Annotated in this window: 118 protein-coding genes, 1 tRNA gene and 1 other RNA gene (2 of these 120 only partly in view); 47 read left to right on the top strand and 73 right to left on the bottom strand. The window is 43.9% G+C overall.

What is annotated here, in order from left to right:
* From glnA to DOE51_RS01185, 3 genes are all read left to right on the top strand, one after another.
* Positions 1-1,005: the 3' portion of a type I glutamate--ammonia ligase gene (gene glnA / locus DOE51_RS01195; protein ID WP_142694784.1), read on the top strand. It extends 411 nt beyond the left edge of the window; 1,005 of the gene's 1,416 nt are visible here — the last part of the coding sequence; its start codon lies off the left edge, out of view; the stop codon is at positions 1,003-1,005.
* 54 nt (positions 1,006-1,059) lie between these two features.
* Positions 1,060-1,470: a glycine cleavage system protein H gene (locus tag DOE51_RS01190; RefSeq protein ID WP_142694783.1), complete on the top strand. Its 411-nt coding sequence runs from the start codon at positions 1,060-1,062 to the stop codon at positions 1,468-1,470.
* A 113-nt stretch (positions 1,471-1,583) separates the two neighbouring features.
* Positions 1,584-2,465: a DMT family transporter gene (locus tag DOE51_RS01185; RefSeq protein WP_142694782.1), complete on the top strand. Its 882-nt coding sequence runs from the start codon at positions 1,584-1,586 to the stop codon at positions 2,463-2,465.
* Here the strand turns inward: DOE51_RS01185 and DOE51_RS01180 are convergent.
* Positions 2,462-2,734, bottom strand: coding sequence for a peptidylprolyl isomerase (locus tag DOE51_RS01180; protein ID WP_142694781.1), 273 nt, complete (start codon positions 2,732-2,734; stop codon positions 2,462-2,464). The two genes, DOE51_RS01185 and DOE51_RS01180, sit on opposite strands and share 4 nt — an antisense overlap.
* Before the next feature lie 106 nt (positions 2,735-2,840).
* Between DOE51_RS01180 and DOE51_RS01175 the strand changes: the two genes are divergently transcribed.
* Together DOE51_RS01175 and DOE51_RS01170 are read left to right on the top strand one after the other, a co-directional pair.
* Positions 2,841-3,320, top strand: coding sequence for a hypothetical protein (locus DOE51_RS01175; protein ID WP_142694780.1), 480 nt, complete (start codon positions 2,841-2,843; stop codon positions 3,318-3,320).
* Positions 3,321-3,438: 118 nt separating this feature from the next.
* Positions 3,439-4,485: an NAD(P)-dependent alcohol dehydrogenase gene (locus DOE51_RS01170; RefSeq protein ID WP_142694779.1), complete on the top strand. Its 1,047-nt coding sequence runs from the start codon at positions 3,439-3,441 to the stop codon at positions 4,483-4,485.
* 56 nt (positions 4,486-4,541) lie between these two features.
* Here DOE51_RS01170 and DOE51_RS01165 read toward each other — a convergent pair whose 3' ends face one another.
* The gene (locus tag DOE51_RS01165) at positions 4,542-5,630 is read right to left on the bottom strand and encodes a DUF748 domain-containing protein (protein ID WP_142694778.1); all 1,089 of its coding nucleotides are present in this window, start codon (positions 5,628-5,630) and stop codon (positions 4,542-4,544) included.
* Entirely contained in the window at positions 5,596-6,474 is an 879-nt protein-coding gene (locus tag DOE51_RS01160) for a YihY/virulence factor BrkB family protein (RefSeq protein ID WP_142694777.1), read from the bottom strand. The genes DOE51_RS01165 and DOE51_RS01160 overlap by 35 nt, the downstream gene beginning before the upstream one ends.
* A 174-nt stretch (positions 6,475-6,648) precedes the next feature.
* On the opposite strand from DOE51_RS01160, the gene DOE51_RS01155 reads away from it, so the two are divergent.
* A complete protein-coding gene (locus DOE51_RS01155; RefSeq protein ID WP_142694776.1) occupies positions 6,649-7,380 on the top strand; it encodes a hypothetical protein in 732 nt (243 codons plus the stop codon).
* Positions 7,381-7,385: 5 nt separating this feature from the next.
* Here DOE51_RS01155 and DOE51_RS01150 read toward each other — a convergent pair whose 3' ends face one another.
* The gene (locus tag DOE51_RS01150; RefSeq protein WP_142694775.1) at positions 7,386-7,886 is read right to left on the bottom strand and encodes a Dps family protein; all 501 of its coding nucleotides are present in this window, start codon (positions 7,884-7,886) and stop codon (positions 7,386-7,388) included.
* A gap of 124 nt (positions 7,887-8,010) precedes the next feature.
* Positions 8,011-9,414: a sigma-54 dependent transcriptional regulator gene (locus DOE51_RS01145; protein ID WP_142694774.1), complete on the bottom strand. Its 1,404-nt coding sequence runs from the start codon at positions 9,412-9,414 to the stop codon at positions 8,011-8,013.
* Between the two features lie 194 nt (positions 9,415-9,608).
* Here DOE51_RS01145 and DOE51_RS01140 point away from each other — a divergent pair, with 194 nt between their 5' ends.
* The 4 genes from DOE51_RS01140 (at position 9,609) to DOE51_RS01125 (ending at position 10,950) form a co-directional block, all read left to right on the top strand.
* On the top strand, positions 9,609-9,785 hold the full coding sequence (locus DOE51_RS01140) for a DUF1328 domain-containing protein (RefSeq protein ID WP_142694773.1): 177 nt from the start codon (positions 9,609-9,611) through the stop codon (positions 9,783-9,785).
* Between the two features lie 208 nt (positions 9,786-9,993).
* The gene (locus tag DOE51_RS01135) at positions 9,994-10,236 is read left to right on the top strand and encodes a CsbD family protein (RefSeq protein ID WP_142694772.1); all 243 of its coding nucleotides are present in this window, start codon (positions 9,994-9,996) and stop codon (positions 10,234-10,236) included.
* A 120-nt stretch (positions 10,237-10,356) separates the two neighbouring features.
* Positions 10,357-10,626 (top strand): hypothetical protein, encoded by a 270-nt coding sequence (locus DOE51_RS01130; protein ID WP_142694771.1) that lies wholly within the window; start codon positions 10,357-10,359, stop codon positions 10,624-10,626.
* Positions 10,627-10,695: 69 nt separating this feature from the next.
* A complete protein-coding gene (locus DOE51_RS01125) occupies positions 10,696-10,950 on the top strand; it encodes a GlsB/YeaQ/YmgE family stress response membrane protein (RefSeq protein ID WP_142694770.1) in 255 nt (84 codons plus the stop codon).
* Here DOE51_RS01125 and DOE51_RS01120 read toward each other — a convergent pair.
* Complete coding sequence (locus DOE51_RS01120) at positions 10,942-11,232, bottom strand: Hpt domain-containing protein (protein ID WP_142694769.1); 291 nt, start codon at positions 11,230-11,232, stop codon at positions 10,942-10,944. The two genes, DOE51_RS01125 and DOE51_RS01120, sit on opposite strands and share 9 nt — an antisense overlap.
* A gap of 1 nt (position 11,233) precedes the next feature.
* Positions 11,234-14,020, bottom strand: coding sequence for a CHASE domain-containing protein (locus DOE51_RS01115; RefSeq protein ID WP_142694768.1), 2,787 nt, complete (start codon positions 14,018-14,020; stop codon positions 11,234-11,236).
* Positions 14,021-14,255: 235 nt separating this feature from the next.
* Between DOE51_RS01115 and DOE51_RS01110 the strand changes: the two genes are divergently transcribed.
* The gene (locus tag DOE51_RS01110) at positions 14,256-14,501 is read left to right on the top strand and encodes a hypothetical protein (RefSeq protein WP_142694767.1); all 246 of its coding nucleotides are present in this window, start codon (positions 14,256-14,258) and stop codon (positions 14,499-14,501) included.
* Positions 14,502-14,515: 14 nt separating this feature from the next.
* Positions 14,516-15,130: an outer membrane beta-barrel protein gene (locus DOE51_RS01105; RefSeq protein WP_142694766.1), complete on the top strand. Its 615-nt coding sequence runs from the start codon at positions 14,516-14,518 to the stop codon at positions 15,128-15,130.
* Between the two features lie 320 nt (positions 15,131-15,450).
* Here DOE51_RS01105 and DOE51_RS01100 read toward each other — a convergent pair whose 3' ends face one another.
* The gene (locus tag DOE51_RS01100) at positions 15,451-15,834 is read right to left on the bottom strand and encodes a hypothetical protein (RefSeq protein WP_142694765.1); all 384 of its coding nucleotides are present in this window, start codon (positions 15,832-15,834) and stop codon (positions 15,451-15,453) included.
* A gap of 85 nt (positions 15,835-15,919) precedes the next feature.
* On the opposite strand from DOE51_RS01100, the gene DOE51_RS01095 reads away from it, so the two are divergent.
* Together DOE51_RS01095 and DOE51_RS01090 are read left to right on the top strand one after the other, a co-directional pair.
* Positions 15,920-17,770 carry a hypothetical protein gene (locus DOE51_RS01095; RefSeq protein ID WP_142694764.1) on the top strand — a complete coding sequence of 617 codons (1,851 nt, stop codon included), beginning with the start codon at positions 15,920-15,922 and terminating at the stop codon, positions 17,768-17,770.
* Between the two features lie 124 nt (positions 17,771-17,894).
* Entirely contained in the window at positions 17,895-18,749 is an 855-nt protein-coding gene (locus DOE51_RS01090) for a PilZ domain-containing protein (RefSeq protein ID WP_168196357.1), read from the top strand.
* A gap of 29 nt (positions 18,750-18,778) precedes the next feature.
* On the opposite strand, the gene infA is transcribed toward DOE51_RS01090, so the two are convergent.
* The 10 genes from infA to rpsU form a co-directional block, all read right to left on the bottom strand.
* Positions 18,779-19,000 carry a translation initiation factor IF-1 gene (gene infA, locus DOE51_RS01085; protein ID WP_142694762.1) on the bottom strand — a complete coding sequence of 74 codons (222 nt, stop codon included), beginning with the start codon at positions 18,998-19,000 and terminating at the stop codon, positions 18,779-18,781.
* Between the two features lie 32 nt (positions 19,001-19,032).
* On the bottom strand, positions 19,033-19,344 hold the full coding sequence (locus DOE51_RS01080; RefSeq protein WP_142694761.1) for an RNA-binding protein: 312 nt from the start codon (positions 19,342-19,344) through the stop codon (positions 19,033-19,035).
* A gap of 268 nt (positions 19,345-19,612) precedes the next feature.
* Positions 19,613-20,098, bottom strand: coding sequence for an Rrf2 family transcriptional regulator (locus DOE51_RS01075; protein WP_142694760.1), 486 nt, complete (start codon positions 20,096-20,098; stop codon positions 19,613-19,615).
* Positions 20,095-20,571, bottom strand: a complete 477-nt coding sequence (locus tag DOE51_RS01070; protein ID WP_142694759.1) for a carboxymuconolactone decarboxylase family protein — start codon at positions 20,569-20,571, stop codon at positions 20,095-20,097. The genes DOE51_RS01075 and DOE51_RS01070 overlap by 4 nt, the downstream gene beginning before the upstream one ends.
* Before the next feature lie 272 nt (positions 20,572-20,843).
* A tRNA-Met gene (locus DOE51_RS01065) sits at positions 20,844-20,920 on the bottom strand.
* 68 nt (positions 20,921-20,988) lie between these two features.
* Complete coding sequence (locus tag DOE51_RS01060; protein WP_142694758.1) at positions 20,989-21,948, bottom strand: hypothetical protein; 960 nt, start codon at positions 21,946-21,948, stop codon at positions 20,989-20,991.
* Between the two features lie 211 nt (positions 21,949-22,159).
* Complete coding sequence (gene rpoD / locus DOE51_RS01055) at positions 22,160-23,989, bottom strand: RNA polymerase sigma factor RpoD (protein WP_142694757.1); 1,830 nt, start codon at positions 23,987-23,989, stop codon at positions 22,160-22,162.
* 13 nt (positions 23,990-24,002) lie between these two features.
* Positions 24,003-25,871, bottom strand: coding sequence for a DNA primase (dnaG, locus tag DOE51_RS01050; RefSeq protein WP_142694756.1), 1,869 nt, complete (start codon positions 25,869-25,871; stop codon positions 24,003-24,005).
* A gap of 107 nt (positions 25,872-25,978) precedes the next feature.
* Complete coding sequence (locus DOE51_RS01045; RefSeq protein ID WP_142694755.1) at positions 25,979-26,425, bottom strand: GatB/YqeY domain-containing protein; 447 nt, start codon at positions 26,423-26,425, stop codon at positions 25,979-25,981.
* Positions 26,426-26,562: 137 nt separating this feature from the next.
* Positions 26,563-26,763, bottom strand: coding sequence for a 30S ribosomal protein S21 (gene rpsU / locus DOE51_RS01040; protein WP_142694754.1), 201 nt, complete (start codon positions 26,761-26,763; stop codon positions 26,563-26,565).
* 236 nt (positions 26,764-26,999) lie between these two features.
* On the opposite strand from rpsU, the gene tadA reads away from it, so the two are divergent.
* Positions 27,000-27,944, top strand: coding sequence for a tRNA adenosine(34) deaminase TadA (gene tadA / locus DOE51_RS01035; RefSeq protein WP_142694753.1), 945 nt, complete (start codon positions 27,000-27,002; stop codon positions 27,942-27,944).
* A 7-nt stretch (positions 27,945-27,951) separates the two neighbouring features.
* Complete coding sequence (locus tag DOE51_RS01030; protein ID WP_142694752.1) at positions 27,952-29,058, top strand: hypothetical protein; 1,107 nt, start codon at positions 27,952-27,954, stop codon at positions 29,056-29,058.
* Positions 29,059-29,148: 90 nt separating this feature from the next.
* On the opposite strand, the gene DOE51_RS01025 is transcribed toward DOE51_RS01030, so the two are convergent.
* The 6 genes from DOE51_RS01025 to DOE51_RS01000 form a co-directional block, all read right to left on the bottom strand.
* Positions 29,149-29,826, bottom strand: coding sequence for a response regulator transcription factor (locus tag DOE51_RS01025; RefSeq protein ID WP_246845223.1), 678 nt, complete (start codon positions 29,824-29,826; stop codon positions 29,149-29,151).
* 106 nt (positions 29,827-29,932) lie between these two features.
* Positions 29,933-30,295, bottom strand: a complete 363-nt coding sequence (locus DOE51_RS01020; protein WP_142694750.1) for a translation initiation factor — start codon at positions 30,293-30,295, stop codon at positions 29,933-29,935.
* The gene (locus DOE51_RS01015) at positions 30,292-31,815 is read right to left on the bottom strand and encodes a SpoVR family protein (RefSeq protein WP_142694749.1); all 1,524 of its coding nucleotides are present in this window, start codon (positions 31,813-31,815) and stop codon (positions 30,292-30,294) included. Before DOE51_RS01015 ends, DOE51_RS01020 begins: the two co-directional genes overlap by 4 nt.
* Before the next feature lie 27 nt (positions 31,816-31,842).
* Positions 31,843-32,940 carry a DUF444 family protein gene (locus DOE51_RS01010; protein WP_142694748.1) on the bottom strand — a complete coding sequence of 366 codons (1,098 nt, stop codon included), beginning with the start codon at positions 32,938-32,940 and terminating at the stop codon, positions 31,843-31,845.
* Positions 32,940-35,015 (bottom strand): PrkA family serine protein kinase, encoded by a 2,076-nt coding sequence (locus DOE51_RS01005; RefSeq protein ID WP_142694747.1) that lies wholly within the window; start codon positions 35,013-35,015, stop codon positions 32,940-32,942. The genes DOE51_RS01010 and DOE51_RS01005 overlap by 1 nt, the downstream gene beginning before the upstream one ends.
* A 77-nt stretch (positions 35,016-35,092) precedes the next feature.
* On the bottom strand, positions 35,093-35,755 hold the full coding sequence (locus tag DOE51_RS01000; protein WP_246845221.1) for a hypothetical protein: 663 nt from the start codon (positions 35,753-35,755) through the stop codon (positions 35,093-35,095).
* Here DOE51_RS01000 and DOE51_RS00995 point away from each other — a divergent pair.
* Positions 35,738-36,364, top strand: coding sequence for a hypothetical protein (locus DOE51_RS00995; protein WP_142694746.1), 627 nt, complete (start codon positions 35,738-35,740; stop codon positions 36,362-36,364). The genes DOE51_RS01000 and DOE51_RS00995 overlap by 18 nt on opposite strands.
* On the opposite strand, the gene DOE51_RS00990 is transcribed toward DOE51_RS00995, so the two are convergent.
* The 3 genes from DOE51_RS00990 to DOE51_RS00980 all read right to left on the bottom strand — a co-directional run bounded on the left by DOE51_RS00990 (position 36,345) and on the right by DOE51_RS00980 (position 40,943).
* A complete protein-coding gene (locus DOE51_RS00990; RefSeq protein WP_142694745.1) occupies positions 36,345-38,465 on the bottom strand; it encodes a hypothetical protein in 2,121 nt (706 codons plus the stop codon). The two genes, DOE51_RS00995 and DOE51_RS00990, sit on opposite strands and share 20 nt — an antisense overlap.
* 10 nt (positions 38,466-38,475) lie before the next feature.
* On the bottom strand, positions 38,476-40,350 hold the full coding sequence (locus DOE51_RS00985) for a tetratricopeptide repeat protein (RefSeq protein ID WP_142694744.1): 1,875 nt from the start codon (positions 40,348-40,350) through the stop codon (positions 38,476-38,478).
* A gap of 104 nt (positions 40,351-40,454) precedes the next feature.
* Positions 40,455-40,943: a hypothetical protein gene (locus tag DOE51_RS00980; protein ID WP_142694743.1), complete on the bottom strand. Its 489-nt coding sequence runs from the start codon at positions 40,941-40,943 to the stop codon at positions 40,455-40,457.
* A gap of 286 nt (positions 40,944-41,229) precedes the next feature.
* Between DOE51_RS00980 and DOE51_RS00975 the strand changes: the two genes are divergently transcribed.
* Positions 41,230-41,778: a polyhydroxyalkanoate synthesis regulator DNA-binding domain-containing protein gene (locus DOE51_RS00975; protein WP_142694742.1), complete on the top strand. Its 549-nt coding sequence runs from the start codon at positions 41,230-41,232 to the stop codon at positions 41,776-41,778.
* A 72-nt stretch (positions 41,779-41,850) separates the two neighbouring features.
* Here DOE51_RS00975 and DOE51_RS00970 read toward each other — a convergent pair whose 3' ends face one another.
* Together DOE51_RS00970 and lpoB are read right to left on the bottom strand one after the other, a co-directional pair.
* On the bottom strand, positions 41,851-43,098 hold the full coding sequence (locus DOE51_RS00970; RefSeq protein WP_142694741.1) for a COG3014 family protein: 1,248 nt from the start codon (positions 43,096-43,098) through the stop codon (positions 41,851-41,853).
* Positions 43,099-43,698: a penicillin-binding protein activator LpoB gene (lpoB, locus tag DOE51_RS00965; RefSeq protein WP_142694740.1), complete on the bottom strand. Its 600-nt coding sequence runs from the start codon at positions 43,696-43,698 to the stop codon at positions 43,099-43,101.
* 163 nt (positions 43,699-43,861) lie between these two features.
* On the opposite strand from lpoB, the gene DOE51_RS00960 reads away from it, so the two are divergent.
* Positions 43,862-44,278 (top strand): RadC family protein, encoded by a 417-nt coding sequence (locus DOE51_RS00960; RefSeq protein WP_142694739.1) that lies wholly within the window; start codon positions 43,862-43,864, stop codon positions 44,276-44,278.
* On the opposite strand, the gene DOE51_RS00955 is transcribed toward DOE51_RS00960, so the two are convergent.
* Entirely contained in the window at positions 44,272-44,874 is a 603-nt protein-coding gene (locus DOE51_RS00955; protein ID WP_142694738.1) for a hypothetical protein, read from the bottom strand. The genes DOE51_RS00960 and DOE51_RS00955 overlap by 7 nt on opposite strands.
* A gap of 245 nt (positions 44,875-45,119) precedes the next feature.
* Between DOE51_RS00955 and DOE51_RS00950 the strand changes: the two genes are divergently transcribed.
* Positions 45,120-45,608 carry a fimbrial protein gene (locus DOE51_RS00950; RefSeq protein ID WP_142694737.1) on the top strand — a complete coding sequence of 163 codons (489 nt, stop codon included), beginning with the start codon at positions 45,120-45,122 and terminating at the stop codon, positions 45,606-45,608.
* An 86-nt stretch (positions 45,609-45,694) separates the two neighbouring features.
* Here DOE51_RS00950 and DOE51_RS00945 read toward each other — a convergent pair whose 3' ends face one another.
* The 12 genes from DOE51_RS00945 to DOE51_RS00890 all read right to left on the bottom strand — a co-directional run bounded on the left by DOE51_RS00945 (position 45,695) and on the right by DOE51_RS00890 (position 58,591).
* Positions 45,695-46,618 (bottom strand): hypothetical protein, encoded by a 924-nt coding sequence (locus tag DOE51_RS00945; protein WP_142694736.1) that lies wholly within the window; start codon positions 46,616-46,618, stop codon positions 45,695-45,697.
* Positions 46,618-49,029 carry a fimbria/pilus outer membrane usher protein gene (locus DOE51_RS00940; RefSeq protein WP_142694735.1) on the bottom strand — a complete coding sequence of 804 codons (2,412 nt, stop codon included), beginning with the start codon at positions 49,027-49,029 and terminating at the stop codon, positions 46,618-46,620. Before DOE51_RS00940 ends, DOE51_RS00945 begins: the two co-directional genes overlap by 1 nt.
* On the bottom strand, positions 49,026-49,760 hold the full coding sequence (locus DOE51_RS00935; protein ID WP_142694734.1) for a molecular chaperone: 735 nt from the start codon (positions 49,758-49,760) through the stop codon (positions 49,026-49,028). Before DOE51_RS00935 ends, DOE51_RS00940 begins: the two co-directional genes overlap by 4 nt.
* 157 nt (positions 49,761-49,917) lie before the next feature.
* Positions 49,918-50,142, bottom strand: a complete 225-nt coding sequence (locus DOE51_RS00930; protein ID WP_142694733.1) for a hypothetical protein — start codon at positions 50,140-50,142, stop codon at positions 49,918-49,920.
* A gap of 31 nt (positions 50,143-50,173) precedes the next feature.
* Positions 50,174-52,141 carry an ATP-binding protein gene (locus DOE51_RS00925; protein ID WP_142694732.1) on the bottom strand — a complete coding sequence of 656 codons (1,968 nt, stop codon included), beginning with the start codon at positions 52,139-52,141 and terminating at the stop codon, positions 50,174-50,176.
* A complete protein-coding gene (locus tag DOE51_RS00920; RefSeq protein ID WP_246845219.1) occupies positions 52,138-53,028 on the bottom strand; it encodes a hypothetical protein in 891 nt (296 codons plus the stop codon). Before DOE51_RS00920 ends, DOE51_RS00925 begins: the two co-directional genes overlap by 4 nt.
* 79 nt (positions 53,029-53,107) lie before the next feature.
* Positions 53,108-53,578, bottom strand: coding sequence for a hypothetical protein (locus tag DOE51_RS00915; protein WP_142694730.1), 471 nt, complete (start codon positions 53,576-53,578; stop codon positions 53,108-53,110).
* Between the two features lie 11 nt (positions 53,579-53,589).
* Complete coding sequence (locus DOE51_RS00910) at positions 53,590-54,633, bottom strand: rod shape-determining protein (protein ID WP_088616163.1); 1,044 nt, start codon at positions 54,631-54,633, stop codon at positions 53,590-53,592.
* Between the two features lie 119 nt (positions 54,634-54,752).
* Entirely contained in the window at positions 54,753-55,781 is a 1,029-nt protein-coding gene (locus DOE51_RS00905) for a hypothetical protein (protein ID WP_142694729.1), read from the bottom strand.
* 30 nt (positions 55,782-55,811) lie between these two features.
* A complete protein-coding gene (locus DOE51_RS00900; RefSeq protein ID WP_142694728.1) occupies positions 55,812-56,327 on the bottom strand; it encodes a hypothetical protein in 516 nt (171 codons plus the stop codon).
* A gap of 160 nt (positions 56,328-56,487) precedes the next feature.
* Complete coding sequence (locus DOE51_RS00895; RefSeq protein ID WP_142694727.1) at positions 56,488-58,131, bottom strand: glycerol-3-phosphate dehydrogenase/oxidase; 1,644 nt, start codon at positions 58,129-58,131, stop codon at positions 56,488-56,490.
* A gap of 4 nt (positions 58,132-58,135) precedes the next feature.
* The gene (locus tag DOE51_RS00890; RefSeq protein ID WP_142694726.1) at positions 58,136-58,591 is read right to left on the bottom strand and encodes a hypothetical protein; all 456 of its coding nucleotides are present in this window, start codon (positions 58,589-58,591) and stop codon (positions 58,136-58,138) included.
* Between the two features lie 53 nt (positions 58,592-58,644).
* Between DOE51_RS00890 and DOE51_RS00885 the strand changes: the two genes are divergently transcribed.
* A complete protein-coding gene (locus tag DOE51_RS00885; protein WP_142694725.1) occupies positions 58,645-59,388 on the top strand; it encodes an HAD family phosphatase in 744 nt (247 codons plus the stop codon).
* A gap of 77 nt (positions 59,389-59,465) precedes the next feature.
* Here the strand turns inward: DOE51_RS00885 and DOE51_RS00880 are convergent, their stop codons facing one another.
* Genes DOE51_RS00880 through DOE51_RS19090 form a run of 7 tightly spaced genes read right to left on the bottom strand, consistent with a single transcriptional unit; the run spans position 59,466 to position 65,318 of the window.
* On the bottom strand, positions 59,466-60,785 hold the full coding sequence (locus DOE51_RS00880) for an aminopeptidase P family protein (protein WP_142694724.1): 1,320 nt from the start codon (positions 60,783-60,785) through the stop codon (positions 59,466-59,468).
* An 8-nt stretch (positions 60,786-60,793) separates the two neighbouring features.
* Positions 60,794-61,810, bottom strand: coding sequence for a patatin-like phospholipase family protein (locus tag DOE51_RS00875; protein ID WP_142694723.1), 1,017 nt, complete (start codon positions 61,808-61,810; stop codon positions 60,794-60,796).
* Complete coding sequence (locus DOE51_RS00870; protein WP_142694722.1) at positions 61,779-62,552, bottom strand: TlyA family RNA methyltransferase; 774 nt, start codon at positions 62,550-62,552, stop codon at positions 61,779-61,781. Before DOE51_RS00870 ends, DOE51_RS00875 begins: the two co-directional genes overlap by 32 nt.
* A gap of 3 nt (positions 62,553-62,555) precedes the next feature.
* Entirely contained in the window at positions 62,556-63,425 is an 870-nt protein-coding gene (locus tag DOE51_RS00865) for a polyprenyl synthetase family protein (protein WP_142694721.1), read from the bottom strand.
* 2 nt (positions 63,426-63,427) lie between these two features.
* Complete coding sequence (locus DOE51_RS00860) at positions 63,428-63,652, bottom strand: exodeoxyribonuclease VII small subunit (RefSeq protein ID WP_142694720.1); 225 nt, start codon at positions 63,650-63,652, stop codon at positions 63,428-63,430.
* Positions 63,652-65,058: an exodeoxyribonuclease VII large subunit gene (gene xseA / locus DOE51_RS00855; protein WP_142694719.1), complete on the bottom strand. Its 1,407-nt coding sequence runs from the start codon at positions 65,056-65,058 to the stop codon at positions 63,652-63,654. The genes DOE51_RS00860 and xseA overlap by 1 nt, the downstream gene beginning before the upstream one ends.
* Positions 65,059-65,099: 41 nt before the next feature.
* Positions 65,100-65,318, bottom strand: a complete 219-nt coding sequence (locus DOE51_RS19090) for a hypothetical protein (RefSeq protein ID WP_168196356.1) — start codon at positions 65,316-65,318, stop codon at positions 65,100-65,102.
* A gap of 80 nt (positions 65,319-65,398) precedes the next feature.
* On the opposite strand from DOE51_RS19090, the gene ssrS reads away from it, so the two are divergent.
* The 3 genes from ssrS (at position 65,399) to DOE51_RS00840 (ending at position 68,287) form a co-directional block, all read left to right on the top strand.
* Positions 65,399-65,574: non-coding RNA, 6S RNA (ssrS, locus tag DOE51_RS00850), on the top strand.
* 173 nt (positions 65,575-65,747) lie between these two features.
* Positions 65,748-67,739: a hypothetical protein gene (locus DOE51_RS00845; RefSeq protein WP_142694718.1), complete on the top strand. Its 1,992-nt coding sequence runs from the start codon at positions 65,748-65,750 to the stop codon at positions 67,737-67,739.
* Positions 67,721-68,287 (top strand): hypothetical protein, encoded by a 567-nt coding sequence (locus DOE51_RS00840; RefSeq protein WP_142694717.1) that lies wholly within the window; start codon positions 67,721-67,723, stop codon positions 68,285-68,287. Before DOE51_RS00845 ends, DOE51_RS00840 begins: the two co-directional genes overlap by 19 nt.
* 75 nt (positions 68,288-68,362) lie before the next feature.
* On the opposite strand, the gene DOE51_RS00835 is transcribed toward DOE51_RS00840, so the two are convergent.
* Genes DOE51_RS00835 through DOE51_RS00810 form a run of 6 tightly spaced genes read right to left on the bottom strand, consistent with a single transcriptional unit; the run spans position 68,363 to position 74,105 of the window.
* Positions 68,363-68,923 (bottom strand): NifU family protein, encoded by a 561-nt coding sequence (locus tag DOE51_RS00835; protein ID WP_142694716.1) that lies wholly within the window; start codon positions 68,921-68,923, stop codon positions 68,363-68,365.
* Complete coding sequence (locus DOE51_RS00830) at positions 68,920-70,149, bottom strand: aminotransferase class V-fold PLP-dependent enzyme (RefSeq protein WP_142694715.1); 1,230 nt, start codon at positions 70,147-70,149, stop codon at positions 68,920-68,922. The genes DOE51_RS00835 and DOE51_RS00830 overlap by 4 nt, the downstream gene beginning before the upstream one ends.
* Complete coding sequence (gene sufD, locus DOE51_RS00825; RefSeq protein ID WP_142694714.1) at positions 70,149-71,396, bottom strand: Fe-S cluster assembly protein SufD; 1,248 nt, start codon at positions 71,394-71,396, stop codon at positions 70,149-70,151. The genes DOE51_RS00830 and sufD overlap by 1 nt, the downstream gene beginning before the upstream one ends.
* 43 nt (positions 71,397-71,439) lie before the next feature.
* Positions 71,440-72,192 (bottom strand): Fe-S cluster assembly ATPase SufC, encoded by a 753-nt coding sequence (sufC, locus tag DOE51_RS00820; RefSeq protein WP_142694713.1) that lies wholly within the window; start codon positions 72,190-72,192, stop codon positions 71,440-71,442.
* A 4-nt stretch (positions 72,193-72,196) separates the two neighbouring features.
* Positions 72,197-73,648 carry a Fe-S cluster assembly protein SufB gene (gene sufB / locus DOE51_RS00815; RefSeq protein ID WP_142694712.1) on the bottom strand — a complete coding sequence of 484 codons (1,452 nt, stop codon included), beginning with the start codon at positions 73,646-73,648 and terminating at the stop codon, positions 72,197-72,199.
* On the bottom strand, positions 73,641-74,105 hold the full coding sequence (locus DOE51_RS00810) for an Rrf2 family transcriptional regulator (RefSeq protein WP_142694711.1): 465 nt from the start codon (positions 74,103-74,105) through the stop codon (positions 73,641-73,643). The genes sufB and DOE51_RS00810 overlap by 8 nt, the downstream gene beginning before the upstream one ends.
* A gap of 185 nt (positions 74,106-74,290) precedes the next feature.
* Here DOE51_RS00810 and DOE51_RS00805 point away from each other — a divergent pair, with 185 nt between their 5' ends.
* Positions 74,291-75,151: a hypothetical protein gene (locus tag DOE51_RS00805; RefSeq protein WP_246845217.1), complete on the top strand. Its 861-nt coding sequence runs from the start codon at positions 74,291-74,293 to the stop codon at positions 75,149-75,151.
* 4 nt (positions 75,152-75,155) lie between these two features.
* Here DOE51_RS00805 and DOE51_RS00800 read toward each other — a convergent pair whose 3' ends face one another.
* A complete protein-coding gene (locus DOE51_RS00800) occupies positions 75,156-76,115 on the bottom strand; it encodes a hypothetical protein (protein WP_142694710.1) in 960 nt (319 codons plus the stop codon).
* 124 nt (positions 76,116-76,239) lie between these two features.
* Between DOE51_RS00800 and tolQ the strand changes: the two genes are divergently transcribed.
* The 6 genes from tolQ to DOE51_RS00770 are packed head-to-tail and all read left to right on the top strand — an operon-like array spanning position 76,240 to position 82,706.
* Positions 76,240-76,980, top strand: a complete 741-nt coding sequence (gene tolQ, locus DOE51_RS00795; RefSeq protein WP_246845216.1) for a protein TolQ — start codon at positions 76,240-76,242, stop codon at positions 76,978-76,980.
* 2 nt (positions 76,981-76,982) lie between these two features.
* Positions 76,983-77,402, top strand: coding sequence for a biopolymer transporter ExbD (locus DOE51_RS00790; RefSeq protein WP_142694709.1), 420 nt, complete (start codon positions 76,983-76,985; stop codon positions 77,400-77,402).
* The gene (locus DOE51_RS00785) at positions 77,399-78,271 is read left to right on the top strand and encodes an energy transducer TonB (protein WP_142694708.1); all 873 of its coding nucleotides are present in this window, start codon (positions 77,399-77,401) and stop codon (positions 78,269-78,271) included. The genes DOE51_RS00790 and DOE51_RS00785 overlap by 4 nt, the downstream gene beginning before the upstream one ends.
* Positions 78,272-78,284: 13 nt before the next feature.
* On the top strand, positions 78,285-79,667 hold the full coding sequence (locus DOE51_RS00780; RefSeq protein ID WP_142694707.1) for a PD40 domain-containing protein: 1,383 nt from the start codon (positions 78,285-78,287) through the stop codon (positions 79,665-79,667).
* Positions 79,660-81,963, top strand: coding sequence for a glutamine-synthetase adenylyltransferase (locus tag DOE51_RS00775; protein ID WP_142694706.1), 2,304 nt, complete (start codon positions 79,660-79,662; stop codon positions 81,961-81,963). The genes DOE51_RS00780 and DOE51_RS00775 overlap by 8 nt, the downstream gene beginning before the upstream one ends.
* A gap of 32 nt (positions 81,964-81,995) precedes the next feature.
* Positions 81,996-82,706, top strand: coding sequence for a peptidylprolyl isomerase (locus tag DOE51_RS00770; RefSeq protein WP_246845215.1), 711 nt, complete (start codon positions 81,996-81,998; stop codon positions 82,704-82,706).
* A gap of 99 nt (positions 82,707-82,805) precedes the next feature.
* Here DOE51_RS00770 and DOE51_RS00765 read toward each other — a convergent pair whose 3' ends face one another.
* On the bottom strand, positions 82,806-83,258 hold the full coding sequence (locus DOE51_RS00765; protein ID WP_142694705.1) for a DUF4430 domain-containing protein: 453 nt from the start codon (positions 83,256-83,258) through the stop codon (positions 82,806-82,808).
* A 59-nt stretch (positions 83,259-83,317) separates the two neighbouring features.
* A complete protein-coding gene (gene trxA / locus DOE51_RS00760; RefSeq protein WP_142698115.1) occupies positions 83,318-83,668 on the bottom strand; it encodes a thioredoxin in 351 nt (116 codons plus the stop codon).
* Between the two features lie 63 nt (positions 83,669-83,731).
* Between trxA and DOE51_RS00755 the strand changes: the two genes are divergently transcribed.
* From DOE51_RS00755 to DOE51_RS00730, 6 genes are all read left to right on the top strand, one after another.
* Positions 83,732-84,208 carry a DUF3015 family protein gene (locus DOE51_RS00755; protein ID WP_142694704.1) on the top strand — a complete coding sequence of 159 codons (477 nt, stop codon included), beginning with the start codon at positions 83,732-83,734 and terminating at the stop codon, positions 84,206-84,208.
* Entirely contained in the window at positions 84,198-86,015 is a 1,818-nt protein-coding gene (locus tag DOE51_RS00750; protein ID WP_142694703.1) for a DUF4105 domain-containing protein, read from the top strand. Before DOE51_RS00755 ends, DOE51_RS00750 begins: the two co-directional genes overlap by 11 nt.
* Before the next feature lie 125 nt (positions 86,016-86,140).
* A complete protein-coding gene (locus tag DOE51_RS00745) occupies positions 86,141-88,990 on the top strand; it encodes a hypothetical protein (RefSeq protein ID WP_142694702.1) in 2,850 nt (949 codons plus the stop codon).
* Between the two features lie 127 nt (positions 88,991-89,117).
* The gene (locus DOE51_RS00740; RefSeq protein ID WP_246845213.1) at positions 89,118-89,915 is read left to right on the top strand and encodes a hypothetical protein; all 798 of its coding nucleotides are present in this window, start codon (positions 89,118-89,120) and stop codon (positions 89,913-89,915) included.
* Between the two features lie 33 nt (positions 89,916-89,948).
* Positions 89,949-91,418 (top strand): DUF1254 domain-containing protein, encoded by a 1,470-nt coding sequence (locus tag DOE51_RS00735; protein ID WP_246845212.1) that lies wholly within the window; start codon positions 89,949-89,951, stop codon positions 91,416-91,418.
* Between the two features lie 189 nt (positions 91,419-91,607).
* Positions 91,608-92,312 carry a hypothetical protein gene (locus DOE51_RS00730; RefSeq protein WP_142694701.1) on the top strand — a complete coding sequence of 235 codons (705 nt, stop codon included), beginning with the start codon at positions 91,608-91,610 and terminating at the stop codon, positions 92,310-92,312.
* A gap of 55 nt (positions 92,313-92,367) precedes the next feature.
* Here the strand turns inward: DOE51_RS00730 and DOE51_RS00725 are convergent, their stop codons facing one another.
* Both DOE51_RS00725 and DOE51_RS00720 read right to left on the bottom strand, forming a co-directional pair.
* Complete coding sequence (locus tag DOE51_RS00725; protein ID WP_246845211.1) at positions 92,368-93,123, bottom strand: OmpA family protein; 756 nt, start codon at positions 93,121-93,123, stop codon at positions 92,368-92,370.
* 3 nt (positions 93,124-93,126) lie between these two features.
* A complete protein-coding gene (locus tag DOE51_RS00720; RefSeq protein WP_142694700.1) occupies positions 93,127-93,879 on the bottom strand; it encodes a flagellar motor protein in 753 nt (250 codons plus the stop codon).
* 97 nt (positions 93,880-93,976) lie between these two features.
* Between DOE51_RS00720 and DOE51_RS00715 the strand changes: the two genes are divergently transcribed.
* Genes DOE51_RS00715 through mtgA form a run of 3 tightly spaced genes read left to right on the top strand, consistent with a single transcriptional unit; the run spans position 93,977 to position 96,376 of the window.
* On the top strand, positions 93,977-94,567 hold the full coding sequence (locus DOE51_RS00715; RefSeq protein ID WP_142694699.1) for a phosphatase PAP2 family protein: 591 nt from the start codon (positions 93,977-93,979) through the stop codon (positions 94,565-94,567).
* On the top strand, positions 94,564-95,550 hold the full coding sequence (locus tag DOE51_RS00710) for an NAD-dependent epimerase/dehydratase family protein (RefSeq protein WP_142694698.1): 987 nt from the start codon (positions 94,564-94,566) through the stop codon (positions 95,548-95,550). The genes DOE51_RS00715 and DOE51_RS00710 overlap by 4 nt, the downstream gene beginning before the upstream one ends.
* Position 95,551: 1 nt before the next feature.
* Positions 95,552-96,376, top strand: coding sequence for a monofunctional biosynthetic peptidoglycan transglycosylase (gene mtgA, locus DOE51_RS00705; protein WP_142694697.1), 825 nt, complete (start codon positions 95,552-95,554; stop codon positions 96,374-96,376).
* A 32-nt stretch (positions 96,377-96,408) separates the two neighbouring features.
* On the opposite strand, the gene DOE51_RS00700 is transcribed toward mtgA, so the two are convergent.
* From DOE51_RS00700 to dusB, 4 genes are all read right to left on the bottom strand, one after another.
* A complete protein-coding gene (locus DOE51_RS00700; protein ID WP_142694696.1) occupies positions 96,409-97,197 on the bottom strand; it encodes an ABC transporter permease in 789 nt (262 codons plus the stop codon).
* A 1-nt stretch (position 97,198) separates the two neighbouring features.
* The gene (locus DOE51_RS00695) at positions 97,199-98,125 is read right to left on the bottom strand and encodes an ABC transporter ATP-binding protein (protein WP_142694695.1); all 927 of its coding nucleotides are present in this window, start codon (positions 98,123-98,125) and stop codon (positions 97,199-97,201) included.
* On the bottom strand, positions 98,125-99,939 hold the full coding sequence (gene typA, locus DOE51_RS00690) for a translational GTPase TypA (RefSeq protein ID WP_210415552.1): 1,815 nt from the start codon (positions 99,937-99,939) through the stop codon (positions 98,125-98,127). The genes DOE51_RS00695 and typA overlap by 1 nt, the downstream gene beginning before the upstream one ends.
* Before the next feature lie 80 nt (positions 99,940-100,019).
* Positions 100,020-101,033, bottom strand: a complete 1,014-nt coding sequence (gene dusB / locus DOE51_RS00685; protein ID WP_142694694.1) for a tRNA dihydrouridine synthase DusB — start codon at positions 101,031-101,033, stop codon at positions 100,020-100,022.
* A gap of 294 nt (positions 101,034-101,327) precedes the next feature.
* Here dusB and DOE51_RS00680 point away from each other — a divergent pair, with 294 nt between their 5' ends.
* On the top strand, positions 101,328-101,777 hold the full coding sequence (locus DOE51_RS00680; RefSeq protein WP_142694693.1) for a hypothetical protein: 450 nt from the start codon (positions 101,328-101,330) through the stop codon (positions 101,775-101,777).
* Position 101,778: 1 nt separating this feature from the next.
* On the opposite strand, the gene DOE51_RS00675 is transcribed toward DOE51_RS00680, so the two are convergent.
* Positions 101,779-102,381, bottom strand: a complete 603-nt coding sequence (locus DOE51_RS00675; protein WP_142694692.1) for a nitroreductase family protein — start codon at positions 102,379-102,381, stop codon at positions 101,779-101,781.
* Positions 102,382-103,746 (bottom strand): lysine-sensitive aspartokinase 3, encoded by a 1,365-nt coding sequence (gene lysC / locus DOE51_RS00670; RefSeq protein WP_142694691.1) that lies wholly within the window; start codon positions 103,744-103,746, stop codon positions 102,382-102,384.
* Between the two features lie 76 nt (positions 103,747-103,822).
* Here lysC and DOE51_RS00665 point away from each other — a divergent pair, with 76 nt between their 5' ends.
* The gene (locus DOE51_RS00665) at positions 103,823-104,314 is read left to right on the top strand and encodes a hypothetical protein (RefSeq protein ID WP_142694690.1); all 492 of its coding nucleotides are present in this window, start codon (positions 103,823-103,825) and stop codon (positions 104,312-104,314) included.
* A 77-nt stretch (positions 104,315-104,391) separates the two neighbouring features.
* Here the strand turns inward: DOE51_RS00665 and mltG are convergent, their stop codons facing one another.
* The 5 genes from mltG to DOE51_RS00640 are packed head-to-tail and all read right to left on the bottom strand — an operon-like array spanning position 104,392 to position 110,749.
* Positions 104,392-105,480, bottom strand: a complete 1,089-nt coding sequence (gene mltG, locus DOE51_RS00660; protein WP_142694689.1) for an endolytic transglycosylase MltG — start codon at positions 105,478-105,480, stop codon at positions 104,392-104,394.
* Entirely contained in the window at positions 105,480-106,997 is a 1,518-nt protein-coding gene (locus DOE51_RS00655) for a succinylglutamate-semialdehyde dehydrogenase (protein WP_142694688.1), read from the bottom strand. The genes mltG and DOE51_RS00655 overlap by 1 nt, the downstream gene beginning before the upstream one ends.
* 3 nt (positions 106,998-107,000) lie before the next feature.
* On the bottom strand, positions 107,001-108,029 hold the full coding sequence (locus tag DOE51_RS00650) for an arginine N-succinyltransferase (protein ID WP_142694687.1): 1,029 nt from the start codon (positions 108,027-108,029) through the stop codon (positions 107,001-107,003).
* Positions 108,026-109,372, bottom strand: a complete 1,347-nt coding sequence (locus tag DOE51_RS00645) for a M20 family metallopeptidase (RefSeq protein ID WP_142694686.1) — start codon at positions 109,370-109,372, stop codon at positions 108,026-108,028. Before DOE51_RS00645 ends, DOE51_RS00650 begins: the two co-directional genes overlap by 4 nt.
* Positions 109,373-110,749: an aminotransferase class III-fold pyridoxal phosphate-dependent enzyme gene (locus DOE51_RS00640; protein ID WP_142694685.1), complete on the bottom strand. Its 1,377-nt coding sequence runs from the start codon at positions 110,747-110,749 to the stop codon at positions 109,373-109,375.
* A gap of 136 nt (positions 110,750-110,885) precedes the next feature.
* On the opposite strand from DOE51_RS00640, the gene DOE51_RS00635 reads away from it, so the two are divergent.
* Positions 110,886-111,671 (top strand): SH3 domain-containing protein, encoded by a 786-nt coding sequence (locus DOE51_RS00635; protein ID WP_142694684.1) that lies wholly within the window; start codon positions 110,886-110,888, stop codon positions 111,669-111,671.
* On the opposite strand, the gene DOE51_RS00630 is transcribed toward DOE51_RS00635, so the two are convergent.
* Together DOE51_RS00630 and DOE51_RS00625 are read right to left on the bottom strand one after the other, a co-directional pair.
* Complete coding sequence (locus tag DOE51_RS00630; protein WP_142694683.1) at positions 111,608-112,399, bottom strand: HTTM domain-containing protein; 792 nt, start codon at positions 112,397-112,399, stop codon at positions 111,608-111,610. The two genes, DOE51_RS00635 and DOE51_RS00630, sit on opposite strands and share 64 nt — an antisense overlap.
* Positions 112,359-112,697: a hypothetical protein gene (locus DOE51_RS00625; RefSeq protein ID WP_142694682.1), complete on the bottom strand. Its 339-nt coding sequence runs from the start codon at positions 112,695-112,697 to the stop codon at positions 112,359-112,361. The genes DOE51_RS00630 and DOE51_RS00625 overlap by 41 nt, the downstream gene beginning before the upstream one ends.
* 97 nt (positions 112,698-112,794) lie before the next feature.
* Here DOE51_RS00625 and DOE51_RS00620 point away from each other — a divergent pair, with 97 nt between their 5' ends.
* The 4 genes from DOE51_RS00620 to DOE51_RS00605 form a co-directional block, all read left to right on the top strand.
* Positions 112,795-113,514, top strand: a complete 720-nt coding sequence (locus DOE51_RS00620) for an outer membrane protein assembly factor BamD (RefSeq protein ID WP_246845210.1) — start codon at positions 112,795-112,797, stop codon at positions 113,512-113,514.
* The gene (locus DOE51_RS00615; RefSeq protein WP_246845209.1) at positions 113,511-114,236 is read left to right on the top strand and encodes a lipopolysaccharide assembly protein LapB; all 726 of its coding nucleotides are present in this window, start codon (positions 113,511-113,513) and stop codon (positions 114,234-114,236) included. Before DOE51_RS00620 ends, DOE51_RS00615 begins: the two co-directional genes overlap by 4 nt.
* 16 nt (positions 114,237-114,252) lie before the next feature.
* The gene (gene hpt, locus DOE51_RS00610; RefSeq protein ID WP_142694680.1) at positions 114,253-114,771 is read left to right on the top strand and encodes a hypoxanthine phosphoribosyltransferase; all 519 of its coding nucleotides are present in this window, start codon (positions 114,253-114,255) and stop codon (positions 114,769-114,771) included.
* Positions 114,772-115,136: 365 nt separating this feature from the next.
* On the top strand, positions 115,137-115,343 hold the 5' end (the start) of the coding sequence (locus tag DOE51_RS00605; RefSeq protein WP_142694679.1) for a methyl-accepting chemotaxis protein. 1,260 nt of this gene lie beyond the right edge of the window; 207 of the gene's 1,467 nt are visible here — the first part of the coding sequence; the start codon lies at positions 115,137-115,139; the stop codon falls past the right edge of the window.

Genomic DNA, 115,343 nt, shown 5'->3' with positions numbered 1-115,343 from the left:
GACGTTCGTTATGAACAAACAACGAACTCTGGCTTCTACATGATCGACAGCAACGAAGCTGCTTGGAACACAGGTCGCGATGAAGGTGGCAACAATCTTGGCTACAAAATCCGTCCTAAAGAGGGTTACTTCCCTGCTCTTCCAACAGATACTTTGCAAGACATTCGTTCTGAAATCTGTCTAGAGATGGAAAGATGCGGAATGAAAGTAGAACGTCATCACCATGAAGTTGCTTCTGCTGGTCAGTGTGAAATCAATTTCCAATACGATACAGCGTTGAACATGGGCGATAAAATGATGTGGTTCAAATACATCGTGAAAAACGTGTGTGCTCGTCATGGTAAAACAGCGACGTTCATGCCGAAGCCTCTTTACGGCGATAACGGTTCAGGCATGCACATCCATATGTCTCTATGGAAAGATGGCAAAAACCTTTTTGCAGGTAACAAATACGCAGGTCTTTCTGAAATGGCCTTGTACTACATCGGTGGTGTGTTGAAACATGCTCCAGCGTTGTGCGGTATCATCAATCCATTGACGAACTCTTATAAACGCTTGGTTCCTGGTTTCGAAGCTCCAACGAAATTGGCTTACAGCTTTAAGAATCGTTCGGCAGCGATGCGTATCCCGAACTCAGGTCCAAACCCAAAAGCAAAACGTATTGAATTCCGTACGCCAGATCCAGGCGCTAACATTTATTTGGCAGAAGCTGCGATCTTGATGGCGGGTCTTGATGGTATCATCAACAAGATTCACCCAGGTGATCCACTAGATAAAGATATCTACGGCCTTCCTCCACAAGAAGCCGCTGCGATCCCTTCTGTTCCGGGAACTTTGGAAGAGTCATTGAATAATTTGATGAATAACTGCAGCTTCCTGAAAAAAGGCGATGTATTCTCAGATGACTTGATCGAAACTTGGGTTCAGTACAAAATCGACAAAGAAGTTCGACCAGTACAACAAAGACCAGTTCCTTATGAGTTCCATTTGTATTACGATTGCTAGCATCACGAGTCTGCACTCCGGCGTTGCCGGAGTAGGAAAGTTTTAGGAGAGTAAATGGCATCTGATGACGTAAAGAATTTTTTAGGCCACATGTGGTTCCGTCAAGAAGACGGTATTATCACTATTGGTATCAACGAAGATGGTCTTGAGGATTTTGAATCTATCAATTCAATCGAACTTCCTGCTGAGCATGAAAAAGTTGATGCAGAGTCAGTGATCGGTACAATTGAAACTGATGATGGTCCACTTGATATTTACGCTCCTGTAGACGGCACTGTGATCGAAGTGAATTCACAAGTTGTTGATGATCCTTCAATCGTTATGGAAGACCCTTATGAAGAGGGTTGGCTTGTTCGCATCGAAGCTGATGAAGACTACGATGACGAAGATGAAGACGATGAAGATGACGACGACGATGATGATGAAGATGAGGACGATGAGGATTACGAAGACGACGAAGACTAGTCGTCGAATCCTAAGAACGATTTAAGTTCATATTTAAACCCGCGGTGGCTGACACTGCGGGTTTTTTATTTTCAGCGATAACGTGCGGTCCGCTTTCATGTTAGCTTGTACGAATGAATCTTCTGCTTTACGCAATTTGTACGATTATCTGGGGCTCCACTTGGTTAGTGATTACTTTTCAAGTTGGTGGCGCGTCACCGATCACTTCGGTTTTCTGGCGTTTTCTTTTGAGCGCCGTGATGCTTGCGATCTTTGCTTTCGTAACAAAAAAGAAAATGCGTTATCCGAAAAAAGATCATCTGCTTTTTGCGGGTCAAGGCGTGTTCATGTTTTCAGTGAACTACATGCTGTTCTATATTTCCGAAACGATGGTGAGTTCAGGAATGACCGCCGTCGCCTTCACCAGCTTGGTTTACTACAATATGCTGGGCATGTGGATTTTCTTTAAAAAGCCGATCACTAAGAACGTGATCATCGGTTCTTTAATTGGCGGCGTCGGTATTTTATTTCTGTTCCTAGATGAAATTACGAACCTCACTGGTGGTCAAAAGACGATCCTGGGTTTGTTGATTAGTTTCATCGCGACGTTGTCAGCTTCATGCGGGAATCTTTTGTCGCAAGTGACTTATAAAAAAGGAATTCCCATCGTTGTGACCAACACTTTCGGCATGTTCTATGGAAGTGTTTTCACTTTATTGGTGGCCCTGCTGTTCCGCCAAGACCTAGCAATTCCAATGACTTCGCAGTTCTTATTATCACTTTTGTATCTTTCTTTGTTTGGTTCGGTGATTGCGTTCGGTGCCTATTTAACTTTGGCTGGAAGAATTGGTGCGGAAAAAGCCGCTTACACCAGCGTGCTATCGCCAGTGATCGCGCTGACCCTTTCAAGCTTTTACGAAAACTTCAAATGGACACCATATATTGGTGTGGGCGTTCTTTTGTGTTTGTTGGGAAATATTCTGACTTTGAAAAAGCCTTCAGCGAAGAAGGCTTAATTTCTTTTGATCAAATGATAGCCGAATTTTGTGCGAACGGGTTTGCTAGAAATCTCGCCCGTTTTCAGTAACATCGTCGCATCTGCGAAGTCTTCGTCCAAACGTGAAAGCGCGACCTCGCCAAGGTTTCCGCCTTGTGCTGCCGACGGACATTTTGAATACCTTTTCGCAAGATCTTCAAATGACTTTCCGTCTTTCAAAGCGCGCAACAGATCTTGTGCTTCGAATTCTTTGTCGACCAAAATATGACTGACATTAACTTTCTTCATAGAACACTTATTGTACTAGATGAAACAGACATATTCCATTGCAATCGTGGTGGTCTTGCGAATGCGAACTAAAGATCCAAGAATATTCATAAGCAAAGGAGTGCGCATGAAATTCTTAAGTCTTTTACTTTTCCTTCTTCCCGCATTGAGTTTCGCAAACACAGATCGTCAGGGCCTTATCGGAACTTACAAAGTTCTAGCATTGAACTATAAACACAATGGCGAACCTACGACCGATCATCCATGGGGTAAAAGTGTTGAGGTTTTCTTTGCGCAGAATCAGATTTGCATTCGTGAAAACAAATTCGACCACACTTACACGCAGTACTGTTTTAAAGAAGGCACCTACCAGGTTATTGATGATTCTAATGGCTGGCTTGCTGACGTTCTGAAAACGGCCCACATCACCCCAACTATGTTGGATTACCAATACACATTGTCTGCTCGTCATCAGCCAATCTATCAGCAGGGCACTGTGCGTCTGCAAAAACAAACGGATCGCTACACGTTGATTTCTAATCACTCTGAAGTAAACGGCACAACGAATTCATCAATACAAAAATCTTATGTTCTAAAAAAGAACTAAGGACATAGAAGAATGCGATGCAACTGCAAAATCGCATTCTTCCCAACAGCTGCAACACAGTCCTATAATCATGTTTTACTCCAGCGAAGTTGGAGTGTAGACAACCCCGGAGGAATTCATGATTAAGGTTAAAGGTTTTGCAGCTCCTCAACCAAAAGCTCCACTTGCTCCCTTTTCTTTTGAGCGTCGCGATCTTCGCGATAATGACGTACAAATCGACATTCAGTATTGCGGCGTTTGTCATTCGGATGTGCATCAAGCGCGTGATGAATGGGGCCGTGGCACTTTCCCAATGGTTCCGGGTCACGAGATCGTAGGTAAAGTTGTCGCCGTAGGAAAAAACGTTAAGAACTTTAAAGTCGGCGATCTTGCGGGTGTCGGCTGCATGGTCGATGCTTGTCTTGACTGCCGTTCATGCAACGAAGGTCTTGAACAATATTGCGAAAACGGTTTCGTCGGCACTTACAACAGTCACGAAAAATCAGATGGCGCACCAACATACGGCGGCTATTCAAACGCGATCGTTGTGCGTGAAGAATTCTGCCTCAACATTCCTAAAAATCTAGATCTTGCGGCCGTCGCACCGTTATTGTGCGCGGGCATCACAACTTACTCACCACTTCGTCACTGGAAAGTCGATAAGGGACAAAAAGTCGGCGTTGTTGGTTTGGGCGGCTTGGGTCACATGGCTGTGAAACTTGCAAACGCTATGGGCGCACACGTCGTGGTATTCACAACGTCCCCTTCGAAAGTGGAAGATGCAAAACGCCTGGGCGCGCATGAAGTGATTATTTCTAAGGATATGGAGCAAATGAAATCGCATTCGAACTCTTTCGATTTCATTATCGATACAGTGTCGGCTCCGCATGATTATAATTTGTATCTGTCTTTACTTCACCGCGATGGCAACATGGTCCTTGTCGGTCTTCCTGACAAGCCACCAGAATTGTATGCGGGAAGCTTGATTATGGGTCGTCGTAAATTAGGCGGTTCATTGATCGGTGGTATCAAAGAAACACAAGAGATGTTGGATTTCTGTGGTAAGCACAACATCGTTTCTGATATCGAAATGATTCCAATTCAAAAAATCAATGAAGCTTATGATCGTATGGTGAAAAGCGACGTTAAATATCGCTTCGTCATCGATATGAAATCGTTAGCTTAATTGCTGTTCCGGTATTTAATCACGACTATGCAGAGGGAGGCCACAAGCCTCCTTCTTCATTTTTTACGCTCGACATCTTTAATTGAAATTGTATTGTCCAACGTTTTTCTTAGCGCTTCGACAAAACCGTTACGCAACGAAGTCCACACCGCTCCCCACTTATCGACATCGGGCCCATGGGATGCGCCCTCGAATTCAATTTTCGTCGCGACCGTTTTATTGTTGCGATTGCGAAGGATAAGATTCGCCATGGCCAAACCAACTTCATTGAAAAATCTCTGTGCAGAATCGAAATGCTCTTGGTCGCTAATCACGTCAATATTTTCAAAGAACGGTTTGACGTAACCTTTAATTTTATTATCTTTAGTTGTGACCTCTGAATAAATACTGAATTTACCCGACGTAAACGTAAACGGTCCGTAAGCTAAAAAGAAATCATTCAGCTTCGTCAGGTCAAGTTTGTCCATTTTCAACTTCGCTTCGAAAGCGGGGACTTTCGAGATTAAATTAATCTTGGCATCCGCATGTACAGGTGCATTCTTCATCAGACGCGCAGAAGCGGTCACAGTACTTGGCAGAACTTCTTTTGAATCATCGGTGTTTTTGATATTCGTCGCATGAATTTCGATTCGATCTAAAACAACGTCGACGGGCGCTTTGAAGTCGCGGTTGATAAGATGCAGTTCGCTTCTGGTCATTTTAAATGACTCAAGCTCAATAGGCACCAACTTGCCAACGATCGTTTTCCAATCTTCTTCACCCTTGCCTAATTGTTTTTTCTTTTTATTGTCACTATCTACCAAATCGATTTTTGCGCCATCGATTTCCAAATCACCCAGCAGTTTCATTTTAAAAAGCGCACGCCACGCTAAAGACAAATCAATGTTCTTCACTTCAACGAAGGAATTTTTTGGCGTTAAGGTCTTTTTCCATATTTTCAAATCTTGGATTTGATAGGCCCCCCGATATAAAGCCAGGTCGAAATCATCGATATGTCCTTTATAACTTTCCATCTTGTTGCCCAAATACCAATTGATGGCGTATTTGCATCCATAGGGAAGCAAGATCCGAATGCCCACAAGTAAAAGGATAATGATCCACACCGTTTTGCTAACGCGGCTTAGGCTGTGCAGCAGATTCTTCATGATCTTCCTTTCTGTTAAACTGGTAGGCAATTTCAGCGCTGAGAAAAATGACAGCGGAAGAATAATAGACCCACATTAAAAGAACGATAAAAGACCCGGCGGCACCATATAAAGAAGCAGCTGCACTCTGCCCTAAATAAAGTCCGATCGCTGTTTTTCCCAGCGAAAATAAAATCGCGGTGACTAAACCCGATGTTCCGGCAACTCTCTTCGAAACATCCGTTTCTGGCAGAAAATAATAAAGCGCTGAAAATAAAATCCAGAACACCGCCAGCGAAACGCCAAAATTTATCAACTGCCCAAACCACTGATCACTACCGTCTAAATAAAAAGACAAACCCGTCGATACTATTAAAGAAATAATAGAAATGAATACGAAGGTTAACACCATCCCCATGTTAAAAAGTTTCGTTTTCAATAACTGCCATGTGCTTTGCAGAATAGTTTCTTCATTCGACTCTTCTTTTTTGTGCACTTCGAAGATGCGATTTAAGGCACCCCGCATGTCGCCGAAGATAGCGCCGGCCGAAAACAGCAGAACTAATAAACCGAAGATTCCCGCCATGTCGCGAATGTCAGGACGTTGATCAACGTTACGCGCGATCTCACGAATAAGCTCACTGGCCTTTGCGCCAACTAAGCCTTGGATTTGCGTTAAGAGCTCTTCGCGAAATTCCACGTTGATTAAAGAAACAAACGTCAGCAGCAGCACCAATAAGGGAGCCAGGGATAAAGCTGTGTAAAAGGCCAATGACGCCGACATTTCCAAAATATCGTCGCGGGACATCTTTTCGAAAAATTCTTTTGAGGTAAGGCGATGAAAGCCTTCTTTTATTCCTACCATTTCTAAATCATAACATTCTCAAATCTCGCAGCGGATGCGTTTTGGTTCGATTTGATGTTAATCAATCTGAGCAAGTATGTTGTGACACATAAACTAGCCGTGACTTTTTGTTGGATTTTTTATGTTAAGTGCTTCATCACAAAACAGGACTCTGAATTCTATGCTGAATGATAGATGCTTTCACGTATGCAAGACTTCCACTACGAAATTCTACCACTTCATCATGTATGTGAATCCAAACGTGAGTTACTAAACCAAGTGTTCTCTATGTGGGAACAGACATTCGGCTCTGTTTTAAATGACAAAGGTCACGAGCTTGATTTTTCCGACTTCTGCCGCTGTCACGCTGCGGGCGTGATTCGCTATAAAGAAGAAATCGTCGGTTTTAATCTATTCACGATTTTCGATTTTAGTTTAACGTCGCACTTGCGCCATCCCTATGTCAGCGAATTAAGTCCCACGACCGTCGCATATCTGCAAGGTCGTCACTGCACACGCTTAATGACGATGGAATATTTCACGGTTGGTTTTTCATGGCGCCGCAAATATCGTGACGTGCCGTGGGCCGAAATTCTAACCGGCTTAGGTTTACAGTATTTGGATTATTCCCCAGCGAACGGTGTATTGGGAACTCCGCGCACCGATATCAAAGTTGATCAGATGTGCTATCGCTTGGGTGCGAAGGAAATTCAACCGCCGATTAAAAAAATGAAGTACGAATGTGCCGTGGTTCTTTTTGAAAAACAAACGCGCAGACATTTCAGCAATGAAGTCACCCATTTCTGGGTCAAGCGTTTGTGGAAGGACTATCTAAAAGAGAAGCTCCACCCGAAATCGGGCAGAGCTCCCCGCACGTCTATGCAGGACGTACAAAAACAAATTGAAATCGAATTTGAAGTCGCTTGATCTTTTTAGCTCGTGAAAGATTGAATCATCCACAGATTCTTCTCATGGACGGCCAAGCGACGCACTAACAAATCATGTGTCACTGAATCTTCAGAAGTGTCGATATCACGAATGAAGTCGCGCAAGCGATTGATCATAATCTGAGTCGACACACCCAAATCACGCAACATATCCATATAATCAGCATGCTCGCGACGTTCTTTGATTTGCGAACGTTCTGAAAAATCAATAAAACTTGCCGGAGTGTATTCGCCCAAGCCGCGAATACGTTCTGCGATTTCATCAATCGCCTTGAATAACTCTTTATATTGTTCTTCAAAAAGCTGATGAAGAGATTTGAAGGTTGGACCTGTGACGTTCCAATGACAGTTTTGAGTTTTTAAAAGCATGAAGTAGGAATCAGACAACAAATTCGACAAGATGTCGGCGTTTCTGATTCGTTCAATCGAAGATAAACCCAAAAAATTTTCGTGGTATCTTTGCAGTGTCGGTTTTGGATCTAGCATAATGTTTCCCCTTCTGCTGAAGAGGAAGTGCAAATGGGAAACCAACTATCAAATGCTCTTTATTGCGTTTTAACAATTTTACGGGGTGAAATTCCCTACCAAGGGATGACTTTCACCCCAAATCTTATGGCAGAGCGGGGTCAATTTCCTGAAGCTTACGGTACAAGGTCTTACGATCAATACCCAAAGCTTTCGCTGTTAATTCCTTAGCGCGATTGTGACGCTCGTAAACGAACTGCACATATTTCTTTTCAACTTCGCGCAACGGTTCCACTTCATCACCGAAGCGAAACACGAACGTGTTCTTTTTATCTTCATGCGATTCAAGCTCTGCAGGATTTGATTCATCAAATAATAAGAATGAACCCAACTCAATTTCAGGTCCCGTCGTCAGAACTACCGCGCGCTCGATAGCGTTTTCAAGTTCACGCACATTCCCGCGCCACGGATGAGTTAATAAAAACTCTTTCGCATTCTTTTTAAAGCCCGTGATTTTTGTACCGTTAAGATTGTTGTATTTCTTTAAGAAGAATTCTGCCAATGGCATGATGTCTTCACGACGATCACGCAAAGGCGGAATTTTGATCGGAATAACATTCAGACGGAAGAATAAGTCTTCGCGGAATCGTTTCGCCGCCACTTCTTGGCGCAAATCTTTATGGGTCGCCGCAATCACGCGCACGTCAATCGAACGACTTTGATTTTCACCGACACGTTTGATTTCTTTTTCCTGCAACACACGCAGTAACTTCGCTTGCAGAGCCAAGTTCAAATCGCCGATTTCATCAAGGAACAAAGTCCCGCCGTCTGCCTCTTCAAATAAACCGATCTTTTTATCAGAGGCCCCTGTGAATGAACCTTTCGCATGACCGAATAATTCCGACTCTAAAAGATTTTCGGGAATGGCAGAACAGTTAATCGCAATAAAAGGTTTTTTCGCGCGCGGACTCCAGTTATGAATAGCACGAGCAAAAACTTCTTTTCCCGAACCACTTTCCCCTGTGATTGAAACAGTTGCTGCGGATTTGGCGACACGTTTTGAAAGCTCCATCAGACGGCGAATGCCTTCGCTTTTACCGATGATACCTTCTGGATTCAGACCTTTTGTTGAATCCAAAGTTTCACGCAAGTTTTGATTTTCGGCGTTTAGAATTGAATATTTAAATGCACGTTGTGCTGAAATTAATAATTGTGGGAAATGCAATGGCTTCACCACGAAGTCATAAGCCCCGGCTTCAATAGCTTCTGCCGCAGTATCAACGTCATTTGAAACTGTGATTAAAATAATCGGAATCAAAAGACCATCAGCGCGAAGTTGTTTGATGAAATCAAGACCCGACATCTTTGGCAGATTCAAGTCAGTGATGATCGCGTCACACTTGATCGCACCCGACGTCACATCTTTCATCGCCTGCATTGGATCTTCTAAATGAATCACGGATATATTTTTTTGACGAAAGAAGGCCGTGATCAGTTCTGCTAAATCGATATCGTCTTCAATCAGAAGAATAGTCTTTGGCTTATCCATAGAGTTTCCTTTGTCTTTGTCCTTTTTAAACCCAGGGGGCAGAATTCCGCAAGTTTTTTAGGTATTTTTGCCTCATTTGTCATACAACGCATCTAATAAGCAATATATCGCATTATAAGACATTGTTGATCTGGACCTTCAATTGCATAGTACTAAAATGTCCCGTTTGTAATAATGCGGAAAAGGAGTTCATCATGGTTAGCGCAGCAATAACATTCTTCGTGATCGCACTCGTAGCTTTCGTTTTAGGCGCGACAGGAATTGCCGGCGTATCGATGGAAATCGGTAAGACATTACTTTTTGTCTTCTTGGTTTTAGCGATCGCCAGCTACTTGATTAGTTTATTTAGAGGTAAATCGCCAAAAATTTGAGGTTGTTGTTTGTGCTTACACGTCTCGAATTTTTAGAGGAGGAAGCTGATAAAGCTTCCTCCTCTTTTTTTAAACAGGAACATCTCCCCGTCGAGCGGGGCATTATGCCCTATTCATCGCAACGCTGGACCTTCTTTCCCTGGTAGATTTGATCTCACGGTTGGCCTCAGCGTTGCTTTACTTTTAGGTAACAACTAGGAGGTTCACAATGAATAACGACTTTATCCAAGGAAAATGGAAAGAGATCAAAGGCGACCTTCGCAAAGCGTGGGGCAACGTCACTGACGATGAGTGGGAAAAAACCAAAGGTGATGCCACAGCAATCGCAGGCGTGCTTCAACAAAAATATGGCATGGCGAAAGAAGAAGCCTCGCAAAAAGTTTCAGCAGTGATGGACAAATACCTTTCTTCAACTCGTGAAGATCTCGACAAACCAGAGCGCCCTCACTAATCGAAACAAATTAATCGTTCGCGGTATTAAGTCCGCTTACGGTTTAGCGACTGCTCTTTCCGGTCTTCCGCGAAAGAGCAGTCTTCCTTAACAAAACAACTTCCAACAAAGGAGTTTCAAATGGCTACACCAAGTAACCAACTGCAAAACAGTATGAACGGTAAAAAATCTTTGAACGATTTGAAGGATACATTTTCCAGAGGCAACATTGATGTCGATGAAATCAAATCTGAACTTCAACACGGAGTCAGTATCGCGGCAGACAAAGCTCAAGAGTATGCGAAATCTGCGACGAGCTTTGCTCGAAAAAATCCATTATATGTGGCCCTGGGTGTTGCTGGTATCGGGCTTCTTGTTGGCGGTCTGGTGGCTTTAAGAAAAAGAAAATAAGACATTCACAGACGGCCGAAGAAATTCGGCTTCGTCTTTTTAAATTATTAACACCGAAAGGAGGAAAATATGATCACAGCAGTTTTTTTAGGCGTTTTAGTTGCAGTCGCAGTGAAAACTTATGCGCGCAGTAAGAACGTCGGCGGTTGGGTCATTACTCTGCTTTTAGGTGTAACAGGATCGTTCTTCAGTTACTTCATCGGAGCGAAAGCAGGAATCTTCCTGCCTTATGAACCGCTCGCGATTATTGTGTCTTTACTAGGCGCAAGTTTCGTTTTGGCTCTTTACAGCTATCTTCTGCGCAAAACAACTCAGTTAAATTAACTCTTTAAGAAGATCAGCAACGATACCTGTTAGACCAATAAGCTCTTCACGAACGGCAGCGGAATCTTTTCTTTGTGCTGCCTTTTCTAATCTTAAACCAAATGATTCAAGCGACTGTAAATTAAACGTCGAAGCATTGCCTTTGATTTGATGGCCCATTTTGTGAGCCAACTCAAAGTTCACTTCCGACTTAAAACTTTCTTCTAACTTCTGCAATTCGTCTAAGCGACGCTGCAAGTATTTAATCTGTGATCCTTTAGGAACCGCAAAACCTTCAGCCATACTAACCTCGATGATTCAGATAAAAATACACTTCTTGCACTAACAGCTCGCCAGACACAGGCTTCGTGATCTGACCGTTACAACCTGCCGCCAAACAGCTACGCACTTCTTCATTCAAAGCATGCGCCGTCAAAGCAACGATCGGCTGAGTAAATCCGCGCTGTCTTAATTTTTTTGTAGCCTCTTTGCCATCAATCTTTGGAATTTGAATGTCCATTAAGACGATGTCTGGTGAATATTTAAATGCCGACTCAATCGCCTTTTCGCCGTCTTCTGCGATTTTCACATCAGCGCCCGCAGCCATCAGGAAGTGTTCGTAGATTTCCTGATTATCCACAGAGTCCTCCACAAGCAAGACTCTGACGCCTCTTAAAATGTTGCGCAAATCCATGCTGGCCCAATCAATATCGGTTTTTGTAGCCTGTACCAATGAAGACTCCACCGACGAAACTGGCTCGACATCTTTAATTGAAAGAGTTTGCTGACCAGCCACCCCTTTCAACGGAATTCGCAAACAGAACGTTGAACCTTTACCCAGTGATGTTTCTTGCAAGAACAACTCACCACCAAGAAGTTCCGCCAAACGTTTTGACAGCGCTAAACCCAGGCCAGTACCGCCGTACTTACGTGTCGTCGTCACATCACCTTGTGAAAACGGTTTAAACAGATTGATGCGATTTTTTTCGCTAATGCCCGTGCCGGTATCTTGGACTTGGAATTCCAAATATTCAGCGCCATCATCGCCATTTGATGTGCGATACAAAAGCTTCACGCTGCCTTTATCAGTAAACTTAATGGCGTTACCCACGATATTCACTAAGATCTGTTTCAAACGAATATCATCAGTCACAACGTAATTTGGAATATTACTTAAACGAGCGATGTTAAATTGAATGTGTTTTTCTTTCGCACGCACATCCATCACCGATTTGATCTCCGAAATCAAACCTTCCAAATTCACTTGCGCCATTTCAAAGTGCAACATTCCTGCTTCCACTTTAGAAATATCCAAGATGTCGTCAATAAGACGCGCTAGCTCTTTACCGTTACGTTTTACGCTGCTGACGATGTTTTGTTTGTCTTCAGGTTCCAAATCATCTTGCGCAAGGATTTCGGAAAAACCAACGATCACGCCCAATGGAGTTCTGATTTCGTGACTCATGTTTGCCAAGAATGAACTCTTCATTAGATTTGCGTCTTCTGCTTTTCTTAAAAGAATCGCTTTATCGTAAGACATCGCGAATTGTTTGATAAGACTTAGCAGAGCGTATTCTTTAATATTCGTATCTAACAAACTTTGCGGCGCTTGTAGCAATACTAAGACCGACGTCTTCTTACCAGACTCATGCAGAACAGTTTCAGTGACATACAAATTGTGTTCGCTGGCGATTTTAAAGAAATCATCAGGAACCATCGCTTTAAATTTATGTGCGACTTCTAAATCTGAAGCCAGTGGCAACAGGCCTTCCATTTGCAAATCTTGGAATTCAGTCGACAGATTTAAAATTAGCGGGAACGATTCAAGTTCCTTTTGGAAACGTCTTTCGAAAGTGCCATTCTGGTCTTGCACGTAAACGACTACGTCATCGACATTGAAAGTTTCACTTAAATGCTGACACAGCTTTTCAAACAGCGTGTTACTTTCAATGGCCGAAGAAATATCAGCAAGCATCGAATTTAATTTTCTAAATAATAAAATCTCCGTCGATTTGCTTTTTGAAATTTGTGCTAACGATTCCTTATGACGTTCACTGAATTTCAAGAATTGTTGTGTTGACCACAGCGCCAAGAAGATCACTGACAGCATTACCAGTGTCACAAACGCGAATAAGATCGGCACGTAACGTTCATACCAGTTAAAGAAATGCGGAAGTGGTTCGAAACGGAATTTCCAAACCTTATCGAAAACTTTCAATTCTTTTTCAATATAGATATCGGTCGTAGGACGCTCGACATCTTTTGCAGGGAAGCGCTCGTAAATAGGAACAGAGCGATTTGTTTTTTGATCGAAAGCTTGGATCTGATAATTTACTTTTTCATTATAAAACTGCGGAACGCCTAAACCGCCATTAAAGAAACGATAAATGCGCACGACAGAATGCACGAACCCCAATAGTGGACCGCGCAATGCTTTTTGATCGGTATTATCGGCATTTTTGTACAACGGTGCATAGATCAAGAAACCTTTTTGATCTTTTTCGTTATCGTCCTGAATAAGAACAACGGGTTCTGTAATCGTGACGATATTTTCTTCCGACGCCTTTACCATGGCGTCTTTACGAATCAGGTCCGACATCATGTCGTAACCCAATCCTTTTTTATTACGCCAGTCTTCAGGTTGGATCATTGTGATAGCGGTATAAAGACTGCGTTCACCATCTGGCCAATGTTTGAATTCCTCATAGCCAAACGAGTGCATTTTATTTTCAAGCGCGTGAACATCTTCTTTCGTAGGCAACGCTTGCGCAAAACCGATCCCCTGCAAACCAGGGAAACGTCTGAAGACTTGCGCCGAATCCATATAGTCTTGGAAATCTTTTGGTGAAGGCACACCACTTTGTTTGAAATAAGCGCGCGTATCCAACAAGGCATCGCCATAGCCATACAATTCACGATTAATTGACGATGTTACTTTTTCGACCTCATAAGAAAGACGTGCATTCCATTCTTTTTCCAAATGGATTTTTACGACCCACCAGCTCAGCAAGCTGATCGTAATAATAATGATGAGAACGACAAAGACATTCCATTCATGGGACAAAATAAAGACTCTCTTCAATCTCTTCATATAAACTCTTTTAGGTGAGTTGCCTTTCGACAGCAAGTCCAAAACAGGTTAAATGTTTATCAAACTTATAGGGGAAAATTTCTAGCATACAGGGAGATTTGCCCCGCAAAACACATAAAACACGCTCTTTTCAAATATATTTGAATTCATCTTTGGCCACAGGCTTGCAATGTAATCCTGTGTCGCTTGAAACAGGGAAAAATGGTTTCAGGCAGAAGCTCACCAAGGAGATTAAATGAAGGCATTGTTCGCACTGCTTGTAGCAGGATTTTTTATTACACCCATCATCTCTTCTTACGCTGGCGTTAGCGAAACCACTCGCGAAGTGGCGTCAGACGCAAAAAAAGAAATCAAAAAAGGAACTCACCGAGTTGAAGAAAAAGCCTGTGAAATGGTGAACGGTAAACTCGAGTGTCTTGATAAGAAAATTAAAAATCGCGCTGAAGAAGTAAAAGACGAAGTCAAAGATATGGCGAATTAACATGGAGGTTTCTTGTGAAGTTACTTTCTGGCTTAACATTTTCGTTGATTCTATTTGCATGCACAAGCTTCGCATCCGCTGAAGAACTTAGCCGCGCCGGTTTGTTTGTTGAACCTATGGTCACTTACCAAACTGGCGACGTTGATGTTAGTTATCCCGCACCCTTTTCCGATTCCAAAGAAGACTTAAAAGGTTTCGGATTAGGATTGCGTTTAGGCTTTCATGTTTACGAATCTATTTTCTTAGGACTCGATGGTCGTTACTCTCGACCTGATTATGATTCGTCTGCATTAGGCGGCAAAGCTTCCGCTGATTCGTGGGATGGCGGTGTCACTCTTGGCGCACAAACACCTGTTGCGGGTTTGCGCGTGTGGGGTACTTACATTCTTGGCGGAACTTTAAATCCTGAAGAGATCGGTGGCGTCGATGTGAAATTCAACGATCTTAAGGGGTACCGCATCGGTGCAGGTATTTACCTTGGCGTCGTCAGCTTGAATGCTGAATACCAAGACGCCAAATATGATTCAACGACAGTCGAAAAAGCTGGCCCTATCTCTGGAACAACAGATGATATCAACGGCCACGATAAAAGTTGGATCTTTAGCGTATCATTCCCAGTTTCAATTTAGTCCCCTCCCATGATTCGAAGACTCACCACAGTCTTCGAACTCCTCCCCGCTCCGAACACAGTTGCATACCTTGCTTGCTGTGTTCGGGGCTCTCATTTTTTTTGGTTTATCGTAGTGCGGGGTTTTCTGGCTCTAAGATTTTAGGCCTTAGCTGCTTCGGCACGGCCTCCTGCCTCGTCGCTTCACCGCTTTGCGGTGAGGGCCATCCAGGCCCCGCGAAGGCCTCATACGCTAACGCCTAAAATCTTAGATCCAGAAAATTTGCCTTCGAGAAATAGAGGATGAGAGGTCCCGATGCAGAATGTTTTTTGCGTTTGGGATTAGAACGTTAGGCGGCAGTTTAGGTTGTGTTTTGCTTTTGTGGCTGGGGATTCGATTTGTAGAGTGAACCAACTGTAGTTGTCGCTTTGGTAGGTGAATTTGTAGTTTTCTTTTTTTGCGGTTTTGGATTGTAGCAATGTGATGCCGTCCCATGGAAGGACCGAGGCAATTTGGCGGTTTTTACGATCTTTTACTATGAGCATTTGGCTTTGTTTTTTGCTCATGAAGGCGGAGTTCTGAAGTTTATTGAGGATCAGGTTTTTTTTGCCTGTGCCGTTGTGAACACTCCAGTCGTCGAGCGTTGAGTCGCATAGAACTTTATCAAAGCCGTGTGCAGGCATTGCTGACAAAATTAAAATGCAGATCAAAGATTTAAACTTCATAGGTTTCTTTTCGGAACTTAGGTGCGTAAACAAAACAGATCTTGGTCTAGTTCACTTCAGATCTTTGTATTCCGAAAAGTACTCTATGCTGGCGAAAGCTTTCACTTTCTTGATAATCCTGATTTGCAGTAGCGTGCTTCATGCTGCTGATGAAAAGGCATTGGCTGTTTCGCCGGTCATGCAAGATACTTCATGCCCTACCTGTGCTGCCATTCCAAATTCATTTCAAACAAATACCGAAGTTGGTGCCGGAAAGTCTGCACTAACTTCCACTGGCGAAGCCGCGCAAAGAATTATTAATTATCTTCCTAACGGTGACACCAAACGTGGCTTACAACAGTACGTTGATATCGTGGGTGCTGACGCTTACGAAGGTGACAATGCTGTTGGCACAACCAACGCTGGTATTGCGGCATTTTTCTCGCGCAAGTTTTCTGATCCGAAAAATTCTTGTGTACGCGATGCTGCGCTTTCGTTTTATCGCGATGTTGAAAAGTATTTGAAGGCAAAACTCCCCCAAGATGCGAATTGCAAACCATTACCAGGCAATATGATTGTCGCTGGTAAATCAGTTTCCACGACGGATACAGCAACATCGTGTGCAGAACCTGATCGCGCGGGACTTTACGCGACTGTCGGTGCAGATCGTTTTAAAAATTTAGAACCAGGTTGGCTGTGGAAGCTTGCGATGGAGCACTCAAAGAACGATCCGAACTCGGCGATGTTCTTAATTGGCATGTGTGGACATGACGATACAGCTCAAGGAGAGTTTTCGTGGGACGATAACTCTCCCGCTGCTCTAGATGAAATTCGCGAGCAATGTGCAGAACTGAAAAAACAAAAGAAACTCTACGATAACGAGATCAAAGAATTGTCAGCGCATCCTGATACCAACGCGACCCAAATTGCGTTTGCAAAGTCGACTTCGACGGTTCTGAATATGCAAATCTCTCAATTGCAGAATACTTCGTCCGTGCAAAGACAAATGAACTGCCCGTCGGCAGCTTCGGGTTTTTACACGCCGGGATCATTGGGTCTAAAGGCCGATATTCCAAAATCAGTGAAAGATGAAATTCAGCGCGTGCAAGGTGATATTGGCGGAGCTAAAAAGATTCCTAGCAAGTACTATCACGTTTACGGCGCAGCCTTTATGGCGTGTCAGTTGGTGCAAAATGGAATTTCCCCTTCACAAGCGGAACTTATTCAGACCCAGGCAGCCCGTTTGTATCGCGGTATTCGCATGTGCGGTTCGAATCAGGAATATCTTGGTGACATGAAAGACTATAAGTCAGCGATGGCGCCTTTAATTTTGAAATATAAAATCAACGATCCAAAGCAATTAACTTTGGCGATTGTTAAAGACATTCGTTCGGGAAAAATTCACTGTGACGTCGATAATTTCGATCCACAGTTTGCAAATAAACTTGCGAAAGAATGCGCGTTTCTTTCTCGCCATAGTATTCCGGTGCAAATGATCACGTCAGATGAATTTGATATGACGGATGAACAGATCGCAAACAAAGTGGACAATCACATGATCAACGGTGATGCTGCTGAGCTTTACAATAAGTGGTACATCGGTGGCGAAACAGTGGCTGGTAAGACCGTACCCTGCACCGACATTCGCGTATGGGGCCCTGCTGATTTAACCAAACCGACGGAATCATTCTTTGGTAATTTATCGAAGCCCGATGACTGGGGCAAAGACCGCTACGAAAAAGCATCGCAACGTTTAGCTACGTGGGACGTCGATTTCAAATGGACAGAAGCGCAACACTCGGCCGGAGCTAAATTCGCTGGGCAATCATGTAAGAAACGTTCGCCTAACGAACCAGAACTAGGCGGCATCTGTGGCACCGGCTCCTCGCAAAAATTTAACAATTCATCCGGCGGCAATCCTTCGTCGAGTGGTACAACTCAACAAGGCGTACGCTAAGAGCGTCTCAAATTGAGAATCTCGCTTAGCAAACCTAAATGCGTTTGACCTTTCTAAGAACGCTTCCGAAGTATATAATATCAGAATAGAGCAACTCTACCCGTTCGTTCCAGAGGAGATGCTAATGGCAGCACAGTATTATCTTACAACAGGGAATCAAAAGATCGGTCCGCTTTCCGAGAAAGCAATTCACGACGGCATTCGCGCCGGAAAAATCAGTCTGTTCGATATGATCTTCAATCATCAAAGCAATGAATGGGTGATGCTTATGCAGCATCCCGATTTTTCTGATTTGGACGCCGGTGATGATGACGATGCAAACTCTAAAAATCAAGGCCACTTAGCAGTCGGTCTTATCTCTGATCGCATGGATGATGAACACACTTTGGTGCCCGCAAATATTTTGGCAGAAAACTTTCCGTCACTTGAGCCCGTGTACTGGTACGAAAAAGATAACAACAATAAACGTTTGAAGTATTTGGACGTGCTATCGTTGATTCACGCGCATAAGTTGTCTGAACAAAGTATGCTAGCGAAACAACCGTCAGGCCCATGGCAACGTTTGATCGACTGGGATGAGTTTTCACCAGCAAGCTTAGAAAAATACAAACAAGCTTCCACGGTGAACTTGCCAGACGTAAATATCAGAAGAAAATTCCCACGCTATACGGTGGGTTCGGTATTCGTAGCGATCGCTCACAACAAAGGCTTTCAAGTATTCTGCCCTGATATTTCCAAATCAGGATTAGCCTTCTTGGTGCGCGAACAAAAATGTTCTTTGAATGATCAGGTGATCTTAAAGTTTGCTAACAAAGTCACAGAAAATAAATTCGATGCAAAAGGCATTGTTGTTTCTGTTAGAAAAGTACGCTTGCCAGGTTCAGACCAAGTTTACTTACGCTACGGTGTGAAGTTCACGCACTTAAGCGAATCGGGAAAAGCTTTTATCAAAGCCTCGCAACAAAACGATGCTGCCTAAAAAATAAGGCAGGATTACTCCTGCCCTATCTAAAATTTATGTCGATGTAATATCAATCCATGTGTTGGATCGTAAGGTGAAACTCCAACAGTTACACGATCACCAACGACGACTTTGATTTTGAATCTCTTCATTTTTCCACAAAGTCGCGCCGAAATCTCGAGTCCATTTTCCAGAGTGATGCTATAAACACCACCACCAGAAAGATTTGAAATTTTACCTTCGACGTTTACAAGATCGTCTTTAGGCACAAGCTCCCCTTTCAGAGAAAGGTGGAAACTTCTTAGTAACGAGAACGATTGCTGAAACCACCGCGAGATTGACCGCGGCCGCCACCTTCACGAGGTGCCATTGGTTTTGCTTCGCTTACATTGATAGCGCGACCATTTTGATCAGTGCCATTCAATTTATCGATTGCAGTTGAAGCTTCAGCATCAGTCGACATTTCAACAAACGCGAAACCTTTGCTGCGACCAGAATCGCGATCCATTACGATGCGAGCTGATTCAACTTGTCCGTATTGTGCGAATAGATTTGTAAGAGATTGGTCGTCCATAGCGTATGAAAGATTACCAACGTAGATTTTTTTTCCCATATTTTGCCTCCGATAAAGCTTTAGGGGCCATTCAAGAAGACAAAAGACCATCTGATGATCGACGAGAACGACTTAGTTATCTCCATTCAACACACATAATTTTTAATAGCCAGTTTATATTCTGAAATATTCAACAAACTGGCACAGATCGAACACCGCCGACTTGGCACTCACATCTCACATATTTTTCACGGTCATGAGTCCAAAAGAGAAGCGCGAAACGCCAGCCAAAATGAATGTGGGACCACGGCAAAGCATTAAGGTTTTTCTAATTTTCTTCAAGCCATTCGGTAAAATTATTAACCGTCTCTTTGGTTAAACCTTCCGTAAGATGATTGGTGATATCAGAAAGCTTCTTCTCGCGAAGAGATTTTCTCCAAGCCTCATCGGCTTCGTACATCACACTTGCTATGTCGCATAAATGTCTGAACTTACGATCTGACTTTGCAAGGCAGGGATTATTTCGGCGAATTTCATTACACTTAAAAGTTTTTACTTTTCCTTCGATAGCTTCGACGATATCCAGAAAAGTAATCTTATCGGCTGATTTTGCAATGCTATATCCACCATACGGGCCGGTCGTCGTTTTAACGAGACCAGCCTGTGATAGCATTTGAAGACATTTTGAAAGGTACTCTTTAGGAACTCCATGAAACTCAGCTAGCGCCTTAGCATTTAGAAGCTTTCCTTGAGGCGCGCTCGCCAAAATCATCATACAGTGCAAAGCCCATTCAACTTGATTACCCAAAATCACGAAAGATTCGCTTTCTCCAATCCCAAAACTTTATCTCTGTCTCCTGGGACTGATCTAAAAGTTGCCGCAAAACGATTAAAAAGATTAATGAATGCAATTTGCATATTCAGATCCACAATCTCTTGATCACTAAAGTGCTGTTGCATCTTTCGAAACAACTCATCAGAAACCGGTCCCTGATTGATCAGGGTCACCGCTCTTGTCCACTCAAAAGCGGCCTTTTCTTTTTCAGTGAAAAGTGGTGACTCTTCCCAAATAGGTACGTGATAGATTCTTAACTCACGCTCTCCAGCAATTTTAGCTTCTTTACAATGAATGTCGACGCAAAAAGCACATCCATTTATTTGCGAGGCGTAAATCTGAACTAGGCGCAGTATCGAAGGGTCAACAGAACTTTTCTTGCAGTATTGGTCAACTGCTCCGAGGTGTTGGAAGGCGGGCATTGCGAGAGCGAAATAGTTGATTCGTTGCATTTAGTGAACTCCTGTCTTTTAGAATGACTTTCACAAAATCTATCTCGGATAATTATTGTCCGAGATAGATTTTTAGTCAACAAAGCACCAACCCATGAACGCTTCTTCAAACTAAGCAGCTGAAAATATTAATATATTGAGGTCCAGTATTGAGACTTAAATGATAGAGGGCGAGGTCGTTCGCCTCAATGGCGGTTCATTTACATCCCGTCAAAGCTAGCAACAAATAAACTGAATAAAAATTAGAACGGCATTAAGTAGGAAAGAAGAGATGGTAGGGGGCGAGGGACTTGAACCCCCGATCCCAGTGTTATGAGCACCGTGCTTTAACCAACTAAGCTAGCCCCCCACTCACCTTCAACTTAGCAAAGATGAAGCGGGAGAGCAAAAACAGAGGTTGAGCCGCTGCATCAGGGCCTATTGAACGGCCGAGTTTGAAGTCCCTTTGTTAGAAGATGGCTTAGCCGCTGGCATTCCCATCGCTCCGCCACCGATGACGAAGCCGCCGCCCATCATCAAGCCCGTACCGCCCGGATAAACACCCATTCCACCTGTCATCACAGGGTTTTCTGCAGAAGCACACATCGCGATCTGCATAGAGATATTGGAATTTGAGAACGGAGATTTATTTTTTTGGTCTGCACCTGGGAATGAGTAGTCGTAGAAAGACTTACCCTCTTTTTTCAACTCGCCACTACGTTGCGAAAAATATCCTTCCGCCATAGATAGTAAGTTTCCGCATTGAGCTGCATTTTGCGAGCCCATTTGCTTCATGACTGGCCCCAAAGAGTCACAGAATTTTTTATCGAAAGTTACTTTTGCTTCAGGAGATGCTTTTTCATCCTTCATTTGCAGAACAACGTTCTGATTGATTGCGCAACCATTCTTACCATCATAAGCGAAAGTCGTTTCAGCACTTTTCATCAAAGGCCACTTACCAAAATTCTGACAGTCTTTGCACGCTTTCGCGAAGCTCGCTTGATCAGCCGCTTGTTGAGCAACGTCGTAAAGCTTGCTAACAGAAACAATTTTTCCGCCTTCGCGTTTTACCTGCACTGTGCGTTTCACAGTTTCGTACATTGTCTTGCCAGTGGAATCGTAACGAAGCTCTTTCGTTTTATAAGTGATTGTTTCTGTATCACCATTTGTCGCACGTGAAATCACACGGCCAGAATCCAAAACTTGAGTTTTACCATCACCACCGAATACAAATGCCGCACCATCTGGATCCATACCCGCATACATATCCATCGCAGCTTGGTTCTGCTTCATGTTGCATTCCATATTTTTATTAATCGCTGCCCAATCAGGTTGAGCATCAGCGGCCACAGCAGAAACACCAAAACAAAGTACCGTCGCTAAAACGAGAGACTTCACAAGACCTCCATGTATTTGTGAACTAAACAATATGAATGATAGCTCAGGAATTCCAAACTCTGGATTAATTTGGAGCTGCTTAGGCGAAGGTCGAGAGACGGAACAACTGAAAGTGATCGCAAAAAAAATGGGAACCTTGCGGTTCCCTTTTTTCATTCAAAATTTAATCTGAATTTTGCTGGCTTACTCTCCGACGAAGTCGGAGTAGCTACTAGCTATCAACAAAAGCTTTCAACTTGTTGCTGCGAGAAGGGTGACGAAGCTTACGAAGAGCTTTCGCCTCGATCTGACGGATACGTTCACGAGTTACGTTGAAGTCCTGACCAACCTCTTCAAGAGTGTGATCCGATTCTTCACCAATACCGAAACGCATACGAAGAACTTTTTCTTCACGCGGAGTCAAAGTCGAAAGAACACGGCGAGTTTGTTCCGCCAAGTTCAAGTTAACAATCGCTTCTGCAGGATTGATAACCTTTTTGTCTTCGATAAAGTCGCCCAAGTGCGAATCTTCTTCTTCACCCACTGGAGTTTCCAAAGAGATTGGCTCTTTCGCGATTTTCAAAACTTTACGAACTTTATCAACCGGCATGTCCATTTTATCTGCGATCTCTTCCGGAGTTGGTTCACGACCAAGCTCTTGGATCAAGTAACGAGATGTACGAACAAGCTTGTTGATCGTTTCGATCATGTGCACAGGGATACGGATCGTACGCGCCTGATCGGCAATAGCACGAGTGATCGCCTGACGAATCCACCAAGTCGCATAAGTCGAGAATTTGTAACCACGACGGTATTCGAACTTATCAACGGCTTTCATCAAACCGATGTTACCTTCTTGGATCAAATCCAAGAATTGCAAACCGCGGTTCGTGTACTTCTTCGCGATAGAAACAACTAGACGCAAGTTTGCTTCAACCAATTCAGATTTCGCAGCATCGGCCTCACGCTCACCTTTCCAGATGGCAGTGTATGTTTCTTTCACCCAAGTGTGATTCATTTCAGTTTCTGAATCCAAACGCTTGATACGGATTTCAGCTTCTTGAGCTTGCATCACGTATGACTTGTACTTTTGATAGTTCAAGCCAGTATCACGAGTCATTCTTGTTAATTCTTTTTCATTCGATTCAACAAGCTTCATGCGCTCAACCATCGCGTTCACGTCTTTAGAGAACGTGCGCTCGACACCGTCTTTGATACGACGACGAAGAGTTCCGATACGGTTCACCAAGTTTTTGAACTTGATTACGACACGGTTGATTGTCTTACGGTTGAAGTTCACTGATTCAAAGTTCGCCATCAACTTATCGTTCATCACAACAAGTTCTTTCATAGCGGCTTGACGAGCAGGAGTGTTCGTTTCCTCTTTACGAAGAACTTCGAAATGTTTCGCTGCTGCTTTTTGGTACTCAGTTACTTTACCGATAAGCTCATGAATCTTATCGATGTATTCCTTTTCGTCGTATTGAGTATCTTCGTCCTCAAGACCACGGAAGATCGATTTAACTTTGATACGGCCTTCATCAAGACGTTTACCAAGTTGAATGATCTCGTATGTACCTAGAGGCGACAAAAGGATCGCACGAACGATTTCACGCTCCCCTTTTTCGATACGACGAGCGATCTCAACCTCACCCTCACGAGTAAGTAGAGATACGGAACCCATTTTACGCAAATATAAGCGAACAGGATCGTTACCCTTAACGTCTTCGCTTTCAGCTTTTTCTTCTTCATCTACTTCTTCGTCATCAGAATCTGGGCTTTCAAGGAATGATCCTTCGCCTTCTTCCTCTTTCGAAGTTTCAGACAAGTCTGAAATAACTACACCACCGGCCTCAAGGCCCTGCATGAAGGCATCAAGAGCTTGGGGTGCGATAATTTCAGGAGGAAGAAGGTCGTTGATCTCTTCGATCGTCAACGCGCCTTTTTCCTTAGCAAGCTTCAGAAACTTCTGAATTTCTTCTTTAATCAGAGATTCTTGTTCTTGCAGTGAAAGAACTTTTGTTGGTTCTTTCTCTTGTTTGTTTGGTAGGTTTTGTTTCATCAATACCCCGCCTTTACCCTTTGTTCAGAGAGAGTCGATCTCTATGAGCTTTCATAATCTGTTCCAACTTAGCCGAGTCCAACTCGGTTTTGAGGTCCTTCGTCAGTGACTTCGCTTGATCGCGGAAGAAATCTTTCCGCACACGTATAAAGCAATCACTCAGAAGCTTCGTCTCTTTCTCTTCATCGAACCCTGGCTCCGCCTCAGGAGTAGGCTCTGCTACAAATAATAATTCCGGATGATCAACGTATGAGACAAGCAGACTGGTCAATTTATCAAACTTATTAAGATCTTGTCCATACACATCGAGAGCTTTTTGCAGGATCTTTTTCACTCCTACATGGCTGATCGAATCGATCAATTTTTCATTCACAAATTGCTCAAAGTTGGCACGACTTTTGAGCACAAGTCCCATCAGCAATACCTCTGCTTTGGAGGCTCCTTGCAGACTAATTTTACCGTCCTCACGAGTGTCTGACACAGGCTGTGAGGGTGCCGGGTTAGCATTTGTCTGATTTACGTTTGGCTGCACCGTCCTAGAAAGACCAGAGCGGTTCTGCGAATAAACAGGGCCGCTACTTTGTAAACCAACAGCCTGACGCAACCATGGAAGCGTCACACTCATCTTCTGAGCGGCTTCCGCCAAGTACAAATCACGCAAACGCAAATCTGGAATAACCTCGAATAATGGTTTCATTTTATCGGCCAGCTTCACCTTTTCAGAGGCGTCACCGCGATAACCTTCCATCCAACGCGCCAAAATCATCACAAACAAATCTGGAGCACGCTCAAGTTCGACCTTCAAAGCTTCCGCACCGTACTTCTTCACGTAATCATCGGGGTCCATACCATTTGGTAGAGTTAAACCCTTCGGATACAAATCAGCCGCAAGCAGGATTGGTAGACTTCTTTCAGCCGCTTCCATACCCGCGCCATCGCCGTCAAAAAGCGCGACCACGTTCTTCGTCATACGCTTTAACATCTTGCCGTGTTCAGGCGTTAAAGCCGTTCCCATTGTGGCCACAGAGTTTCTAATGCCTGCTTGGTAAAGCGACACCAGGTCCATGTAACCTTCAACGATCAACGCCATGTCTTCGCTACGAATGTACTTCGCAGTTTGCGAAAGTCCGTACAGAACTTTCCCTTTAATGAACACGGGCGTTTCAGGAGAATTTAAATATTTAGGCTCGGTTTCTTTTTTCTCTAAGTAACGTCCACCGAATGCAATGGGCTCACCCATTGGAGAAAAGATCGGGAACATCAAGCGATCGCGGAACAAGTCGAAATAGCCTGGTTTGCCATTTCGTGCTTTCACCAAGCGCGCTTCTTCAGCCAAAGGCATTGGGATTTGCTTATACTGCAAATGCTTTTCTAAACCATCCCACTCTGCCACAGCGTAACCGATACCGAACGTTTCGATCACTTCTTGGGACAGACCACGGCTTTCAATATATTTTTTAACAGGGTGATCGTTGTAAACGCGCTTCAATTGCTCTGCGAAATAATCAGCAGCAATCTTGTTCACCTTCATCAGCTGTTTTTTCTTATCAGCGATTTGATCACGATTGGGGTCATCATTTTCCGGAGCAGGAATTGGAATACTTGCGCGATTTGCAAGATACTCAACCGCTTCCGGGAAACTCATGCCTTGATAGTCGCGAAGGAATGAAAAAAGATTTCCCGACTTATGACAACCAAAGCAGTGATAAACCTGTTTTGTTTCCGATACAGAAAACGACGCCGTTTTTTCAGCGTGATCTGGAAACGGACAACGGCCCATAAGGCCGCTACCACTAGGTTTTAACTGAGTGTATTGAGAGATTAGGTCTACGAGGTTGTTCGCCTCGGACACTCTCTCAATGAAGTCTTGGGAAAATCTCATGCACCTTCCAACTCAAGTCTTTTAAACATCAAAATCCCACGTGATTACTTATATCAACGTGGGATCGATTCGCCTTTTGGCAAGGTCTGGTTTAGACCCCTACACCATTAAGCAAGTTTAGCTTTAATAACTTCGCTAACGACTTTGTTGTCTGCGGCGCCACCTGAGCGTGCGATGGTTTCTTTCATCACAGGACCCATGTCTTTAACTGTTTTCGCGCCCAATGCTGCAATTACTTCTGTCACTAGAGCTTCGATTTGTTCACGGCTCATTTGCGCTGGCAAATAAACTTCAAGAACTTTCAATTCCGCGTTCTCTTGATCCACTAGATCTTGGCGACCCGCTTGTTGGAATTGCTCGATAGATTCTTTACGTTGTTTAACTAATTTTTTTACGACGTTCATGACCTCTTCTGGAGTGATTGGGTCAGGACGCATATCGATTTCACGATTTTTGATCGCCGCTTGGAGCATGCGAAGAGCTCCCAATTTAGCAGATTCTTTTGCGATCATCGCTGCTTTAACGTCAGCTGCAATTTTATCTCTTAATTCCATAAGGGCTCCTGTCTACACTCCAACTTCGTCGGAGTAGAGTGTCTTAATCGACGGGCGAAGGGTGCCCGCTTTATAGAACGAAGGCGACCTTTTAAGGGGCCGCCTCCTTTGAAAATACCAATGTCCACTAAGGGATATTAGTCGTTCCAACCTTTTCTAGATTTCTTAACTGCGCGTTTACGAGCAGCGATAGATTTCTTTTTAAGTCTTACAGAAGGTTTTTCAAAGTGTTCACGTTTTTTAACTTCAGAAAGAATGCCTGCTTTTTCGCAAGATTTTTTGAATTTTCTAAACGCAGATTCGAAAGACTCACCGTCTTTGATCTTAACTAGTGCCACGACAATCACCTTCCCTTCTCATGTGGTCGAAAAAAGAGTTTTAGAGAGACAGAGTGTATAACAAACGGGCAGCACTGGGGCAACCTCTCGAGGTCCTAACGCAGTGAATCTTTTCGCTGTAGTGCTGCCCTTTCAGAGCGACCCGGTTTATTCTAAGGTTCTATTTAGCTATCTATTTAATTTCATTGGGCTTCTTAACAACGGAGCTTGCGCGAACTTGAAAGGTTTTGGCCAGGATGAATAGTGAATTTTCTTCGCCCCACCAAAATTCGGATTCAAAATGGATGCGCCGGGCGCTGAAATTGGCCGTGAAAGCGGGCGAAAAAGGCGAAGTTCCCGTCGGAGCCATCCTCGTATCCCCTGATGGCGAAATGCTCGCCAAGGCTTCCAACGTTCGCGAAACTTTGGCAACCCCAATCGGTCATGCCGAACTGTTAGCACTTCATCGTGGTTCAAAAAAATTAAATTCATGGCGCTTAGAAGACTGCACTTTGTACGTGACCCTTGAACCATGCGTGATGTGCGCAGGTGCGATCCAACAAGCACGCATCGGTCGCGTGGTTTACGGAGCAAGCGATGCCAAGGCCGGCGCGGTCGAAAGTCTTTATCAAATTCTGCAAGATTCACGTTTAAATCATCAGGTGCAAGTCACTGCTGGTGTGTTGAAAACAGAGTGTTCGCAAGTGATCACTGATTTTTTTCAATCACGCCGTGATGAAATTAAAAAAGAAAAAACCGAAAAGGTTTATCGCAAACGCGCTTCAGTTTTAGTGGTTCATAAAAATAAAGTTTTAGGATTCAACGCAATCGATCCGCATTCAGGTGCAAAATATTTCTTTGTTCCTGGTGGCGGTATCGAAGCTGGCGAATCACCGATCGTCAGTGCCGAGCGCGAAACGCTTGAAGAAACCGGCTATCGCATTCGTATTTTTGCGGAAACAGAATTCCGCAGAAAATATGATTTCCCGTGGAATGGAAAAATAAATCCGTGCGATACAGTTTTCTATTTGGCGGAACTTGCGGAACCGTGGCACGCACCGACGGAAATAAAAGATGCCGATTATCACAAAGGCGTCGAATGGATTGATGCAAATAAAATTGATAAAGTCTTCGCCTACAACAAGGATATTTTGTGGGCTGTGCAAAAACTTATGAAGGTGGCCAAGAAACGACGGCTGTAGGAGGATTATGCTTCATTTATTTCTATCACTTGCTCTCTCATTTGCCTTTGCGGAAACATCCCCTGAAGTCGCACCGTTGTCGTTGACAGAGACGGCAACAAAACTAAATGCCTCGTTGCCCGAAGATCAAAAGATCATCGTTCCTTCACAAGGCAGTCGCGTGTTCCTTTCCAATCTTGATTCTTTCAAGGCACCAACGAATCCTCCGTCGATGGAAAAAGCAGTTCTGAAATTTTCGGAGCTAACTCTGCAAGGCTGTAACGCTTATTCATGGGGCGCGAACGAAAGTGTGCATCTGACTGAATTCAGTAAAGCCTTCAAAGTCACGAAAGAGCGCATCAAAAAGGAAGCCTCGTTTCCAAAAGCCTTGCAACTTGCGCGCGTAGGTTTAACGACGATTCAATGTAAAGGTCCCGTTATTGTGAACGCCGTCGGTGCCGAATGGTTGAAAGAATCCGTAGATCTTTTAAAATCCATTCCCCACAGAAAAATTAAAAAAGACGATAAAGCTCGTCTGCAAGCATTCCGCGAACAAGTCATGGCTTTAAGTTCAGAAAAAATTCTTTCTGAAAGTCTACGTTTTGAAATGGTCAGCATCGCAGCGTTGTCAGCAAACGCGATGAAAGAAGGCAAAGAGCCTTGGCCGAATTTAAGCGAAAACGTTTCGCTGGCGCAAAAGCCCGATTTCTGGCAGCAGTTTTCGAATGGCAAACCGTGGGTGCTAAATTGGGATCTGCATGCGAAAACAACGAACGAAGTGATTCAAGCGATCGACGTTGCGAAAGCTCCGCAGTTCAAAGCGTACACAGACCAAATCGACAAACAGTACAAAGAAGGCTTGGAAGGCATCTGGAAAACTTTGGATATGAAATCACTTGGCTTTGCGACGCCCGAAGAGTTGTTGATCGAAGGCAAGATGGTGGGACTACGCGATACTTTCGAAAAAGATCCGGCGGCGCTTGAAAAAATCCAGAAGAACTTCGGCGAACATCCCGAGATTTCCAATTATATGTACAAAGTAAGCCTGCGTGCTTTAGCAGTTTCAGGAGAGTTCTTTGCGAAGTTTGACAAGAAATTAGAAGACATCAAAGACACGGCGACGAAGCTTAAATAAAATTCTCGTCCAGGACGTCCATTATCTTAAAAATAAAAAAGCGGAGTTTTCACTCCGCTTTTTTCGTCTTAATTAAAGCTAAATTCAGTTCTACTCTTGCGCTTCCAAACGATAACCCAAAGATGGAACAGCCACGATACGGCCGTTGAATTTTTGGATCTTACGTTTCAAGTAGTTGATCTGCGAATCGACGTTACGAGAAGTCACTTCTGTATCGCCCCAGATTTCCATCAAACACTTTTCGCGTGTCACCAAGTGGTTCTTCGCAGCGACAAGCATTTTCAAGATGTCGAATTGTTTTGGAGTTAGATTTACTTCTTCTCCATCAACATAAACTTGGCGAGACAACAAATTCATTTTCAAATTTGCAGCAGTCAATTCCGCTGCAACTTCTGGTTCTTTTTCAGACAAGCGAGCTTTGATTCTAAGAATAAGCTCTTTCACGTGGAAAGGCTTAGAGATGAAATCGTCTGCACCTGTTTCAAATGCTTTGATACGCTCGTCGATCGTTGCTGCACCCGATACGAAAATGATCGGAGTGTTTTTTGTCGCTTCGTTTTCTTTCACTTCGCGACAAACATCAACGCCAAGCAAGCCCGGCATTTTATAATCTAACAAAATAAGATCTGGGCGCTTCTCGTTGATGAGACTTACAGCCGACATACTATCCGATGTGTACGAGCATTCGTATGTTGAGCTCAAAATCTCAGCCAGGAGTTTGCAACTCTCTTCATAGTCATCAACGATCACTATTTTTTTCGCAGCCAAGTTAACTCTCCTTAGGGACTCTATTTCGGGCATAAACATGTTCATATTTGAAGAATGTCGGTTATCGAACAAAAATACAAGTTACCAAAAGTCCAGATTTACGGACCTACATGCCCTTATAGCGTAGGCCCTTCGCATCAAGAATCTTCTTGAGCGCCTCACGCTTATCCCCTTGTATCTCAATCATGCCATGCTTTTCGCCCAATTGGAATGACCCACCGACGCCACATTTCGCTTTCAGTTCTTTCGAGAGATCCTTCAAATAGGCTTCGTTACGGGGAAATCCGTCGAGCACCGTGACAGTTTTGCCACCACGGCCGTTCTTCTCTAGACGGAAAACAATTGTGAATTTCGCTCCTTGAACAGATTCCTCTGGCTTGCAGCGGCATTCTGCTTTGAGCTCTTTGCAGTCAGCACAGACAACATTGTCTTTTGGGTCTGTGCTGTAAACGAGACGAGTATTTTTCATGTACCTGAACTTTCAGTATTCGCTGGATTAGGCGTTGGGCCTTCACCCAACTTGTGTTGGGTATATTCTTTTCCATCGAATCTGAAAAGCTGCGGGCTATCATCCATCACTGTCGCGATGTTCACAGGACGCTTCCAAAGCTTATAAACGTTCTTCAACGTCTCGCTCATGAAGTCAGGCTGCATATCGATGCCTTCGTGCAAGTGAGTCAGCAAAAGCTCCCCACGGTTTTCGAAGTTCGCATCTTCAATGCGAATGATCGGCTGCCCAAAGTTCGTCATATGGAAAAGCAACTGTGCTTTAATCGCTTTGAAGTTCGTCGTGTCGACTTCGAACTTTTGCGTTTTCTTATTAAATTTATAAACGAAGAGTTTGTTATTCACACAGAACTCTTCTGTTAAGAATTGGTCAATGAAAGTCACGTCGTTGCACACTTTGCGCACTTCAAAGATCTTATCCCGACCCAAATTCAATTTTTTATCCCAGTGTTTACGTTCGCGAACGTCATCACACTCTTCCCACTCGCGACCGAATTGACCTTTATTCCAGCGCTCTTCGATATTGCGGAACAACTCAATTCCCACTTTATAGGGATTGTAACCATTTGGTGCCATCGCCATCGTGCCGGCGTGATGATCCGCGAAGTCGATGATTTCCGAGTCATTCAAAATTTTTGAAGTCATCAATTTCGAATGCCAGTACGAAGCCCAACCTTCATTCATCGTTTTCGTCATACCTTGCGGCGAGAAATAATAAGCTTCATCACGAATGATCGTCAGCACATCCACTTGCCAGTCCGCTAATGGAGCGTGATGGATCAAGAATTTCAAAACGTCTTTTTCAGGCTCCGCTGGGAAACGCGCGGCTTTCTGTTGCGCTTCTTCTTCTGCGCGTTTCTTTTGTTCGGCAACGAAAGATGGCGGATTGATATAGTCGCGCATGTAATCGCGATCTACACGAAGAAGATAATTGTTTTCTTGTGGAGGAGTTTGCGACTTAGTCACAGATTTTTCCACATACGGAGAATAACGATCGATCAGATTTTCAATACTCAAACATGTATCAATGAAGTTTTCGACAACTTCGATACCATAGCGATCCATATAACGACGAATGCGAGTCGCATGATTCGCCATCTGGTCCATCATTTTTCTATTTGTTTTAGAAAACCAGATATTGTTCTTAAAGAAATCGCAGTGACCGTAAACGTGCGCCATGACCAGCTTCTGGTCCATCATGGCATTACCTTCCATCAAATACGCGTAACAAGGATCGGTGTTGATCACCATCTCGTAAATTTTTGAAAGGCCGTATTCATAGCTCTTAGAAAGATGTTCGTACTCCATCCCGAATTTCCAGTGGGGATAACGAACCGGGAAACCGCCGTAAGCAGCAAATTGATTGATTTGATCGTAAGAGATCAATTCAAAAATAGTTTCGAAGCAGTCAAGACCCGCGTCTTTCGCAATCTGACAGATTCTTTTGCGTTCTGCTTCTAATTCCGGAGTTAAATTTGCCATGACTCACGTCCTTTAGTAGAAAAGGCCCTAGCGGCCTTTTCCTAAGAAGTCTTTGATAGAATCAAGGATCTTGTCGCGGTTTTCGATCTGACTCAGAGTAATCCTCTCGTCTTCGCCGAATTCCTTTTGCAAGTCCTTCAGGAACTGACCACTGCCGTATTTACTTTCGACTTGGCCATATCCAAACACGTTGCAGTTCGGAAGGAAGAACTCCTGCAACATCTTAACACATAGACGCGTATCTTCGCCGCTCCAGTTATCGCCATCAGAAAAATGGAATGGATAAATGTTCCACTCATTCGTTGGATAATCCGTTTGGATGATCTCTTGGCAAAGTTTGTAAGCAGAACTGATCAGCGTACCGCCTGACTCGCTCGTTCTAAAGAACGTATCTTCATCAACTTCCTTTGCTGCCGCATCGTGAATGATGAAACGAGTTTCCAGGCCCTTATAATGTTTTTTCAACCAGGTATTAATCCAGAAAGATTCCAAACGAACGATTTCTTTTTGTTCGTCACCCATCGATCCAGACACGTCCATCATATAGATCACAACAGCTTGAGTTTGTGGCTTTGTGACTTTCTTGAAGGACTTATATTTCATGTCGCGTTTGATCGGCAATACGACTGGATTTTCGGGATTGTAACTTCCCGCAGACATATTTCTTTTCAACGCTTGTTTGTATGAAGATTTAAAATGGCGCAAACCTTCGGGACCCACTGGTGCTAATCCAGTGAATTTCGTTTTCACGGCCTCAATATTTTTTGAGCCCTTAGGTTGAATGCGTGGAAGTTCTAGTTTTTCACCTAGAATATCCGCAAGTTCTTCCATCGACAGTTCCACTTCAAGCATGTGTTCGCCTGGAGCTTCACCGGCTTGACCTTGTCCGCCTTCGCCTGGATCACCAACATCTTGACCGGGCTGACCTTCACCTTGGCCAACCCCGCCTGATTGTTTCGGACCATAACGGAAATTTGGAATATCAATACGTGGAAGTGGAATTTTAACGAACTCGTCCTCGCGCTTCCCAATCATTTCGCCTTGGGAAACGTACTTGCGAAGGTCTTCTTTAACCTTGCCTTTGACGATGTCTTTAAATCGGCTTTGATCTTCCCGAATTGACATTATTTACTCTTTACATCCCCACGAGCGAAGATACTAGCTACGTAATGAAGTACGTCCGTCGCAGATATCTCATCGTAACCGAAGTCTTTGATGAGACGGGTTTTAACTACGTCGATCTTTTCTTGAGTATCCTTGTCAGCAACGTTGCTCACAAGAGTCGTCAACTTGATGCTGTCTTTTTGATCTTCAAAAAGTTTCAGCTCAATCGCCTTATGCAGGCGTTCGTTCATTTTATAGTTAAACTTCTTACCTTCCAAAGCCAGAGCACCGATGTAATTCATGATCTCGCGACGGAAATCGTCTTTACGAGATTCAGGAATTTCGATCTTTTCTTCGATCGAACGCATCAAACGCTCATCTGGTTCCTCATCGTTTCCTGTGAACTGATTTCTTACGCGTTCTTTTTGCGTGTATGCTTTCACATTGTCGATGTAGTTACCGCAAAGTCTTTGCATCGCGCTTTCGTCAGCACTGATGGCTCTTTGCACTTCGGCTTTAATAATCTCTTCGTATTCCTGCATAACCACGCCCAGAAGTTCGCGGTATTCAGCTTTTACTTCTTCATCAGAAATCAGCGAGTGACTCTTCAGACCCGATTCCAACTCTTTAAAGACCATGAACGGATTCACAGAGCCTTTGTTAGATTGTTGAGCTGCCACAAGTGCATTCGACAATTTGTCTTGGATATAACGAGCAGAAATACCTTCAAGACCTTCACGTTGAGTTTCTTTACGAAGCTCACGCACGTTGTCTTCAGTATAGTTCGGCAAAGTTTTACCATTATATAGTTTTAGCTTTTGCAAACGAGTGAGATTTGCTTTCTTCGGTTTTTCCAAACGCGTAAGAATCGCCCACATTGCCGCCATTTCAACTGTGTGAGGCGCGATAGAAATACCGCGAACTTTTTGCGAGTTGAAATCACGCTTATAGATATTCACTTCATCTCTCCAACGAGTGATGTAAGGAATGTCGATTTTCACAGTACGGTCACGAAGGGCTTCCATGAATTCGTTGTCTTGAAGACGACGGTACTCAGGCTCATTCGTGTGACCGATGATCACTTCATCGATATGAGTTTGCGCGAATTTTTTTGGTTTCACGCGATGCTCTTGTGATGCACCCAAAAGGTCATACAAGAACGCCACGTCCAACTTCAACACCTCGACGAATTCAATCAAACCGCGATTCGCGATATTGAATTCACCGTCGAAATTGAAAGCGCGTGGATCTGAATCGGAACCGTATTCAGCGATCTTGCGATAATTGATGTCACCAGTAAGCTCTGTCGAGTCTTGGTTCTTTTCGTCTTTCGGTTGGAAAGTACCAATACCCACACGGTCAGCTTCAGACAAGAACAAGCGTTTTACACGAACGTGTTTAAACACTCTCATCAAATCGCCGTCATATTTTTCCATTAAGGCTTTAAAGATGTAACGCGATGGCGGACTCAGCTCACCATCAACATTCACGCGGTATGTCCCCTCTTGGCCTTTGTTCAATTGCTCAAACACCGAAGCACGCAAATCATCTGGAATCAGAAGTAGCGGCTCTTCATTCATTGGCGTCGGGAAAACTTTCACACCTTTACCAAGTAGACCATCAAGCTCTAACTTTTCATCCACCCATTCAAACGTATACAGTGCACCCGTATCAGAGTAAGAGTAGCGCTCAAGACCTTTTTTCAACATACGGCAGATCGTAGACTTCGCACTTCCCACTGGGCCATGCAGAAGAATCACACGTTTCTCTGTACCGTAACCAAGAGCTGCGGCTTTCAAGACATTCACAAGTTTCATCAACTGAACATCAAGTCCGAAGACAGCGTCTTTACCGTTATTGAATTTGTCGTCGAAGAATTTATAACGAACGACTTCTTTTTTGAAATCGATATAAACTTCAGTGCCTTCCTCAACGATCATGTCAAACATGCGTTGGTAGGCGTTTCTAGTGACTTTGGGATTTGCTTTGACGATGTCGAGATACTCGTCGAAGGTGCCGCTCCAGTGCGCCTTTGCAGTTGCGCTGGAATTTTGCCAGTTTGCGACTAACGAATGAAGGTCGAACTTAGAGGCCATATTATCTCCCCGGTGGTGATGGGTGACACACCTACTACGTTAGATTATGCCCCAATCCTAGACGGTTAACGAGATAATTAATTTATTTGTATTGCTTTAAACCCTTCAGGTTGTTTCAGAGTAAATGTCTCATTCTTAAACTGGACCTCTGTCTGGGGAGCTTTAAACAACCACTGCATCTCGAATTGCGGAGCAGTAATTACAACTTTCTTCTGACCTTGCTCTCGATCTTTCCATTCGATGTTAATTTGTCGTTGAGGATTCTCACATCTTAATAGAACACCAGATGCTGCATAACACTTCCAACCAACGCCACGCATGGGTTCATCAAATGCGATATACGCCAAATTCATAGGATGCAGAGGTAAACCAATCATACGCGCCACTGCAGACTCTGAACTCTTTCCATAATAAAATTTCTTTTCGGGATAGATGGCATAAGAGATTTCTTGGGGAGACATAACTAAACTTGCTACCTGAAATCCGAGTAAAGCCGTGATCTCAAATCGGGCTCTTTGGTCTTTGATAGCCATGATGTCTATATTAACTGACTGAGTTTTCTGCTCTTTTAGATTGCGAATCAACGCTTTGGTTTCCCACTGCGCCTTTTCGTACGTTCCTTCTTGCACGGGCTTCGTCGCACACGCACTTAAAGTCAGGACACCAACAACTGCCGTAAAAAAGAGATTGAACCTGTTCATCATTCCCTTAGCATAGATGAAATGAATCCAGTTAAACAAGCATTGATGTTATTTAAAGCGAATTGGAAAGAAAGTCTTTATCTTGGCGCCGCAGCCACTGTTTATATTTTCTTTTCGCAATTCATTCCTTTTGTTGGCGCACTTCTTATTTCGTTTGGCTTATTGATTTTTCAAGAGCTGACAAACGTGCGCCTTAAAACCGGCAAATGGAAAATGGACCTGACACATTTTCAACACGACTGGATTTCTTTAATAATTACAGCAGTGATTTTGATGCCGACAGGAATTTTATTAGGTTCTGCGTTTGGTTTATTGCAAGATCCACAAGATCACTGGCGCAGTCTACCAACTTCGCTTGCGTTGTTTATCCTTGGCATCTATTTCTTCATGATCTTGTCCCACGGATTCAACGTGCAACAAGAATCGCAACAAGGTATTGCACGCGCATTAGACGTTTCGGCACTAGCATCAGTGAAAAACATGAAGCTGTACGTGGTCGCAAGTTTTTATTTAAGCGTGGGATTAATGATCGGTGGATTATTACGAGGAGTCGGCTTCGTGCTGGTACTCCCCGTGATGTTCTATACGACTTATTACGTGTTCTCTGAAATGAAAACACGCAATGCTTTTACGAGAAAAGCCCCTTAAAGAAACTTCCGATTTTCGAAAAGAAATTACTGAAGAAACCGCCACCTTGTGATGACGTCGGCAAACTTGAAACCGGTGCCGAAGCAATCGGTTGTGACGACGCTGCAAGTGCTGCCGCTTTACGTTTGCCATCTAAAATATCACGAGGTGATGCAGACACGACTGAGTCAGATCCGCAGGCCTTTTGAATTTGTTGGAACTGATTCTGCATTCGGCTGTGGATCGCAGAGAAACTTCCGTCTTTGCCATCACAAACGCCGCTTGTATCGCCTTCTACGCAATATGATTTAGTCAACTTGCGGTAAGAGTCTTCTAGCATCGTTGTATTTTGACGGACCAATTCACTTTCCACCAAATTATCAGTGTCTTTATCAACAGTTTTGCTCATCGCGATCATGTTCAAACAGCTTTTCTCATGATCTTCGTAGTTCTTTCTTTCCATTTCCAAGTACTGACACTTTTGCGAAACGGTCGCAGAAGACTTCGAGCAGTTATTATCATCCAAAAGATCTTTGACTGCATCAAGCTTACTGTCTTTACATTCATTGCGTTTTTTACGATCTGAAGCGATCGATTCATTCGCAGCTTGGGTTGCCTTTTCAGCACCCGTTGCCAATGCCACCATATCATTCAACAGAATTGAACGCGCATTGTGCATTTGTAGTTCTACGTTGGCCCATTGTTGGTACATACGATCGAAGCTAGCACACAGGTCTGCTTGAGAACGCGGTTGTTCCTGTTGCAGAATAGGTTCCATCTGTTTTAGCAACTCAACTTGCTGGCTCATCTCACGCATTGCAGACGCACATTGCATACGTTGGCGATAGTCAGAAGTTTTATCCATTTGATCTTTCATCTTACGAATATCACTTTCCAACAATAGACGACGGTCTTCTAACTCGTTCGCTACTTGCAATGGATCGCGACCTTTAAGTTCCGCAAGAACTGCCAAACGAAGTTGGACGTTCTTATCAATCTCTGCCACGCGCGCAGAAAGTTTTTCCAGATCGTCCCAAGCTTTTTGACCACGCGACGTAATACGCTCGCGCATCGCTGGGTCCATCTGACCCGTCACTTCATAAAAAATCTTTTTAACGAGAGTCGCAGCACCGTCAGTAGCGAATTGCACTAACATCGAACCCAACGTGTAACCAAAACCACTGGCAAGACCGATTTTAAAGAACGTCTTAGGATCTTGGAAACCTTGAAGAGTTTTGTTGATGTCAGATACTGATGTTTTCATCGTATCCGTCGTGCTAGCGATCTGTTGTTGAATGCGTGAACCTTCAGCCGTCAAACGATCCACGGAACTTGAAGCCGTGTTGATGGAGCTTGCGATGTTATTGCCTGCGCCCGCCAAATTATTACCCGCACCGGCAACGTTATTAATAGAGCCCGTAACACTACTGACCTGACCACCCAAGCTTGTCAAAGAGCCTTGGATACCAGACAGTGCACTTGAATCAACGTTAACGTTCACATTCGGAAGATTGCCATTCAGGCTGCTTGTCAAATCCGCCAATGAAAAACCATCGGCGGCATAAGCCGGGCTTACGAAAAATTCAAACACACGCGCCCACGTGCTATTTGTTTCCAAGGCTGCAACCGACTGCGTGCCTTCAACTTGCTTACGTTGCAGAAGTTCTGCTTCGTAATACATTGGCAACATGTAAGCGATACGGATGCTTGCAATGGAATACTTAAAATCAGTTTTATTTTTCGAAACGAAAAGTTTCAACAGACGCGCTTCATTCGGTACTGGCGCTTCATAAGCGATGTACGAACCACGATCATCTTTTTTCCACTCTTTAATCCCCATCAGTTTAGCAAGATGTCCTGCTAAATCTTTTGGAATACCTTTGCCCGTCTTAGATTTGATGTGACCTGAAGTCATCATCGCAACAGGAATGATATTGCCACGCAAATTAATGAAGCGCTGGCTTCCTTGCGTTGTGACCTCGACACCATCTTCAGAGATTGTGTAATTATTCGATGAGGCCCAATGTTTTTCGATAGTCGATAAAGCTTTAGGGCTTGCTGATTTAGCAAACCCTACAGAAGATCCAAGTAAAATTAAAATCCCGAGTACGTACGATCTCATCACTTATCCTTTATTTACTTGAGTGTTCAGCCGCCAGCGGCGCCTCCACTGAAGCAGGAAGTCTAGGAGAACTTAGTTCCTGTTTCTCGATTGCTGTAATCTTGTTGCGAATTTCTTGAACTTTCGATTTGTCCGTTTCAAGGTCCGCAGCTTTGCGATACATTTTTTTAGCTTTTTCGATCATTGATTGCTTGTAGTAAGCATCACCCAAATGTTCTGCGATAACACTCACAGTCCCTTGGTATTTATAAGCGGCTTCAAGGAACTTAATTGATTCATTGAATTTCGCCTGTTTGTACAAGATCCAACCCAAAGTATCCAAAACATAACCATCTTGTGGTTCTAGCTCTAGAGCACGACGCGCTAGCTTTTCAGCATCAGGAAGATTTTGGTTCATCTCGGCCCATGTGAAAGCCAAGTAGTTCAAACCTTGAACGTGATTTGGATCTAGTTCCAAAACTTTTTTCATTTCGTTCACAACAACGTCTTTTTTACCAAGACGGTCATTGATCGTACCGAAATAGAATCTTAATTGTGCATTGTCTGGGAATTTCGCCAAACCTTGCTCAAGAACTTTTGCGGCACCTTTGAAATCATTTTTTTCATCAAGCAATGAAGCGTACATCGCATAGATCTGTGGTTGGTCATTTCTTTCAGCCAAACCTTTAGAGATCACTTCAACCGCTTCATCCAACTTGTTCATACCTTTTAATAGATAGGCCGCATGAACCGTTGCTTCACCAAAGAATGTGCTTGTTGCGGGAATCTTTTTAAATTCACGAACAGCTTTATCACCTTGGTGAGTTTCTTCGTAAACTGCACCCAAGTAGAAGCGAACTTTATCAGACTCTGGAGCTTCCTTAAGGATTTGCTCTAGCTTCTCTGTCGCTTGCGGATATTTCTTTTGCTCAATCAAGATCAAAGCCATTTTCATACGAACGTTCAATGGTTCGTCTGAAGACTGCTCCATCACTTCCAATTGATCGTAAGCAAGTTCGTACTTACCTTGTTCAATGAAAGTTTGTGCTAACACTTCTGCGATTTTCGGAGAAGGCGTGTTTTCTTTTTGATAGTTGCGATACAAAGTGATCGCTTTCGATTCATTTTTTTGCTTCATGTAAAGCGCACCCAAAGACAACACTGCATCTGGGAATTCCGCTTTCAAAGATAAAGCCTTTTTGAAAGACTCTTCTGCAGCCTTTTGGTATTTCGCCTCTGGCTGCTCCATGCGCACGCGACCGATGTAGTAATGTGCCAGGTACGGAGTTGCATAATCAGAATTTTTCGCCAAAGTTTCGAAGTACTTCACCGCTTTGTCTGGTTGTTTCTGTTCAGAATACAACGCACCAATGTACAACGGAGCTTCGGTGTTCGATGGATTCATTTTCAGCACCAAGTTGTACTGATCCATCGCTTTTGGATACATCTTCATCGAAGAATACAAACCGCCAAGCAACAAGTGCGCATCAACGTTCTTTGGATCTTTCTTCGCAGCTTCTTCAGCTTGCATCAAAGACTCAGAGATCATGCCTTGCTTCAAGTACTCACCAGCTAAACGCATGTTCACCGTTGGTGAGTTCTGGTCGTAAATCAAAACCATCTTGAAAGCTTCGATAGCTTTTTGCTGATTGCCTTCCAAGCTGTAGGCTTCACCCATTGAGAAATAATAGTCAGCTTGCGTGCGCATGTAGACTGGATCTAATGTCGCTTCGCCATCTTTATTTGAAATCGGTGGAGGAGTTAACGACGCAGGAGCTCTGTTCTTATCATCGAAGGAAGCTTCGAAGTAAGGCGCTTTGTCGTTATCATTCGTCGTGAAAGTCGCGCAGGCCGTAAGAGAAAGAAGGATGGGTGCCAATAACGCGGTCCTAGTGAATGGAAGCATGGAATCTCCTTAGTCACTAGGCTGATCGGCGCTTTTTGAGATTATCTTGATGAGAGAAAAGGACTCAGGACCTCATCCGGACTGCGGTCTAGAAGATGGAGCGTCTAATTTTGATTCATGCTCAACACGACGCCGATATCATCGCCGCCATAGACTGGTTGCGCTGTGATTTTCTTAGCCTCGTTATCTAAATCAGGAGTTTCAGTTTTCTGATTTGGCCCACCTGACCAAACAAGGATGCGCATCGGTTTTGATTTTTCCGCGGAAAGAATGCGGTAGTGATAAGGCTGACCCCACGGATCCGTGCCCATAGTTCCTGTTGTGCGTAGGTTTTCTAGCGGGTTTTCACCGGCCACAGACGCGGGAGCACGGCCGTTTGTGTTAGAAGACAGGGCTGAAGTTTTTGCCGCCTCGCGGTAAATTTGCACGACCTGGTAACCAACGACCTCAGCCTTCTGCAGTGCTGCATCGACTTGCTGATCCTGATATTGGCGATTCCAAGGAGCAGCAATGATCGCTGCTGAAAAGCCAACCAGTCCCAACAAAGTCAGAACACCAGATGACTTAAACTCTTGTTTTTGCTCATTATTCATTAAATTTAATCCCGCAAGGTAGATTGCCTTACTTACCTTTCGGCAGGATTTTTAATGTACTTTAGACAAAGGTCTGAAAATCTTTGAAAAACAAACCAAGGTTTGTACGGCAGTGCATTCTCAAAGCTGGAAAAACTGACGCCTAGAGTCTTTTCTTTTGATTTGAGGACCGCTTGACAAGGGGTGGCGCCGGGGATAGGTTGCGCCCATCGACAGGGGGCGTGCTGAATACTTTAGCACATAATCTGTTGGAACTTTTGGGAAAATTTCAAATTGGGAGGCACTTTTGATCAACCAAAACGAAACAATGACATCTAAGCCAAACTCTAAAGTAAAAATCATCAAGCGCTATCAAAACCGCAAATTGTACGACACTCAGCAAAGCTGCTACGTGACTCTTGATGACATCGCTAAGATGATCCGCACAAACGAAGAAGTAATGGTTATCGATAATAAATCTAAAAACGATATCACTGCTGCTACTTTGACACAGATCATCTTCGAAGCAGAAAAGAAAGCATCTCAATACGCTCCTCTTTTCACACTTCGTGAGATCATCCAAAACGGTAACGGAAGCATCTCTGGTTACTTGGCTAAGTTGGGCGCGTTCCCTCAGGATTACATGACTAAACAACAAGTAAACACAGTTGTTGAAAATGCTTCTACTGACAGCGTGAAACAAAACTTGGAAAACCGCGTTGCTACTGCTGCAACTCGCTACAACACAGACACTACTGCTAAAGTAGCTGCTGAAAAAGCGACTGTTCTTCCTGGTTTGCAACAAGACGAAGAAACTCCAAATCTTCCGGGTTCTTCTCTTGGCTTGAACAACTAATTTACGAAAGTAGATTAGCAAGCATGAAAAGGCTCTGCATTAGCAGGGCCTTTTTTATTTTCGGGGACTGAATTATTTTACAGATCTCCACGTGACGAACTTCTTCTGTCCCGCTTTGATTTCGACTTCTTGATTTTCAAGTTTCTCTCCAGTGGGTGCTCCCACTGAATCTAAACCTTCAAGATTGAATTTGTATTTACCCGGTGCCAGACGCACCCGGATCATTTGAATGCTTTGTGGCAGCAAAGACCATTGACGCAAGTCTGCGCGGTCAGAAAGATTCATCGCGATCCACGCTAAATCACCCAACAACTGATTCTTTTGACGAACTTGATCTGCAGCAGCAGCTTTCGCGGCAACACCGGCCATGCGCTTTGCGACTAAGATGCCATAGTCATCTTTCAAAGTTTGAATCGCCGCGTTTTCAACATCGTAAATTAATTTACTGCCGTAAGAACTTTGCCCTTCGATATCAAGGCGCGCTAAGCGTGTCGCACTGTGAACAGGCACCAACATCGGCAAACGATAAGAGCCGCTTGATGGTTGTTTGCGGGGACCCCAACCTTGTTGGAAAATCACCACCAATTCCCCTTTGGATTTATCATACCACGATGGATCTTCTTTCACTTCGGGGAACTGTTTCTTCCACGAGTTGTAAGTATCCGTTCGTCGTGCAAGTTTTGCGGAACGAATTAAATCTTCGCGGATCGGTCCAATTGTTGGATCGATTTTATAAGCTTCGTTGTAAGCGATGTAAGCATCGTCATAGTTGCGGCTGGCTTCCCAAACCACCGCAGACAAATACTTACTGAATGAGTTCATCTCGAAAAACTTTTTTTCTTCCTGACGGAATTTCAAATATTTTTCATTGATACGACGGGCTTCCACCAAGGCATCATCAAGCATTCCTAATTGAAGATAGTTCATCGCAAGATAAGCGTTGATGAAGATTTTTTCGAAAGTGTCGCCTTTGTATTGAACCATCTCTTCATTCAATAGCAACGATCCGGTTTGACGAGTGATGGATTGATAGTCGACCAGTTCGGACAAGCGATCGGCTTTTAAGAAAACACTATTGCTGTCTTTGAAGTTTCCAGAAATTTCTAAAGCAGTCGCATAGTCTAATAGATAAACGAGTTGATCCCCGTCTTGCTTTTGCGCCAAAGGTTCTAAATCTTTGACGGCTTTGTCGTAATCTCCTCGGACCAATGCTTGGCGAGCATCCTGCACCTTATTCTGATAAGTCGCGCAGGCAGTGAGATTTAAACTAAAAAAAAGACCCACGACAAGCGTGAGTCTTTTCGAAAAATCAGCAGACATCTACAGACCGATAGTTTTCTTTTTGTATGTTTTGCGGATTTGTTTTTGATCAGACCAAACGATCATGCTCGTTTTAAGGTTCGTCATGTTCATAGTCAGTTTGTAGTACACAGATTTGTCTTTACCAACTTCTTGAACGATTGAATCCAAACGACCGTTGATGATGTAGTCAGCACCAATTTGGCCACCTGGGCCTTTTTTAGTTTCTTGCGAAACTTTACCAGAGTTTTGGTAGTCGTATTCGTTAGAGATATCTTCACGAGCTTCTTTGTCGATGAAACCTACGCGACCTGACTTCATCAACTCAACACGAACCATGTCCATGATGCTTTGAGTGTCGATGTGTTCGCTTGTTTTATTTTGAAGGTTCGTCACCATCACAACTGGCATTTTTTTAGCTTGAGAAATTGAAGCTGAATTCAAAGCACTGCCTACTAGATCGTGTACAGCTTTTTGCATGTCAGTTTCTGACCACTGATCGTTCAAGTTATTTTCGCGATCTACGTCGTCGTATTGTCCTTTAACGAAAGCTTGCGGTCCGCACGCTGAAAGCGCCATCATTGAAGCAACAAGTGCAGTTAGCATCCACTTTGTATTCATAAAAAATTACCTTCCTTTATTTCGACAAAGAAAAGTCTATGCCTAGGTTTAAAGAGGTGCAAGCTATGGTCCTCCGTTTCAAGACGGGCGTCCTAATCTCGAATATAAAGCAGTCCACATTTTATATTTGAGCTGGTAATCGCTTTGCACCAGGCCATAACTTATGACTAACGAAGTTAATTCCAGCGCACAGGCCTTCGCTCTTCTTCAACCACACTTCAATTCATTTTCTGAAGAGGTGTGGGTCATTGCCCTGAATTCGCACTTACAAGTCATTGGTCTTGAGATGATATTTAGAGGCACGGTCGATCAGTGTTTGATTCATCCGCGCGACATCTTTCGCTATCTGATTTCACGTAACGCGAGCTCATTCATTTTAGCGCACAATCACCCCAGCTCGGAAATTCTACCTTCCGATCAAGATCTTATCCTGACTCGCAAAATTTATAGTGCCGGCGTATTGTTGCAGATCCCAATGCAAGATCACGTGATCTTTTCGAATGAAAAATATTTTAGCATGGCCGATCATGGCCACTTCAAAACCTGGAAAAAGAAATTGCGGGCGAATAGTTATTATTGAAGGGCGTCGCTCATGCCATCGCCGATCGGCTGGCCTTGACCGCGCAATGGTCTTACGGAAATCACTTTGAAGTTATCATCCAAGCGCACATCGTAACCGCCGCGACGTGCGTTCTCTACGAATTGTCGAGCGTATTCTTCTTTATAGGCGCGAGTGTATTCTTCTTCTTGTTGCTTATTGAAAAGTTCTTTTTGAATAACGTCGTTTGGATTTTCGAAAGTTTCCTGACGAGGACCGCGACCGAGTTCTTTCGCGATGTCTTCGGCTTTTGAATCAGAACTCAAATCAACGCCACCTTGTTGTGGTTGATAAGCTGCTTGGGCTTTCGTTGAATTAAAATCTTGCGTCAGCTTGGCGTTTTCAATCTCCATGCGTTGGCGTTGCATGTTTAGATTTTCATTCGTCACCATCAGATGACTGTTCACTGCTTTTTCGTATTTTTCAGAGCGAACTTTCGCAGAGATTTCAGAGACAGTTTTTTTGCCGTCCTCAGAGCTTAGATAAAGCAATCCCAATACCCCCGCTCCAATTAATAAAAGGAGTGCGAGAAGTTTCGAGTTATCCTTACTTTCACTCTGTGAATTCTCAACTGCCATACTAACCCCTTATCGGCGCTCCCCACGTCTAGCTTAAGGACAGGGAAAGTCTGGATGTTAAATCCTTGTTAAGCGTCAGCCTTTTAAGGTCGAGTGTATAGAGTTTTGACGCCCTCAGATCCCATATACTGTTCCATAACAAATACAGTGATTAAGAAACGGTTAAGGCCCCTGGCACATCTCGTGAAATACGGAACAGTGTCTATTGACGGTTAACAATAAATTCCCGAAAGGAACCCTCCCGTATGAAATCTATCAAAATCGCAGCAGCACTTTTCTCGACTTTGGCCGTTGGCACTTCTGCATTCGCAGCTTATGGTCCAACCGGCACTCTTACTATTTCAGGCGTTGTTGCAGTAGTAAATGAGCTAGAAGTCACAGCGACAGCCAATGCGACGGCATTGAACATCACTGGTGGTGAAACTGATAAATTGGTTGCAACAGTCAGCGAGCATTCAAACAATTTGAACGGTTATAAAATCAAAATGAAGTCTGCAAACGGCGGACAATTGGTAAACACAGCAAACTCAAGCGTAAAAACTGCTTACAAACTTGGTTACAATGGCGCTACGAAAGTGACTCTTTCAACTGGCGACACAGACATGAAAACTGTGAATGCATTGACTGGTTTAACAACAGTTTCTTCAAACGTGAATGTTGATGTAACTGCACTAGCAACAGCAGCAGCTGGTACATACTCTGACACAATCACAGTATCTATCGTTGCTAACTAATTTGACCTAACTAGCAAACTCAAAGCTCTACTCCGTCACAAGACGGAGTGCAGATAGCAAAAAAAGCCGTCATTCGACGGCTTTTTTTATTCTGTCGTTTCGATTGTAAGCTGAACTTGATCGCTATAACTTCCCGACTTCACAGTCCCGAAGTTTCCAATCGTGACCGAGATTGGAATCGTCGTGCCCGTCGTAGGTGACACGCCGAAGACTCGATAAATCTGCTGTGGTGACGTCGTTAAATTCACCAATGATCCATTAAAGCGGATCGAGTATGGAATATAAACGGCATCTGTTGAATGTTTTAAGCGACCACCATTCGTCGAAGAAACTGACAACGTGTAACCGGCATTGTATTTCAGAATAGCTTCTGCACTTTTCGTCGCACCGGCCGTTAGATTTCCGAAATCCATAACTTCATCTAAATCGCCCAGCACAAATGTACCGCCTGTTGACTGCATCGAAACGTCAACACGCTTAGGCGCATTGAAGCTCAAAGAGATCAAACGCGAATCGGCGTAAGTATAACTACTCAGATTGCCACGATATAAAGTGACGGTCATATAGTCGTTGTAGTTACCAAAGCGCAACCACGGGTTCGACATATTTAAAATCGCCCAGTAATTCACGTTCACTTGGCGATCGTTATTACCCTCTGCCAATGTTCCGGAAATCACATCGTTGTTGGTTGAAGCATCAAAAAGATTCTTTAGAATGTTAATACCCGCAGAATCTTTCGAGATTTGATAAGGCCAAGAATATACACCCATCTTGAGTGTGCGATTTGCGTATGAGGTCGCAAGACCGTAATCGAAAGTCATAAAGAAATCACAACCGCCAGGCATCGTGTTCGCTTTTACAGTGAACGATCCTTGGAAGTTTTGATTGCTCGTGAAATCAATATTCGTTTGTCCCGTCTGCAACTGCATGTTTGTGCAATCTGCTGCTTGCGATAAGTGAGAAATCAACAGGACGGTCAATGTCAGTAATGAACCAATAAGTAGTTTCATTACTCACCTCCTTTTTTAACCTTGATTGTGCCTAGGTTAATAAGGCTTTCTTTTCCAGCTGGAACTTGAATGATGACAGAAGACAATTCAGGACGATCCGTTGCGATTTTATATTCGCCCGGTTCCAATCCTTCGATCAAGAAGCCACCTTCTTTATTTGTGAAGAAGCTATTATCCACGAGGCGACCTTGTGAATCGACGACATCACCCGCAGCGTATTGCAAAGCTTCGCCTTTTTCATTGATTAGGCGGCCTTTCACCATGACTTTATGTTTGAAGTTCAATGGGATTAGGATACCGCTGCGGTAAGTAGGTTGAACGGCATAGTATTCTTTTTCCAACAAATACCCTGGCGGCAACGACGTTGAATCCATGTTAACCAGATATTTGTAATATGCCGTTTCGTCTTTCAACACAGCTGATGAACGCGGACCCAATTGCGCTTCACCTTTTTCACCATTTGGATTGATCATCATCTCTTGGCCATCAGGGAAATTATTTGCGGCAACTAAGACGAAGCTATCCGAAATTGGCTGCGTGAAAGCACCGTGCGTTCCCACCCAAGCAAAACCGGTATTGATACCAACACTCGTGATGTTGCTTGATAAACCACCTGTTTGAGTCGAGTAATGATCCAAACGATAACTTGCCGGTTGAGTGTAGTATTCAGCACTCAAACTTTCTTGGGTTGAATCTTTGGCATTTTGTACGGAAACGGACGCTCTGAAATCATCGTATTTATAAAGATTGTTTTTATTGAACGTAACGTTCGTACTTTTGTTGCCAGAATCATAAAATGAACTTGCGCTGTAGTGCCCTTGTAATTCATTCCAGAAGAAGGACACGTAACCACGATCTTCGTTATTCGCGTCGACGACTTTATTGTAACTGAGCTCTAGACGACAGTTCACCGCAAATGGAATCACAATGTTTGCGCGGTACATGCGTTGATCGGGTTGATTGACCTGTTCTAAATAGCCACCGCCAACACCCAATGTCCAATAAGCCCAGGGGCGAAAGTTTAACTGCGCATCGTAACGACGAAGATAATTTGTCGGCACAAAAATATTCGCAGAGACCGGAGCAAAGTCAGGATCGTGATTTTCTGCCTCGAGGGTCAAAGTCGCTGGCATGTCCTTACCACCCATACGATCCAAGGTACGATAACGATACTTTTCTGCATAACCACGAACATCACTCGAGTGTGAAGAGTAACCCACATCTGCGGAAAGGTATCCATAACTTGTAATGCCGGAAGCTTCGACGCCAGTTAATGCCTGCGATTGATAGTTTTGAAAATTCACGCCGACAGTCAGCTCGTCAGTCACACCGACACGATGAAACATATTCGTCAGAACGTTGTGTGCCTCATAGGCGCGATCGCCGCCTGACTCAGTCCACGGGGCGCCACCGCTGTATGAAAACTCCTGCTCCCCTTTTGTCAGAATTGTATTTTCGAATAGAACCGAAAAGTCGAAAACCTCTTCTTGTCCCAGATCGTCGCGAACCTTGACCTTCACGTTATTCTGACCCAATGCCAACGGAAATTCACGAATATTGAAAATACCCGGTGCCAAACGCATTTGACTGTACATGAAACCATTCACATACACTTCAACTTGCGAAGGACGCTTGATCACGATTTCCGTGTTACTTAATGGGCGAAGAGTACGATACGGTTGAATACCGAATTCACGAACAACTGACAGCCCGGCCATTGCAGGCACAAGTTGAAATCCCCGTGACATCAAAGTCAGATCACCCGCTGTATAACGAATCATCTTTTCTTCATCGTCATAACGGAAACGCGTATCCCCGCGTTTCCACGGATGCTCTTCATGTTCTAGATAATCGGCCATTGATTCAAACACCAGGCCGTGAATATTTTCGACGAAATCGACGTGACCAGTTAGCGGCAACATTTTGTTTTCAACGTCGTCACCGTATTGATATGACTGGTTGAAACGCAAATTCAAGTAACCGCTTTGTTGGGTAGGACGAATATATTTCTGCGTGCCATCGCTGTTAGTATAAAGTTCGACTTCGTTACTGCGACGATATTTCAAAGGCAACTTCAAACGAAGTTCCAGGGCAGCTTCATCAAACTCAACACCGACACCCGACGCTTGCAAATCTTTTAACGACAAAACACCTTCAGGCGTAATGTGCGTTTTAAGATTATTCAGTATCTCTTCTTTCATTTGCAGTTGCAGAACTTGAATCAGCGGGGCCGCTTCAATAGAAAAGGCACGAGCCGTATCGCGAGGGAAAACCCAAGCTTCCTCTGATGTCGCACCGTCAAGAACGATCGGAACAACCACAAAAGGTTTGGCCAGCGGTGGACGAGTTCCCGCCGCAAAGCTATTTACACAGAAAAGTACTGCGAAGATAGTAAGTAAGAAATTCCTCAATCAGCGATCTCCGCTAGTTCCATTTCGACTTTCACATTCTTCGGCAGATCTTTAGACACTGGCAAAACAACTTTCTTTTCAGTTTTCGCCAGAAGATTTGTTCCGTCTAACTCTTTAGGTTCTTTGATTTCAAGAACTGTCGTCGTACCCGATTTAATTTTAATAAGTTTTGGATGTAGAACTTTATGAGCCGTGCCTTCGTTAGCAAAAGTAATTTCTAACTTTTTTCCAGGAAGCACCTTGGCGTCTTTCACTTTTACTTTAGCGACAGCTTTATCCGGAGTGACATAAACAGAAGCCACATACTGCAAAAGGAAATTCAAATTCACACCAGGCTTTTTTGTACCAGCGTTACTTTCTTTGAATTCGACAGGAATTTGCGAAGCGATCAAACGATATGATTTCTCGGTATCGTCTTTCACTGTGCCGGCGAAAGTCACACGCACATTTCTTTTTTCATTCGGCAACAACACGACTTGTTCAGGATAAACGTTGAAGTCCGTCGTTTTTTCGCGAACTTCCTCACCTTTAGCATCAATCGCACGCGTGAACATTTCGATTTGCACAGGAGTTTTTTCGTTGCCCGGATTTTCCAGAGTTAATACCTGCGTTGCTTTATTTCCAGCAGGTGAAAAGTAAATCACCATCGGAGAAATTTTGAACGCATATGAAAACAGCGGAAGAAGAAGAACTGCGAATGAAATTGAGGTGTTTTTCACGAATGAATACATGTTTATATGTTAATTCACCGAAGGACGCTCTGATATCTGTAAAGAAAAGGTTAAGACAAACTAGCCCAAAGGTCTTATTCATTAGCGCAGAAAACAAAAAACCCTGTGCTAAGCAACAGGGTTTTTTTATCTAACTTTTTGGGAGACCATTTTTATTTTACGGAGCCGAGGCAGTAATTACTGAAGCGGGTCCGCGTTTTTGAACTTGAATTTGCAGTTTATCAGGAGCCATCTGTTGCGCGTGAAATTTACCTTTTGAATCGACCGACACTTTCACATCACCGCGGTAAGGAACGACCCCGGCAAGATATAAAGGTTTCGAGTCATTGGCAGAACAGAAGTTCGAAGCAAGAAACGTGAGGATAACGATAACAGCTTTCATAATCTTCCTATCGGAAGACTAGACTAAAGCTTTAGGACATTAGTTGGGTAGCCTTGTCCTGGACCGGAGGATAAACCGGGATAATTACAATAAACTCAGTGCCTACGCCCACTTGTGAACGCACTTGAATTTCACCACCGTGGTTCTGAACAATACCATAAGAGATAGAAAGACCTAGACCTGTGCCCTGCCCCACGCCTTTAGTCGTGAAGAATGGATCGAAGATTTTATCCAAAGTTTCTTGGCTCATGCCCTTACCACTGTCTTGAATTGAGACTTGCACCCAACCCGTTTTATCTTTCGAACCTTTATAATCCTTCAACGCCATCGTTGAAATCCATACGTGTCCGTTACCTTCGATCGCTTGCACCGCATTCGATAAGATATTCATGAACACCTGATTGATCTGCGAAGCATAACAGTGCACCAACGGAGTCGGCTCATACTGTCTGTGCAACTCGATACGATTTTTGATCTCTCCTTGCAGAAGATTCAATGTGGTATCCAAGCTTTGATGAACATCGATCTCTTGCAGCTTTGCTTCTTCCAAGCGCGAGAAGTTACGCAAGCCCAAAACAATATCGCGAGTTCTACGCGCACCATCTTGGCAAGATGTCACAAGTTTTGGCAAATCTTTAACGATGTAATCGAATTCGTATTCTTCTTTGATCTCGTGCAATTTCTCTGGATTTTTTTCAGCCACTTCAGCAATCGCGATCAGTTTTTCCGAATACTCTTTAAGATGAGTCATATTGCTATAAATGAAACCAATTGGATTATTCAATTCATGCGCAACACCAGCAACCAACTGACCAAGACTGACCATTTTAGCAGAGTGAACAAGTTTCGTTTGCGTGTCTTTGAGTTCCTTATTGGCAGATTCAAGTTCCGTGATCTTTTTGCGCAGATCCGATCTTGCTGTCCAAATCTTTTTACTCATTTCATTAAACGATTCCGTTAGAAGACCAATTTCAGTGTCATTTTTTACTGGAATCGTAACGGCTTGTTCTTGTGATTCAAACGATTGAAGAGCGTCGACCAAGTCATACAATGGCTTCAATACCCAGCTTGATGTCACAAGAATTGTCATGATCAACAGAACAACGACTGCGCCCACGACAGTGATAAATGCATAGTTTACGTTTTTAAGAACTGCGATCGCTTCACTTTTTGAAGCGCCCAGTGCTACGTAAAATTTTGTGATACCCCAATCCAATGGATAAATCAGGAAGCCGTAAGGATTACCGCGCACGTTTAAGTCAAAAAATGGCTCAGCACCCGGGCGGAAATAGCCTTTGAAAAAATCTTTTTTATACAAATAGAAATCTGGGTGACTGGCGACAACCACTTGGCCGTTGTCTTTGAAAAGAATCAGTTCCAACTTCAAACGACTTTTAAGCTTAGAAAGAAACTCTTTATTAAGATCAACGATCTGCTCGATGTAACCAACAGTTCTGCCACCGGGTCCCGTCACTTTAGAAATCAGAATCAAGTTAAGCTTCTGGCTTTCAGTGAATTCGGCAAGACTGATTTCTTTTTCATCTTTTAAGTCGGAAATATATTTCGCTGACAGGAACACAGCATCTTGTACTGGCAAGAAACTGCGAACATTGTCTTTGTCATCTTTAAATACAGACGTCAGCATTCGACCTTCACGATCAAAGAACGTCAGACTTGAAATATTGTCAGCCTTTAACCATGTCGAAGAAATACTTCTTAATGTCGTCCCGTCACCCATCGTTAAGTGATAAGTCAGACTTGGATCGCGCACATAGCGATCGCGCTTTTGTTGAAGCGAAGATTTGTAGTCGTTAAGAATAATTCCGATTTCGCGGGCGTTACCGCTAAGACGTTGCGAAAGCTCATGGTCGATGGCTTTTTCGTACTTCACCATCGAATAGATAGTGACGAAAGCCAACGGCACAACCGAAAAGAGCACGAACCATACGATAAGGATCGTGCGTAATGATCTTTTAGGTTTACGCCTTAGAGTTTTCACTTTTTCGCTTCATCCACAGTCAGAATCAAACGAATGATTCCGTCAGGCATAACACGCGGATGTTTTTCTTTAGAGATATGCGCTTTACCGTAAGTCGCAAGGAATGTTTGCAGGTCTTGGTATTTCGCCTCTGGAATAGTGAAGTGATAATACATAGAGTTCGTCGTTTTCTGCCAACCAAGTTCCACGCCACCGGCTTTACGACCACCAAGCTCTACGATCTTGTCTGTGATTTTTGGACCAACCACTGCCAAGTTCGTCACATCGATTTCGCCACGATAAAGGAAACCACCGCCACCCGTTGCAGCTTGTGTTTCGTCTTTTTCTTTCTCTTTATCCTTTTTCGCAACAACTGCTGGAGTTGGTGACGGAGTCGGAGTCGCCACTTTCGCCGCAGGTACCGCAGCAGCTGCCGCCACTTTTGCAGTATCCGCTTTTGAAGGCGCTGGTGTTGGCGTCACTAAAGGTTTCGCTGTCTTCGCATCTTCATCCACGAACTGCGGTTTTTCTTCGATAGGATTCGTTGCTGTTTCAGGTTTTGAAACTTCAGCTAAAACAACTTCCTTCTGACCAGAAGAAATGCCCATGTTCAAAACTTTTTGCCATGGTGCCACTGTCAGAAGCACAACGATCACTGCGACAACAACCAATGCTTCCAGACCCCATTTCAAACCTTGAGGCCACTTATCGAAATTCGATTTTTGCATCAATGTCGTTAGGTAAGTAGACGTCGTGTTGATTTGTTCAATGATAGGTTGTGAAACAACGGTGCTAGACAATTGATTCGCGTAAGCTTCACCGTTTTGAATTTTATTAAGATCTAATTGAGCATCACGTGAGAATTTAACGTGATCTTCGACTGCAGATTTACGCTCTTCATCGAGCATACCTGAAAGGTAGTCGTACAAAAGCTCATGACCAATAAAAGGAGAAATCTCCCTTTTGTTCTTTTTTGAGAGGGGAATTTTATTTTCCTGCTGCGCCATGCTTCTGTTTACTCACACCTTGGGTCATTGTTCCGAGTTTGCGCAAAGACCTACCAAGACGATAGCGAATCGTCCCTGATGTGATCCCGAGCCCCTCTGAAATATCCTGATCATCAATTTTTAAAATTTTAGACCAAATGACTGTTAAAAGCTCGTCTTCAGAAGCAGTCTTCTGAAATTCACGCCAAGGGCCTAGATCGACACCTTCGGGAACAAGCCAGCCAGATTCGACGGAAGTGTTAGGACGTCCACGTGCTACACGCACTTTGAACTTGTCCCATACCGCCTTAGTTGCAGAAACCAAAGCGACTGAGTTTTTTAATTCGGGATTTCGTTTTTTCTTATCTAGACAAACGGCTAGAGCCTGAGTCGAAGCTTCGATCGCCTTTTTATCATCAAGAAGTGCAAAGTAAAAAAAGAGTGCGATCGATTGAATGTCAGCTTCGTTCATATGTTAAGATACTAATCGACAGTTAGCTGTCTGAGAAGGTCGAGCTGGTCTAGAACTTTACCAGAACCCATCACAACACAGCTCAATGGGTCTTCTGCGATTGAAACTGGCAGTCCAGTTCTTTCACGAAGAAGCACATCCAAGTTCGCAAGCAATGCACCACCACCCGTCAACACGATACCGTTATCAACGATATCAGAAGCAAGTTCTGGCGGAGTTTTTTCAAGAGCCGTACGAACAGCATCAACCACTTCAGACAATGGATCCATCAAAGCATCGTTCACTTGTGAGCTTGTGATTTCGATTGTCTTAGGAGCACCGGCAACAAGGTCACGACCTTTGATTTCCATCGTTTTTTCTTCTTCGAATGGATAAGCGTTACCGATTTGGATTTTGATGTTTTCAGCAGTTCTTTCACCGATCAACAAGTTGAATTGGCGGCGAACGTAGTTCACGATCGCTTCGTCGAATTTATCGCCCGCAACTTTGATTGATTTACAGTAAACGATACCACCCAAAGAAATAACCGCGACACCCGTCGTACCACCACCCATATCGACAACCATGTTGCCTGATGGTTCAGTGATTGGAAGACCTGCACCGATCGCAGCTGCCATTGGCTCTTCGATCAAATACACTTCACGAGCACCGGCTGATTGAGCAGCTTCTTTAACCGCACGTTTTTCTACCTGAGTGATTCCGTAAGGAACGCAGATGATGATACGAGGACGGATGAAAGATTTTTTCTCGCCCAAAGATTTACCGATGAAGTACTTCAACATCGATTGAGTCACTTCGAAGTCCGCGATAACACCGTCTTTGATTGGACGAATTGCTACGATTGAACCTGGTGTACGACCCAACATGTCCTTCGCTTCTTTGCCTACTGCAAGAACGCGATTTTGCATTCCGCGGTAGTTCTTTTGAACTGCTACGACAGATGGTTCATCAAGAATGATTCCGCGGCCTTTAACGTACACAAGAGTGTTCGCTGTGCCCAAGTCGATTGCGATATCATTCGAAAAATAGTCTTGTACTTTATCAAAAAAACTCATGCTGAACTCACTTCAGGGAAATTTTCAATGGTCTTAATATTCGTTAACAGCTCAAGTCTAGGTATAATGAAAACCAGAGTCAATGCGGATATTTAGACTTCCCAGATCAGTAGAGTTAGCTATTTTGACGCAGGGGCACAACTAAGGACGGTATTCGTTCCACTCGAGCGCGAGTTGAAGCGAACTTCTAGACCCTCGTTCACTGTACTTTCCGCCGTCATCGACTTGTCGTAATCGAGATCACGAAGATCAAGTTCGATTCGCTCGTCTTGCCCTGCAGTAGCGGGTTTCAGACGAAGAACGATGGTTTCTGAAGCGGTTTTTTCGAAGATTTGTTGTTCACTTGCAGAGCGCAAATCCCACGCAATCGTCTCTTCGCGCGAGTTTCGCATGCCGTGTTCTTTATAGACGCAGCGAAGCTGACGAAGATCGCGTTTTGGACGTTTGAATGTGCTATCGCTCATGCAGACGACCTGCGTTTCTTTACGTTCGCTGTCATTTTGAACGGTCAAAGAGATTTGCGAACCTAAACGGCTACTCACCAAGAATGAATCGTCGCCATCGCCTTGCACCAAGCCGATAACGCCCGCCGCTGGCAATTCACGAGTTGCCGCCTGCATCGTGAATTTCGCTTTGCCATAACCTGCAATCAAAGTTCCCAAAACATCATACGAACGGTCATTGCGACCATCCCAGAAGATATCGCGGATCACTTGACGACGGCGCGGATTGAACGGATTTAAATTTTGCAGAAGAGTACGATCTTTATTATCACTGCCATTCACAACACAGCGAGCAGTGTTCATTGAATTCATTCCAGGATTTGCAGTCACAACATTGCCGCCACCAACACACAAACGGTTGTAAGCAGAAGCACGAAGATCACGTGCGCAATTGTTATTAAGTGCATCGTCCAACAAACCTTGGCAGTAAGCTTGAACGGAAGTGAATTCCTTTTTACCAGTCGAACAACCATTCACCGAGAATTCATAAGAGTAACGACCGTTGGTCATTGGAACTCCCGGCAAATTAGAATTCGGAGTGACTACGGCGCCTGGAGCAGGCGCGCCGTTTCCGCCGCTTTTGTTTCCACAAGCAGCCAAAGTCAAAGTTAACAATGTTAATGAAACACCGATCACCTTTTTCATAATCACTCCGTCAATTCGGAACAAGCCGAATTATTTTTGGCAAGTAAACTGAGAAGACGCCAAAGTCGCTACTAGCAATGCTTTCGCTTTGCTTTGTGCTTTTACGCCAACAAGCTCTTCACCGTCATAATCAAGACCCAATTGAATAACCATCTTGATACCTTTTAATGACTCTTCACCATTTCTTGGGATGTCATTTGTATCCAATTTAAATACTTCACCATTAGAAAAGATATTTTCAGAGTGCGTGAAGTACTTATAAAGAGCTTGGTTTTCTTCAGCCAATTGCAAAACTTCTTCGCCACCACGAGAGTTGATTGAAGTTTTCGGTCCATAAGAACCACCGTTTTCAGACAAGATTTCGAAGACTTTCGAAGCACCTTGCAGTTTCACGCTTTTCAAGTTGTTGCCGTCACGAACAATCGTCACCGCGCAAGCTTTACCGTCGATACCACGGCCTTGCAGAGTTTGAACTTGATCAGCCGCCATCGCTTTAACGGACATCAATGCAGTCACAACTGCGATCGCTAATTTCACAGATTTCATAAGTACGTCCTTTTTTCGTTTTGTTTTGAATCACTAACGAAAGGCGATTTTTGCGAGAAATATTCCATCCCTTAAATCACCTATATGTTCCTAGGAGAACTTATGTATGTAGAAGAATTTGACGGGTGCCGCGGAAGGGCACCGGACTCAGTTTTGAATTCTAATTATTAGGGAAGTGCTTTTTCCAATCGATTTCGTGAGCCATATACTCTGTCAGCATATGTTTTTCATCGTGCAGACGCGAATCACTCCAACCCATCTTTTCTTGGAATACTTGAGCGATTTCATCGATGTGTTTCACGCCGTGATTGCGATCCGCTAAGAATAAATGCGTACGACGCGCGAAGAAGTCGCGCAAATGCAGACACATCGTTGAATCAATCGCTTGTGCCGCTTCTAATTGCCAGTACGTATAGTCTTCAGAATAACGACTGACGATCACTTCCGCTTCTTTACCATAACGTTCAGCCAATTGCGTGATGTCATCAGCAGGACGACCTAATTCGCGCGACCAACTATATGTTAAGGCTAGCGCTTGTTGGAAGGCATCCACAGATGTGTATTCATTCAGTGGCTTCGTTGTATCAGGACGGGCAAACTTCGCGCGATCTTCCATAGTGAAAGATTTCAATGCGTGTTCAACCGTTTGCTGACACATCAAACGATAGGTCGTGTATTTTCCACCAGCGACAAATGTCACGCCACGTGGGTCGTCAATAATAGTGTGTTCGCGACTTGTTTTACCTTCAGTGCTTGAACCGTCATTAACAAGCGGCCTTACACCAGCGTAGCTTGCAATGATATCGTGAGAAGTCACTTTCGCACCCGGGAAGTAATGATCCGTGATTTCTAAAAGATACTTCACGTCTTCCGGAGTCGTCGTTACATTTTCAGGCGACTCTTTATAGTCCGTATCCGTTGTACCGATAATGATCATCTCATGGCGAGGAATACCAAAGACGATGCGATCGCTTTGCTCTGCACCCATCACCACTGCACTTGAAAGTGGCAAGCGATGTTTCGGCAAAGTTAAATGCACGCCTTTCGTTGGACGTAAGATTTTTTTCCAATCTTTGAAAAGTGTATGCCCTACTTCGTCAGTCCATGGACCGACAGAGCTAATGACGTGACGACCTTTGATTGTGAATTTCTCTTTGCTGATAGTATCTTGGCAAACGACGCCCGTGATTTTTCCATCCGTACCAAATTCAGCGCCCGTTGCATTTACATAGTTCGCGCACACGGCGCCATTTTCATTTGCTGCACGCAATGTTTCGATCACCAGGCGATCGTCATCCATGTAAGCGTCTGAATAAATGTACGAGCCTAAAAGATTTTTTTCGCGAAGAGCCGGCATGCGCGCCATTGATTCTTTAGCACTACAGCGTTCATGCATTTCAGGTGCTTGGAACAATGCCAAGGCATCGTACAACCACATACCCATACCCATCTTCGCGATACCAACACGGCTTTCTTGATATAGGGGGATCATGAAACGCAAAGGATGCACCAAATGCGGAGCCATCTCAAATAATTTTGTACGTTCGTTCAAAGCTTCAAAAACAAGTTTGAATTCAAGATTTTCTAAATAGCGAATACCGCCATGAATCAGTTTGCTGGATTTAGACGAAGTCCCTGATGCGAAGTCGCGTGCTTCAATCAACGCGACTTTCATTCCACGTGCAGAGGCATCTCTTGCAACGCCTGCTCCGTTAATTCCTCCCCCGATGACCACAAGATCGAATTCTTGTGTTTTCATTTTTCCGATATTTTGAATTCGGTTTGCGAAAGAGAAATTTTTCATCAGATCACCCTTTTGTCGTCTTCACTGCAATCGTGCCTGGTTGCCAAGTTTCTGGTTTGAAACTTTTAATAGAGTTCGGAACTCCATTTTCAGGTGGGAAGTAAACACGTTGCAAATGTTTTTCGCGACCTAGTTTATAAGCCAGTTCGCAAAGTTCATCGCGCGCTTGCAAAGAGCAATGTTGGATATGCTCAACCCACAAAGATTGTGTTTGGCCATCCAGGAACAACAAAGGTTGTGCAATGAAATAACCCATAAGCTGGTTGGTTTCTGTATCACGCGCCAGGAAGCTCCATCCAAGTGGGATGTAGTGATTCAAAGCTTCAATGCGAAACTTTGAACTCCAGCCGGCCATCATGCGCTCCATCTCGTCTGGATACGCTTCTTGTAATTTTCTATTTTCAAGATCTAGGATTTCTTGAAGGTCTTCTGCCAAAATTACTTTGCAATAGAGGCTCATTGTCGTCCCCGGCTCCTTGTCAATTCACTGTTCCTATTTCATACTAGATAAGCATGAAATACAAAGACTATTCCCCAGACATCTGGAAGCGCATTCATACGACACTTGATAAAGTTTTGAAAGAGGATTCACAACCTGTCGCTGCCTTTGATGCCGACGGAACTTTGTGGGATACCGATCTGGGAGAAACGTTCTTTCACTACCAAATAGATAACAAACTTGTCCCACTTCCAGCCAACGCGTGGGAACATTATGAATCCATGAAAGCCGTGGAACCGACAAAAGCTTACCTTTGGCTAGCTCAAATCTGCCAAAATGTGGAGCTGAAGACGGTGCATGAGTGGGCCAAGAATGCGATTAAAGCTTCTGCTCCACTGCCGATTTTTTCTGAGCAGAAAAAATTGATCGACTTATTTTTGTCAAAGGGCGTGAAAGTCTACGTTATCACGGCTTCTGTCAAATGGGCTGTGGAACCGGGCGCTGCAATGCTGGGCCTGCAATACGATGACGTGCTTGGGGTTGAAACAATTCAAACCAACGGTGTTATTTCGGACTCACAAAAAGGCATCATCACTTACAAACAAGGCAAGGTCGATGCGTTGCTTGCGCACACAGGTGGCAAGCGCCCGTTCTTCGCCAGCGGCAACACCATGGGCGATTATCAGCTTCTGCAATCGGCGACGGAACTAAGCTTAGCTGTCAGTGCAGCTTCCCGCGATGACAAATTATTTAAGACTGAATCGGAGTTGGCGCAGAACGCGCAGAATTTCGGTTGGTTGTCTCACCGTTTTATTTAGAAATATTTTTTGTTATTTCCAGACATAAAAAAGGAGCCTTGCGGCTCCTTTTTCTTTTGTGCTCTAGCTAATGCGCCTTACGCTTTACCTACAACTTTTTCGATATCAGAAATTTCTTTCGGAACCGAAGTCGTCATGTTTTCAGAACCGTGTGAAGTCACGCGAATGTTGTCTTCAATGCGGATACCGATACCACGATATTTTTGTGGCGCTGAAGTGTCTTCTGCAGGGATATACAAACCTGGTTCAATTGTGAAACACATGTTTGCTTCGATAGGACGTGGTTCGCCTTTTTTGAAGTACAAACCAGCGTCATGCACATCCATACCCAACCAGTGACCAATGCCGTGCGGATAATATTTTTTCTGAGCCAACGCTTGAATCAAATCGTCTTTTCGACCTGACAACAAACCAAGTTCAAGCATCGCATCCGTCAACATCGAAGTGCCCATGTCGTGCAATTCTTTAAACACGATACCTGGCTTGATGAAGTCGATGATGTCTTTTTGAACTTTCAACACAGCTTCGTAAACACGTGCTTGCTCGTCAGTGAATTTACCATTTACTGGGTACGTACGCGTGATGTCACCTGTGTAGTAATTGTATTCCGCACCAGCGTCGATCAACAGCAAGTCGCCATCTTTACAAACTTGATCGTTGAAGTTGTAGTGCAATGTCGTGGCTGCATTACCAGAAGCTACGATGAAGCCGTAACCTTCACGAGCAGATCCACGCATATAGAATTGATGAGTTAGAACACCTTGAACTTGGCGTTCTGTCACGCCCGGACGAGTGAAACGCATCGCCGCCAAGTGAGCTTGTGCGGAAATTTCGCACGCTTCACGCAATTGGCTTAGTTCATATTCTGATTTCACCAAACGGTGTTCACCAATCAAAGTGTCAGCATCATGGATGCTCAATAAACCAAGACCCGAACGACCTTGAAGAAGTTTTACTGTGTTCAACACAGTTTCCATGCGCTCATCAACTTCTTTGTTTTTGTACTGACGGTAATAAACGCGATCCACTTCTTTCAAAAGTTGCGGAGCTTGTTTTTCAAATTCGTCGATTGGGTATGCTTTATCAACTTTGAATTCTTGTTCGCAACCTTCCATACCATAACGGAAACCATCCCAAGTTTCGCGCTCTGGATCTTTTCTGCGAACGAACATCACAGTTTCAGGTTTCAAACCTGGGCGGTAGATCAAGATAGAATCTGGCTCTTCCCAACCAGTCAGATAGAACATATTTGAATCTTGGCGATATGGGAAATGCACATCGTGATTTCTGATCAATTCAGGATGAGAAGCAACGATCAAGGCGCCGCCTTGGATCTCTTGTCCAATTTTCTTTCTTCTCTCAGCAAAAATATTCATGTCATAAATTGGTTTTCTCATACTTACTCCTATAGGCCCCATTTACGAGTCAGTGATTTCAATTGGCGAGCAGCAGAGTCGCCGCCCTTATTCATGATCTCACGACGTTTATCGAAATCCATAATACCATAATCAGACGTGTCCAAGGTAATCACACTGTCGACTCCTGGCAAAGGCTTATTATATACACCAGCGATCTCACTCCATAGAACGTTGTCGGTTGCTGAGGCATCCAAAGTGTACGGTCTTGAACCGCCTGGAGCTTGCAACACGTTCACAAGAACAATGTAGTTAGCTCCTTTTGTGCGAAGATAGTTCGCAAGCGCTGTCACGTCACGAATCGCACTGACGTTTCCTTGATACGGTTGGAAAAAGGGAGGATACGCCATACAGAAATAAAGAATCTGTTCAAGGCTGCCTCTGTTCATCAAGAACACTTGGTTCTTTTTGAAATTGAAAGAAGGACATGCAAACGGAAGTTTGAAATCTTCGACTTTGCTTTTATTGAATGCCGTATTCGCGAAATCTTTCAAGATCGATACTTCATTGTTTTTATGAACCGAACCCAAGATGGATTTTCTAACAACTTGATCGTCTTTCAATTTAAACATCTGCCATTCAACGTCGTTGGCAAGTTCGCGATTCGCGTACAAAGCTGCCATCGGCGTCGCAAGTTCAATACCGCCAATTGCGTAAACTGGAACTTTATTTTTTGCTAGCTCATGTAAGAAACCGATGTGTGCATAAGTCTTTGCGCCACCTGCGCCCAAAATAATACCAATCTTCGGCATAGCAGGAATAACTGGGGGCGGCGGTGGTGGTGGTGCTTCCGTTGTTGGTGGAAATGAAGTCTCTGTTTGCGTTGGAGGAGCTTGTTCTTGCTGCTCGCGAGTTGAAGGCGCAGTCGATGTTGTTGATGGAGTTGTTGGCGTGCTTGGACGAGTTGCTTTACGAACATCTTCTCGAGTCTTCATCGACTGACAGCCCGCTAGAACTGCAAGACCTAAAAATAAACTAAGACTTTTTCGCGAAAACAAAAAACTCATGGTTGCCATCCTTTCCTTCGATGGACGATGCAAAATAATCCTTCACTTCAAAATGGTGCTGTTGGCAGCAGGATTTTATTTTCTCTTCGACTTTTGGATATAAAGAAACATCCTTGACGATACCACCCTTAGAAAGTCCGTCAACGCCGACTTCAAATTGCGGCTTCACAAGACTCAACAAATGGCCAGTGGGTTTCAAGAATGACGCAAGCTCAGGAATGATGAGTTCAATCGAAATAAACGACACGTCCATGACGATCAAGTCGAACTTTTCTGGTGGCGTCAAAGCAAGGACCTTTTCCTCTGAAGAAAGAGCACGCGCGTTGATCCCTTCAAGCACTTTAAGGCGCGGATGATCTTTTAACATCAGGCTGACTTGTCCGTGACCGACATCAACGCCCAAAACGAATTCAGCACCGCTTTGCAATAAACAATCGGTAAAGCCACCTGTGGAAATACCAACATCCAACGCTTTCAGTCCTTGAACAGAAAGACCGACGTGCTTCAAAGCACCTTCAAGCTTCAAACCGCCGCGCGAAACGTAACGATTTGCGGGGCCCAACTCGACAGTGATTTTTCCGTCAAAGTTCGCATCCACAGAGAAACTCGATTTTTTTAAAACTTTTTTATTAGAACCTTCGTTAAGAAAAACCTGACCCGCTTCGATCAACTCTTGGGCGTGAGTTCGCGATTGCGCAAAACCTTTTTCCACAAGATAGACATCTAAGCGAGTCTTTCCCATCTTCTACACCTGACGGTTCAGATTGAAACTGATGAGATATTCTAACATCGGCGCATCACCAGAAACTTTGTGAAGTTCAGCCGTTGTCGAATCACTGATTTTTTTAAGATAATCTTTTGTGCCATCAAGACCCAAAACACCTGTGAAGCTACGAATATCTTGATCCTTTTCACCGTGATCCAAAACATCGTCAGCGACTTGGAATGCAAGTCCTAAACCTTCACCGAATTTTTTAAGCGATTCAATGTCAGATGGTTTGGCACCGGCAATCACAGCCGCACCTTCAACCGCAACACGAATCAAAGCACCTGTTTTTAAAACGTGTAAATGCGTCAGCTCTTCGACGCTCATTTGCTTTTCGCCCGCACGTAAATCAATAGCTTGGCCACCGACCATGCCACGAATGCCTGCCGCTTCCGACAATAACTCTGTTAAACGACCGATAAGAAAACCGTTATCGCTGTAGTTACGAGCAATCACCATGAATGCTTCCGTCAACAACGCATCACCCGCAAGCAAGGCAAAGTCTTCGCCGAAAACTTTATGGTTCGTGGGTTTACCTCTGCGCATGTCATCGTTATCCATGCATGGCAAATCGTCATGAATTAAAGAATAAGTATGAATGAATTCGACAGCCGCAGCGAAAGGCAAGATGCGCTCTTGCGCACAACCGAACAGTTCAGCGACCAACAAAGACAGCACCGGACGGAAACGTTTTCCACCATTCGTTGCTGAATACAGCATCGACTTGCGAAGCTCTGCAATCGCAGAACCTTTTGGCAATTCCATCTCTGAAAGATATTTTTCCACAAACTGATTCACAGTTTGCACTTTCAAAGCCATCTCTTGTTCAAGCTGAATTGCAAAATCCAAAACTAGTTTTCCTCTGGCGTGAAGTCTTTCGTCACAGGATTGCCGTTAGCATCGACACTCATCAAGATTTTCACTTTCGCTTCCGCTTCGTTCAATCTTGCATGACATTCACGAGAAAGTTTTACGCCTTCTTCAAAAAGCTTCAATGAGTCTTCAAGAGCCAAATCGCCCTTTTCCATTTTTTGAACGATCTCTTCAAGACGGCCCAATTTTTTTTCAAAATCCATTAATCCTCCTTCACGCTGTCAACAACAGCGGTCAGTGATCCCTGCGCCAAACGAATATCAAGCTTATCGCCCTTCTTCACCTGACGTGCTGATTTAATAACTTCTGAGTCTTTAGTTACGATAGAATAGCCGCGCTCTACGACTTTCAAGGGGCTTAAGCTATCAAGGATACCCATCAAGCGACCCATACGAGCTTTTTTCTTTTCAATCGCGAACAACAATGCTTTTTCTGAACGCGACGAAAAGTATTCCAATTCTTTTTTGCGACGCTCAATCAAATCTTGCGGACTACCTAGTTTTTCACTAAGCAATTCCACTTTGTGTGAACGCACAGAAATCAAACGTGACATCGCCAACTCTAAACGAGTCAGCAAATCATCATTACGCAATTCCAAATCTTGTAAGCGACGTTGTGGATCGACCAAGCGTTTCGACAATCCCAACATTTTTTCACGCAAGTACTTCATCTTCTTTTCAAAAGAAAGATAAAGCATACGCTCTGCAGATTTCACTTTGTTAGCAAGTTCTGAAGTGCTTTTCGCAACCAATTCCGCCGCAGCCGATGGTGTCGGTGCACGAAGATCCGCAACGAAGTCAGCAATAGTAAAATCAATTTCGTGACCCACAGCCGATACAATCGGAATCGGACTTGCCGCAATTTGACGGGCCAACGCTTCGTCGTTGAAACACCACATATCTTCAATCGAACCGCCACCACGGCCAACGATGATGACATCAACCTCGGGCAAACCAATCGCTTTACGAAGAGCTTCACGAATCTGTGGCGCCGCCGCTTCACCTTGTACAATAGTTGGTACGACAGTGACCTGAATAGTTTTCGCACGGCGAGAAAGCACGTTCATAATATCGCGAATTGCCGCGCCCGTTGGTGACGTCACGATAGCGATATGACGAGGGAACGTCGGCAAAGGACGTTTGCGAGATGCTTCAAACAGTCCTTCAGATTTCAATTTTGTCTTCAGTTGTTCGAAAGCTTTTTGCAAAGCTCCCGCACCGACTGGCTCCATCATCTCACACATCAACTGATAGTTACCGCGCGGCTCGTATACTGTGATACGACCACGAACGATCACTTCCATGCCGTCTGTCGGTTTGAACTTCAAACGCGAATTATTGCCACGGAACATCACTGCTGTGATTTGTGATTTAGAATCTTTTAAAGAAAAATAGAAATGACCTGACGTGTGCGCTTTAAAATTCGAAAGCTCACCACGCACCCAAACCTGACCGACTTGTCCTTCAAGAAGTTGCTTAATATAAACATTTAGCTGCTCGACGGAAAGTACTGACGGCTCGTTCGCTTTTTCAGCCAACGCATTTTCACCCAAAGTCATTTGAGCGCTAAAGTCAGATTTGCGAAGAGGTTGATTTGGTGTATCAGACATCAGGGCCCAAAGCTAATGGGCACCTGCTAAAGAGTCAATGCTCAGAGCGATGAGTACCAGATATTTTGCGCGGCCCACAGACCGCCGACAAAGAAGCACATCCATCCTAAGTTTTTATGACGAGACAGATTAGCGTACGCCGCACCCATGCGTTCCTGTCCGATACGCGCCAGATAAGGGTTTTCCAGCACAAACACCATGACCAGTCCATAGAAAAAAACGACGAAAGGAAAAATAAAATCTAATTTTTGAGGCGTCATAATCAATTAATCGGCACTTTGCTGAAAAGTAAGAGTCCGGTTCGATTGACGGATTCATCGTTTCTGCTAGAATCAAGTCTAGAGGGTTCGGCGGCGTAAAGCTCATCGAAATTAAACCTTACAAGCATATTTTTGGGGACTGTCCCTGGCAATGGTGTGCAAGCTCAGCTCGTACTGAGAAGCCTAAAGTCGCTATCATGGTCACCCACCTTAGCTAAAACAGGTTTATGTTTCAGAGTGGCCTTCGGACCTTTTTTTTATTTTCTCCTCTGTGTTTTTCGTCTCCCAATTTTGAATTCCAATCTCAATTTCATCGATTCTCATAACGAGACAGTCCTGAAAATAACTTGATCACTTTGCAGTAAACATTCCTTTACAATTGGACCCGCATTGCATTGAGCAGCCTTAGCGCAGGGCCGATAAGTTTTCATGCTCATTCGCTGTTATTTCGCGGCTTTATTCGCCGCCTTCACATTCATACTTTCCGGTTGTGGTAACAATCTGGTGCCAGCGGATTTTGCGTCAAGTGGTCCCGCCTCTTCCGAAGAAGAATACAAAGTAGCAGCGACGCCAGTAAGTGATCCTCTTGCCGTGCAAATGGCAGCAAAGTTTTTATACCGCCCTTTGATTTTTAATTCAGCATCACCTTATGCACTCGGTAGCGGTCTGCGCGGAGTTGTCCCCGCGAATAGCGCCATTGCTATTCCATTTGCTGAATTTCGCGTTTTCAATTCCAGTGGCGCGCAAGTGCAACAAGGTGAAACCGACACCAATGGCTACGCCAATTTCAATCTGCCAAAAACTGCGGGCACCTATACTTTGAAAGTTTATTCACGCGCTTTGAATTCCTATGTTCGCGTGAGCGTTTTGGAAGACACCTATGCGAATGCACCTTACTCCATTTCAAAAGACTTCACCGTTTCGGCGAGCGACATCACTACTGGAACTTTAGATTTAAGATCCACGCCAGTTTATGCCGAAGCTGACGAAAACATTTCTGCAAAAATTGAAGGTGGTGCTTTCAACATCATGTTCGACGTTTTACTTGCCAATGAATACATCCGTCGCGAAATTGGCAAAGACACTTTAGTCAGCGGTTCGCCTTCCCCACTTGAAAGCGAATGGTGGGTGGCGGATAAAGTCACGGTCTATTGGAAAAAAGGATTTAATCCGCGCACATATTTTTCAAACGATGGCGCGGCTCTATCGTTCTATGGCGTCGGCACGGGCAAATTATATATTTTGGGCGGCCTGAATGGCGACGTGAAAGCTTCAGATACCGATCACTTCGATGACTCCGTCATTCTGCATGAATACGCGCACTTCCTTGAAGATCGTTATGGCAATACCGGATCTCCAGGTGGTTCACATAACGGGAATTTCATCATCGATCCACGTTTAGCATGGAGCGAGGGCTGGGCGAACTACTTCCAAGCGGCGGTCTTAACAGGTGCTGCGAACGTCGGATCTGAAGATCATTTGCCAGCAGATGCACGTGATCGTTTTTACTTAGATACAGTTGGTTACAATACGAACTCTTCCGATACAACTGGTTCAATCAGTATTGCTTTTAATTTAACGGCGCTACCAAGTGATAGCAGCACAGTCGACAATCCATCTGCTGATGCCGAAGACACAGGTATTTTCCGCGAGCTTTCTATTTCGCGCACATTGTATAAATCAACACGTGCAACAACGGAAGCCTATGGCACTTCAAAATATGGTGGCGGCATTTCGTTTAAAAATATTTGGAAGACGTTCTCGGGTGAAGACAAAGTTGGCGGCACGACCCGTTCAATGCCTGCATCATCAAGTCTGCGTAAATCTTCGACCTATCCCATCGCAAACATGGGCTTGTTCAATTATCTTTTGAACATTAACGTCGGCTCTCCAGATGCAAAATGGACAAGTATTTTGACTGAAGAACGTCAGAAAAAAGTAACAACAGAGTACGCTGCTTACATCGACACAGTGGCGACTGGGGTTTGCTCTTGGGGCTTCACTCACGCTGCGACAGAGCAATCGTTTGCCAGCATTCCAAGATCCAATCAGCAGAATAATAACGACTTCTTCTTGTACTACCACAATGCTTCGACAAGCGAAAATCTTGTCTTAGATTATGCGCGCGCTGGAGCCGTCGATTTAGATTTGGATCTGATCGTCTATCCCCAAGATTATTTGTACTTTGAAGATTATTATCGCGGAAAAATTTCGACGACGGATTATATCGCCAAAGAAAGTCGCAGAATCGCTTCGCTTGATAGCTCAACTGAATCGGTATCGATGGCCGGCCTTGCAAGTGGCTGGTACGTAATCAACGTCAAAGTAAATGCTTACAATAAAACTTCTGCAAATTTGAACGGCACCGCGACTTACACGCTTAAAAAAGATGGGATCACCCTATGCGCAAAAGAACGCTAGTCATTATCGCCACAGGATTTTTAGTGGGTGTCAGTGGTGCTGCATTTATGAAGCACACGAAGCCAGAGCGTAATCCGGCGGGCACGACCAAATCAAAATGGATTCCCCAAGAAGCTTCGAAGCATCTTGCGACTTTGAAAGTCAAAATCGAAGCTTCTGAAGTTCCCAAATCCGGCGACCAAGAGGTGACGTTGACTGGCAAAATCACTTTGCAACAATCCGCACAAGGTGAAGTTCGTTATCAATGGAACTTGCCTGAAGGCGTACACGTTGTCGAAGGAGTTTTAAGCGATAGCTTCCCTGACGTGAAAGTAGGACAAACTGCCGTTACTAAAATTGTAGTGACTGGATTCAATAAAGAAGATCAGAAATTAGTTTCACTTCAAGGCTCAACGATCGCATCAGACATCCAAGTCGGCGCATCCGCAGTCGTCGTTAGCAAACCAGAAGAGACATGGGAAGCCGTCGCACCAGCGATGCAAGCCGCCGCCGAAGAACAACTGGGCACTGAAACTTTCCGCGGGCGCAGAAGTTATCAATCCCAATAAAATAATCTTCATTGCTGAAAACAAAAAAACTCCGGCTTTTGACCGGAGTTTTTATTTTTAAAATTCACTGAATGATTAAAGAGGAATCACTTCGATGGAAGGATTGAATTGATCGCGAAGGATACCTTCAATCGCCATCAACGTGCCTGATGTAGCACTTGGACAAGTTCCACACGCACCCTGATAAAATACGTACAGCTTATTGTCTTCGTACTTCACCACGTCCAAGTCACCACCGTCGCCTTGTAAACCTGGGCGAACAGTGTCGTCCAAGATCTCTTCAATGCGTTGAACTTCAGGTGGCAAACTTGCACGACGCAATTTCTTTTCGTCGGCTTGAGTTTGATTTGGATTATGCGCTGGCATTCTTGTTTGAATAACTGCGCACACATTTTTCTGAATCTCTTCAGGATCACTATCAAAGTTGTGAGTGATCGTGATGACATTCTGAAAAAAGTGAACCTGACGAACACCTTCAACTTGGAACAGACTTGAAGCAAGAACACTTTGTTCAGCTTCCTTGGGTTCAGCATAAGTTGCCTTACCATCATTCAACACCGGACGATCCAACACAAATTTCCATGCGTTAGGGTTCGGTGTCGCTTGAATGCGAATTAATACATCTTGAGTACTCATAGTAGCATCTCCCGTGCTTTCGCGACGGCCTTTACTAGGGCGTTGATATCATCTTCGTTATTATATACTGAAAAAGAGGCGCGCACTGTGCCCGGAACACCAAATCTAGCCATCAACGGCTGACAGCAATGGTGACCGGCGCGAACTGCAACACCTTCACGATCTAAAATCTGTCCTACGTCCGAATGGTGAGCACCCTTCAGATTGAAAGACAAAATCGGACCTTTATTCGCGGCCGTTCCGATAATTTTAATGTCTGGAATAGCCGACAATTTTTCTGTCGCTGATTTCAAAAGCTGCATTTCGTATTGATGAATTTTATCAAGACCGATGCGTTTCGTGAAATCAATCGCCGCATGCAAACCGACAGCGCCTTCAACGTGCGGAGTTCCCGCTTCAAAACGGAAGGGCACGTCGTTGTAAGTCGTTTTCGCAATCGTTACTTTAGAAATCATGCTGCCGCCACCTTGATAAGGAGGCAATTGCTCAAGAATTTCTTTCTTTCCGTAAACGACACCGAAACCGAATGGTCCGAAAATTTTATGAGCAGAGAATACAAAGAAATCACAGTCAATAGCTTGAACATCAACCGGTGCTTGCGACACGATTTGCGCGCCATCAATCACAACTTTTGCACCCACTTCGTGAGCAAGCTTCGTCAAAAGTTTCATATCGTTATTTGTGCCCAAAACATTTGAGCAAGCAGTGAACGATACGATTTTAGTTTTAGAGTTCAATTTCTTTTTGAAATCCTCAACATCAAGTTCGCCATTGTCTAGAGTTCCAGCCGCAACGACTGTGGCACCTTTTACTTCAGCGATCATTTGCCAAGGCACGATGTTCGCGTGATGTTCCATTTCAGTAATAAGAATTTCATCGCCCGCCTTCAAAGTCGTTAGACCCAAAGTTTGTGCAATAAGATTCATGCCTTCAGTGGTGCCGCGAACAAAAATAATTTCGTCAGACGTTTTCGCATTCAAAAAATGCGCAACTGTGTGACGAGCCCCTTCGAAACCTTGTGTCGCAACGTCACCCAGGTAATGGGCTCCACGATGGACGTTGGAAGTTTCGAAAGAATAGAATTGCGTGATACGATCGATGACAGCCTTAGGCTTCAACGTCGTTGCACCGCTATCTAGATATGACAATGGTTTGCCATGCACCTTTTGCGTAAGCGCCGGGAATTCTTCACGTACTTTTGCAAAAAGAGCGTTCAAGTTATCCATTATTTAGTCTCCAAATGAAGGCGTGTGAACGCTTCATCCAAGTGGCGAGTCAACCAGTGTTGGATTGAATCGTCGGAAATTTTGTAAACAACTTCAGACAAGAAGCCATAGCTTAACATCTGAATCGCTTTGTCTTTAGGAATTGCACGCGACAACAAATAGAACAACTCTTCACGATTCAACTGACCTGTTGTCGAACCATGAGCTGCTTTAACGTCGTCTGCGAAAATCTCTAGACTGGGCCTGCTGTCCGCTTCCGCTTTAGAAGACAACAACAGATTATTATTCAACTGAGCCGAGTTCGCCTTCTGTGCATCTTTCTGAATCAAAACTTTTCCAGAGAATGCCGCACGAGAAGAGTCATCCAAAATACCTTTGTACAATTGGTTCGTATTACACTCCCCAACCTGGTGATCGATCACAGTCGTATTGTCTACGTGTTGTGTGCCTTTCACGGCATAAATACCAAGGATATCTGAATTCGAACCTTTTTCTTTCAACAGCACTTCAAGGCTGTGACGAGACAGGCCGGCACCCGTGGCTAAAGCCAAACTTTGCAAGTTTGCATCTTTACCGACAGTAATGCGCGTGCGACCAATGTTGATTGCTGTTTCAGCTTCAGATTGCACACGCACGTAAGTCACGTTCGCGTTGTCGCCGATATGCAAATCAAACAACGAGTTCACAAAGTAGTTCGCACCTTTACCGTAATAGCTTTCCAAAACTTTGACTGAAGAGCGCGCCGAAACATCCAAACGAATACGTGGATGAGTCATCACTGCTGTATCCGCGTCTGTGTAGAACACGAAATTCACAGGTTTTTCCACAGACGTTTCTTTCGCCAAATTCAAAACCATTGGTTTCGCTGTGTAAGCTGCATTTAAAGCTTCAAAAGTATCCATGAAAACTTCTGAATAATCAGAAGGCTCACGCATTGTGAAACCCGCAGGCAAATCGCTAGATAAAGACTTATTCAAAACACCATTTACGAAAACAACGTTTGTAAATGCAGGATTCAATAGTTTTTTAAGTTCTACCAAAGAATCAGCAGACGGCTCTGTCTTCGCTGACAAAGCATAGTCTTTTTCAGTCAAAGATTTTACACTCGTGTAGTGCCAATCTTCATCTTTACGAGTCGGTAGACCTTTTTTCGAAGCATAATCAAACGCGGCCTGACGGAACGCCGCCAAAGCAGCATTCGCCGGATTTGCTTGATTAAATTTATCGTAACCAGAAAGTAAATTCATATATCGTTCCTACTCCAACAACGTTGGAGTGTAAGCCAGTGCGCTAGTTGATCAACCAGTCGTAACCTTTTTCTTCAAGCTTCAACGCCAACGAGCTGTCGCCAGTCTCGATGATCTTACCGTTCAACAACACGTGAACGAAATCTGGCTTGATGTAATCCAAAAGTCTTTGATAGTGAGTCACCAAAACAATGGCATTGTCTTTACGACGAAGCTTGTTCACGCCATCAGATACAACGCGAAGAGCGTCGATATCCAAGCCTGAATCCGTTTCGTCAAGCAAAGCCAAACGCGGCGACAATACTGCCATTTGCAAAATTTCGTTTTTCTTTTTCTCACCGCCAGAAAAACCCGTGTTCACTGGGCGATCCAAGTATTCAGGCTTCATGTTCACAAGTTTCAACTTTTGAACTAGGAATTCACGGAACTCCCCTTCAGGCATTGGTTCAGAACCTTGATGTTGCAATACAGAGTTAAAAGCTGTGTGCAAGAATGTGAAGTTAGAAACACCTGGAACTTCGATCGGATATTGGAATGCCAAGAAGATACCTTCTTTAGCTCTTTGATCTGGTTCAAGTTCCAAAAGATTTTGCATGTGGAAGTTTACTTCGTAGTTCACTTCGCCAGCAGTCACTTCATAAGCTGGGTGACCAGCCAAAACTTTAGAAAGAGTCGATTTACCAGAACCGTTGGGGCCCATGATCGCATGAACTTCACCAGCGTTAATCTTAAGGTTCAAACCTTTAAGAATTTCTTTTTCTTCAACACGTGCGTGGAGGTTTTTAATTTCTAACATGTCATTACCCTACTGAATTCTCTAATTTCATTTCGATTAACTTCACTGCTTCAACTGCGAATTCCAAAGGAAGTTCTTTGAAAACTTCTTTACAGAAACCATTCACAAGCATTGAGATTGTTTTTTCCATATCAAGACCGCGCGATTGCAAATAGAAGATTTGATCTTCACTGATACGTGAAGTTGTCGCTTCGTGTTCTAGTGTCGCAGTTTTGTTTTTCACTTCAATATACGGATAAGTACTTGCAGAGCACTTATCGCCCACCAGCATCGAATCACACTGAGAATAGTTACGTGCGTTTTCTGCTGAAGGCATGATCTTCACTTGGCCACGGTAGCAGTTCGAAGATTTATCAGTCGAAATACCTTTCGAAATGATCGTGCTCTTTGTGTTTTTACCGATGTGAATCATCTTTGTACCGGTATCTGCTTGCATTAAATCGTGAGTCAAAGCCACCGAATAGAATGCACCTTCAGAGCCATCACCTTGCAAGATACAAGACGGATATTTCCAAGTGATCGCAGAACCTGATTCCACTTGAGTCCATGAAATCTTAGAGTTCTTACCAGCGGCTTTACCACGTTTCGTAACGAAGTTGTAAATACCGCCGCGACCTTCTTTATCGCCTGTGTACCAGTTTTGAACTGTCGAATATTTAATTTCAGAATTATCCAAAGCCACAAGCTCAACAACTGCGGCATGCAATTGGTTCTCGTCACGTTGTGGAGCTGTACAGCCCTCAAGATAGTTCACGTAACCGCCGTCATCACACACAAGCAAAGTACGTTCAAACTGTCCCGTATCTTTCGCATTGATACGGAAGTAAGTTGAAAGATCGATGGGGCAACGCACACCTTTCGGGATGTAGCAGAAAGAACCGTCAGTGAAGACAGCAGCATTCAAAGCGGCATAGTAGTTGTCCGTGTACGGAACAACTGAACCCAAATATTTTTTTACTAACTCGGGATGTTTGTGAATCGCTTCAGAAATAGAGCAGAAAATAACGCCTGCTTTATCCAAAACTTCCGTGTGAGTTGTGCCGACAGAAACAGAGTCAAACACCACGTCTACCGCGATGCCAGAGATACGTTTTTGCTCTGACAACGGAATACCCAGTTTTTCGAATGTCTTAACCAATTCAGGATCAAGATCTTCGATTGATTTCGGTTTATCAGCGTCCGATTTTTTCTTAGGCGCTGAATAATAACGAATCGCTTGGAAATCGATTTTTGGATAATTAACTGCAGCCCATGTTGGCTCTGTCATTGTTAACCAATGACGGTAAGCTTTCAGGCGATACTCTAGCATCCACTCAGGTTCGTTCTTTTTTGAAGAGATCAAACGAATGATGTCTTCGTTCAAACCCAATTGAACTTGATCGGTTTCAATATCTGTCGTGAAGCCGTATTTGTATTCGTAACTATCTTCAAGCGGGTTGTTATTTTTATTATCCATTAACTACCGCCTCTGTTTTTTGATCTGGCTTCTTACCAGTCATGGCGCTTCTTTCTACGAGAAGATCTTTAAGGCTTACGCTCTTGTAGAACTCCGTCAGTTTGCTATTCAAATTCGTGATTGGAGAAACAATGTTGCACGTAGAGTGAATTTCACAAGGTGCCTCTTTATTCAGGCATTTCACTAAAGCGGTTGGGCCTTCGATCACTTCGATCAAATCGTGAATAGAGACTTTAGCTAAGTCTTTTGTGATCTGATATCCGCCGTTGGCTCCATACTCGGCGCGAAGAATCCCGCCTTTTTGTGCCATCTGTTGCATGACCCGAGCTGTTGCATCAAAAGGCGTATGAAAAGCGTCAGAGACTTCTTTGGCAGAAGTTAACTCTCCAGGAATTTTCTGGCTCATGTATTTCAAAGCCATTAACGCATATTCAAGCTTGCGATTGATTTTGTTCATGATTTCCTTGTCGTTCCCCACCTGAGGAACATGGCATTACAGCCCTGTTATCTAATAGAAAGCTAAATGAAAAACAAGAAGATATACGCCTAATTTTAGCGTATTTAAGATTCTGACAGGAATCTTTGTCCGCGTTTTGAAAAAAAGTGCTGATTTCAACATCTTAGGGTGCTATACGAAGGACCATGCGTGTACTTCTAACAACAATCGCCGCCCTAATTGTGACAGGTTTTCTTATTCTTACGACCCGTATTTGGGGTTTAGGTCAAACTTTCCCTGAATATAAGAGCCCATTTTACGAGGGCACAAGCCCCATGATCATCGTCAAAGCTGAAACTCTGCCGAAGATTGATGAGGTTTTGAAACTGAAACCCGATGCTGTGATCTGGGTTGATGTGCGCATGTCGCGCGAAAAAACCGCGTTCATTCTTTCGCCCACTCACGACAATGAGTTCTTGAAACAAAAAGAGGAACAACAAAAAGCAAATCCAACGGCGAAGATTTTCATCGGCGGAAAACTTTCTGAGTATCCGTGGGAACAAATCAACGAACACTTCAAAGACACTCCGGCATTACGTGAGTTGTACGAGAAATATCCAAACACTCGTTTCGTTTTGAATGTTGTCGACAACGTTTCTGATGTTCAAACCGCGGTCGTGAGCGCAATCGAAGATTTAAAACCCGACAATCGCACACTTGTACAAAGCGAAGCCTTAGTGATTCTTTCTTCAATTAAAGAGTTGAAGCCAGCGTGGGTCTACGGCACGAGCACTCCCGACATCATGCGCTTCATGAGCTTTGATTCGCTGTGGATTTTACCTGCGACACAATTCAAAGGTGACGTCTTCGTTGCGCCATTCAAAATTATGAAACGCAACGCCTTCAACGCTGACATCATCGAAGAAATGCGTCGCCGTCACAAACCCGTTTTCTTGGGTCCGATTGCAGATTCAGCCCAATTAAAAATGGCGCAAGATTTTAAAGCTGACGGTTTAATCACTGAAGATCTTCCAGCATTATTGAAAATGCTTGAGGCAAAACCCTAATTAGTTACTGAAGCGAAGACAGCTCTTGCTGTCTTTGACGAATATTTTCCTGAAGGGCTCGGACTGTCTCGGCTTGTTGTCTTAAAGCCGTCTGAGCCTGTGACACTTGTGTGTTCATCGAAGTTACACTCTGCTTGGTTTGATTTTGTTGGTTTTGCAGACGACGAATTTCTTCGCGTAAAGACATAATCTCTTCATTAATTTGCGCACGATCATCAGAGCCTGATGATGATGACATCGCCACTTGATCATTCACGTTTTGCGTTCCCACCAAAGCAGATTGCGAAATTTCTAAACGTTGCGCGCGCATATCAGCAAGCCGTTGTTGCTGATCCGATAACGTTGCATTCAAGCGTTCCAAATTCGCCTCGCGTTCGGGAGCGTAGTTATAGTTCAACTGCCAATACGCCAGATCTTCTTGTGTTTGACGAATCAACAGCTCTTGCTGGCGAATGTTTTCATCCATTTGATCTTTCATGACAGCGGCGGCACTGCTTTGTTCACGAAGTGCGGCAGCAGCGCGACGACTTAAATCTGCTTCGGCCGCTCTATAATCTTGAAGACTTGAAACCAGTTCTTGAATTTCAGTATTGCGTTGCTGAATTTGCGAAGCATACGCCGCGGGTTGTTCCTGTTGTTGGGTTTGTAGCGCTTTTAAATTGTTGAAGCTCTCGTTTTGTTGCGCGAGCTTTTGTTGTTCGTCAGCTAATCTTTGCTGCATCGCTTGCAACTCGTTTTGCATGGCTGCTTTTTTTTCATCATTTGTGAGTGGAATCGACGCTACCGAAGATGATTGAGAAGTCTTGGGCGTGCTCGCAACAGTGCGCTCAACCACTCGTGTGCGCGTTGGCTGATCTGTGAGCATTTCTTTTGTCTCAATGACGTCTTTTTTTAAACTAAAAAACCAGAAGCTCGCAGCTGCGACAAAAAAAATGAGAATAGTCAGAAGAGATTTTTCCGTCATAAAACCTCCACACATTTTCAATTTTCCTCCTGCGCCATGCATAATGCAATCTGGACCTAAGGCTATGCCCCAACGGTTGATCACAGGTGCATTTAGGCATAAGGTGAACCATGGAGGATTTCCGATGTTGTTTTCTCTATTAATTAATTCTGCTGTGGCGGCTCCTTCCGTTTCGGTTAACACAAGTTCTGTCGATGCAATTGCACAGGCTAGTCCGGTTGTACAACTGACACTGGTGATTCTAGTTGTGATGTCTGTTTTCTGTTGGGCGATTGGATACAGCAAATATCAAACGTTCAAAAAAATGCGTCAATCTGACGAGCTTTTCTTAAACAAGTTTTGGAAAGTAAATTCTTTGGACACGTTGTTTGAAGATATCGATCAATATAAAGATTCATCAGTAGCGCGCGTATTTAAAGCGGCTTACTTGGAAATGAAAAAGATTTCTGAATCTCCATTGATGTCTAAAACAGAAGGCGACAAACCGGTTTTGACTGGCATCGACAATCTTGAGCGTATCTTGAATAAAGCGAATGAAAATGAAATCGCTAAATTGGAATCACGTTTAACTGTTCTTGCGACGACAGGCAGTACGGGACCGTTCATCGGTTTGTTCGGTACAGTTTGGGGGATCATGGGATCTTTCCATAAAATCGGTATGACAGGCTCTGCAAGTCTTGCGGTTGTTGCCCCTGGTATTTCGGAAGCTTTGATTTCTACAGCTATCGGTCTTGCGGCCGCGATCCCAGCCGTTGTTCTTTATAACAACTTTATTTCAAGAATCCGTAAGCAAGAAATCACGTTGAACAACTTCAACGCAGACTTCTTGAACATCGTGAAAAGAAACTTCTTCCAAGGAAACTAATCATGGGAATGAGCGCAGGCGGCGGTGGAAAATCCCGCGCGACATTAAGCGAGATCAATGTGACTCCCCTTGTGGACGTCATGTTGGTATTGCTTATCATGTTCATGGTGACGACACCTTTGATGCAACAAGGGATCGAAGTCGACCTTCCAAAGACTTCTGCATCTGGCGTTGACATGAATGAAGAACCTTTCGTGTTGGTTATCGGTGCGGATCAAAAGATGACGATCGCAAAAACAAAGATCGCCATGCATGAACTTCGCCCCAAGATTAAAGCCATCTTCGAAAATAAAAAGAATAAACAAGTCTACATCCAAGCTGATCGCAAAGTGGATTATGGTTTCGTCGCGGAAGCCATGGCTGAAATTCGCGCAGCTGGAGTTTTCAACATCGGCCTGATCACGGTACCTAAAGACAAGTGAACGAATTAGAAGAAATTGAACAACAGAATGACGAAAAACTTTCCCGCGGCATTGGGATCTCCTTTGCCCTGCATGCTGTTATTCTGTCGATCTTTGCTTTAAAGGCCGCTTTCTTTACTCCGGAACAAATCGACTTTTCGCAGGCTGTGCGTGTTGATATGGTCGGCCTTCCAGATAAATTAGATAAAACCCCACCGGCTGCTTCAAAAGAAGAAGCAAAACCTGCTTTGCCGGATAAAAATCCACCAGCAGAAAAGCCTGTGGAAAAAACGGTAGAGAAAAAACCAGAACCAGCAAAGCCTGAACCAGTGAAGCCAACTCCGGCTCCGAAGGTTGCTGCGAAATCTGAAGTAAAAGTGCCAAAGGAAACTAAACCTGAAGGCATCAACTTAGAAAAGACGAAGCATCAACAACAAAGCGCGATTGAAAAATTAAAAGCAATGGCCGCTTTGGAAAAAATTAAAGAAGACGTCGCTTCACAAAATAAAGCGAAACCTGTTCCTGCAACTGGTAAAGACGCAGCCGGCGCCGCAAAGGTGAAAGGCAATGTGCTTTCACCGGGTACAGCGCTGTCGGGTCTTTCGAAATTGCAACATGACAGTTATGCTGCAGATCTTGATCATCATATAAAACAACACTGGGCCGTGCCTGAGTGGTTGGCGAAACGCGATTATAAAGCGCAAGCAAAAGTTTATATCGATGCTCGCGGTAATATCATTGGACGTAAGATAATTAAATCAAGTGGCAATCCAAGTTATGATGATGCGGTATTAGATACTATTGATCAGTCTGCACCATTCCCTGCTCCACCAGAAAAGTTTGTTTCTATTGTGGAAGTAGATGGCATCACAATTGGTTTCCCAGAGTAAAAGGAGATTCAACATGAAGTTATTATGCATCCTTTTGGCCTTGTGCACTTTTTCGCAAGCATCATTGGCGCAAGATAGCGGTATCTACATCAAACTAGGTGAAGCACGTACAAAGAAAAGTTTGATGGCTTTTCCTCCGCTTCAATATTTCGGTTCACCAACGTCTTCTTCAAAATATCAATCTGTTGGTGCAGAGATGTTTAACACGATTACGAATGACCTTTCCGTGTCTTCGTATTTTCAATTCATCAATCAAACAGCGTTTCTTGAAGACACAAGCAAGACTGGCTTGCAACCAGCTCCTGGCCAAGCAAATGGCTTTAAATTTCAAAGCTGGTCAGCGGTGGGTGCGGATTTCTTGATTAAAGCGGGCTTTTCAATCGCAGGCGATGAAGTGACTTTGGAAACTTACACTTATCACGTATCCCGCGCGAAATTGATCTTGGGCAAAAAATATAAAGGCCCTTTAAGCACAGCTCGCCGTATTGCACACACTTTCTCGAATGATGTTCTTGAAGCTTTGACTGGCAAAGAAGGTCCATTCCTATCGCGCGTAACGGTTTCTACGGATCGTGGCGGTGGTCAGTCAAAAGAAATTTACGTGATGGACTGGGATTCTGCGAATGCGAATCAAGTGACAAGTCATCGTAGTATTTCGATTTCTCCAGCCTGGTCGCCAGACGGTAAAAAGATTGCTTACACGTCGTACGTAAAACGTGTCGGCGCAAAATTCAGAAATGCTGACATGTTGTTATTGGATCTTTCTTCTGGAAAACGCACTTTGATTTCTTACCGCCAAGGTATCAACTCAGGTGCGGCGTTTTCTCCAGATGGCAAAAGTATTTTCTTAACGATTTCTCAAGGTAACAATCCAGATATTTATAAAATGTCTTACGATGGTACTTTGCTTGGTAAAATCACAAATGGTCCATCGGGTGCGATGAATGTGGAGCCAGCAGTCTGCCCAGGTGACAGTTCAAAAGTGGCCTTCTCTTCAGATCGTGCGGGTAAACCGATGATCTATACGATGAATGCAGATGGTGGAAATATTAAACGTCTGACTTTTGCGGGCGTGTTTAACTCTTCACCGTCATGGTCACCTGATTGTAAGAAAATCGCTTTTGCCGGCCAAAGTGAAGATCATTTCGATATTTTCGTGATGAACGCAGACGGCACTGAAATGGTTCGTTTGACGTCAGCGAAAAAATCAAACGGTCGCGGCGCAAGCAATGAAGATCCAAGCTTTTCTCCTGACGGTCGCTTCGTGATGTACACAAGCAACCGCACTGGCAAGAACCAAGTTTATATCTCGACAGCAGATGGTTCCGAAGAGCGTCGTGTAACAAACGACAACTACAATTACTTCAAACCTAAGTGGTCTAAAAACATTGAGTAACTTAGCTTTTGAGGATCAGCTTCGCAAAGAGCGTAACGAGATTTGGTCTCGCTTCGCTCTTGCTGCGAAAACTGACTCAGAAGATCCACTGAATATCTGTTATAAGTGGAGCAAAGCGGCCGATCATCTTTTGCAACTCGCCTTTGCCCACTGCTTTCCCGATCAAAAAATCGCATTGTTTGCTCTGGGAAAATTAGGCTCTTCCGAATTAAATCTAAGCTCTGACGTCGATTTGCTTTTAGTCTGCGAAGAATTATCTTCCGAACTACTTTCCGGTTTAAGAAAATTTCAAAGAATTCTAAATGATCGCACCGCCTTGGGATTTGTGTTCCGAGTCGACTTTGATTTACGTCCCGGCGGCAAACAAGGTCCCCTGATTCCCACACTTGATCAATTCCGTGATTATTATGGCAACTATGGTGAAACCTGGGAACGCTTAGCACTCGTGCGTTTAAAAGCCGTCGCAGGTGACGGTGAAATCATCGGACAAACTTTAACTTTCGCAAAAAAGTTTTCTTTCCGTCGTCATCTTGATTTCACTTTGCTTGAAGATTTAAAAACGTTGCGCTCGCAGATTCAAAATCATTATTGGGAACGCAGCCAGAATCAGATTATCGATTTAAAATTAGGCGTGGGCGGTATTCGTGACGTGGAATTATTCACACACGCTTTGCAAGTCGTTCACGGCGGTAAAGATCCTTCCCTGCAAGTACAAGGCACAGTTCAGGCTTTAAAATTAATTTCAGATCGTGGTTTATTACCGGCAGATGAATCGAAGTTCTTACAAGAGCACTATCGTAAACTTCGTAAGTTAGAAAACTACGTGCAGGCCTTGGAAGACCAGCAAACTCATTTGCTTGATCCCGGCGAGGAACATCCGGAATTTGTTAAACAAGCTCTAAAAACTTTAAATGACGAAATGAAACGTTGTGATCAAATCGTCAAAACTCTTCTGGGTGAAGCTCCGAAAGCGACTTCTGTTGAAGAAGAGCTTAGCAAAGTGGGCCTTGGCGAAGAAGAACTACAAAGCTTGTGGAATGAGATTTTAGATCAACAAGTTCTATCGCGAAATCGTGGCCGTGATGAGCTTTCACGCAAAGCTTTCCTGCAGGAATTTTTGCGCACGTTGCAAGAACAAGGCGGCGATATTCACCGTGCTTTGTTGTTACTAAAGGACTTCGTTCACGGCACTCGCGCTAAAGCCACTTTCTTTGCGATGCTATTGCGTGAAAAATCTTTGATGCAAAAGCTTGCGTGGTTGTTTGGACATTCTCCATATCTTTCGCGTATTTTGTGCAATCGTCCTGAATTGCTAGATAGTTTCGTTTATCGCTCGCAAGATAAGTTGTCTGACGATATGGGTGTGTTGCTGGAAGAGCTTGCGGAAAAAAGACTTCTTTCGGAACTGATCAACGGCAGTCAATATTTAGAAAATAAAGATCTGCCTTCGTTGTTACAGAATCTTTCTTCAACAGCGGATCTGATTGCGGGAAATCTTTTAGAAGCGATTAAGAAAGAATACCCGTCGTCATTGCAGATTCTGGCTCTTGGTAAATGGGGCGGCGAAGAACTGGGTTTCCGTTCGGATCTTGATTTTATTTTCGTGATTCCCAACGATCCCGTCGATAACGATTTTAAAGTAGCAAAACGTTTTATCACTCGTCTGACTGAACCACATCGTGGTGGCAGTATCTTTTCGATCGACATGCGCTTGCGTCCTTCTGGCAAAGCCGGTCCGATTGTGATGCCACTTAAAGATCTGCAGGAGTATTTGCGCAATGAAGCTGCTGCTTGGGAACGCCAAGCCTACTTGAAAGCTCGTTGGGTGGGTTCGCTAGGACCGAAACTTGTCGCGGAATACATGAACAAAGGCTTAACGAACGAAGAGTTGATTGAGCTCAATCGTATTCGTGGCGAACTGATTTCTAAATCACCGAACTTGAATTTGAAATACAGCGAAGGCGGTTTGGTCGATATCGAGCTTGCGGTTCAGAGCTATTTATTAGCGAAAAACATTACTCCCGCTCATTCGGGAATGACGGCTTTTTTTGCTGAACTTCCCTCTGAAGCGATGCCTTTACAGGCTAACTATGATCGACTGCGTCAGATGGAGCAAATGCTTCAACTGGTGGCGTCAGACTCCTCTGTAGAACTGGTCCAGAATCACGAGTCCTTTCATGCGCTTGCCTTAGCGCTTCATACTTCGTCAACGAAGCTTCTTGAAGAGGTTCATGAGCTTCTCTCGACAAACCTCTCCATTTTGAAGGCACTTGACCCTCGCAGGCAGGCTCACTAATAGTGAATGTGTTCATACATTAGGAGTTCAAAGTGTCGAAGAATATCGATATTAAGAAGGTCATTTGGATCTATCTTTTTGCGTTCTTGTTAGCAGCGTTTAGTTTTAGAGCAGATGCCGCCGAAACAAAAACAGAGACTGAAACAAAGACTGCAACCGAAGTAAAAAAAGCCGACAAAGCATCGAAGGCTTCTAAATCTGCAAAAGCTACTGAAACGAAGAAAGGGCAACCGATGTTTGCAATTTTCGAAACTACAAAAGGCAATTTCAAAGTAAAATTCTTCAACGATAAAGCACCAAAGACAGTTGAAAACTTCGTAGGTCTTGCTGAAGGCACTAAAGAGTGGACTGATCCTAAATCTGGCGCAAAAGTTAAAAAGCCATTCTATGACGGTTTGACTTTCCACCGCGTGATCAAAGATTTCATGATTCAAGGTGGTTGCCCACTTGGAACTGGCACTGGCGGTCCTGGTTACCGTTTCGAAGATGAATTCCCAGCTGGCGCTCCGAAGCACTCTAAACCTGGCATCCTTTCAATGGCGAATGCCGGTCCTAACACAAACGGTTCACAATTCTTTGTAACAACTGTTGCAACTCCTTGGTTGGATGGTCGTCACACAGTATTCGGTGAAGTTGTTGAAGGCATGGATGTAGTTCACGCTATCGAGAACTCTAAAACAGGTCCAATGGATCGCCCTGCTGAACCAATCGTAATCAATCACATCAAAATCGTTCGCGAGTAGTTTTTAGTCGCTACAGTTTGAAAGCTTACTCCGGCAACACCGGAGTAAAAAAGAAAACCCGCCTTATAAGCGGGTTTTTTTTATGTCTTCTGAGGATCGTTATTTCTCGCAGAACTGTTTCGCTTTAATCCAGTATCCAGGCGAGCAGTACTCCGTCCAAACATTGTCTTTGTTGGTTCCATAACCATAAAACCAAACCAACTTGTCATCTTGTGATTTTGGCTTCACTTGATCAGGCATCTCGACAGGCATTTTGTTATTCACAAGATAGCACCAACCGTAAGCGCGCATTTCCGTATCAGACACAACTTCCAATGCATCAAGACCTGTTGGACTGTTATTGATCGAATTGAAACCTGCTGGAACACCAACGTAAGCGATTTTATTTTTCTCGAAAATTTCAATCGACGTTTCACCAATCGATTTATTCAGATCGGCTTGATAAGTGCCTTCATAAATAGGCTTGTCTGAGCAAGGACCAAAGATTTTCCACGTCAAAGCGTGAGTCGTTAACGGCACAGCGATAAGGGAAACAATTAAGATCTTTTTCATGGAGCTCTTGTACTTAAACAGTATGAAGAGCTCAACCAAATTTGCGGATTTTAAAAACTTTATTTATTGTTCTTACGAACTTCATCCATATCAAGTTCGCGAGCACGTTTAACCACCTCTTCAAGAACTTCTTCCGGTAAAGCACCAGGCTGAACGAAGACGATCTCTTGCTCTTTAATCACTGCCAGAGTGGGAATAGAGCGCACTTCAAACATATTTGCTAGATCAGGATTCTCATCCGTATTTACCTTAACAAATTTTACGTCGGGATGTTTGGCAGCGACGCCTTCAAAAATGGGGGCAAAACGTTTGCACGGTCCGCACCATACAGCCCAGAAATCGATAATCACGATTTGATTGTTCTCTACGATTTCTTTCAATGAATCTTTTGTTACATCCAGGACCTGCATCAACCTCTCCTTGATCATGTTTCAATCTTAAGTGAGCATTTACTAAATACAAGGAGGTTTCTCGTGAAAAAGGTACTTTGTGCTCTTCTGATGGTGTTCTCCGTTAAAGCATTCGCTAACGACGCAGGTTGCGGTTTGGGTAGCATGGTTATCACTAAAAACAGCAAATTGATGCAGTTGTTTGCGATGACTACGAACGCGACTTTGTTGACTCAAGTTTTCGGTATCACTTCAGGTACTTCAAACTGTTCAGCAAGCGGTATCGTTATGAACGATAAAGAAGTTCAGTACTTCGTAGAAGTAAACCAAGAAGAACTTTCACGTGAAATGGCTCAAGGTCATGGTGAAAAACTTTTCACTTTGGCGCAAATGAAAGGCTGTGCGAACGATGCTTCTCAAAAAGCGTTCGGTTCATTCACACAAGATTCATTCTCTAGAATCATGCCTTCATCAACAACTTCAGCTTCTGACGTTGTGAAAAACTTGAACTCTGAAATGTCTCAACAGAAAGAGCTAGCACAATTGTGCCATGGTTCTTAATTTCCTAGTTCTTGCATTCATGCTTGTCGCCCCACAAATTACGTGGGGCTTTTCTTTTGCGGATACACAATCGCGTATCGAACTTTATAAGCAACAGGCAAAAGACAAAAAATTAGCGCATTCATCACAGTGGTTGCGCCTGGGTCACTATCGTTCTTCGACGTTCGGTGGCTATCATTCCCCGATTCAAGGGAATTTTTTTATCGCTCCCCACGGCAACAAAGATCCCGAAGCAGAACTTGATGCGACTTTGCAGTTGTTATTTACGGCCAAGAAAGCGCAGTGCCGTTACCTGGCTCGCACATCGTGGTTAAAAAAAGAACTTTCAATTTATCCAGAAGATTTGCAATCCTGTCCCGAGCGCGACTCGTGGAAAGAACTTCTTGGCGCCAAAGAAATCTATTTGATCTTTGCAGCCAGCGACCTGAGCAGTGCGGCTTCCAGCTTTGGTCATACGTTTCTACGTCTTCATAATCCTAAAAACACAGGCAAACTGGAACTTCTTGATTACGGTGTGAATTACGCAGCAGTCACAGGTGAAGAAAGTGGTGCCTTGTACGCAATCAAAGGATTGTTCGGCAGCTATCCCGGAACATTTTCGATGCAGCCTTATCACCAGAAGATTCGAGAATATACAAATCTTGAAGGTCGCGACTTGTGGGAATATCGCCTGCATCTAACGCCGGATGAAGTTACGTTTATCATCGATCATCTTTTAGAACTTGAGGGCAGCTGGGCCCCTTATTATTTTTCTGACGACAATTGTTCTGCACAAATCTTGGAACTGATCGAAGTCGCAAAACCAGATATCGATCTTACTTCGCAGTTTCACGATTTCGTCATTCCACTGGATACAGTGAAAGCCCTTGAAAGTAAGTGGATGCTTGATAGTGAAAAAGTTCGTCCTTCACTACAAGCAGAATGGCACACTCGTTATGCGAATTTAAATTTCGATCAACGTAAAGCCGTTGTTGAAATTATTAAAGACAAGTCCGTAGCAGAGCCGCATTACCTGTCTTTGAATCCAAAACAAAAAGCTGAATCGATTGAAGCATCGTTAAGCTATTTGGCGTTAACCGAATATCGCGAACAAAAAGAAAAGAAGGACGAGAAATATCAATTGGCACTAGCTCGCTCGAAGCTGGGTAAAGTGACCGAGCCGATTGTGATTCCTCCTCCACCTTCGCCGCTAACAAGTCCTGATACGACAGCCGTGTATTGGGGTTACGGAAAAGATTTAGGTCAGGATTTTTATTCGTTCAAATGGCGTCGTGGCTTTCATGACTTGCTTTCTGATGACAGTGGCCTTGCACCGTTTTCGCAACTGGATTTCTTTAGTGCAGAAGTGCGCTATATGCCGACTCGTCAAAACTGGGATCTTTATCAGTTTACATTTTTAAATATTATCACGACTTATCCTTGGACCGAGTTTGAGCGTCCTTTAAGTTGGAAAGTCGATGTCGGAACGCAGCCAAAATTAGCACCGTATTTTAATGGTGGTATTGGTGCGGGTGTTGACGTGGCCTTACCGAAAGCGGCGCGCGCAACGATGTTTGTGATTACTGAAAATGACCATTTGCTGGAAGTTGCAAATCCACATTTCGGAGTTGAAGGTTTACTTGTGAACAAGTGGACTGAACATTTTAGAACGATGCTTGATGCGAAGTATTTGTACTCTACGTCAGAGGGCAGATCGTTTGGCGATTACTCTGCGGGACTATCATACTCTGAATTTAAAACCGAAATCCGCTTTGAAGGAGAGATCCGCGACAACCACGATCAGTGGAAGCTGTCGATCATCTTTTAGCCACCCCCGTGACGTAAACGGGCGTAGTCTCAATTTGATACATGCCATATCCAATTCATAAGACCTCAGGGGCACTAAGCTTGCTTCTATTCATGGTGAGACATCCTATGTCTTGAGGAGCACTTATGAATTGGTTCAAAAAAATCCTAGTTTCAGTCGCCCTGTTGAACATCGCGATCGGACCTGCTTTTGCCGGAACCATGACAGAGGCTGAAAAAGCTAAGATGTCGCAATATAAAGAATATCTTGAACCCATGGGTTACCGTTTGGTGGTCGATGAAGAATCTAAAAAGGCCCTGGTTTACGATAAGTCTTCAAACAAATTGGCGATGGAAATCCCGTTTGGCGAAGAAGAAAATCTACGTAAGTTTTCTCCTAAATCTTTGAATAGAATGCTTTTAGACGAAATGGTGCGCGTAAAAGGAGCTGGTAAAGCAGCCTTTTCGCACTCTATGAAATCATTGCCGACAGAAAGTTTGATTTTCTTCGTCGCAATGGGTGCTGTGGTCGCTGGCCAATTGATTACAAACTATTCGCAAAATCCGGTCGCAATGAAACAACATATCGACCATCAATTATCACCAATTGGTGTCTTCGGTTTCTTTGCTTTCATGGCTTCGCAAGGTTTAACTTCAAACGTTCTTGCGATGTATATGACAAATCCAAAGTTCCATCACATGATTCCCTATCTTGGAATGACTGTCGGTGCCTTCGTACAAAGCTATCTTTCACAAGTAGCATCTGATCCAAATGTTATGGCCTGTGGTAAAGTCATGCTGGGCGGTCAAGTAAACGAAAAAGACCAAGCGGCCGGCGTTGATGCAGATCCATGCTCGAAAGCTTATGAATACTTGGTATTGAAGAAAAAAATCTGGGAGTTCGCTCCTGGTATGGTTTCAATGTTGGCCTCTTCTGCCCTAGCAGGTTTGGGTCAATCGATTGTGACTCGCGCAGTTCTGCGTTTGACTGGTGTTGATATCGCTTTGTGGTTAGTTCCTGGTAGTTACCAATTAAAAGGTATTCGTCTTCTTATCGTGAAGGGCCTACAAATCGGCGTCTTCGTTGCGATCGATGCTTGGTTGAATCGCAAAGTCACATATGCGTGGAAGAATTTCTTCGACGGTGCTGACTTTAAAGATATGAATGAAGACCTTGTGAAGAACATGAACGACTTAAAGAAGTCACAGTGGACAGCATCAAGCGCTACAATGAAAGACAGCTTGAAAAAGTTCCGTTCTAAGATGACGGACTGGCGCATGATGAACTTGTCTGAAGTTTACGAAGCCCACCAAGCGTGGTCCGAAAACTTGTTCCAATTAACAAGCATGTATAACTCTAGTTATGCCTTCTATAACGCTTTCGTGAATGAAGTGCGCAACGTGAAATACAATATGTCGCCACTAAAGCCATTAACGATTGCTTACCCATTGAATGGCGTAAATGCAAAGGGCCTTGAAGCAGGTAAAGAAGATCTTTATTTCCAAAGCCCTAAGATGGTTGAAAACTGGCAGTCCGACACTGTCATGGACGCTGTTAGTGTGATGGATGCAGTTACCAAGTCTGAAGACTACAAATACTTCATGCCACTAGAAAAGAAGAAGTGGGAAGAGATTCGCAATCTTCTGGCAAGCGACGATCACATGAAACAAGGTGAAGGCCTTGCGTTGTTGAACCAAACAATTGAAATCGCAGTACAAAATATCGCGGCTTCAATGAACTATAGAAAATATCTTGTGCAGTTGAAGACGTCGATGGGTAAACCAGATCCAATGCTTGAACCAGGTCGTGGCTTCCTTGCGACTTATGATTCTGCACCAAGTACTGCTGAAAATTTCAAAGGCACTTCTTACTACCGTCAAGTTGGTGTGTTCTTCACTCCAAAGATGACAGACTATTTGATGATGCAAATGATCTGTGGACCTGACGTGGAAAAAGGTGAGTCTTCAGTGAAGAAATCACGCGGCTTCCCTTCTGTGTTCGTGCCGCCACAATTACGTGTTGCCGGAGATAACTTTGAAGCTCAATGTCAGACATTCGGCATGGCCAAATTGAAAGCTCAAAACATTTATACGTTCCCAGTTCAAACTGCGAGCAAGAAAATGTACAAAGGCTTCTTAAGTTACCTTGTCGAAAACACAAGAGATGGCGTCGTCGGAACTGAACAAGAAGCTTCATTCCCGAACTGGTGGGTTCGTACAACAGAAGCACAAATGCAAAAAGCATTTGAAGACTATGGCAAAAGCTATGATGAAATCGTAGTGAACATGATGCGCACGATTTATCGCCAAGATCGCGAATCATATTCAAACGTGTTTGCAAAAATTTGGGATAAAATCGGCAATGGCACTAAGAATTTCTTTGATAGAGAATTCTGGGGTGAAGTTCGTAAAGACAAAGCGACTTTAAACCGCGGCCCGATCTCTAACGGTGCGATCAATGCTGCTTTCCAAGAAGAAAGAGCTTACTTGTCAGTATTGTCTGACATGTTGGTGCCTGCTGCCCAATACAAAATGGATCTTGCGACAATCTTAACGCAAACTCCGACAGTTGCTGATATCAAAGCGGTAGAAGATCAGTTCGCGATTTTAAATGCCCAATTAAAACAAATTAAGATTGTGAACGTCGATGGCCGCGAGGCAATTCAGTCAACGCTTGAGAACTACCAATTGGAAGAACAACTACAAAAAATCCAAGCTGCGTTGACGAACGTGTCGAACAAATTGGGTGTTGGCGATGATAAGTCGCAAGCTGTGGTTAAGTTGACGGCTTCACAACAAGAAGTAGCAGTAGCTACACTTGAAAACCTGCAATCACTTGCATCAGAAATCATGATGTACGGAAGTATGGCAAACGCCGTAAGCTGGGATAAAATCCGCAACGTAAAACAAGCGAATATCCAAAAACAACAGTTCAACAATGAAATCCAGGAAAAGCTTTCGGCAATGCGCGGAATGACTCTTCCTGGTAAACACTAAAATTCAATCGTCAAAAGTCCTGTGTCACACTTCGTGCTGGTGATTATTAGCACGAAGTGAGTAATCAACTTCTCTTTGTTGATGTTCTTTTTCATTCTGGGGTTAGGCCCAAAATGAAGGAGGATGCATGAAGCGTTTGGTTATTAGCGCGGCGATGATAATTTCTTTATTCGTGTCGGCTGTGAATGCCGCTGACGTCAGTGCTGATGACATGAATAAATCGAACAATCCATTAACTCCGATGGCGGCGCTGAATCTTCATGACTATATTACTTCAAAAATTTATGGCACGGATGAAGATTCCAATTCTTTCTTCCTGCGTGGCGCTTTACCACACAAGTTGTTCAATACTCCGCAAATTGCGCGCTTAACTGTTCCCTACTCTACAGTTCCTGATCCCGCAGGTGGCAGTCATGTGAATGGCATGGGCGATATTAATTTATTTGATATATTTTTAATGGGCATACCTGATTTTCAGGTGGGTATCGGTCCTTATTTTGTTTTTCCGACTGCATCGAAAGATGAAACGGGTTCGGGCAAATGGCAAATTGGCGCAGCGGCGACAGTCATCCATCCTGATACTTGGGGAATGGTTGGTGCACTTCTAACTTATCAACATGATTATGCCGGCGATGAAGATCGTCCCACACAAAATATTGCAACCCTTCAGCCATTCTTAATCTTTAACTTACCGACGGGATTTTATTTACGCTCGACAGGCATTATGAATTTCAATTTGGAAACAGGCCAGTACTATGTACCGATCGGGTTTGGCCTTGGAAAAGTTTGGAAGTTTGAAAGTGGTATCACCATGAATCTTTTTGCAGAACCACAGTGGACGCTTTACCACAAAGGCGATGGATATCCTGAATATCAAACCTTCGTGGGCTTAAATTTTCAATTTCCTTTGGGTGGACATAAATAATTTTTTACGAATCTCTAGGATGGAGGCTTTGTCGTGAAAAAGTTAGTTCTGAACTCTCTTCTTGTCAGTGGAATGCTCCTGTTTGCTTCCTGCAAAAGCACGGAAACTCCAACCCAGCATTCTTATTTACCCACAATATCTTTAAATAATAGCGAAACAAAAATGGTGGCTGAACAAGTCTATGCTTACGGCTATCCCCTGCTGATCATGGACGTCAGTAAAGATATGATGACGGCTACTCCTGTCGCGACGGACTCCAAAGCGCCGATCAATCAGTTCGCGCATAAACGAGAATTTCCTGATGCAAGCTTCACTGACATCGTCAGTCCCAATGCGGATACTCTTTACAGCACGGCATGGTTAGATCTTAGTAAAGAGCCTATCGTATTAAGCGTTCCTGACACTGGTAAACGTTATTACATTATGCAGTTGATGAATGCGTGGACTGAAGTGTTCGCAAATCCTGGAACTCGAACTACGGGAAATGGTAAAGGCAATTTCGTTATTACCGGTCCCAATTGGAGTGGCAGTGTGCCTGAAGGACTGCGCCAAATTAAATCGGCTACAAATGACGTCATGATTATCGGCAGAACTGAGGCGACGGGCAAAAGCGATTTTGCGGCGGTAAATGAAATTCAAGATGGTTACCGACTGACGCCTCTTAGTTCTTGGGGACGCAGCTATTCTCCGCCAAGAAATGTGGCTGTGAAACCCGGTGTGAATTTAACGCAAACACCAGTTGATCAGGTCGAGGGCATGTCTGGAATTGAGTTCTTCACAAAACTTTCTGAATCCATGAAGCGCAATCCTCCCTTGGCGCAAGATAAAATCATGATCGAAAAAATGAGAAGCCTGGGGATTGAAATTGGAAAAACTTTTGATCCGTCAGTTCTGTCCCTTGATCAGCGCAATGCCATCAATGCCGGCGCGCAAACAGCGCTGAATAAAATTATTAACGCCGCCAAAAATCCTAAAGGCGAAAAGGCCAACGGTTGGACTTATCATTTCAACACCGGCCGCTACGGAACCAACTATGCAAATCGAGCCGTCATTGCCCATGTGGGTTTAGGTGCAAATCTGCCACAAGATGCGGTCTACCCAGTTTTAACAACAGATTCGATGGGCAGACGACTGAATGGTAAATACAGTTACGTGCTGCACTTTCCAAAAGGTGAGCTTCCTCCGGTCAACGCCTTCTGGTCGATCACTCTTTACAATGATAAAAACTATTTCGTCAGAAATCCTTTGAATAAGTATTCTGTGGGCAATCACGATAAACTCGTTTTCAATCGCGACGGTTCACTGGATATCTATATCCAATATCAACCGCCTGCAAAAAGCAGAATTCCAAATTGGCTGCCAACTCCTCAAGGAAATTTCAAATTGATGGCCCGTCTATATTGGCCGAAGTATGAGATCTTGAATCGCAATTGGCGACTGCCTGCAATTCAACGTGTGGAAACTCCGCTTAAACAATTGTCTCAAAATGATACATTTGAGTAAGTCTTTGATATAACTCCACAAAGTCACCGCTGTCTCATTTTGAGAGGGCGGTGACCACTTCTGTCGCTGCATTCACGGTCTAGACAGTTTCCATTTGTTAGGTCTATTTAAATGCGTTCCCGCGTAGCATCCCTTTTGCTCTTTAGTCCTATGAAGCAAATTTACTTTTTTGACTAAGGAGAGAGAGTCATGAAAAAAGCATTCGTTATTGGTATGGTTGCACTTGCTACGACAGTATCTTTTTCGGCAGCACACGCTGCAGGTACAGTTGCCGCTAAATCTGTAAAAGAGTCTTTGGTTGATTATACAAAACAAATCAAAGAAGCAGCTTTCGGTAAAGGCGGAACAGCAAAAGGTTTGAGCGCACAACAAGCCCAAATCGCTCGTGACAAAATGATCAATGAGTTGAACCTACCAGCAGGTAAAAACAATGCTCTATCTATGTCGATCTCGTCTGATTCAGCGAAATCAGCACAACGCCTAGATAACTTGGCAACAATCATCGCCGCTAAAAAAATGGCTGGCGAGATTTCTAAAACAGACGTATCGGAAGGTAAATCTATCGATGCAGCAGCTTCTGCTTCTGCAAAACTTCTTGCAAACGCTTCATTAACAGGCGCGCGCAAAACAGCTAAAGAATTAAACCCAGCAGAATTGGGCGATACAACAGCAGCATTGACGAAGCTTGAGTCTTTGCCTGAAGGTATCTTGACTCGCTTCTCTAAAGCAGAGCGCGACTCTTACACGAAAATCATCGAAAAACATGACGAGCTAGTTGAAACTGGCGCGAAATCAACTTCTGAAGAAGCATTCGTACAAGCAATTATGGACGTGAAAAAAGTTGATAAAGCTAAAGCGATGGAAATCGTACGTAAACTTAAAGAGTGCGTATAGTTCCAATCTTTCTTCGACAATAACGAATAAAAAAGCCGGTGTAACAACCGGCTTTTTATATTTCTGCCTTTGAATCATCCGTCACAATTAAAATCTCAATTCGACGGTTCATGGCCTTGTGTTCATCTGTATCATTCGGAACAATTGGCTTTTGGTCGCCATAAGAAATCGACACAAATCTTTTCGGATTCAGCTTATGAACTTTTACCAGATAACGAACCACGGCAGTTGAACGGCCGCCCGCTAATTCCCAGTTACTTGGATACAACGCACCTTCAATCGGCGAATCATCGGTGTGGCCTTCGATAATCACACGTTTATCGTTGGATTTAAGAATATCAGCGACTTTATCAAGTGAAGGCAGCGCTTCAACTTTTAACTTAGCAGATCCTGGTTGAAAAAACGTTGAAGCCGTTAAGGCCACGCGCACTCCCACAGCATCATGATAAATATCTTGAACCGCCGCTTTTTTATCAGCAGAGCTCATCGACTTATCCAGAGACCTTTCCACATAATCCTGCGCTTCGCGTGGACCGCCTTTTTTAGGAAAGCTTCCTAGTGGCATCACCAATTCCGCTAAGGCATTTTGAATGTCGTTTGGATCAGAATCCGTACCGCCACGCCCGACCATGTGGAAATTTAATTTAATCGAATCTTCAAACTCTTTTTCTTTGCCTTCGTTCTGACTTGAAGTCGCATACATCACGACGAAGAAAGCAAAAAGTAGCGTAATAAAATCCGCATAGGACACCAACCATCTTTCGTGGTTTTCGTGTTCGTCATGTTTGCGGTTTTTACGCGTCTTCAACACAGATTATTTCTCGTTTGAATAAAGGAAAGCGTGAAGCTTTTGTTCAAGCAAAACAGGATTGATACCGCTAGCGACCAGAAGACCGCCTTCAAGTATCATCATTTTTTCGCGAGTTGTATTGTGAACGTTCTTTTTCAATTTGTTGCCCAAAGGAAGGAACAACAAGTTGGCAGAGCTAACACCATAAACCGTTGCGACGAACGCGACAGCGATACCCGCACCAAGTTTACTTGTGTCAGTCAGATTGCCCATGACGTGAATCAAACCTAGAACCGCACCAATGATACCGATTGTTGGTGCAAAACCACCAGCATCAGCCCAAATCTTTGCGCCCGAAAGCAATTCATCTTCTTCTGTTTGAATTTGTGTTTCGTAGATATCGCGAATCGTATTCACTTCAACACCATCGATGACACAACGAAGAACACCTTTTAATAAGGGATCTTTAATTGCATTCAAGCGAGGCTCAAGTGCCAGTATCGATTCTTTTTTCGCAAGACGAGAGCAATCAACGATTTCTGTGATGCGCTCTTTGATTTCGCTTTCTTCAGCGCGAAATGCTGACTTCGCAAGTGCTAATCCTGTTTTCAAATCTTTCTCAGAACTTGAAACCATGACAGCGCCAATTGTTCCTGCCAACACGATGATAAATGCTGTGAGCTGCATCAAAGAGCTCATGTGTCCGCCCTCGAGCAAATTCCCCAGGATGATCCCGCCGAAACCCACCAGAAGCCCTAACCAAGTTGCTTTGTTCATATACAAAAAATGATGCCATAAGCAGAGAGCAGTGACACCGAGACCACTCTAAGACCTAGACTTTCTGCGAGCGAAATTCTAAGGTATGATTTTTCGCATGCTTGAATTCATATTGAACCTCGATAAACGTCTCTTTTTCTTGATTAATTCCCAGTGGACTTCCCCTTGGGCTGATCATTTTTTTCCAAGCATTACGGACCTTCATAAAACACTCGTATTTAAGCTTACGGTGGTTCCTTTCATTATTGGGATGTTCTTGTGGACTAAGGGTCTTAAAAAAGGGTTCGTGGTTTTTATCTTCTGTTTACTTAGCGTTTTGATTTCTGATGGTGTAGGCAATTGGGCATTTAAGAAAACCGTACAACGTCCGCGTCCTGCGGAAACCCAAGATCTGGTTGTGCAAGTTCGCGCACCTTTTGGTGGATATAGTTTTGTGTCGAATCACGCGACGAATATGTTCTCGCTCGCGACATTTATTTCCATGATCTATCCAGTTGTAACTATTCCTTTATACGCATTGGCGTTTTTAATTGGTTACAGTCGTATATATAGCGGAGTACACTTTCCAACAGACGTTATTTGTGGTGCCATGTTAGGCATCATCGTTGGAATAATGTTCGCTAAGCTTTGTAAGCGAGTAATGGCACGTTTGGATCGAATCGACGAAGAAGAGGCTAAGACAACATGAAAGTTCTAGTTACTGGAGCGAATGGCTTTTTAGGAAGTTGGGTGACACGGGCCCTGGTCAATGATGGCCATGAGGTTTATGCACTTGTTCGCGCAAACAGTGACGTATCAGAACTTGACGGTGTTAATTGCAAATTCGTTCACGGCGATGTCACAGATATTCTTTCTTTACTTGAAGCCTTCAAAGGCATGGACAGCGTTTTCCACTTAGCAGGCGTGATCGCATATAAAAAATCACAACGCGCTTTAATGGAAAAAGTAAACGTTCAAGGCACAGCCAACGTTGTTGAAGTGTGCCGTGAGCTGAAAATCCGTCGCCTGGTTTATCTTTCTTCAGTTGTTGCTATCGGCGGCGGCCGCAGCAGCGAACAGGTCTTGAATGAATCTTCCGAATTCAATGTTCATGATTTAGATCTTGGTTACTTTGAAACCAAACACAAAGCCGAAATGATCGTTAAGAAAGCCTGTGATAAAGGCGAAATCGACGCGGTTATTTTAAATCCCTCAACGGTGTATGGACCTGGCGATGCAAAAAAAGGCAGCCGCAAAATGCAGGTCAAAGTCGCACAAGGTAAATTTAAATTCTACACTTCGGGTGGCGTTAACGTTGTCGCTGTTGAAGACGTTGTTGCAGGCATTCTTAGCGCCTGGAAGAACGGCAAAAAAGGCGAACGATATATCCTGGCTGGCGAAAACATTTTGATTAAAGACTTGTTCACGATGATCGCTCAAGAAGCGGGAGTAAAACCTCCGCCGCATCATCTGCCGGATCAAGTTCTTCACGTCGTAGGTGCTGTTGGCGATTGTCTTGAAACAATCGGCATGAAAGGTCCTTTAAGTCGTGAAAACGCATGGACTTCAACAATGTTCCACTGGTTTGATTCAAGCAAAGCGCAACGCGAGCTGGGATTTAATCCCCGTCCTGCTAAAGAAGCTATTCACAATAGCGTGCAGTGGATGAAAGACCACGGTTTACTTTCTTAATATGAAATGGATCGGCGTTTTCTTTTTTGCTATCGCTGCGATGATGTTAGCTGCCGCTTTGTTTTTGTGGAATTGGCTGCCAACCCCATCTGAAATCAAAGGCTGCATGATCACGTCGATGTATCATGTGACTTTATGTCCGGGTTCTAGCGAATACGTTCCACTGAATAAAATCTCCCCTTATCTAGTGAAGACTGTGATCTTAACGGAGGATTCAAACTTCTATAATCATCACGGCTTTGAGTGGGACGCGATTGAAAAGAACTTCCGTGAAGGTTGGGAAAAAGGCGTTTATAAACGTGGTGGCTCGACACTAACCCAACAACTTGCGAAGAATATGTTCTTAAATAAAGACCGTACTTTCTTGCGCAAAGGCCTTGAAGCGATCATCACCGACCGCATTGAAAAGACGCTGACTAAAAAAGAAATTCTTGAACGCTATTTTAACGTCGTGGAATTCGGTAAAGATATTTACGGCGTAAAAAAGGCCGCGGCTTATTATTTCAAGAAATCGCCAGCAGAACTTGATGTCGTGGAAAGTGCTTTCTTAGCGATGATCCTACCGAATCCAGAAAAGTATTCGAAATCTTATTTCAAGAAAGAGCTGACACCGTTTGCCCGCAAGCGTCTGGATCGCATCGTCGGCGATATGTACAAATATAGCCGCATTAATGAAGCAGAATATGAAGCCGCCGTTCTTAAGATTCAAAACTTCTTAAGCCCAGCACCGCCTCCGGAAGAGATCGAAAGTACAGACACAATGACATTGCAAGATCTTGAAAAGGCCGAGCAGGAATTGCAGCAAGATACGGAAGAGGAACAGTAAACGCTTCGACCTGATCGAAGCGTTTAAGAAAACTACTTTAGAAGTTTATGACGAATGCGCACGAACGAAACGTTCATGCAGATCCAAGTCGCCAACAACAACACCACAACGTTGACTGAAATCATCACCGGGCTGCCGTTATGTAAAATTCCGCGCACGGCCGATACCGCATGTGTCAGCGGAAATAAATAAGCGATATAGCGCAAGCCTGTCGGCAATTGCTCTAACGGGAAGTAAGTTCCACTGAGCAAACTCATTGGCACAATCAGACCCGACGTCGAATAAATAAATGAATCATAGTTGCGCGCAATCGATGTAAAGATCATACCGATGCACGAGAACAAACATGACAATAAGAACAGCACTGGCAACGCCAATAAAATCTTAGGCGTATCAATCAGACCAAAGAAGATCGCGACCACTGTCACACCCATCACACCAAAGAAACCTTTAGAAGCTGCCCACAACAATTCGCCGGCAACAATTTCTTCGGGTCCCACGCGAGTTAACATGATTGTCGCGTAAGTTCTTTGATGAGTCAGCTTCGTATAGTTCCCATAAGTTCCTTCGAAGAAAGCGACAAGCATCGCTGTTGTTGAAAGCAACGCTGGGAAAAAGAATTCGATATACGACATGCCACCCATGTTATTAACAAAAGCACCCAGGCCGAAGCCAATAGCGCCTAAATAAATAACTGGTTCAAGCACGATCCAGAACAACGATACCAGCCACGTCTTTTTAAAATATAAAAAATTACGCTGCCAAACTTTCAAGGCACCGTCGTTGACTGTAGGGATAGCAAATAGTTCTTTGATCTTCATGCTATTCATCCCTCAATTGGTGACCGGCAAGTTTCAAGAACACGTCATTCAATGTAGGTTTACGAATATAGATTTTGTCGCTCGCGATCAAATCCACAACTTTACGACCTTCTTGATGTTCTTTAACCAAAACAGAAACAGTATCTTTGATCACTTGATAGGCGAAACCTTCCGCACGCAAACGACCCAAGTAATAATTCAAATCGACAGGATTGGTGTCGAACTCAACAACCTCTTTACCAATCAAGTCACGAATCAAATCGCGAGGCGCACCGATCGTCAGAATTTTTCCGTTGTCGATGATCGCAACACGATCACACATCTGCTCTGCCTCTTCCATATAGTGAGTTGTCAGAACAAGAGTGCTTTTTTCAGATTTCAAATGTTTGAAGAAGTCCCAGATCCAGATACGCGCTTGCGGATCTAAACCAGTCGTCGGTTCATCCAAGAAAATAACTTCAGGAGAGTTGATCAAACCGCGCGCGATCGCCAAACGACGTTTCATACCGCCGCTTAAAGTTTCAACCGAACGATCTTGATATTCTTCCAATTTCATCAAACGCAACAAAGCCTGTGCACGAAGATCGGCTTCAGCTAATGGGATATTGTGATAACTTGCGTAGACTAAAAGATTTTCGAGAACTGTGAAGTCGGGATCGAGGCCGTCCTCTTGCGGGACGACACCGATTCGAGATTTGATTTCGCGGTAGTTTTTCTTAACGTTCAAACCAAGAACGTAAAGCTCCCCGCTTGATACGAGGGCTGAGCAATACATCATCTTCATCGTTGTTGTTTTGCCAGCCCCGTTTGGACCAAGAAGTCCGAAACATTCGCCCTTGTAGATTTCCAGATTTATTCCGTCGACAGCAATTTTGTCTTCGTACTTCTTTGTTAAATCTTTGATCTCAATGGCGACGTTTGTACTCATTATTCCTTCGATGCTCTTGCGCGTTTGTTTGGATCAGTTTCGCGGCAACGAAGACGGATGTTCTTCGGTGTTACCTCGATAAGCTCAGAGTCTTTGATCCATTCCATCGCTTTTTCCAACGTCATTGGACGAACTGGAACTAGACGGATAGCTTCATCAGAACCTGAAGCACGGACGTTCGTCAATTTCTTCTCGCGGCAGATGTTTACTTCTAGATCATTATCCTTAGCGTGTTCGCCAACGATCATGCCTTCGTATACGTCTTGGCCGTGAGTCACGTACATGATACCGCGCTCTTGAAGATTCCAAATAGCAAACGCTGTTGCTTGACCTTTACGATCAGAAATCATCGCACCATTCATACGGTGTTCGATTTCGCCTTTGTATGCTTCCCAACCATCAAACTGTGTATTCAAAAGACCTGTACCACGAGTGTCAGTTAAGAACTCTGAACGGTAACCGATCAAACCACGTGAAGGGATGCGGAATTCAAGACGAGTACGACCTGAACCTTTTTGAACCATGTTCGTCATCACACCTTTACGTTTACCCAACTTCTCAGTCACGGCACCCACGAAAGAGTCTTCGATGTCGATAACTGCGATTTCCATTGGTTCCATTTTAACGCCGTTTTCTTGCTTGAAGACAACAGTCGGTTTTGAAACTAGAAGTTCGAAGTTTTCACGACGCATTTGTTCGATCAATACACCCAATTGCAACTCACCACGACCAACAACTTTGAATGCATCAGTGCTGTCAGTTTTTTCTACGCGGATCGCAACGTTGTACAACAATTCTCTTTCAAGACGCTCAAGGATCTTACGAGAAGTAACGTTCTTACCTTCCATACCTGCGAAAGGACCGTTATTTACCGAGAAGATCATACCTACTGTCGGTTCATCGACACGGATACGTGGCAATGGACGTGGATCAGTCGCTGAAGTGATAGTGTCACCGATAGTGAAATCTTCCATACCAGCGATAACTACGATGTCACCCGCGCCAACTTCTTGAGCTGGAACTTGCGAGTTCACTTTGTATTGGTACAAAGCTGATACTTTAACTTTTTTCTGACCGTTCGCTTGAACGCAGATAACGTCGTCACCAACTTTGATTTGACCCGCGCGCATACGACCGATCGCCAAACGACCTACGTAATCATTGTAAGAGATATTTGAAACCATAACTTGCAATGGAGCGTTCTCATCAATTTTTGGAGGAGGAACTAGATTTACGATAGCATCGTAAAGAACTTCCAATGAACCTGTGTTAACTGCTGGATCCAATGTCGCCATACCTTCACGCGCAATAGCGTAAACAGTGTGGAAGTCACATTGTTCTTCAGAAGCTTCAAGGTCGATGAACAAATCGAAAAGTTCGTTGTGTACTTCTTGGATACGAGCGTCTGAACGGTCGATCTTGTTGATACAAACGATAACTTTCAAGTTTTGCTCTAGAGCTTTTTTCAACACGAAACGAGTTTGTGGAAGTGGGCCTTCAGAAGCGTCGCAAAGAAGGATACAACCATCAACCATGTTCAAGATACGTTCAACTTCACCACCGAAGTCACTATGTCCCGGTGTATCTACGATGTTTACTTTGATATCTTTGTAAACGAAAGAGGCGTTCTTCGCAGCGATCGTGATACCACGCTCTTTCTCTAGATCCATGGAGTCCATCAAACGATCATCAACGTGTTCGTTGTCACGGAATGTACCTGCTTGTTTAATCAAGTGGTCTACCAGAGTTGTTTTACCGTGGTCGACGTGCGCGATGATCGCGATATTTCTAATTTTCTTTGGATCTTGAATCATATTTACCCTTCTTAAAATTCAATCTTCAAAACTTAAAACAAAACTAATTTAAAAACATATCAAGTTTGTGTCAGAGGCGACTAACCGTGGCCGCCCATTAAGAATTCTTCTGACGATGTATCTTCTTGCTCAACAGTGCCGATTCCAGCAAAGAACGCGTTTGCTAGATCCATAATCTCTTCGTTGGATTTGGATTGGAAAAGACTCTTCCTGAATTGTGCTGCACCAGAATACCCTGTTGAGAACCAAGCTGCAAACTTTCTGAGCTGGATACCAGTGATGTGTTCATCACAATGCGCAACAATCTCACTTTTCAAACTATTGAACAGGGCTTGGTAGTCACGATTCACATCTTTAGGCTGTTCGCCTCGCCATAAGGAGAGGGCATCCATGAAAATGAACGGATTTTTTAAGCAACCACGACCGATCATTACGCCGTCAACGCCCGACTGTTGCAGTCTCAAGTTGGCTTGACGAGCTGTGAGAATGTCTCCATTTCCCAAAATTGGAATCTTGGTGTTGGCTTTCACATCGGCGATGAAATCCCAGTCAGCCAAACCGTTGTAACCTTGAGCTCTTGTGCGCCCATGGATCGCAACCCATTCGATACCTTCGTTGTAAGCGATATTGCAAACTTCGATGGCATTGCGAGAGTTCGCATCCCAACCTGTACGAATTTTGATTGTCAGAGGAATTTTGATCGCACCTTTTACGGCCGCCAAAACTTTTTGCAAAGCCACTGGATCTTTTAACATCGCAGAGCCCGCACCCTTCTTAACTACTTTCGGAACTGGGCAACCAAAATTCAAATCGACAAAGTCACAACCTTCCGCTTCCGCGAATTGCGCAGCTTTTGCGATTGTCTCTGGATCTTCACCAAACAATTGAATACCGATCGGACGTTGAGTTTCATCGAAACTCATAAGCTTCAAAGTTTTTTCCGATTTGTATTCAATGCCTGTAGCACTCACTAGCTCAGTGACAACAACACTGGCATCAAGTTTTTTCATGAATGTGCGAAAAGCGTGATCCGTGATGCCGGCCATAGGCGCAAGCACGAACGGGTTTTTCTTTAAGGCTTCATTTGGTGTCATAGGCACCGGGGTATAACAAAATCGTAATAAAAAAGGTACTGTTGTTTTCGAAAAATGACGTTATTTCATAGGTTTAGACAATCAAAAGCGAGCTTTCAGCAGTAATCTCGCGCCGCCTCAAGGAGTTTAAAAAATGTTAAGTGATATCAATGTCTTAGAATAAGAATCGCGAGCATTTTTGGTCTCTGTTCACTCAACATAAACAGGCCAACCCCGCTCAGGTCGAATATAGGCGACTTCACCGGGCCTGCCTTTAGCAATGTTAATAAGAAAACCCTGCTTGGAGGAGATTTTATGAAGACAATCTTGATGGCCCTTTCATTGGTTCTGACTTCTGCTTTCGCCCATGCAGCTGATTTTGATTGGTCCAAAATGGCTGACGAAGTGAAAGTCGCGGATGTGACTTACAAGGTCTCGAAGATGAAATTTAAAGAACGCCTTTTTGCGCAAGAGTTCTGTAGCAAGCTTGGGATGAAGCTTGCGAGCTTTCAGTCATTAGTTGATGTTGCAGTTTATGCACCGAAAGTTCGCTCTGTACATTTTCGCGCAGACTTCAGCGATGAAGATATCAAGAGCGGAATCTTTGGTTGGTATAATTCAAAAGTTACTAAAACCGGCGACAACTGCGTGGTTTTGAAACTTAGAAATGAAGAAGCTCAAGTGACAAGCCTTACTGAAATCAATAAATGGTTATCACAAAACGGAGTGACTCCATACAAAGAGCTTCCAGCTATTTGCGAATAATTTATTCGTGAAGCCAGGTCACACGGCCTTCGAGCTGGCGCGGAGCCTTCGGAGGATTGTGATCTGGGTAGCCCAAAACCATCGCGCAGAGTAATTCTAATTCGCCTTTTTGATATTCCGGAAGTTTATCCACACCTAAAAACTGATCGACTTCTTTTTGAATCTCAAGTGGTGCACCCATCGTGCACGAACCTAAGCCTTCAACTAAGCACGCCAAATTCATGTTTTCAACCGCCATGTACACGGAACCAATGCTGGTGTGATAACGCTCTTCTTGATCGTTGTGAGAGTACGCGAAAATAATTGCAGGTGCGTCGCCCAGCGTGAAGAAAAATCTTTCAGTGAATTGATACAGTGAAGGTTTCAGTCGCTGTGCCAAAATATCTTTGATACCTAGCCACGATTTTTGCGAATACGCCAAATACTCGTCGCGCTTTTTTCCAGTCACAACAAAGAAACGCCAATTCTGACGATTTTTTCCAGATGGCGCCTGCATTCCGGCCGCAAGAATTCTTTCAATCACCTCTTTGGGAACTTCATCCGTTTTGTATTTACGAATAGATTTTCTGCTTTCGAGCAATTGATAGAATTCTGTTTTTTCCACTTAGGCCTCTACGAATTTTTGGTGCAAACGTTGAATTGCTTCTGTGCTTTTGTCTTCGCTGACAAGGAAACAGAAGTTGTGCTTACTTGCACCCAAACAAATCATACGCACGTTGATATCAGCGATTGTTTCGAAAATCTGCTTACCCAAACCTGGCGTGTGATTGATATTGTTACCGATTAAGGAAATCAAAGTCAGATTGTCTTCAACTTGCACGTCTGCGATTTCTGACAAATCTTGAATCAATTTTTTATTCAACAATGTCGAATCATCCAATGTCACACTGACTGAAATTTCTGACGTCGTGATCGCATCGATACTGACTTTGTGATCGTTAAAGATTTTGAAAATTTGAAACAAGAAACCGTGCGCGTGCAACATTTCTGGAGTCGACAGCGTGACCAGAATTTGTTTTTTTCTCATCGCCATTGCGCGGATCAATGGATAATCATCAACGTCTTTGCGAATCCACGTTCCTTTTGCTTCCGCATCGAAACTAGAACCCACGAACACCGGAATGTTTTTACGAATCGCCGGCAACAAAGTCGCTGGATGCAAAACTTTCGCACCGAATGTTGCAAGCTCGGACGCTTCTTTAAATGAAATTTCGTCGATGGGTTTTGCTTTCGGGCAAATGCGTGGATCTGTTGTTGCGATACCCGCAACGTCTGTCCAGATCTCAAGAACATCAGCGCCAACACCTTCAGCCACGATCGCTGCGGAATAATCAGAACCACCACGACCCAACGTCGTCGTCATGCCCTCTTCAGTTCTACCGATATAACCTTGAGTCACGATCACAGTTTTATAATCGCGCAAAAAACCCAGCTGCTTACTTGCAAGCTCTGCAATTTCTTTGGTTTGTGGTTTCGCTTTTCCGAATGAATCATCGGTTCTTAAGATATCGCGCACATCAAAAAGTTTTGCAGATTTGTTCGAACCCTGTTTTTGCAACACCGTCGCCATTGCTTGCGTGCACAAAACAGACGACATTCTTTCGCCCAAACTCATCAACGCGTCCATCGCTTTGACAGAGCAGTCTTTCAAAAGGTGAACACCTTTTGCTAAAGACTCCATCTCTTCAAAGAGGGAATTTAATTTTTTATTAGAGTCGTCAGAAAGTTTGAGATCGGCTGCGATCTTTTGGTGGCGAGTCTTGATCTTTGCAAGAATCTTTTCAGCCTCTTCCCAAGTTTGTGTTTCAGCTGTCTTACCTAACGCGATCAGGTCGTTTGTCGTTCCAGAAGTTGCGGAAACCACAACCACGCTAGAACCCTGGCGGAATGCCACTTCGGAACTGCGAAGCATGCACTCGGCATCTCCCATGGAAGTCCCACCAAACTTTGAAACAATGAGCTTTGCCACTTTGACTCCTTCGTCGACCCCAGCATCTTATCTTTTCTTGTTTTTACTTCAATGACTTTGTGGCAGACTTTTCGTTATGACTTCTTCGAACGACAGCACTTTCAGTAAAAAAGAACTCGCCCTGATGATCACTCTTGCCGTGATGGCAATGTTGGTAACGACTGTTGCGGTGGTTCCGTCCCTTCGTTCAAAGGTCAAATCGGCTCTTTCAGTCGAAGATCGCGAGATTTTAGCGAAAGTTTCCGGCAAAATCGGCGCCCCTGGCCCTAGAGTTACTGTTCTAAAAATCAAGAGCGCCAATCAAATCACACTTGAAGTTTATGATATGGATGGACCCGAGGGCATGACGATCATTGCGCGCATTCCATTGAATGAATCGCGTGATGGTTATTTTGCGCTACAAGGAAACGCCACGAATCTTGCTTTGACCGATGTGGATAGCGACGGTGAAATGGAAATTGTGGCCCCAACTTATGACGATCAAATGGTTCCGCGCTTAAATATCTTTAAGTACAATCGCGCGACAAAAGGATTCGACAGAGTCACAGCGCCCACTGAGCATCAATGACGCAAATCTCAACCGGAAGTAAGTCCGTACCTTTTGCGGAATAAAAAAAGCGGGTTTGTTACCCGCTTTTTTTATTTTTAGTGTTTTGCTGGGACTTGTGAAGTCTTTTTCTCTTTGAGCTCTCTCCAAGAGTGTCCTTCGCGGGCTTTGGAGTTCATTTGAAAACTTTGTACGGCTTTTTGATGGGCCTTGTAGTCTTCACTGAAAATATGTGTTCCATCGTTTTTACTGACGAAGAAGATGAAGTTCGTGTGTGCCGGCTTCATCGCTGCTAGCAAGGCTTCGCGGCCTGGGTTCGCAATCGGTGTTGGTGGCAAACCATCAATCACATACGTGTTGTAACGAGTTGGTGTCGTCAAATCCGCGCGCGTGATGTTGATCACAATCTTTCCAGATTTTTCCGCTTTACCGTAAATGATCGTTGGATCCGTTTGCAGTTTCATTTTGCGATTTAAACGGTTGTGGAAGATCGAAGAAATCAACGGACGTTCTTCAGGAGCACCCGTTTCTTTTTCAATGATACTTGCAAGAGTTACGATCTGATTACGTGTAAAACCTTGAATTTCAGACTGTGGCGCAATTTCGTTGTATACGTACAAGAATCTTTTCACCATGTTTGAAATTAAAGTCTTTGTATCCGTGTACTTCGTAAGCATGTAAGTTTCAGGGAACAAATAACCTTCCAGACTTTCAAGATTTTCACCCAAAAGACTGTTGATCAATTTTCCGTCGCGAGCCCATGACAGAAACTCTGCAGCCGTTCCGAATTTTTCTTTTTCATAAAGATCTGCGATTTCATAAATGCTAAGACCTTCACTGACTGTAAAGCTACGCGCAATGCTTTTACCTGAAACCAGTACCGACAAAACTTCATCAGGAAGCATGTTGGTACGGAATAGGTACTCCCCCACTTTTACTTTGGAGCGTTCGTTTTTAAAACGCGCATACAAAGAAAAGAAAGTGGCGTTGCGAACTAAGCCTTTGTTTTCAAGATCTTTTGCGATTGTATTGAATGCCGTGCCAGGAGCCACTTCGTAAACGACTTCCTGACCAACTTCACTTGGTCTTTTGTGAGCAAAGTCGTAAGCCAAGAAGCCTACGACTGCGCCAACTGCAACCACCAACGCAACAACAGATGAAAGAAGAACTAGAACGGATTTCTTCATTATTTCATATCCAAATTCATGCCTGGAAGAACCTTCGACGCATCAAAGGCTGTTGGATCTTCAAGACTTGCCACAGGCACCGTGCAATATTGAATTGCAAAGTGTGCAGATGGACGGTCATTACCAGATTTACCCATACCACCAAATGGCAAACGAGAGCTTGCACCATTCGTCGTACGATTCCAGTTCAAGATACCAACGCGCGCTTTAAACAAAGCTTCGTCGTAAAGTTCTTTCTTCTTAGTGAACAACGCCATCGCCAAACCATAACCTGTCGAATTCGTGATGTTCATCACTTCGTCGAAGTTATCGCTTTGATAGATCGCCACGTTTGGTCCAAAGATTTCGCTTTTCTGATAAACGCTGTTTGGATCAAATTTTTTCACCAAGTGAATTGACGGTGTTACGTAGTGACCTTTGTGTTTCAAGTCCAAAGATTTACCGCGCATCAAACTTTCACAGTTTTCGCGATTCGCGATTTCTTGGAAGCGGATGTATTTTTCAACCGCAGCTTCATTGATCAAAGTTCCCATAAATGGATTTTCAGACCAGTGACCGATCGAAAGCTTCTTCGCAGCTTGATAGAATTTTTCAGTAAACTCATCCGCAATCTTTGGATGAAGAATGATACGGCTTGTGCCAGAGCAACGTTGACCTGAAGTCATGTAGGCACCGACTAGCGACTCATAGATCGCTTTGTTCATGTCAGCATCATCCCATACGATTGTGGCGTTCTTACCACCCATTTCAAGAGCAAGAATTTTCCAATAGTGAGTCAAAGTCTCTTGCTTGATTTTCAAACCAACTTCGTATGAACCAGTGAACAACACGCCATCGACATGTTCATTCGCTACCAAGCGACCGCCAGCAGCACCATCACCTTGAACCAAGTTGAATACGCCTGGAGGGAAATTAGCTTTCTCGAAAAGTTCAGCCATGAATTGGCCAACTGCTGGAGTTTGCTCTGAAGGTTTGAATACGATTGTATTACCTGCGATCAACGCCGGAACAATGTGACCGTTTGGCAAGTGCGCCGGGAAATTGAAAGGACCGACAACCGCCATCACACCACGTGAACGGTGACGAATCACTCCATCAACTTGTGGAAGGGCGTTCGCGATTCTTTCTTCAGCAATCAATTTAATAGAATGGTTAACCGTAATATCGACTTTCGCGCCCAAAGCTTTCGCTTCAGTCATCGCATCCCAAAGTGGCTTACCCGTATCACGTGAAATCAACTGCGCCATTTGTTCGACATTCGCGTCGTACATTTCTTTTAAGCGCAACATATACTGTCTGCGCTCTTCCATCGTCAGCATAGCCCACGCTGGATAAGCTTTTTTTGCTGCCAAGCACGCCTCATCAATGTGGTCATGCTTGAACGGCACCGTCATAACAAGATCATTTAGATCAGCCGGGCTGATGTCTTTGAATTCTCCATCGCCTTTTGTAACTGGAGAAAAACGACCATTGATAAAGTCACCTTTATAAGTGGTTGGAAAAATAGTGGTGCTCATAACTTACTTTCCTCTATTGTAGTGAAAGGGTGCCAAATAAACTTCATCGCCAATTTCAAGATTCAAAGTTGCGCGCACTTTCGGTGCAACTGCCACTTCGCCATCACGCAAATCGACAGAACATAGAGCTGCCATGAACTCTTCGCCGGTTGTTGCGATCAACATCTGATCTTTATAAGAAGCATCTTTAAATTCTGTGACCTTCGCACGTTTGCCGTACTTGATCGGAAGAATTTCTTTTAAGCCCGCGCCATAGTGTGGACCGCCATCGAAAGGATCCACTTCATCTAGATAATGGAAGCCGATGCTTTCCAATAAATGCTGCGCAGGTTTCGTCGCTTCACCAACACGACCCAAAACCAAACGTGCTTTTGAATCAAGTAAAGCCAGATAGATGTCTTCTTGCGGGAACAAGCTTTCGATAAATTCCTTATGCGATTGGCTTAATAGATCGGCTTCCTGATAAGGAAGACCTGTGAATCTTCTGCCAAGCGCTTCCCAGAACTCGCTACGACCTTCTTCCGTCAGTGGCGGAGTCAGTTCGCACAATACGCGCTCCTGGAATCTTTCTGGATGAATCGCCATATATAAAAAACGACTTAAGCTGATTTGCTTACCTAGTTTTTCAGGACGACGACGATACGATTTATCGACAAGAAGTCCTCCGATTTCAGTTGGGCCGTCAAAGTCCAGCTGGAAGCGCAAAACTTGATGAATAAATCCGATACCAAGATCTGAAGAGAAATGATCGCGTTTCAAAATTTTGAAAGCACTGTGTGGAACTTCATCGTTACCGTGTTTTGCGATAACTAGTGAACTACCAACGATCAGTTTTTCTTCTAGATCTTCTAGGACAAACAAATACTCTGCTTTGTCTTTGGGAAGTTTGTTTGCAAATGATTGTTCACTGCGATCGATTTTTTCTTTCAAAACTCTTTTATCACCAGGCAAATTCAACAAGTTAAACTGCTTAGCCAAATCAAAGAGTTGATTCAAATCGTCGTGTCGAACCGAACGAATGATAAAACTCATAGGCAGAACCTTTCGATAATCTTTTTATAAAACTCGATAGCTTTTTCAAGATCCGCTATCGCAACATGTTCCGTGGGCGTGTGCACATTGTCTTCACGCTTGCCCGGACCAAAACACACGCATTCAATACCAATGCGTGAAAAAATACTCGCTTCGTTTGTCGACGGCTGCGTGATGGGTTTATCACTCAAACCAAGATTACGAAGCTCATCCAAACAACCTTTCACCAGAATCGAATTACGTTCTGTGCGATAAGGTTTTTTATAGTCGTTCACTCTGAAAATCGCGCCGTTCTTTTCACAGACCGCGCGAAGTTCATCCATCCACGTTTCATACACTTCATGAGTGATGATCGGTGGCAATCTGCAGCTTCCTGAAATTTGCACGTCGTCTTCATTCGTGCGAATCAAGCCGATGTTCAAAGTCGGAGTACTTGGATGGAATTCATTGTCTTTGTAATCCAAGAACTGCAATTCCATACTTTTCAACGCGCGGAAAATATTTACGATCTTTTTGCCGATCGGTTCTTTTACCGGCGAAGCAATATCAATTTCTAAAAACGCATTGCTTGGAACAGTGTTGAAATTAATTCCACCATCGATTTCCATGATGTTCACTGAATCAGGAAGCATCATCAGATACTCAAGCATTTTACTAATCGCACTTTCACCCAAATGCGGTGTTGAGGAGTGCGCTGCTTTTCCGCGGAACATCTTAGATTGCGTCGAAGTACTTTCGCGCAAATTGTGTTCTTGGCGGTACTGCAATTCCTCGTCAGAAAAAGGCACGCGAATTTCAACACTCGCAAAACCTTTAGCGGCGTTGATCAGTTGCAAATCACTTGGCTCCCCGATCAAGGCCATTTTTGCGGCGATCTTATTCTTGCGAATAAGTTTAAGTGCTCCTTGCATTCCAGTTTCTTCGCCGAAAGTGCCAACCAATACTGGTGGCAACTTCCACGCACGATCATTTCCGAAAGAAGCAATCGCCCACAACTTACATAAGAAATCGAGTTTAACGTCAGCGGCGCCTAAACCATAAATCTTGCCGTCCATGATGTGTGCATCAAACGGATTACTTCCTGTTTGAGTCCACAATGAAAACGGACCAGGATCGACAGTGTCGAGATGATTCTGCAACAAGAACTCAGCCTGCGGTCTTTCTTTTGAAGGACGCGCAATGATGTTCACTTGTTCTAAATCACCAACTATTTCCTCTTGCTCTTCGACTTCCAAACCATGACGGCGACAGAAGGCGGCCGCCCAGCGAGCAAGTTCACGATTGCCATGCGTGGGCGTACTATCGATGGAAATAAACTGACGGCAAGCCTCGATGAAATCCAACTACACCCCTTCAAGAAGCGTTTTTTCAATCGCTTTCAAAGCGACATCGATATCCGCGTCTTGGATAATTGCTGGGATCAAGAAGCGCGCACGAACTGGATCTTTACCGCATGGGAATGCGATCACGCCGTTCGCGAACAATTTATTCAAGAATGTATTTACGCTTTCTTTTTTACCGTCGTGTGGAGTGAATGCCACCATCAAGCCCATACCGCCAGCATCAGAAGCCAAACCTTTGCATGAACCTTCGTTCAATTTATTCAAGCCATCGATGAAGCGTTTGTGAATTTGATTAATGCGACCGTTTGGTCCCAAGAAACCTTCACCCAACATGTCTAACATTTCCATGCCCGCAGACAATGACGGAGATGAACCCGAGAACGTACCAGCGATCAAACCTGGTTTTGGATTGTATTCTTCAGTGTAAAGAGTCGCACCAATCTGTGCTGTCTTAGCGATCGTGCAAAGATCAATGTATTGACCCAAATCCAAAGTTTCGAATGCAAAGTATTCGCCTGTACGAGTGAAAGTTTGAACTTCATCCGCCCATACTGCGATATTTTTTGATTTCGCAAATTCCAAAATAGGAACAAAGAATTCACGAGGCGCTGCTTGATAACCGCCCTCGCCCAGCATGGGTTCAAAACCGAAAACAGAAATGTTGCCTTCGTGTTTTGCCACGTGTTCTTTGAATGCGCTTAATGCTTTTTCACCAGATTTAGGATCACGTTTATCGAAGAACGGAATACGCAATACTTCGTGGTATTCTGGCAAACCTTGTTTGTAAGCTGGGTTATCAGTTACTTCCGCCATCATTGTTGAACGACCTGCGAAGGCATCTTTAAAACCAATCACCATGCGTGCTGGAGAATTTTTTTGACGAGAAAGTTTCAACGCATTTTCATTTGCCATTGTACCGCATGTCGCAATCCACGCGTGCTTCAAACGAGATTTTTTAGAAGCAAGTTTCACAAGTTTTTCTGTGAACAGGCGATATTCGTTATTTGGTTGCAAATTACCTTGAGTCAAAATGTCAGCCAATGAACCGCGAACCGCAGCAGCCATCACACGTGGGTGAGAGTGACCCATCAAGTGAATACCGATACCGTTGATCAAATCCAATTTGATGCTGCCATCTTCAAGTTCAACGTAAGGACCGCGACCCGCACCAGTGCCCATGTACGGATAGTGCAAAGGACGACCACGGAACAAACCTGTTGAATCTAGTTTTGCTTTCGCAGCGTCTTTGAACTCTTCTTGTGGTCCGCGAATACCAGTGAGTTGTGAATTCAATTTAGTAACTTCACCGACAAGTTCTTGGATCAAATTATTTACTTTATCAGATTGTTTAATTTGGTGGCCTACAAGAGAGCTCATAATACCTTTCGAACGTCTGCGTATTTTTACCAGACCTCTGTTATTTGAAATGCCCGTCCAGTTTACTCTCGGGTCAGGACTAAGACAAGACACCTGGTAGACACGAAGAGACTTTTATCTATAAACTGAGGTTCCTATGACGAAGCGACTCATCGTGTTCTTTTTTACTCTGATTTTGCCCACTCTAGCGTGGACTCAAAACAACTCTTTTGCTGAACTTTTCAAAGAGGGAACTCAGCACTACGTAGCGAAAGAATATGAAAAATCGCGTGACGCATTTGCCAAAGCCGTTGAATTAGATCCACATAATGCAACAGCGCTTACCAACTTGGCTTTAGCCCAGTTTCAGCTTGGTAAAAAGCCCTTAGCAGTTGGCCTTCTGCGCAAAGCTTTGGCCGCCGATCCTGAACTTTCTACGGCGCGTACTGGACTAAAGTTTGTGTTATCGCAGATGGAAAATCGCGATGTGCCACATCAACTTGAAACTTACGAAAGCGTAAGAGCAAAACTATTAGCTCCAGTACCATTGCTTGCTTATTTGATTCTGACAGCAGTGTTGTTGTTCGCGGCCGGATGGACGTTGTTATCTTATTTGGGCCGCCGTCGCACAGCCCTTTCTGAAGAAAAAGCTCCTCCGGCAGTTCCGGTTTTGGGGATTGTTTTCTGTGTGGGATTCATCGCGTTTTTAACATTACTGACTTTGAAAATTTACGATTCAAACATTATGCGCGCGACAATTGCTGAAGATAAAGTGTCGTTACAAACCGCACCTGGCGATAACCAGGCGGCGATTTTAGATTTGTACGGCGGTATGGAAGTGATCGTGAAAGCGAACGATAAAGACTGGTCACAAGTAACTTATCCGGGCTCACTCACGGGTTGGATTAAGTCTTCTTCTTTGATTATCACGTCAGGACAATAAAAGATCGCAGCAAGTGCAAACATCGCAAAGGAAAACGATGCGATGTCTTTCATCATCAGCATAAACCCGCCGTGAAGCACTAGCACAAATATCCACGCGAACTCTTTTTTGCGCATTAATAAAAACGGAATTAAAATTTCTAAAATAATCACCGTCCACGACATCAGTTGCGCGGTTGGCAATGACAATAGCGGCTGCCATAACACTTTCAGCAAATGATCCGTTGAATCTTGAGTCTGCACGAAAGCCAGTGTCTGCAAGGTTTTCCCGGTGATGAACTGATCAAAAACTTTTGAAAGTGCACCGAAAACGTAAACCAAAATAATCTGCCATTTTAAAAATCTGCGTGCCGGAATATTTCCGGCGAGCGACGAACTTAAGGCAATAGTCCACAAAATTATCCACAGCAGAATTTTCTGGTTTTGCATCATTTGTGTAAGACTCATAGTGATGCCAATTGCTGCCAACCACGCGCCCCATTTTCGTTCTTGCGTGAAAAGCAAAACGCCACCCGTGAACGTCAGCGCCCACTCGATCAACAACAACGTTGTGCCATACAGTGGAAAATATCCGGGATGACGATACGAAAAAATCTCACCCGCATGAATCGCGTAACGTCCGACCATCACGTCATCTACTAAACGCAACAACACCGCAGCGCCCATGAAGAAATAGAAAAGTTGCAGACTATTTTTTTCGAGCTGTGCAGTCACTTGCTTGAAGTTCATAGCTGGCTCCTTCTATTTTCAAATTCCAATTTGCGATCTCAGGATGCTTGCGGCAGATAAATTCAGCGGTCCCACGAGCGGTCGATTCATCGAAGTCATAATGGGTTTTTGGCAAATAGCCAGCCAAAGAAACCTCATGCCCATGGTCATCGGTGAGTGTGATTTGCTGCACCCACTCCACACGGGAAAACATCTTCCAACCCGGCAATGGCGGGATCATAAGCGCTACAATTAAGTAGAGGATTTCTATGACCAGTAAAATGGTAAAAAAATGCTGCTTTAATGTCTTAATTGGCATTTTTTTAACCCTCCTTCCGCGCTATCGATGAGCCTTTATTGACAGTAGGTCCTAGACCAAAATATGATCAACTCCTATGCTAAAAACGCTGCGAGTCATGACACTTATTTGCGCAAGCTCCGTTCTAATGACGGCTTGTTCTTCTACGGAGAGAAACTCCAACACTCCTGAGGGTGCTTTTGCTATTGCCGAGGAATTCGACAAGGGCGAGCGCTATGAAGAGGCGATTCGTCGCTATACGGAAGTGAAAAATAAATTCCCGTACAGCAACTTCGCGACAAAATCAGAACTTGCGATTGCAGACGTTTACTACAAACAAGAATCTTTCGCTGAGGCGCAAGTGGCGTATCAGATGTTTAAAGACCTGCACCCGACGTCGCCACAAGCAGACTACGTGCAATTCCGTTTGGGCATGAGTTACTTCCAACAATTGCCAACGACAATCGACAGAGATTTATCTCTAGCGAATGACACAATCCTTAATCTTAGCGATTTGATTAAGAAATATCCGAACTCTCAGTACGTAGCTGAAGCGAAAGAAAAGCGCACAGCGACGATCAAAATGTTGGCTGAGAAGGAAGAATACATCGCGGACTTCTACTTCAAACGCGAAATCTATGATTCAGCGTTAGGTCGTTATGAAGGTTTATACAGAAATTACGGCAGCCTTGGCTTCGATAAGAAAGCTCTTTCACGTATCGTGATCAGCGCACATAAAATCGACGACAAACCGAAGGCCGAAAAATATTTGAAAATTCTGGCAGCAGACTTTCCTGGAACTTCTGAATTGAAAGCAGCTGAAAAGGAGATGAAGTGATTAACTCTCTTCAAGATGACATGCTTTCAGAAGCACGCGGTTACTTTATCAATGGTAACTACAAGATGGCTGAACCTATCTTGAACCAAATGCTTCTGCAAAACACTCGCAATCCAGAAGTGTATCAAATGCTTGCGACGATCTTTTACGATAAAGGTCAGTTCAGCAAAGCAATCAAAACGTTCCGTCGTGCTTTGGAAATCGATCCAACTTACACAGACGCGAGTGTTGGTCTTTCAATCATCTTAAACGATCTTGGTAAATACGATGAAGGCAAACAGGTGTTCCTGGATGCTCAATCGCAATTGGACAAGAAATCTGGAAAACAAGATCCCTTCGTTGATGAAAAGCTTGCTTCTAAACATGAAGAATTGGCTGACTTGTACTATCAATACAAACGCTACAACGAAGCTCTTGAACAACTATTGAAGGCGCAGAAGCTTTCCAGCAGAAAAGCGGAAATCACAATGCGTATTTCTGAAGTGAACGTTCAATTGGGTCAAACAGATCGCGCCATCAAAGATTTGAAAGCGTTGATCCGTGAGTATCCACACTTAATTCCAGCTCGCCTAAAGCTTGGGGCGATTTACTACAATTCAAACAATATTGCTGAAGCCACAGAACAATGGGAGAATATCCTCATTCGGGATCCACAACATCCTGAGGCCTTACGTTATTTGAAAATGGCGCAAGCAGCAGGCATTACATCGATCGACTTGTAGAAATAGAGGCAGAACAATGGCGCAACTTAAAGAACAGATGGTTCCTTTCCTTACAGCTGAAGAAATTAACGAATTGGTTATCAATTTGGCTGAACAAATCGAAGCAGATTACGACGGAAAAGAGATCATCTTCATCTGCCCTCTTCGTGGTTCTATGCACATCACTGCAGACTTGATGAGAAAAATTGATCTTCCCCAACAAGTAGATTTCGTACACGTTCAAGCCGTTGAACGCGGTGGCGCGATCAAAATCGTAAAAGATATCTCTGTAAATATCGCTGGCAAACACGTGATCGTGGTTGAAGAAATCATCGATACAGGTCGTACTTTGAGCTTCTTGCGCAGCCGTTTGTTCGCATCAGCTCCAGCATCTTTGAAAATCGTGACATTGTTGGATAAACCAGCTCGCCGTGAATTGCCTATCAAAGCAGACTACATCGGTAAAACTATCGATGATCGTTATGTTGTTGGTTATGGAATGGATTCTGAAGAAGTAGGAAGAAACTATCCAGATATCTACACTATGAAAAACTAAACTAAGACTAAAAATCTAGTGAGAGTAAGAGTTGGGTGAATAACCCAACTTTTTTTTCGTCTAAAATCCTAAGAGACAACGACGTTCACGACAAAAAGAACGACGACACAAAATACGTATAGAAATACTAGTTGTTTTGGCATGATGAGAACTCCTATCGGTAAGTTAGGACCTCTTAGGACCTACGTCAACCTTGTATTCATTGGTTTCTTCACATTGACCGGCCGTAAACTCGCCCGAAGACCAGGTTTCAGACAAGATGTTTTTACATAACTGGGCTTAAGGCCCGCAAACTATCTTTAGTGAAATGCCGAAACATAGATAGCACTTCGTAATTTGAAGAGTTGGTGCTCGGAGGACCTGCAATGTCGAAGCTATCTTTGCGCGGAAGATTTTTGTTTATCACTGCGTTTTTAATTCTTATCTCTCTTGTGACTAATACATTGTCACTCGAACGCATGTATTCACAAAACAAACAGACATCAGAAATCGGCGATACATGGCTTCCGTTGGTAGGTAAGTCGTCTGATATTAACATTAACGTCGTGAACTATCGCCGTTTGGAATTTGAG

The organism is Bdellovibrio sp. NC01 (genome assembly GCF_006874625.1).
In the GTDB taxonomy this organism is placed as follows: domain Bacteria; phylum Bdellovibrionota; class Bdellovibrionia; order Bdellovibrionales; family Bdellovibrionaceae; genus Bdellovibrio.
The sequence above is the reverse complement of the archived record's forward strand: the minus strand, read 5'-3'. Positions and strand labels throughout refer to the sequence as shown.

Coding starts and splice junctions, on each gene's coding strand:
- lpoB (WP_142694740.1), bottom strand. CDS start 43,698: ATGAATACAAAGTGGATGCTAACTGCACTTGTTGCTTCAATGATGGCG.
- DOE51_RS00930 (WP_142694733.1), bottom strand. CDS start 50,142: ATGAAAGCTGTTATCGTTATCCTCACGTTTCTTGCTTCGAACTTCTGT.
- DOE51_RS00835 (WP_142694716.1), bottom strand. CDS start 68,923: ATGAGTACTCAAGATGTATTAATTCGCATTCAAGCGACACCGAACCCT.
- DOE51_RS01190 (WP_142694783.1), top strand. CDS start 1,060: ATGGCATCTGATGACGTAAAGAATTTTTTAGGCCACATGTGGTTCCGT.
- DOE51_RS01005 (WP_142694747.1), bottom strand. CDS start 35,015: ATGGCCTCTAAGTTCGACCTTCATTCGTTAGTCGCAAACTGGCAAAAT.
- DOE51_RS00800 (WP_142694710.1), bottom strand. CDS start 76,115: ATGACGGAAAAATCTCTTCTGACTATTCTCATTTTTTTTGTCGCAGCT.
- DOE51_RS00780 (WP_142694707.1), top strand. CDS start 78,285: ATGAAGTTATTATGCATCCTTTTGGCCTTGTGCACTTTTTCGCAAGCA.
- DOE51_RS00840 (WP_142694717.1), top strand. CDS start 67,721: ATGCGCAAAAGAACGCTAGTCATTATCGCCACAGGATTTTTAGTGGGT.
- DOE51_RS00895 (WP_142694727.1), bottom strand. CDS start 58,131: ATGAAAAATTTCTCTTTCGCAAACCGAATTCAAAATATCGGAAAAATG.
- DOE51_RS00875 (WP_142694723.1), bottom strand. CDS start 61,810: ATGAGTTTTTTGTTTTCGCGAAAAAGTCTTAGTTTATTTTTAGGTCTT.
- DOE51_RS00885 (WP_142694725.1), top strand. CDS start 58,645: ATGAAATACAAAGACTATTCCCCAGACATCTGGAAGCGCATTCATACG.
- DOE51_RS00995 (WP_142694746.1), top strand. CDS start 35,738: ATGAATCCAGTTAAACAAGCATTGATGTTATTTAAAGCGAATTGGAAA.
- trxA (WP_142698115.1), bottom strand. CDS start 83,668: ATGCAGGTCCTGGATGTAACAAAAGATTCATTGAAAGAAATCGTAGAG.
- DOE51_RS00765 (WP_142694705.1), bottom strand. CDS start 83,258: ATGAAAAAGATCTTAATTGTTTCCCTTATCGCTGTGCCGTTAACGACT.
- DOE51_RS01175 (WP_142694780.1), top strand. CDS start 2,841: ATGAAATTCTTAAGTCTTTTACTTTTCCTTCTTCCCGCATTGAGTTTC.
- DOE51_RS00655 (WP_142694688.1), bottom strand. CDS start 106,997: ATGAGCACCACTATTTTTCCAACCACTTATAAAGGTGACTTTATCAAT.
- DOE51_RS00845 (WP_142694718.1), top strand. CDS start 65,748: ATGCTCATTCGCTGTTATTTCGCGGCTTTATTCGCCGCCTTCACATTC.
- sufC (WP_142694713.1), bottom strand. CDS start 72,192: ATGTTAGAAATTAAAAACCTCCACGCACGTGTTGAAGAAAAAGAAATT.
- DOE51_RS01070 (WP_142694759.1), bottom strand. CDS start 20,571: ATGCAACGAATCAACTATTTCGCTCTCGCAATGCCCGCCTTCCAACAC.
- tolQ (WP_246845216.1), top strand. CDS start 76,240: ATGTTGTTTTCTCTATTAATTAATTCTGCTGTGGCGGCTCCTTCCGTT.
- DOE51_RS00890 (WP_142694726.1), bottom strand. CDS start 58,591: ATGAGCCTCTATTGCAAAGTAATTTTGGCAGAAGACCTTCAAGAAATC.
- DOE51_RS00680 (WP_142694693.1), top strand. CDS start 101,328: ATGAAGACAATCTTGATGGCCCTTTCATTGGTTCTGACTTCTGCTTTC.
- DOE51_RS00790 (WP_142694709.1), top strand. CDS start 76,983: ATGGGAATGAGCGCAGGCGGCGGTGGAAAATCCCGCGCGACATTAAGC.
- DOE51_RS00945 (WP_142694736.1), bottom strand. CDS start 46,618: ATGAAACTACTTATTGGTTCATTACTGACATTGACCGTCCTGTTGATT.
- DOE51_RS00915 (WP_142694730.1), bottom strand. CDS start 53,578: ATGAACGAAGCTGACATTCAATCGATCGCACTCTTTTTTTACTTTGCA.
- DOE51_RS00720 (WP_142694700.1), bottom strand. CDS start 93,879: ATGAACAAAGCAACTTGGTTAGGGCTTCTGGTGGGTTTCGGCGGGATC.
- DOE51_RS00910 (WP_088616163.1), bottom strand. CDS start 54,633: ATGAGTTTTTTTGATAAAGTACAAGACTATTTTTCGAATGATATCGCA.
- DOE51_RS00950 (WP_142694737.1), top strand. CDS start 45,120: ATGAAATCTATCAAAATCGCAGCAGCACTTTTCTCGACTTTGGCCGTT.
- DOE51_RS00905 (WP_142694729.1), bottom strand. CDS start 55,781: ATGAAAAAGGTGATCGGTGTTTCATTAACATTGTTAACTTTGACTTTG.
- DOE51_RS00990 (WP_142694745.1), bottom strand. CDS start 38,465: ATGAGATCGTACGTACTCGGGATTTTAATTTTACTTGGATCTTCTGTA.
- DOE51_RS01020 (WP_142694750.1), bottom strand. CDS start 30,295: ATGAAAAATACTCGTCTCGTTTACAGCACAGACCCAAAAGACAATGTT.
- DOE51_RS01120 (WP_142694769.1), bottom strand. CDS start 11,232: ATGGCTGAAGGTTTTGCGGTTCCTAAAGGATCACAGATTAAATACTTG.
- DOE51_RS00900 (WP_142694728.1), bottom strand. CDS start 56,327: ATGAAATCTGTGAAATTAGCGATCGCAGTTGTGACTGCATTGATGTCC.
- DOE51_RS00635 (WP_142694684.1), top strand. CDS start 110,886: ATGACGAAGCGACTCATCGTGTTCTTTTTTACTCTGATTTTGCCCACT.
- DOE51_RS01100 (WP_142694765.1), bottom strand. CDS start 15,834: ATGAAGTTTAAATCTTTGATCTGCATTTTAATTTTGTCAGCAATGCCT.
- dusB (WP_142694694.1), bottom strand. CDS start 101,033: ATGACACCAAATGAAGCCTTAAAGAAAAACCCGTTCGTGCTTGCGCCT.
- hpt (WP_142694680.1), top strand. CDS start 114,253: ATGGCGCAACTTAAAGAACAGATGGTTCCTTTCCTTACAGCTGAAGAA.
- DOE51_RS00620 (WP_246845210.1), top strand. CDS start 112,795: ATGACACTTATTTGCGCAAGCTCCGTTCTAATGACGGCTTGTTCTTCT.
- DOE51_RS00805 (WP_246845217.1), top strand. CDS start 74,291: ATGCGTGTACTTCTAACAACAATCGCCGCCCTAATTGTGACAGGTTTT.
- DOE51_RS00830 (WP_142694715.1), bottom strand. CDS start 70,149: ATGGATAACTTGAACGCTCTTTTTGCAAAAGTACGTGAAGAATTCCCG.
- DOE51_RS00960 (WP_142694739.1), top strand. CDS start 43,862: ATGACTAACGAAGTTAATTCCAGCGCACAGGCCTTCGCTCTTCTTCAA.
- mtgA (WP_142694697.1), top strand. CDS start 95,552: ATGAAATGGATCGGCGTTTTCTTTTTTGCTATCGCTGCGATGATGTTA.
- DOE51_RS01030 (WP_142694752.1), top strand. CDS start 27,952: ATGCTTCATTTATTTCTATCACTTGCTCTCTCATTTGCCTTTGCGGAA.
- DOE51_RS01080 (WP_142694761.1), bottom strand. CDS start 19,344: ATGGGAAAAAAAATCTACGTTGGTAATCTTTCATACGCTATGGACGAC.
- rpoD (WP_142694757.1), bottom strand. CDS start 23,989: ATGAAACAAAACCTACCAAACAAACAAGAGAAAGAACCAACAAAAGTT.
- DOE51_RS00745 (WP_142694702.1), top strand. CDS start 86,141: ATGAATTGGTTCAAAAAAATCCTAGTTTCAGTCGCCCTGTTGAACATC.
- DOE51_RS01145 (WP_142694774.1), bottom strand. CDS start 9,414: ATGGATAAGCCAAAGACTATTCTTCTGATTGAAGACGATATCGATTTA.
- DOE51_RS01015 (WP_142694749.1), bottom strand. CDS start 31,815: ATGGCAAATTTAACTCCGGAATTAGAAGCAGAACGCAAAAGAATCTGT.
- sufB (WP_142694712.1), bottom strand. CDS start 73,648: ATGGATAATAAAAATAACAACCCGCTTGAAGATAGTTACGAATACAAA.
- sufD (WP_142694714.1), bottom strand. CDS start 71,396: ATGAATTTACTTTCTGGTTACGATAAATTTAATCAAGCAAATCCGGCG.
- DOE51_RS00710 (WP_142694698.1), top strand. CDS start 94,564: ATGAAAGTTCTAGTTACTGGAGCGAATGGCTTTTTAGGAAGTTGGGTG.
- DOE51_RS00640 (WP_142694685.1), bottom strand. CDS start 110,749: ATGAGCTCTCTTGTAGGCCACCAAATTAAACAATCTGATAAAGTAAAT.
- DOE51_RS00715 (WP_142694699.1), top strand. CDS start 93,977: ATGCTTGAATTCATATTGAACCTCGATAAACGTCTCTTTTTCTTGATT.
- DOE51_RS00750 (WP_142694703.1), top strand. CDS start 84,198: ATGGTTCTTAATTTCCTAGTTCTTGCATTCATGCTTGTCGCCCCACAA.
- DOE51_RS01140 (WP_142694773.1), top strand. CDS start 9,609: ATGGTTAGCGCAGCAATAACATTCTTCGTGATCGCACTCGTAGCTTTC.
- DOE51_RS00985 (WP_142694744.1), bottom strand. CDS start 40,350: ATGCTTCCATTCACTAGGACCGCGTTATTGGCACCCATCCTTCTTTCT.
- DOE51_RS01165 (WP_142694778.1), bottom strand. CDS start 5,630: ATGAAGAATCTGCTGCACAGCCTAAGCCGCGTTAGCAAAACGGTGTGG.
- DOE51_RS01010 (WP_142694748.1), bottom strand. CDS start 32,940: ATGTCAATTCGGGAAGATCAAAGCCGATTTAAAGACATCGTCAAAGGC.
- dnaG (WP_142694756.1), bottom strand. CDS start 25,871: ATGAGATTTTCCCAAGACTTCATTGAGAGAGTGTCCGAGGCGAACAAC.
- DOE51_RS00860 (WP_142694720.1), bottom strand. CDS start 63,652: ATGGATTTTGAAAAAAAATTGGGCCGTCTTGAAGAGATCGTTCAAAAA.
- DOE51_RS00880 (WP_142694724.1), bottom strand. CDS start 60,785: ATGAGAAAACCAATTTATGACATGAATATTTTTGCTGAGAGAAGAAAG.
- DOE51_RS00740 (WP_246845213.1), top strand. CDS start 89,118: ATGAAGCGTTTGGTTATTAGCGCGGCGATGATAATTTCTTTATTCGTG.
- DOE51_RS00955 (WP_142694738.1), bottom strand. CDS start 44,874: ATGGCAGTTGAGAATTCACAGAGTGAAAGTAAGGATAACTCGAAACTT.
- DOE51_RS01125 (WP_142694770.1), top strand. CDS start 10,696: ATGATCACAGCAGTTTTTTTAGGCGTTTTAGTTGCAGTCGCAGTGAAA.
- DOE51_RS01045 (WP_142694755.1), bottom strand. CDS start 26,425: ATGGAATTAAGAGATAAAATTGCAGCTGACGTTAAAGCAGCGATGATC.
- DOE51_RS01180 (WP_142694781.1), bottom strand. CDS start 2,734: ATGAAGAAAGTTAATGTCAGTCATATTTTGGTCGACAAAGAATTCGAA.
- DOE51_RS00920 (WP_246845219.1), bottom strand. CDS start 53,028: ATGCTCGATGAAGAGCGTAAATCTGCAGTCGAAGATCACGTTAAATTC.
- DOE51_RS19090 (WP_168196356.1), bottom strand. CDS start 65,318: ATGACGCCTCAAAAATTAGATTTTATTTTTCCTTTCGTCGTTTTTTTC.
- DOE51_RS00935 (WP_142694734.1), bottom strand. CDS start 49,760: ATGTATTCATTCGTGAAAAACACCTCAATTTCATTCGCAGTTCTTCTT.
- DOE51_RS00650 (WP_142694687.1), bottom strand. CDS start 108,029: ATGAGTTTTATCATTCGTTCGGTTCGACACGACGATTTGAATCAACTC.
- mltG (WP_142694689.1), bottom strand. CDS start 105,480: ATGAAGAAATCCGTTCTAGTTCTTCTTTCATCTGTTGTTGCGTTGGTG.
- DOE51_RS00625 (WP_142694682.1), bottom strand. CDS start 112,697: ATGCCAATTAAGACATTAAAGCAGCATTTTTTTACCATTTTACTGGTC.
- DOE51_RS01135 (WP_142694772.1), top strand. CDS start 9,994: ATGAATAACGACTTTATCCAAGGAAAATGGAAAGAGATCAAAGGCGAC.
- DOE51_RS00665 (WP_142694690.1), top strand. CDS start 103,823: ATGACTTCTTCGAACGACAGCACTTTCAGTAAAAAAGAACTCGCCCTG.
- DOE51_RS00695 (WP_142694695.1), bottom strand. CDS start 98,125: ATGAGTACAAACGTCGCCATTGAGATCAAAGATTTAACAAAGAAGTAC.
- DOE51_RS00700 (WP_142694696.1), bottom strand. CDS start 97,197: ATGAAGATCAAAGAACTATTTGCTATCCCTACAGTCAACGACGGTGCC.
- tadA (WP_142694753.1), top strand. CDS start 27,000: ATGAATAGTGAATTTTCTTCGCCCCACCAAAATTCGGATTCAAAATGG.
- DOE51_RS01110 (WP_142694767.1), top strand. CDS start 14,256: ATGAAGGCATTGTTCGCACTGCTTGTAGCAGGATTTTTTATTACACCC.
- DOE51_RS01150 (WP_142694775.1), bottom strand. CDS start 7,886: ATGCTAGATCCAAAACCGACACTGCAAAGATACCACGAAAATTTTTTG.
- DOE51_RS01185 (WP_142694782.1), top strand. CDS start 1,584: ATGAATCTTCTGCTTTACGCAATTTGTACGATTATCTGGGGCTCCACT.
- DOE51_RS01155 (WP_142694776.1), top strand. CDS start 6,649: ATGCTTTCACGTATGCAAGACTTCCACTACGAAATTCTACCACTTCAT.
- DOE51_RS01115 (WP_142694768.1), bottom strand. CDS start 14,020: ATGAAGAGATTGAAGAGAGTCTTTATTTTGTCCCATGAATGGAATGTC.
- typA (WP_210415552.1), bottom strand. CDS start 99,939: ATGATTCAAGATCCAAAGAAAATTAGAAATATCGCGATCATCGCGCAC.
- DOE51_RS01095 (WP_142694764.1), top strand. CDS start 15,920: ATGCTGGCGAAAGCTTTCACTTTCTTGATAATCCTGATTTGCAGTAGC.
- DOE51_RS00980 (WP_142694743.1), bottom strand. CDS start 40,943: ATGAATAATGAGCAAAAACAAGAGTTTAAGTCATCTGGTGTTCTGACT.
- DOE51_RS01090 (WP_168196357.1), top strand. CDS start 17,895: ATGGCAGCACAGTATTATCTTACAACAGGGAATCAAAAGATCGGTCCG.
- xseA (WP_142694719.1), bottom strand. CDS start 65,058: ATGTCTGATACACCAAATCAACCTCTTCGCAAATCTGACTTTAGCGCT.
- DOE51_RS01170 (WP_142694779.1), top strand. CDS start 3,439: ATGATTAAGGTTAAAGGTTTTGCAGCTCCTCAACCAAAAGCTCCACTT.
- DOE51_RS00870 (WP_142694722.1), bottom strand. CDS start 62,552: ATGGGAAAGACTCGCTTAGATGTCTATCTTGTGGAAAAAGGTTTTGCG.
- DOE51_RS01130 (WP_142694771.1), top strand. CDS start 10,357: ATGGCTACACCAAGTAACCAACTGCAAAACAGTATGAACGGTAAAAAA.
- DOE51_RS00970 (WP_142694741.1), bottom strand. CDS start 43,098: ATGTCTGCTGATTTTTCGAAAAGACTCACGCTTGTCGTGGGTCTTTTT.
- DOE51_RS01160 (WP_142694777.1), bottom strand. CDS start 6,474: ATGGTAGGAATAAAAGAAGGCTTTCATCGCCTTACCTCAAAAGAATTT.
- DOE51_RS00810 (WP_142694711.1), bottom strand. CDS start 74,105: ATGAACAAAATCAATCGCAAGCTTGAATATGCGTTAATGGCTTTGAAA.
- DOE51_RS00730 (WP_142694701.1), top strand. CDS start 91,608: ATGAAAAAAGCATTCGTTATTGGTATGGTTGCACTTGCTACGACAGTA.
- DOE51_RS00630 (WP_142694683.1), bottom strand. CDS start 112,399: ATGAACTTCAAGCAAGTGACTGCACAGCTCGAAAAAAATAGTCTGCAA.